Raw genomic sequence first — 85621 nt, forward strand, 5'->3', positions numbered from 1 at the left:
GGTAGCTGGGCACATGGCCGCGGGTCGCGAGCAGGAAGATCACGGTGGCGACACCGGACATCATGATCGCGAGGTTGGGGTCCAGGCCCATCAGCACCGGCGCGACGAACGATGCCCCGAACATGGCGACCACGTGCTGGGCGCCCAGGCCCAGCGTGCGCGGCCAGGAGAGCCGTTCGTCGGGGCGTACCACCGCTCCGGGTGCGGGCGTGCGCCCGTCACCGTGCAGTTTCCAGCGCACGCCGAGGTCCATGGTGGGGGTTTCGCTTTCTCTGTACGTGAAGACGGTCCGAACCATTGTCACGGTTACCTGGCCGCTCTACGCTCACACGGTCCTCCTCGTGAACAGCATTCAGATATCTGACTTCCGATGATCGGAGTGCCCGATGAGTGGAAGATCCCGTGCGGCCCTGCTCCTGGCCGCGGTGACGACCTTCTCGGCCGTGCTCGTCCCCTCCGCCCATGCGGCACCCAAGGCGCCGCTGACCGTCGTCCTCGACGGCGCCCGCCTCCAGCGGACCCGGGCCCGCCTGGACCACGACCCCCGGCTGCGGCGCGCTCTGCAGGACCTGACCGCCCGCGCGGACGGCTGGCTGGACCAGGGGCCCTGGACGGTCGTCGACAAGCCGAGGCCGGCCCCCGGCGGCGATGTCCACGAGTACCTGAGCCAGGCCCCCTACTGGTGGCCCACCACGGCCCCCACCGCCGGCAACCCCTGGGGCTGCCCGTACGTCCAGCGCGACGGGCAGCGCAATCCGGAGGTCGACAGCGGCACGGACCGCCAGGACGCGGAGAAGGTCTTCGACTCGGCCTACGACCTCTCGCTCGCCTGGTACTACACCGGCAGGAGGAGTTACGCCGAGAAGGCCGGGCAGATCCTGCGCACCTGGTTCCTCGACCCGGCGACCCGGATGAACCCCGACCTGGAGCACGCCCAGTTCATCCCGTGCAAGTACGACGGCCGGGCCATCGGCATCATCGACTTCTCGCAGTCCTACACGAGCGTGCTCGACGCCCAGGCGATCCTCGCGTCCGGCGCTCCCGGCTGGAGCGCGAAGGACCGGTCCGCGACGGCCGAGTGGAACGCCGACTTCCTCGGCTGGCTGAAGAACAGTGGTTTCGGCAAGGAGGAGGGAGCGGCCGCCAACAACCACGGCACCTTCTACGACATGCAGCTGGCCGCACTCGCCTGTGCCACCGGCGACACGGCCCTGGCCCGCCGCACCGTGCTCGACGCGCGCACCAGGCGGATCGACCCGCAGATCGCCGCCGACGGCAGCCAGCCGCAGGAACTCGCCCGCACCCGCAGCTGGCACTACTCGGCCTTCGACCTCGTGGCCTACACACGGCTGGCCGCCATCGGCCGGCATGTGGGCGTGGACCTCTGGTCCTACCGGGGGCCGGACGGGCAGAGCCTGTTCGGGGCGGTGGACTATCTGCTGCCGGCCGCGACCGGTGCCGCCGCCTGGCCGCATCCCGAGCTGGAGTTCCACCGGTACGCGGCGAGCGACGTCGTCCATGCGGCGGCGGACGCCGGGGACGCGGCGGCCGAGGCGGCCGTGCCCGGGCTCCAGACGCCCGACGGCGGTGACCTGTGGGAGCTCAGGCCCGCGGCCGAGCAGCTGGACTCCATCGCGGGCTGACCGGGCCCGGTCCGGGGCTTCCGACCGGGGCTCCTGAGCGGTCGCTTAGTATGTGGGTGTCCCCACCGCCCCGTACCGCCGCTCAGGAGCCCCTCCCGTGACCGCCGAAGCCCCGATCGCCCCCGCCCATGGCCGGCTGATCCCCGTCACCGTCCACTTCGACGACCTGGACGCGCTCGGGCTGCTCCACAACGCCCGCTACCCGCTGCTGGTGGAGCGCGCCTGGACCGAGCTGTGGAACGAGCACGGCGTCCGCTTCGACGGCGACTGGGAGGCGGCCGGCGACGCCTGCAACGCCGTCCGCGAACTGCGCATCGGCTACGAGGCGCCGGTGACCAGCCCGGGCACCTACGCCGTCCACCTCTGGCTGGAGCGGCTCGGCACGACCGGCCTGACCTACGGCTTCCGCTTCTGCTCGGCCGAGGGGACCCTGACCTACGCGCAGGGCACCCGGGTCCTGGTCCGGCTGGACGCCACGACCATGCGCCCCGCGCCCTGGAGCGAGGCCTTCAGGGCCGCGGCCCGGGAACTGCTGCTGCCTGCCGGCTGACCTCGGTCCGGCCGCCGCGCCCGTCGGTGCGCAGCACCCCCGCGCACACGACGAGTCCGGCCGCCAGCGCGGTCACCACGCCGAAGGAGACGGTCAGGCTGGTGGCCTGAGCCACCCCGCCGATCAGGCTCGGCGCGATCAGCCCCGAGGTGTAGGTGATCGTCGCCACGCCCGCTATGGCCTGACTCGGGTTGGGCCCGGCATGTCCGGCCGCCGCGAAACACAGCGGGACGACCACGGCGATCCCGAGCCCCATCAGCGCGAAGCCGGCCATCGCCACCGCCGGGTGCCCCGCCACGACCACCAGCAGGCCGCCGAGGGCGGCGAGCACCCCGCCCGACCGGACGGTGCGGACCGCGCCGTAGCGGTTCACGGCCGCGTCGCCCCCGATCCGGGCCACCGCCATGGTCAGCATGAACCCGGTCGTCGACGCCGCCGCCAGACCGGCCGAGCTCTCCAGCCGGTCCCGCAGGTACACCGCGGACCAGTCGAGGCTCGCGCCCTCCGCGAACACCGCGCAGAAGCCGACCGCGCCGATCAGCAGCGCCGAACGGGGCGGCAGCGCGAACCGGGGCGGCGGCTCCTCGTCCTCGGCGGGCTGCACGTCGAGCACCCAGGTGCAGACCAGCAGGCCGAGCAGGGTGAGGACGGCCGCGGCGAGCGCGAAGTGCAGGCGCGCGTCCGAGCCGAGGTGGGCGGCGAGCGTGCCGCCCGCCGAGCCGACGAGCGCGCCCGCGCTCCACATGCCGTGCAGGCCCGACATGATCGATTTCCCGAGCCGGCGCTCGACCTCGACCCCCAGCGCGTTCATGGCGACATCGGCCATGCCGGCGCTCGCCCCGTAGGTGAACATCGCCAGGCACAGCGTGTACAGGTTCGGTGCGAGGGACGGCAGGACCAGCGACAGCGTCCACAGCGCGATCAGCCCGCGCAGGGCCGTACGGCTGCCGAAGCGATGGCTGATCCGGCCCGCGAGCGGCATGGCGCAGGAGGCGCCGAAGGCCGTGAACGCCAGCGCGAACCCGAGCTGCCCCGCGCCGAGCGAGGTGTGCTCCTGGATCCACGGCACCCGGGTCGCGAAGGTGCCCGTCACCGCGCCGTGGACGGCGAACACGGCCGCCGCGGCGTACCGGGCGCGCCTGACGTCGTCGCGCGTGCAGCTCACGTCACCCATGTTCCAGCCCCTCCCCAGGAGTTCCCCGCCCCCGCCGTCATGGCACCGCCGAAAACTATCAGGGACCCTGCCTGATAGATAGGGAGTAATGCGGTCGCCCGCGTCTGGGAGGATTCCCGTCATGCCCGCATCACCGAGCACCGCCCGGGCCATCAACGACCGGCTCGCCCTGCGGCTGCTGCAACAGGAGGGCCCGCTGACGGCAGGGCAGCTCAAGCAGCTCACCGGACTGTCCCGGCCGACCGTCGCGGACCTCGTCGAACGGCTCACCGTCTCCGGCCTGATCACCGTGGTGGGGGAGTCGGGCGAGCAGCGCCGCGGCCCGAACGCCCGGCTGTACGGCATCGTCGCCGACCGTGCCCACCTGGCCGCGCTCGACGTCCGCACCGAGGGTGTCCTCGTGCTGGTCTCGGACCTCGTCGGACGGGTGCTCGCCGAGGCGTCCGTGCCCATCGGCGGGGACACCGGGACCGGGCCCGCCGTGGAGCAGGCGGTGGCGGCGGTCGAGCGGACCGTCAAGGAGGCCGGTGTCATGGAGGCACCCCCGCGCGAGGGCGCCCGGGCCTGGGGGACGCTGCACACCGTCGGCATCGGAGCGCCGGGCCTGATCGACCCGGCCACCGGCGACCTGCGCGACTCCGGCGGCCTGCCCGCCTGGCACCGCCGCCTGGCCGCGGCCCTCCAGGAACGGCTGCCCGAGGCCCGCGTCACCGTGGAGAACGAGACCAACCTGGCCGCGGTGGCCGAACAGCGCGAGGGTGCCGCCCGCGACCGGGACACCTTCGTCCTGCTCTGGCTGGGCCACGGCGTGGGCGCCGCCGTCGTCCTGGACGGCACCCTGCGCCGCGGCGCCTCCGGCGGCACGGGCGAGATCGGCTTCCTGCCGGTCCCGGGAACGGCGTCCCTGCCCTCGGCGAAGGACTGCGACGGCGGCTTCCACTCGCTGGCCGGGGCGGCGGCGATCGTCTCCCTGGCGGCGGAGTGCGGCCTGCCCGCGCCCGCCACCACGGACGGGCCCGGGGCGGCCGCGGTGGTACGGGACGCCGCGGCGCAGCTGTCGCTCGACCCGGTCGCGAACGGCGAGCCGGACGCCGCTGCGCCTGCCCCCCGCTTCCTGCGGACCCTGGCCGACCGGGTCGCCGTCGGGGCCGCCTCCGTCGTCGCCGTCCTGGACCCCGGGTGCGTGGTGCTCGGCGGGGAGGTCGGCCAGGCCGGGGGAGAGGTGCTCGCGGGGCTGGTGGCGGAGCGGCTGCGCCGGATCTCGCCCCTGTCCACCGAGGTGCGGGCGAGCAGCCTCGGGGGAACCGCCGTGCTGCGCGGAGCACTGCTGCGCGCCCGGGAGCGGGCCCAGGACGAACTCTTCGCACCGCCCGAGCACCCCTAGGGCACCCCTGGTGTCCCGAGCCGGAAGTTCTTCGGTGGTTCTTCCGGGTCCCGGCCGGCGGCAGGGCCCGTAGTGGCGCAGCCTGCGGCCCGCGAAGGCGACCGTGGGAGCATCCCGCGCCCGGTCGGGAACCACCCAGGAATCTCCGACTCGGGACACTGGGGCTTCTCTTCCGGATCCTGCCAGGAGTCCATGAGGCGCCGTGCCGGCGGCCACCCCGTCCTGCCTGGTCGGTCTATCCGACTCGTCCGGCCTGGTCGGCCTGGCCGAAACGCCGCGTCAGATACTCCTCGAAGGTCACCTTGCCCACCGGCCGGTCGGGGGCGAGATGCCCGCCCGCGCGAAAGGCGCGGTACGTCCTGCCGAGCAGCGGTACGTTCGCCACGGCCCGGCGGCGCCCGGTCGCCCGGAGGTAGGAGCGGGCCAGCGAGTCGAACGACCGCACCTCGGGACCGGCCATGTCCGGGACCCGTCCGGCCGGCGCCCCGACGGCCAACTCGGCCAGCCTGTCCGCGACTTCGGCCACTTCCACCGGCTGGTCCGCCACCCGGGCGGGGACCGCCATGAGGGGCGGCCTGGACAGGCCCTGGAACAGCGTCACCAGCAGGTCGTGGAACTGCGTCGCCCGCAGCACGGTCCAGCCGAGCCCCGACTCCTCGATCCGGCGCTCCACCGCGAGCTTCGACCGGTAGTAACCGAACGGCACGCGGTCGACGCCGACGATGGAGATGTACACCAGGTGGCCCACCCCGGCCCGCCGCGCCGCCGCGATCAGATGGTCCGCGGCCTGCTCGTCCCCGCCCCGCGGGCTGCTCGCGCAGTGCACGACCGTCGCCACGCCCGAGAGCGCCGCGTCGAGCCCGGCACCGCCCTCGCGCAGGTCGACGGCGTACGGCTGGGTGTGGCGGCTGAGCACCCGCACCTCGTGCCCGTCCGCCCGCAGCCGCTCGGTGACGAGCCGGCCGAGCGTGCCGGTACCGCCGGTCACCAGGATCGTGGTCATGCTGTTCCGTCCCTCCGGACACCGGGGCGCCCCGGCCGGAGCGCCCTTCTGCGGAGGAGACCGCCCGGCCCCGTGAAATGTGACAGGCCCCGGGCGGGCCCCCGCTACGGACGCGCGAGCTGGTGTCGGACGTAGGCCAGCTTGTCCGGGTTCACCACGGCCCGCGCGTGCGCGATCCGGCCGTCCGACAGCTCGAACTCGACGACCCCGGTGAGCGTGCCGTCCCGCCATGCGGCCAGCCCCGGCGTGCCGTTGACCTCCACCACGGTGAACTCCAGGTCCGCCGCGAACCGCTGCGCACCGCCCACCAGGAAGCGCACGACCTTGTCCCGGCCCTCGACCGGCCGCCGCGCCGCGGACACCTTCCCGCCGCCGTCGCTCCACCAGGTCACGTCGTCCGTGAGCAGCTTCTCCAGGCCCGCGAGGTCACCGTCCCGGGCGGCCGTGATGAACGACCTGACCAGTTCCTCCCGCCGCTCGGGTGCGGCCTCGAACCGGGACTCCGGCACGGTCACCCGCTGCGCCGCCCGCCGGTACAGCTGACGGCAGTTGGCCTCGCTCAGGTCCAGGAGGCCCGCGATCTCCCGGTGGCCGTACCCGAACGCCTCGCGCAGCACGTACACCGCCCGCTCGGTGGGCGTCAGCCGCTCCAGCAGGACCAGCATCGCCAGCGAGACCTGCTCGCGCTGCTGCGCGGACTCCAGCGGTCCCAGCGAGCCGTCGGAGGTGGCGACCGGCTCCGGCAGCCAGGTCCCGGTGTACTGCTCGCGGCGCGCCCGGGCCGAGGTCAGCCGGTTCAGGCAGAGATGGGTGACGACCTTGGCGAGCCAGGCCGCCGGGTGCTCGATGGCCGCGCGGTCGGCGCCGCTGAAGCGCAGATACGCGTCCTGTACGGCGTCCTCGGCCTCCTGTGCGGAGCCGAGGAGGCGGTAGGCCAGGCCGAACAGCCGGGAGCGGTGGGTCTCGAACTCCTCGGCGAGCTGCAGTGTCGTCATGCGTTCACCCTGTCAGAGGCCTGACGGCCCGGCGGCGGGCAAGGGCCGTCGTCACCGCCACCGGGCCCGTCCGCACCCTAAAAGGACTAGACCAGTACGGTCAATGGGTCCGGACCAATGTCAACCGCTAATCCTCGCACGGCAGTTGACCGGCGCGAATGCGCCGCGCAAGTCCAGCGACACATGCTGTGAGCGAGCCCACACCGCTCGCCTGTCTGGACGGCCACCCGGCGTGGCACACTGGCCCTGTACCAGAAGCAGCGCACTCCGGGGTCGGTGAAAGTCCGAACCGGCGGTTACAGTCCGCGACCCGGTCGCTTCCAGCGGCCGGTTGACCAGGTGAAATTCCTGGACCGACGGTTAAAGTCCGGATGGGAGGCAGTGCGCGGCGGGCGGGCATGTACCTGTGCGCGTCGCCGTCTCTGGGCTCGTCCGTATGCGGGCGAGTCCTCTTCGGCGTCGCCCCGGTGTGCTCACCCGTTCATTCTGTCGTCATCGACAGGCCCCGGAGTCCGTGCCCGAATGAGGCAGGAGGACCCGGGAAGTGTTCACCGGAATCGTCGAAGAGCTGGGTGAAGTCACGGCCGTCGAGACCCTCGGCGATGCCTCTCGTTTCCGGCTCCGTGGCCCCGTCGTGACCGAGGGCGCACAGCACGGCGACTCCATCGCCGTGAACGGGGTCTGTCTCACCGTCGTGGACCACGAGGGCGACGAGTTCACCGCCGACGTCATGGCCGAGACCCTGAAGCGCTCCAGCCTCGGCGCGCTCGGCGTCGGCTCCCGGGTCAACCTGGAGCGCCCCACCGCCGTGGGCGCGCGCCTCGGCGGGCACATCGTCCAGGGCCACGTCGACGGCACCGGGCAGGTACTGGCGCGCACGCCGTCCGAGAACTGGGAGATCGTCAGGATCTCGCTCCCCGCGGACCTCGCACGCTACGTCGTCGAGAAGGGCTCCATCACCGTCGACGGCATCAGCCTCACCGTCGTCGAGGCCGGCCCGGACTTCTTCACGGTCAGCCTCATCCCGACCACCCTCGACCTGACCACGCTCGGCCACAAGCAGCCCGGCGACCCGGTCAACCTCGAGGTCGACGTCATCGCCAAGTACGTGGAGCGGCTGCTCGCGGCCGGTCAGGGGGCCGGCAAGTGAACTGGCTGAACTCCGAGGCGTTCACGCTCTTCGGCCAGCACATCCTGTGGTCGGACATGATCGGCAACATCTTCGGCCTCGCCGCCCTGGCCCTCGGCTGGCGGCGCTCCCTGTGGACCTGGCCGGTGCAGTTCGTCTCCGGCCTGATCCTCTTCGCCGCCTTCTTCGACCACCTGACCGGCAGCGCGGGCAAGCAGGTCGTCGTCATGGCCGTCGCCGCCTACGGTTTCTGGCAGTGGAACCGCGGCAGGGGCAAGGCCGGCGACGGTCACATCGCCCCCCGGTTCGCCACCTGGACCGAGCGCGGTGCCACGATCGCCGCAGCCGCCGCCGGCACGGTCGCCGTGGCCCTCCTCTTCAAGGCCTATCCGTCCCTGTCCTGGGACCCCTGGCCGGACGCGTACATCTTCGTCGGCACCATCGTCGCCATGTACGCCCAGGCCAAGGGCATGGTCGAGTTCTGGTTCGCCTGGCTGCTCGTCGACCTCGTCGGCGTCCCCCTCAACTTCGCCAACGGCTACGCCTTCTCCGGTTTCGTCTACGTCATCTACGGCGCACTCGTCCTGTGGGGCATGCGCGACTGGTGGCTGCGCTCCCGCAGGAGCCCGCAGCCCGTTCTGGAAGGAGCGCCGGCATGAGCACGGCATCCCTGCTCCACGGCACCGACCGCATCGAGGACTTCAGGCTCGACCCCGTCGAACAGGCCATCGCCGACATCGCGGCCGGCCGTCCGGTCGTGGTCGTCGACGACGAGGACCGGGAGAACGAGGGCGACCTCGTCATCGCCGCCGAGAAGGCGACCCCCGAGATCGTCGCCTTCATGATGAGCGAGTGCCGGGGCCTGATCTGCGCCCCCATGGAGGGCGACGAACTGGACCGGCTGCGGCTGCCGCAGATGGTCGAGGACAACACCGAGTCCATGAAGACCGCGTTCACCGTCTCCGTGGACGCCTCCGCCGCACACGGCGTGAGCACCGGCATCTCGGCCTCCGACCGGGCCACCACGCTGCAGCTGCTGGCCGGCGGCACGGCCGGGGCCGACGACTTCGTCCGCCCCGGGCACATCTTCCCGCTGCGCGCCAAGCCCGGCGGCGTCCTGGTCCGCAACGGCCACACCGAGGCCGCCGTCGACCTCGCCCGGCTCGCGGGCCTGCGCCCGGCCGGCGCCATCGTGGAGATCGCCGGCGAGGACGGCCGCATGCTGCGCCTGCCCGAACTGATCCCGTTCGCCCGCAAGCACGGCCTGACGATCATCTCCATCGAGGACCTGATCGCCTACCGCCGCAGCAGCGAGCCCACCGTCCGCCGGGAGGCCGAGACCCGCCTGCCCACCGCGCACGGCACGTTCACCGCCTACGGCTACCGGTCCACCGTCGACGGCGTCGAGCACGTCGCCCTCGTCCACGGCGAGATCGGCGACGGCGAGGACATCGTCGTCCGCGTCCACTCCGAATGCCTCACCGGCGACGTCTTCGCCTCCCTGCGCTGCGACTGCGGTCCCCAGCTGGACACCGCTCTGCAGCGCATCCAGGAGGAGGGCCGCGGCATCGTGGTCTACCTGCGCGGACACGAGGGCCGCGGCATCGGACTGCTGTCCAAGCTGCGCGCCTACGAGCTTCAGGAGCAGGGCCGCGACACCCTCGACGCGAACCTCGAACTCGGCCTGCCCGCCGACGCCCGCGACTACGGTGCCGGCGCGCGGATCCTCGCCGACCTCGGCGTGCGCAGCGTCCGCCTGATGACCAACAACCCCGACAAGACCGAGGCGCTGCTGCGCCACGGCCTGAAGGTCACCGGCCGCGAGCCGATGCCCGTCCAGGCCGGCGAACACAACCTCCGCTACCTGCGCACCAAGCGGGACCGGATGGGTCACGACCTGCCCTGGCTGGACACGCCCGCCGTGTCGGCCTGCGGCAACCAGTAAGCGAAAGCACTTAGGAGAGACGTGAGCGGCAAGGGTGCACCGGAACTGTCCGTACGCAACGTGAGCGACCTCAGGGTCGCCGTCATCGCGGCACAGTGGCACGAGAAGGTGATGGACGGTCTGGTCGACGGCGCCCTGCGCGCCCTGCACGACCTGGGGATCGACGAGCCGACCCTGATCCGGGTCCCCGGCACCTTCGAGCTGCCGGTCGCCGCCAAGGTCCTCGCCGAACGCGGGTACGACGCGGTGGTCGCCCTCGGCGTCGTGATCCGCGGCGGCACCCCCCACTTCGACTACGTGTGCCAGGGCGTCACCCAGGGACTCACCCAGGTCGCCGTGGACACCGGTGTGCCCGTCGGCTTCGGGGTGCTCACCTGCGACACCGAGGAGCAGGCCCTGGACCGGGCCGGTCTGGAGGGCTCCAACGAGGACAAGGGACACGAGGCCGTGACGGCCGCGGTGGCGACGGCGGCCACGCTCCGCTCAGTATCTGAACCCTGGCACTGAGGTACCACCCCAAGCGCGTAGGGTGGGGCCCACCATGTCCAAGAAGACGTTCGAGCAGCTCTTCACCGAGCTGCAGCACAAGGCAGCCCACGGCGATCCCGCCACCTCCCGCACCGCAGAGCTGGTCGGCAAGGGCGTCCATGCCATCGGCAAGAAGGTCGTCGAGGAGGCCGCCGAGGTCTGGATGGCCGCCGAGTACGAGGGCAAGGAGGCGGCCGCCGAGGAGATCTCGCAGCTGCTCTACCACGTCCAGGTGATGATGGTCGCCCGCGGGATCTCCCTGGACGACGTGTACGCCCACCTCTGAGCCGCACCGCACCACCCTCCCCCAGAGATCGAACACCTCCCGCAGATCGAACAAAGGAAGCCGACCTCATGCTGCGCATCGCCGTCCCCAACAAGGGTTCCCTGTCCGGCCCTGCGGCGGAGATGCTCCATGAGGCCGGCTACCGCCAGCGCCGCGAGTCCAAAGAGCTGCGGATCGTGGACCCGGTGAACGAGGTCGAGTTCTTCTACCTCCGTCCCCGCGACATCGCCATCTACGTCTCCTCCGGCCGCCTCGACATCGGCGTCACCGGCCGCGACCTGCTGGTCGACTCGGGCGCGGACGCGGAGGAGATCCTGCCGCTCGGCTTCGCCCGCTCCACCTTCCGCTTCGCGGCCAAGCCGGGCACCGCGGACTCCGTCGCGGATCTGAAGGGCAGGACGGTCGCCACCTCCTACGAGGGCATCGTCGCCGGGTACCTCGCCGAGAGCGGCATCGACTCCTCCGTCGTCCACCTCGACGGCGCCGTCGAGACCGCGATCGAGCTGGGCGTCGCCGAGGTCATCGCCGACGTGGTCGAGACCGGCACCTCGCTGCGCAACGCGGGCCTGGAGGTCTTCGGCGAGCCGATCATGAAGTCCGAGGCCGTCGTCATCCGCCGCACCGGCGCCGACGCCGACGAGCCGAAGGTCCAGCAGTTCCTGCGCCGCCTCCAGGGCGTCCTGGTCGCACGGACGTACGTGATGATGGACTACGACTGCCGGGTCGAGCAGCTGGAGAAGGCAGTCGCGCTGACCCCGGGCCTGGAGTCGCCCACCGTCTCCCCGCTGCACAACGAGGGCTGGGTCGCCGTCCGGGCCATGGTCCCCGCCAAGGAGGCCCAGCGGATCATGGACGACCTGTACGAGATCGGCGCCCGGGCCATCCTGACCACGGCGATCCACGCCTGCCGCCTCTGAGGGGCCGCACCGCCATGTCCGACCAGACCCCTGCGCCCAGCCTCCCCGTCACCTTCCGGCCGGGGCTCACCCGGGCGATCCTGCTCACCGCCGGTGTCGTGATCTTCCTGGTGATATCCGGGATCGCACTGCTCCTGGAGCAGTTCGGCCCGGGGGACCAGCTCACCTTCGTCCTCACCGGGGCACTCATCTTCTGGGTGCTCGCCCAGCTCGCCCGGGTGAAGGTCGTCGCCGACGAGACCGGCGTCACCGTAGTGAACATCGTCACCAGGCGGCGCCTGGACTGGGCCGAGATCCTCCAGGTGAACCTCCGTCCGGGCGACCCCTGGGTGTTCCTCGACCTCAGTGACGGCACCAGCCTGCCCGCGCTCGGCATCCAGCCGGGCATCGCCAAGCAGCGCGCCATAGCCGACGCACAGGCCCTCAGGGCGCTCGCCGAGGCCCGCTCCGCGGACCGCATCGCACAAGATCAGGGCTGACTCGGGGCCGTCCACCCTGCCACAGCGGCCGCTGTCTTGATTAATCTGGTGGGGGAGGCGCGTTCCACTGCGCCTCCGCCCCTGCGCTCCGCCCGGTGCACAGGGGCTCCTGCTACCCGAGGAGTGACCCTCTCCGGCGATGGACGGATCGTCCTGCAGTACCTGCGCCGCCCCCTCCCATAGCGCGGACCGCTTCCGCGCTACCGCGGAGGCGGTGGCACCATGACTCTCTCCCTGCTGCTCCTCGGAGCCGCGTTCCTGCTGATTCTCGCCAACGGCTTCTTCGTGGCGGCGGAATTCGGCCTGGTGACCGTCGAGCGCCCGGAGGCCGAGAAGGCCGCCGCCGAGGGCGACAAGCGCGCCCCCAGGGTCGTCGAATCGCTGAAGGAGCTCTCCTTCCAGCTCTCCGGCACCCAGCTCGGCATCACCATCACCTCCCTCGTCGTCGGCATGCTCGCCGAACCGGCGCTCGCCTCCCTGCTGCGCGGCCCGTTCGGCGCGCTCGGCATCCCGGACGGCGCCGCCTCCGGTGTCGCCGTGGTCGTCGGCATGCTCCTCGCCTCGGCGATCCAGATGGTGATCGGCGAACTCGTGCCCAAGAACTGGGCGGTGTCCAGGCCCCTGCAGGTCGCCCGGTTCGTGGCCGGCCCGCAGCACCACTTCTCGCGCCTGTTCCGCCCGGTGATCGCCGCGCTCAACACGGTCGCCAACCGGCTGGTGCGCGCGCTCGGCGTCGAACCCACCGAGGAACTGGCCTCCGCCCGCACCCCGGGCGAACTGGTCTCCCTCGCCCGGCACTCGGCCCGGGCCGGTGCCCTGGAGCAGGACACGGCCGACCTGTTCGTGCGCACCCTGTCCCTGGGCGACCTGACCGCGCAGCACGTCATGACACCCCGCGTGAAGGTCAGCGCCCTCCAGGACTCGGCGACCGCCGAGGACGTGGTCAACCTCACCCGGGCCACCGGCCTGTCCCGCTTCCCCGTGTACCGGGAGAAGATCGACGAGATCGTCGGCATGGCCCACCTCAAGGACGCGCTCGCGATCCCCGCCTCCGACCGGCTGCGCACCCCGGTCGGCCGCATCGCCCGCAAGGCGCTGCTGGTCCCCGAGACCCTGCCGGTCCAGCCGCTCCTCGCCCGGCTGCGCAGCGAGCAGCCCATCGCGGTCGTCGTCGACGAGTACGGCGGCACGGCCGGTGTGGTCACCCTGGAGGACATCGTCGAGGAACTCGTCGGCGAGGTCCGCGACGAACACGACGGCCTGGACGTGCCCGAGCTGGCCGCCGTCCCGCCCGAGGACGGCAGGCCCGCCTGGGACGTGGACGGCAGCTGCCGCGTCGACATCCTGCAGCGCATAGGCCTCGACGTGCCCGAGGGGCCCTACGAGACCGTCGCCGGCCTGGTCGCCGACCTGCTCGGCCGCATCCCGGCCCCCGGCGACCGCGCCGAACTGCCCGGCTGGCGGCTCTTGGTCCGCCAGGTCGGCCACTACCGCGCCGAACGGGTCCGCCTGGTCAGGGCGGCCCCGGTGGCCGGTGTCGTGGAGGCCGTCCGATGAGCGTCCTCCAACTGGTCTTCGCCGCGCTGCTCGTCCTCGCCAACGGCCTCTTCGTCGGCGCCGAGTTCGCGCTCGTCTCCGTCCGCCGCAGCCAGATCGAACCGCTCGGCACCGCCCGGGCCCGCCAGGTGCTGTACGGCCTGGAGCGGCTGCCCCAGATGATGGCGGCCGCACAGTTCGGCATCACCGTCTGCTCCCTGACGCTGGGCGCGGTCGCCGAGCCGACCGTGGCCCATCTGCTGGAACCACTGTTCGAGGCGGTCCGTCTGCCGGACGGCGTGATCCACCCGCTGGGCTATGTGATCGCGCTCGCCGGAGTGGTCTTCTTCCACCTGGTGATCGGCGAGATGGTCCCGAAGAACCTCGCGATGGCGGCCCCCGAGAAGGCGGCGCTGTGGCTCAGCCCCGGCCTGGTGTACTTCGCCCGGGTGTGCAGGCCGATCACCGTGGCCCTCGGCGCCTGTGCCCAGGGCATCCTGCGGCTCTTCCACGTCGAGCCCAAGGACGAGGTCGAGGCGGTCGTCACCAGCGAGCAGCTGAACCGGCTGCTGGAGGACTCCGGCCAGGCGGGCCTCCTCGACCCCGAGGAGCAGGAGCGGCTGGAGGACGCGCTGGAGCTGGGCTCGCGCCCGGTGACGGACGTCCTGCTGCCGCGCGAGTCCCTGGTGACGGTGGCCCCGTCGGTCACACCGGGCGAGATCGTCCGGCTGACCGCCCGCACGGGCTACTCCCGCTTCCCGGTGACGGCAGGGACCGGGCCCTTCATGGGGTATGTCCACGTCAAGGACGTCCTGGACCTGGAGGACTCCGACCGTGCCGTCCCCCAGCGCGTCTGGCGTCCGATGACGGTCCTGCGCGCGGAACTCCCCCTGGACGACGCCCTGACGGTCATGCGCCGAGCGGCCACCCATCTGGCCCAGGTCGCGGACGGCTCCGGCAAGGTGCTCGGCCTGGTGGCCCTGGAGGACGTACTGGAGCTCCTGGTGGGCGAGGTACGGGATCCGGCGCACCGGGAGAGTGCGGAGGCGAAGGTCTCCGAGCCGAGGGTGAGCGGTGAGCCGGAGGAGGCGCTGGCCACGTAGGCCGCGCAGCCCATGTGGCGCCGTCCTCGTCCGCGGGTGCGCGGGGGCCGGTCGCGCGGTTCCCCGCGCCCCTCGGGGGCGTGCGCTACATGGCCGACGGATCCTGCGGTCCCCGTCCCGACAGCACCTCCCCGTACGCCTGCATCAGGTCCGGCAGACGCAGCGTGGCCAGGTCCTGTCGGGACAGCGCCCCGGGATATACCGACAACCGCAGATCCCGGTACGCACAGCTCTTCTCGTACAGCGTCCGCAGGAACCGCCCGTTCCCCAGCTCGTCGATCCACCCCTGGTCCACCACGTGCCCGGCGATGGAGCGCAGCTCGTCCAGCGCCTCCTCGTCCCACAGATCCCCGTTCTCCGCCGCCAGCACCTTGCCGATCTCGGTGAGCTCCAGCGGCCGGTAGGAGGGGAAGTCCACCCGTGTGGTGAACCGGGAGGAGAGCCCGGGGTTCGCGGCGAGCAGCCGGTCCATCCCCTCCGGGTAGCCGGCCAGGATCACCACCAGGTGGTCCCGGTTGTCCTCGGCCCGCTTGAGCAGCACCTGGAGCGCCTCGTCCCCGTAGGCGTCCCCCTTGCCGTACCCGGAGTTGGACAGCGAGTACGCCTCGTCCACGAACAGCACCCCGCCGATCGCGGAGTCGATCAGCTCGTTGGCCTTCACGGCCGTCTGCCCCAGGTACTCGCCGACCAGATCGGCCCGCTGGGCCTCCACGAGGTGGTCGCCGCCGAGCAGCCCCAGTGCGTAGAAGACCCGGCCGAGGATCCTCGCGACCGTGGTCTTCCCGGTGCCCGAGGGACCGGAGAAGACGAAGTGCCGCTTGGGCGGCTGCACGGGCAGGCCCTGCCCGGCCCGCAGCCGGGCCATGTTCAGCTGCGCGGACAACGCCTTGACCTGGCGTTTGACCGGCTCCAGCCCCACCATCCGCTCCAGCTCGGCGAGCGCCTCCTCCAGCAGGGCGGGATCGGTCGGACCCGCCGGCAGGGGCGAGGACGGCGACGGCACACCGCTCTTGATCCGTACGGCCGGATCGGAGACCGACGGAAGGGGCCCGGTCGGCAGGTCGGGCTCCGGCAGCCGCAGATCCCGCCCCTCCATGCCGAAGAGCGGATCGAGCGTGTCCGGCCCGTCCACCGCATCCTGCCCCGCACCCGTCAGGGTGATCGCCGCGAGGTCGGCGGGATCGTCGTACCCGTCGCCCTCGGCGATCGCGGCGAGCCGGGCCGAGGTGTCCATGAAGGCGGGATCCACCCGGTGCACCGCCCGGTACAGCGGCAGCGCCGCGGCGCTGCGGCCCGTGCCCTCGTGCGCCCGCGCCAGCCAGTACCGCAGCTCCTTGCGCTGCGGCTGCTCGCTGCGGCAGCGCATCAGGGCCGCCGACAGCAGCGGCTCGGCCTGCCCGTACATCTCCAGGCGCACCCGCGCCATGCCGCCGAACAGACCCGCCTCGATGCCGAGCATGGCGTCGTCGAGCAGCGGGTCGGTGTGCCGGACCAGCTGGTCCCAGTCCTTGACCAGATAGGCGCGGCAGGCGTGCAGGAAGCGCACCTGCGGATCGGTGTCCACCGGAGGCAGTCCGGCCAGGGCCCGGTCCAGCTCCGGTACGTGCCGGCCGTCCAGCCAGTGGGAGGCATGGGCGAGCAGCAGATCACGCGGGCTCTCCAGGACCGGCTGTACCCACCAGCCCAGCCAGTACCAGGAGTTGATGGTCCGGTGGTGCCGGGCGCGCTGCTCCCCGAAGCGGTCCCGGTGGCGGAACATCCGCAGCAGCGCGGTCGTCGTGTCGACCCGTAACGCGTGCAGCCCGAGCCAGGCGTCCGCCATGCCCGGATCCATCCGCACCGCGGCGCGGAACTCCTCCTCCGCCTGCGGATAGGCACCCATCGTGTAGGCGTCCACACCCCGCAGCCAGGCGAGGTCGGCCGGGGCCTCGGGGCCCTGCGTGCCGAAGTCCATCACGTCCCCCACAGACCGTGCCCCCGTCGGTTCACCACCGGGCAGGTGCCCGGCGGACGCCGCGGCCGAACCGCCGTGCCGCGGACCGGAGTTGCAGGTGCGCGAGGCAGCCGCTCGAAGGTCGCACCGAGGGCATCGTACCCGTGGGAAGACCGCGTGCCGAAGGGTGCCGCACGGGCCCTTTGACGAGGTGGGAGCAGACGGGGCGCACGGCGGGCGGTGACCGAGGGTGAGCGGATCGGTGCGCGGGGCGTCCGGAAAACGGTCCGAGGGCAGAACGAAGCCCCCGATCACGGGGGAACAACCGGGGGCTTCGCGTCTGGAGGGCGGCTCTTCATGGCCGCACATTGAGAACGTAAGACCTGTACGGCCCCCGGGTCAAGCGGCCTCGGGGCACTCAAGAAAGTTCCCCCGCAAGGGTCTTCACAGGTTCACCACACAGCGGACGGACCGTCACGGTGAGTGACGTCATGGTCCGGTCCAACGGTCGTCGCGGGCCCCGGCAGCACCTCGTACCCCTCCGGTGTCTGGAGCACCAGAAGATCGGCATGGGGGCGCGAAGGGTCCGCGGCGAAGTGCGCGCGCTCCGCCGCGACCCAGCCGGCCCAGAACTCCCGCTGCTCCGCGCCGTCCCGCTGCCGTCCGCGCGCCCAGGACTCCTCGTGGGGCAGCTCCATCCACAGCAGCCGCGCCAGATACGGGCGCAGCGCCCGCCGCCCGGCGCCCACCCCCTCGATCACGACCACGGGAGCGGACGGCAGCGGGCGCGGTGCGCCGAACGCGCGAGCCCTCCAGTCGTAGGGGGTGTAGTGCGCGCTCTCGCCGCGGGAGAGCGGGCCGATCACCTGGGCCAGGAGCCGCTCCGTCCAGTCGAAGAGCTGCTCGTGGCTGGCGATGTCGTCGAGGTGCAGCACCGGCGCCCCGCCCAGCGCGGCGGCCAGGCGTCCGGCGAAGGTGGACTTGCCGGAGCCGGCGTGCCCGTCGACACCGATGAGCCGGACCGGCCCCACAGAGGGGGGGAGCCCGCGCAGCCGGGCGGCGAGGTCGTGAATGGCGATTCCTGAGGTGTGGTGCGGTGTGGGGTGTTTTCCGGAAACAGTCTAGTAGCGGCCCATACTGACGGGGCCGGCGGCCCGGGAAACGTCACTCCTTGAACCACTGGCTGACCGCCGGTCAATCAAACGGATTAACTTGCCGAATCGGCTGACCGATATGTGCAGCTCGGCGTTCCCGGCGCGCCGACTGCTGAGTAAGGTGCCTCCTGCGCAACTGCGAAGCGCCAAACGGGGACGGACAGGGGAGCATGGCCGCGGAGTTATTCGAAGGGCACTATGTATGGCATCCGGCGGCCGACGACCGTGTCCTGGCGGGTGTATGCGTCGATGTGCGCGCCGGGCGTTATCTGAGCGCGTACGAAGCCCTCGCCGAGACCCGTTCCGACTTCGCCCTGCGCGCCCACCGTTCCCTGGTGCTGGCCTCCGAGGCGGCCGGCACGGACCTGGTCGAGCGCTGGCTGGCCGAGGAGCCGACCCCCGAGGCGGCGCTGATGTGGGCCCGGGTGGCGGTGCAGCGGGCGGTGCGCGCCGCCGATGCGCACGACGAGCGCGCCGAGGCGCTGGAGCGGATAGCGCTGGCCGCCTGCAGCCGGGCCGCCGTCATGGCCCCCGACGACCCCACCCCCTGGGTCGCGAAGCTCGCCATGGCCCGGCTGCACCGGTTGCGCGACCCCGCCCCGCAGGGGCTGCTCACCGCGCCGCCCGGCCCCTGGCGCTTGTTCGCACATGTCCTGACGCTGGACCCGTGGCACCGCGAGGGCCATCACCGCTTCCTGTCGTGCTTCTTCACACGTCACGGCGGTTCGGTCAACGCCGCCTGGGACGTGGCCGCCTTCCTCAGCCAGCGGGCACCCGTCGACTCCGCCCTCCGGCTGCTGCCCCTGGTGGCCCTGGTGGAGAGCTACAACCCCACCCAGCTGCTCGCCGACCGCGTCTGGGAACAGCCCCAGTGGCGCTCCACCGCACTGGGGATCTACCAGAACTGGCTGCCCGCGGTGGCCGGCTACCGCTTCACCCCGGTGCTCGACCTGGCCTACCTCGCGCATGCGCTGGTCATGGGCCAGCGCGAGTTCGAGGCCCGGGCGGTGTTCGCGGCGATGGGCCCGTACGCCTCACGCATGCCCTGGAGCGCCTTCGGCGACCCCTCCGAGCAGCTCTCCCGGGCCCGGCGTTCCTGTGGCCTGCCCGTTCCGGGACCCGCCTGACCCCCGCACCTGCTCTGCCCCCACCAAGAGAAAGGTCGATCTGTGTCGGAACGGATATCGACTCCACGGGCGAAGGCCCGCGGGGGAGAAGACTCGATCGCACTGGACGACGACGCGACCCTGCATGCGATGGGTTATCCGCGAAAACTGACCCGGCGCTTCCAGGCGTTCGACAATTTCGCGATCTCCTTCACCATCATCAATATCCTTTCGGGTATTTTCTCGTCTTTCGGATTCGGCATGAACGCGGGCGGCCCCCGTATTCTCGTGTTCGGCTGGATCGGCGTCTCCGTCATGGTTCTGTTCATTGCCGCCGCCATGGCGGAAGTCGCCTCCGCCTATCCGACGAGCGGTGCGCTGTATTTCTCCGCCGGTAAACTCGCCAAGCGGCACAAGGGCGCCTGGTCGTGGTTCACCGGCTGGCTGAACTTCGTGGGGCAGATCGGTGGCACCGCGGCCACCGGCTACGCGGCCGCGACCTTCATCCAGGCGTTCGTCCAACTGCAGTGGACCTCGTACCGGCCCACCACGCACCAGACTGTCCTGATCACGGCTCTGATCATCGTGCTGCAAGGCCTGGCCAACACCTACACGGTCCAACTGGTCGCCCTGCTGAACCGGATTTCCGTGTGGTGGCTGCTGATCGGACTCGTGGTGATCGTGGGCGCACTCATAGTGATGCCCGGTCATCATCAGCCGGTGTCCTTCGTGACGCATTTCGAGAACAACACCGGCTTCACGAGCGGGGTTTACGGCGGCATGCTCGGTCTGCTGGTCACCAGCTGGACCTTCACCGGGTTCGACGGCAGCTTCCACATGTCCGAGGAAACGGTCCGGGCGACGGTCAACGCCCCGAAGGGGATCACGCGTGCCGTCGGCTATTCGGCGATCACCGGCCTGATCCTGATGCTTGCATTGGTCTACAGCATTAGCGACTACCGCAAGGTGGTCGGCTCCCCCGTGGGACCGCCCGTCCAGATTCTCATCGACGGCCTCGGCCTCGGTGTCGCCAAGGTGATGCTGCTCATCGTGATCGGCGCGATGCTCTTCTGCGGGCTCGCCAACCTCACCAGCAACACCCGGCAGATCTTCGCCTTCTCCCGGGACGGCGCCATGCCCGGCTCCCGCTGGTGGCACTCGGTCTCGCTGCGCACCCGTACCCCGGTCAAGGCGGTGTGGCTGGCGGTGGGCTGCTCGCTCGCCCTGGTGCTGCCGGGCTGGTGGTCGCACACGGCGTTCACCGCCATCGTCAGCGTCAACGTGGTCGGGCTCTTCCTCGCCTATGCCGTGCCGATCTTCCTGCGGCTGCGGCTCGGCGACGAGTTCCAGGCCGGTCCCTGGCATCTGGGCCGCTGGGGCAGGCCGGTCGGCTGGGTCGCGGTGGTCTGGATCCTGCTCAGCAGCGTCCTGTTCATGCTGCCGCAGGCCTCGCCGATCACCGTCGACTCCTTCAACTACGCGCCGATCGCGCTGGCCGTCGTGCTGCTGGTGGCCACCGTCTGGTGGTTCACCACCGCCCGCCGCCGCTTCCAGGGCCCGGTCAGCTACGGCCGGCCCGACGAGATCGCCGCCATGGACCTCATCTGACCGCACCCCCCGTCACAGCCTCGGCGCAGTGCACCGCACCCGCCGCCACGGCCCCGGCGCAGGGAGTCATGCCCCGCGCCGGGGCCGTGGCGCACCGGCCGACACCGCTTTCAGAGGATCAGACCAATATTCGTGTCGCGGCATGCGCGGAAGTGCTGGCAGGGGCATGGCGCCTGCTTCATAGTTGGCGCACACAACCGTGCACCGGACCAGCCCCGACCCGGACACCTGGGGGTAACCGCGCCCATGAGCAGAGCCCAGCAGCCGTCCCGCAGAACCGTCCTCGCCGCCGCCGTGGCCGCGGCGGTCTCCGCGGGAGCCGTACCCGCGGCAGCCGCCACCGCACCGGCTCCCGCCGCCGACGCCGACGACCCCGGCCGGGCCTCGGCCCGCCCCGTCGACTACCACGCCTGGACCACGCACCGCGACTGGCGCAGCGGCACCGCACAGGGCGTCCGTGCCGTCCCCGGCCACCGCCCCGGCGTCGTGATCGGCACCCCCGTGGGCCGCACCGACTACACCGACCCGCACACCAACACCACCGCCACCTGGGAGTACGCCACCTGGACCGGCCCGGTGCACCGGCTCGACGTGCCGGCGACCGAGGTCGTCGCCTCCTGGAACGCCGACACGCCGGCCGGGACCTGGCTCCAGGTCGAGCTGCAGGGCACCTACTCCGACGGCACCGCCACCCCCTGGTACGTCATGGGCCGCTGGGCGGCCGGGGACCAGGACATCAAGCGGACCTCGGTGGACGGCCAGAAGGACGGCAGGAGCACCGTCTGGACCGACACCTTCGCCATCGACGACGCGAGCACCGGCCTGCGCCTGTCCTCGTACCGGCTGCGCCTCACCCTCTACCGCAGGCCGGGCACCCGCCTCACCCCGAGCGTGTGGCGGCTCGGCGCCATGGGCTCCGACATCCCCGACCGCTTCACCGTCCCGGCCTCCGCCCCCGGCCTCGCCCAGGAGCTGGGCGTCCCGCGGTACTCGCAGGAGATCCACAAGGGCCAGTACCCGGAGTACGACAACGGCGGCGAGGCCTGGTGCAGCCCCACCTCCTCGCAGATGATCATCGAGTACTGGGGCGGCCGGCTCACCCCGGAGCAGCTGTCCTGGGTCGACCCGTCCTACACCGACCCGCAGGTCGACAACGCAGCCCGCTTCACCTACGACTACCAGTACGAGGGCTGCGGCAACTGGCCCTTCAACGCCGCCTACGCGGCCACCTTCTCGGGTCTGCAGGGTGTGGTCACGCGGCTGGCCACGCTCACCGACCTGGAGACGCTGATCGCGGCCGGCATCCCGGCCATAACGTCCCAGTCCTTCCTCAAGACCGAGCTGACCGGCGCCGGGTACGGCACCTCGGGCCACCTGATGACCGTGATCGGCTTCACCGCGGACGGCGACGTGATCGCCAATGACCCGGCCTCGGCCGACGATGCGGCGGTGCGACGGGTGTACCTGCGGCGGGAGTTCGAGAACATCTGGCTGCGCACCAAGCGGTACAACGCCTCCGGGAAGGTCGTCTCCGGCACCGGAGGGGTCTGCTACCTCTACTTCCCGGCCCACCCGACCCCGCGTCAGCGCAAGGCACTCGCGGCGGTGGGGGTGCACTGACCCGACCTGTGTGAGCAACATCTCTGCCGCAAACGCCGTCGCGGGTGGCAAGGTGGACAAATGGGTGGGGGACTCCACTCCGTACGTCCGACCTCTGCGAGAAGCTCATGACCGCTCAGTCCGCCACCGTCACCCGCGTCCGCACCGGCGGCCCCAAGGACGACGGCCCGAAGATCCTGGAGCACGTCCTGGGCTGGGTGCTCGTCGCGGTCGTCGCGATGCTCGTGACCCGGCTGGGCCTGCTCTGACCCGGTAGGCGCCGCTCCGGCCCGGCCGCCCACGCGGCAGGCCACCGGCGCTTCACCCGAGCGGCCCCGGTTGTTCTGACATACTGCGGAGGTCCCACCGACCTCCTAGACCAGGGTCGAATTTGAATATGCGTCAACAGCGTGCCGCCGCCCGTCCCCAGGTGCGCGGCACCGAGCGCTCCGTGGCGCGCCGTGCCGAACTCATCGCCATCGGGCGGAAGTTGTTCGCCGACACGTCCTACGACGCGCTGTCCATGGACGACATCGCCCGCCAGGCGCATGTCGCCAAGGGGCTGATCTACTACTACTTCCAGTCGAAGCGCGGCTACTACCTGGCGATCATCCAGGACTCCGTCGCCGATCTGGTCACCTTCGCCGCGAGCGGCCTGGAACTGCCCGCCGTGGACCGCGTCCACCGCACCGTCGACAGCTATCTGCGCTTCGCCGAGCACCACCAGGCCGCCTACCGCACCATCGTCAGCGGCGGGGTCGGCTTCGACACCGAGGTACACGCCGTACGGGACGGGGTGCGCGAGGCGATCATCGCCACCATCGCCGAAGGGGCCTACGGCCGCAGTGACATCGCCCCGCTGGCCCGCATGGGTCTGCTCTCCTGGGTGTGCAGCGTGGAGGGGGCCACCCTCGACTGGATCGACCGCCCCGGCATCGCCCGCGACACCATGCGCGACCTGCTCGTGAAGACCCTGGGCGGAGCCCTGCGCGCCGTCGAGGAACTGGATCCCGCCTACCCGGCCCCGCAGCCGGCCCGCCGCGACGGCTGACGGCAGGGAGCGGAGGCTGACGGCAGGGAGCGGAGGCTCGTGGTCCTCCGCTCCCGGCTCCCCCTGTGCGGGGCTGGTCGATCGCTAGTTGATGGCCTTGATCAGCTCACCGTGGGCGGTGTCGCCGCTCAGCTCCCAGAAGAAGGTGCCGCCGAGGCCCTGCTGGTTCTTGTACGCCATCTTCGTGGCGATGGTCGCCGGGGTGTCGTAACTCCACCAGTTGTTGCCGCACTTGGCGTAGGCGGTGCCGCCCACCGTGCCGGTCGCGGGGCACTTGGTCCTGAGCACCTTGTAGTCGTCGATGCCCTGCTCGTACGTCCCCGCCGCCGGGCCGGTCGCCGTGCCGCCCGGCGCCGCCTGGGTGACGCCGGTCCAGCCGCGCCCGTAGAAGCCGATGCCGAGCAGCAGCTTGGCGGCCGGGACGCCCAGGCCCCTGAGCTTGTCGATGGTCGCCGAGGTGTTGAAGCCCGCCTTCGGGATGCCGGAGTAGGAGGTCAGCGGCGAGTGCGGCGCGGTCGGTCCGGACGCGTCCCAGGCGCCGAAGTAGTCGTACGTCATCGGGTTGTACCAGTCGACGTACGGGGCCGCGCCCGCGTAGTCCGCCGCCTCGATCTTGCCGCCGCCGGAGGCGTCGGCGGTGATCGCCGCGGTCACCAGGCTGTTCGAGCCGAACTTCGACCGCAGGGCGGACATGACGTTCCTGAAGGCCTCCCGGCCGCTGGTGTCGCAGGTGTTGCCGCAGGCGTTCGGGTACTCCCAGTCGATGTCGATGCCGTCGAAGAGCCCCGCCCACTTGGAGTTCTTCACCAGGTCGTAGCAGGACTGCGCGAAGGCGGCCGGGTTCTTCGCGGCCTCGCCGAAGCCGCTGGACCAGGTCCAGCCGCCGAAGGACCACAGGACCTTCAGGCCCGGGTGTTTCTTCTTCAGCTTCAGCAACTGGTTGAAATTGCCGCGCAGCGGCTGGTCCCAGGTGTCGGCGGCGCCGTCGACCGACTCGGCAGCGGTGTAGGCGCGGTCGGCGGCCGCGTAGGAGTCGCCCATGGCGCACTTGCCGCCGGTGACGTTGCCGAAGGCGTAGTTGATGTGGGTCAGTCTGGCCGCGGAGCCCGAGGACTCGATGTTCCTGACGTAGTACTTGCGGTCGTAGGTGCCCCATTCGGTGAAGTAGCCGACGACCTTCGAGCCGGCCTTGACCTGCGGAGCCGCGGGGGCGGCTGCGGTCGCGGTGCCCGCGCCGGCCAGCAGTCCGGCGCCGAGGGCGGCGGAACACGCTGCGGCGAGGAGCGCCCGCAGCCGGGCGCGGGGACGGTGGGGAGTGTGCATCCGGTGTCTCCTCGTGGGGGGAGGGGAACGCGCGCCGGTTGGCATGAACGCGGTAAAGCGTTGGTCATGCACAGTAGGAGGACTAGACCACTGCGTCAATGGTTCGGACCAATTTCGGAGATGTGGGGAGTTCCGGCTGGAATCTTGAAGTAAGCGGTCGTTAACTGGTGACTGGAGGTCGCTGATCGGGCATACTCACGGCACAGAGCCGCTGGTCAGCCGCCTCCGAGACCCGGAAGCCAACACTTCGGCCGAAGCAGAACGATCAGGCGGAACCGCCCCCACCAACGGGCCGGACCGCCCGTGCCCGACAGGGAGGAGACCGACGCCATGTCCGACCGCGACCCGCAGCCGGTGGAGCGTCAACTGCCGACGGAAGAGGCGAGGGACCTGCTCGCGCTCGTCCGGGAGATCGCCCGGCGCGAGATCGCGCCGAAGGCGGCCGAGGAGGAGGACGCCGGGCGCTTTCCGCGCGAGGTCTTCACTCTGCTGTCCGAGGCGGGGCTGCTCGGTCTGCCGTACGGCTCCGAGTACGGCGGTGGCGACCAGCCGTACGAGGTCTACCTCCAGGTCCTGGAGGAGCTGGCCGCGGCCCGCCTCACCGTCGGTCTGGGCGTCAGCGTGCACACGCTCGCCTCCTACGCCCTGGCCTCCCACGGCACCAAGCAGCAGCAGGTCGAGCACCTGCCCGCCATGCTCGGCGGCGGCCTGCTCGGCGCCTACTGCCTGTCCGAGCCGTCCTCCGGTTCGGACGCCGCCTCCCTGCGCACGAAGGCCGTCCGGGAGGACGGGGGAGGCTGGGTGATCACCGGCACCAAGGCGTGGATCACGCACGGCGGGATCGCCGACTTCTATACCGTGATGGCCCGCACCGGCGAGGACGGCCCGCGCGGGATCACTGCCTTCCTGGTGCCGGGCGACGCCGAGGGGCTGAGCGCCGCGGCGCCGGAGAAGAAGATGGGCATGAAGGGCAGCCCGACCGCCCAGGTCCACTTCGACGGCGTGCGCGTGGGCGACGACCGCCGCCTGGGCGAGGAGGGGCAGGGCTTCTCGATCGCCCTGTCCGCGCTCGACTCGGGGCGGCTGGGCATCGCCGCCTGTGCCATCGGCCTGGCCCAGGCGGCGCTGGACGAGGCGGTCGGCTATGCCGCAGAGCGCCGTCAGTTCGGCCGTCCCATCGCCGACTTCCAGGGCCTGCGCTTCATGATCGCCGACATGGCGACGCAGATCGAGGCGGGCCGGGCGCTCTACCTCGCGGCCGCCCGGCTGCGGGATGCGGGCATGCCGTTCTCCAAGCAGGCCGCCATGGCCAAGCTGCACTGCACCGACACGGCCATGAAGGTCGCCACGGACGCTGTGCAGATACTCGGCGGATACGGCTACACCGCCGACTTCCCGGCCGAGCGCTACATGCGCGAGGCCAAGGTGCTGCAGATCGTCGAGGGCACCAACCAGATCCAGCGGATGGTCATCGCCCGTCACGTGGCAGGGCCGGAGGGTCGCTGAACTGACCCCTGAGGACGGTCGGGGCCGCCAGCCTGATCCATTCCGGGTCGTGGCGGCCCGGCAGGGTGCGGCCCCGGTCGGCCCAGGTGCGCATCAGATCGCGGTAGATGGGCGGGTCCTGCGGCACCGGCGGCGGAACCGATTCTGCCGGACGGGGCACGAAAATGCGGCGTTGACGCCCGGTCGCCGAATACGTGGGGGTCATACCCGGACAACGCGGAAGGCGCCGGGCAGGTCACCCGACCCTGGAATCGAGCGTGAGTCCACAGGCGTCCGGTTCCCCCTCTGGCCTCCTCCCGGTATCTGACGTACCGTCAGCGGACTGTCCTCCAGGGGGTGTCCGTGGCCGACGACCGTCCCGTACCGCTCGACGAGTACCCGGTGCATCAGGTGCCGCTGTCCATGAAGCACGTGGCGACCGGGGACCGCAACGCCTACGACCGCTGCATCTTCCACGTCCTCGACCACTCCGGGCGCGCCCTGCTCATCCTCGGCCTTGGGGTCTATCCCAACCTGGGCGTGATCGACGCCTACGCGACCCTGCGCATCGGCGACACCCTGCACGCCGTCCGCGCCTCGGACGCCCTCGGCGAGGACCGGATGCGGCTGGAGGTCGGCCCGCTGCGCATCGAGGTCCAGGAGCCGCTGCACCGGCTGCGGCTGGTCTGCGAGGACGAGATCTCCTGCGACCTCACCTGGACCGCCGCCTTTCCGGCCCTGTGGGAGCCCCACCACCTCCAGCACCGGGGCGGACGGCTCACGCTGGAAGGGCGCCGGTTCGTCCAGGCGGGCACGGTGCAGGGGGTCGTCCGGGCGGGCGGCACGGAGATCGACGTCTTTCCGGAGCACTGGACGGGCACCCGGGACCGCAGCTGGGGCGTGCGGCCGGTTCCGGGCGAGGACGGCGGGCGGCTCGCCGCGGAGCACCCGGCCGAGGGCTTCCACTGGATCTGGTGTCCGGTCCGCTTCGAGGACCGCTTCCTGATGGTCATCACCCAGGAGGACGCCGACGGCCACCGCTCCCTGAACGACGCCACCCTGGTCCGTCCCGGCCGGCGCGACCTCCAACTGGGCTGGCCCCAGGCCGAGATCACCTACCGCTCCGGCACCCGCCATCCCGAGCGCGCCGTCATCCACCTCGGTGACCTGCGCAAACCCAGGGAGCTGGAGGCCGAGATCCTGACCTCCTCGCCGCTCGCGATCGGCGCGGGCTATCCGCCGGCCGACGACTGGCAGCACGGGACGTGGCAGGGCCGCGGATGGGTGGACCGCCGCACCTACGACCTGGCGTCGCCGCACCCCCTCGCCTCCTACGGCGTCACCGACCACGCCGCCCGCTTCCGGCTCGACGGGCACACCGGCTACGGCATCTTCGAGCACGGCTCGTTCGGGCGGCACGACCCGAGCGGCTTCACCGGCTTCGACTCGGTCGCCCCCTGAGGAGGACGAGATGGCCACGGCACCACGTCCCCGCACCAGCACCCGCGACCCCGAGGAACTCGCCCGGCGCGTCACCGCCTGGCTCGGCACCCGGCTGCCCGGCGCCAAGGCCGTCGGCATCACCGTCCCGGCCTCCAACGGCATGTCCAGCGAGACCCTGCTGTTCGACATCGAGCACCCCGAACCGCCGGTGCGCTCCTGCGTGTTGCGCCTCGCGGCGGACCCGGCGGCGTACACCGTCTTCCCCGAGTACGACATGGCCCGCCAGTACCGCACCCTGCGGCTCGTCGCCGACCGCAGCGACCTTCCGGTGCCCCGGGTGCTGTGGCTGGAGGAGGACCCGGAACCGCTCGGGGCGCCGTTCTTCGTGATGGAGAAGGCCGCAGGCCGGGTGCCTCCCGACGTCATGCCGTACACCTACGAGGGCAGTTGGCTGCACGCGGCGAGCGACGCCGAGCGCGAGCACCTGGAGGCGGCCACGGTCGCCCTGCTCGCCCGGCTGCACGACCAGGTCCCGCCCCGGGAGGCCGGGTTCCTGGCGCTGCCGGGCGAAGGGGACGCCCTGCGCCGGCATGTGACGGCCCAGCGGGCCTACTACCACTGGGTGGTCGACGGACTCGCGCCCTCACCGCTGATCGAGGCCGCGTTCGACCGCCTGGAGGAGCTGTGGCCGAACGAGCCCGGCCCGCCCGTCCTCAACTGGGGCGACGCGCGCATCGGGAACGTCGTCTACGACGGCTTCGACCCCGTCGCCGTCCTGGACTGGGAGATGGCGGCCCCGGCCCCGCGCGAGGTGGACCTCGGCTGGACCGTCTACCTGCACCGCTTCTTCCAGGACCTCACGGTCGCCTCGGGGCAGCGCGGCCTGCCGGACCTCCTGCGCCGCGACCGCGTCGAGGCCCGCTACGCGCGCCTGACCGGGCACACCCCGCAGGACATGGACTTCTACACCCTCTACGCCGCCCTGCGGCACGCGATCGTCATGCTGCGCATCGCCTACCGCCAGGCCCACTTCGGTGAAGTCGCGCTGCCGGCGGACCCGGACGCGCTGATCCTGCACCACGACAGTCTGCGCGCCATGGTGCAGGGCACCTACTGGGACTGAGGCCCGCCCGTCCGCAGGGGCTCAGGCGGCTTCGCGGCTCGCCGGCACGCGCAGCGGGCGCGAGCCCGGGCCGCCGACGTGCGAGAAGGGCTGCGTCCGCCAGTCCAGACCCTGGGGGAGCGTCAGCAGCAGGGCGGTGTCCTGCTCCTGCGGGGTGAAGGACTCGTCCGCGGGGACGGCCTCGACCGCCCGGCGGCCCGTGCCCGCACAGACCGTGAGACCGAACGGGTTCCACGGCGAGGCGCACAGCGCGTGCTCCGGCAGGATCTCCTCGTCCGCCAGCAGCGCGATCGGCTGCGCGCAGTCCGGGCAGATCACCCGGTACATCTCGAAGGTGTCGTAGGCATCGAGCTCGTCGGCCTCGTAGGCGTCGGGTTCGACGCCCTCCGGCTCGGGTTCGACGGCCGGTTGCTGGCGCTTGGACGCGGAACGACCAGGGCGCTTGAGACTCTGCATGGGATTCTCCCCCTAAGGCTGGGCCGTGAAGGCACTGCGGCCTCGACCACAGCAAGCACTTCCCGTCCGCTCTCGGCGGTAATCACGAGAACATCACGGAGCGCGTCCGAGCGCTGTGGCGTTCGTCACATGCCGCCCGCAGATGCCCCGTGCGCTGCGCCTTTGTCCGGGGCCGGGCGGCCCCGCGTCCCCGCGAGAGTCGGCAGCAGGCTTGCATGTACATCACAAACCGGGTGTGACCTGCGTTGCTCGGGTATCCGAGGAGATCACGCGCACTGTAGGTTTTGGCGCCATGGAGGAGCTGGACCGTCAAATCGTGCAGCTGCTCGTCAAGGACGGGCGGATGAGCTACACAGACCTGGGCAAGGCCACGGGTCTGTCCACCTCGGCCGTGCACCAGCGGGTGCGCCGGCTCGAACAGCGTGGCGTCATCCGCGGGTACGCCGCGGTCGTCGACCCCGAGGCGATCGGGCTGCCGCTCACCGCGTTCATCTCGGTGAAACCCTTCGATCCCAGCGCGCCCGACGACATCTCGGACCGCCTGGCCGGCGTCCCCGAGATCGAGGCGTGCCACAGCGTCGCCGGCGATGAGAACTACATCCTCAAGGTGCGTGTGGCCACCCCGCACGAACTGGAGGAACTGCTCGCCCGGCTGCGCTCCCTGGCCGGGGTCTCCACCCGCACCACGGTCGTGCTCTCGACCCCGTACGAGGCGCGTCCCCCGAAGATCTGAACCGGACGCCCCGATGCCCGGTGCCCTGCGCGAACGCGAGAGACTGTCGGGCATGAGTGAGCAGTCCGCCGACCCCCAGACCGTCCTCCTGCGCCGCGGAGAGGTCCACAGCCCCGCCGACCCCTTCGCCACCGCGATGGTGGTGGAGCGCGGCCAGGTCGCCTGGGTCGGCTCCGAGGGAGCCGCCGACGCCTTCGCCGACGGCGTGGACGAGGTCGTCGACCTCGACGGAGCCCTGGTCACCCCGGCCTTCACCGACGCCCATGTGCACACCACCGCCACGGGCCTCGCCCTGAGCGGCCTCGACCTGTCCGACGCCCCGTCCCTGGAGGCGGCCCTCGCCCTCGTGCGCGACTTCGCCGCCGCCCGCCCGGACGACCGCGTCCTGCTCGGACACGGCTGGGACGCCGCCCGCTGGCCCGGCGGCCGCCCGCCCACGCGCGCGGAACTCGACGCGGCCACCGGCGGCCGTCCGCTCTACCTCTCCCGCATCGACGTCCACTCGGCGGTCGTCACCACGGCCCTGCTGGGCCTCGTGCCTGGCGTCGGCCCGGTGGACGGCCCGCTGACCGCCGACGCCCACCACGCCGTCCGCAAGGCCGCTCTGGGCGCCATCACCCCCGCCCAGCGCGCCGAGGCGCAGCGCACCGCCCTCGCTCACGCCGCCTCCCTGGGCATCGGCTCCGTGCACGAGTGCGGCGGCCCGCAGATCTCCTCCGAGGACGACTTCACGGACCTGCTGAAGCTCGCCGGCGAGGTGCCGGGACCGCGCGTGATCGGCTACTGGGCGGAACAGGCCGACGAAGGCGTGGCGAAGGCCCGCGCCCTGGGCGCCCACGGCGCCGCCGGCGACCTCTTCGTGGACGGCGCCCTCGGCTCGCACACCGCCTGCCTGCACCGGCCGTACGCCGACGCGGGCCACACCGGCACCGCCTACCTCGACGCCGCAGCCGTCGCCACCCATGTCGCCCTCTGCACCGAGGCGGGGCTCCAGGCGGGCTTCCACGCCATCGGCGACGCCGCTGTCGAGGCGGTGGTGGAGGGCGTACGTGCCGCCGCCGAGAAGGTCGGCCTCGCCCGCGTACGGGCCACCCGGCACCGTGTCGAACACGCCGAGATGCTCACCCCCGAAGCGGTCGCCGCCTTCGCCGAGCTGGGCCTGATCGCCTCCGTCCAGCCCGCCTTCGACGCCCTGTGGGGCGGCGAGGACGGTATGTACGCCCGGCGTCTGGGCGCCGAGCGAGCCCGCACCCTCAACCCCTTCGCCGCCCTGCTGCGGGCCGGTGTGCCGCTCGCCTTCGGCTCCGACAGCCCGGTCACTCCGCTCGATCCCTGGGGCACGGTCCGCGCCGCCGCCTTCCATCACACCCCGGAGCACCGTGTCTCGGTGCGCGCCGCCTTCACCGCCCATACGCGCGGCGGCTGGCGGGCCGTCGGCCGTGACGACGCGGGCGTCCTGGTGCCGGGTGCGCCCGCAGACTACGCCGTCTGGCGAACCGACGAACTGGTCGTCCAGGCCCCAGACGACCGCGTCGCCCGCTGGTCGACCGACCCCCGCTCCGGCACCCCCGGCCTGCCCGACCTGACCCCCGGCCGTGACCTGCCCGTCTGCCTGCGTACCGTGGTGGGCGGACGGACGGTGTTCGTACGCCCGGGCGAGTGATCTCCCGGGGTGGCGCGGTGGTGATCACGTCCGGCCGCCGCGTCGCCCGACCTGCGCATCCTCTGGGATCGACGCTCCGGGATGTGTGTCGGTGCAGGTCAGGAGGCTGTTGACAGTCGGCGGCCGGGGGCCGGTAGGTTCGGCCGAGTCCACCACCGGACGCCCGACCGGGGAGCGTTCGTGCAACTCGTCGCAGCGCCGCTGGGTCAGGGACGGTGTGCCGCACCGGGGCACCGCCACTGGGAGCCAGGCTCAGCGCCCGCGCCGGCGGGGGACGTTTTACCGGTCGGCAAGGTGTGACCCGGGTGGGGCCCGGACGCTCAGTAGACAACGGCTTTCGGTCGACCCGCAGCCAGCGGGTCCCAGGTCGGCCCGAAGGGCGCCGGGCCCCCATCCGCCGCGGACGAACGTGCCCAAAAGAACGGTCTTACCCCACTCTTGTGGAATAGACACCAGCGTACGAACGTGCAGGGCGCGTCATCGCAGGCTGCGGCCATTAAGGTTGGACGCCTGCGTACGACCAGAAGGGGCAGCAGTGAACGACGGCGACGGGACCCATGCGGCCAAGGCCCAGGGGAGGCAGTACGGTCCGCTCGGCACGGCCTTGGTGATCATCCCGACCTACAACGAGGCGGAGAACATCAAGACCATCGTCGGCCGGGTGCGCAGGGCCGTCCCCGAGGCGCATGTACTGGTGGCGGACGACAACAGCCCGGACGGCACGGGCAAGCTCGCCGACGAGCTGGCCGCGGAGGACAGCCAGGTCCAGGTACTGCACCGCAAGGGCAAGGAGGGCCTGGGCGCCGCCTACCTGGCGGGCTTCCGCTGGGGCATCGAGCGCGACTACGGCGTGCTGGTGGAGATGGACGCCGACGGCTCCCACCAGCCCGAGGAACTGCCCCGCCTGCTCACCGCCCTCAAGGGTGCCGACCTGGTGCTCGGCTCCCGCTGGGTGCCCGGCGGCCGGGTGGTCAACTGGCCCAAGTCCCGCGAGTTCATCTCCCGCGGCGGCAGCCTCTACTCCCGCCTCGCCCTGGACCTGCCGCTGCGCGACATCACCGGCGGCTACCGCGCCTTCCGCCGCGAGACCCTGGAGGGCCTGGGCCTGAGCGAGGTCGCCTCGCAGGGCTACTGCTTCCAGGTCGACCTGGCCCGCCGCGCGGTCAAGGCCGGCTACCACGTGGTCGAGGTCCCCATCACCTTCGTCGAGCGCGAGCTCGGCGACTCCAAGATGAGCCGCGACATCCTCGTCGAGGCGCTGTGGCGGGTCACCGCCTGGGGCTTCGGGGACCGCGTCGGCAAGCTCACCGGCAAGAGCAAGCGGGCCTGACCCCGCCTGGACGGCTGCGGCCGCGCGACCCTTATCCCGCGCTGAGCCGCGTCCAGGCACACTGGGACCATGACGACTGGCGTTTCCCCCGCTCCGCCCACCACCCGGCCCCGGCGCTCCCGGCTGCGCAGGTACCTGCCGCTGGGGCTCGCCGCATGGCTGGTGCTGGAGATCTGGCTGCTGACCCAGGTCGCGGGCGTGGCGGGCGGTCCGACCGTGTTCCTGCTCCTGGTGGCGGGCGTCGTCGGCGGATCCGTGGTCATCAAGAGGGCTGGGCGCCGTGCCTTCCAGAGCCTGAACGAGGCCTTGCAGCAGGGCGGCTCGCCGTCCGGTGGCGGCGGCAAGGGCAACGGCTGGATGATGCTGGGCGGCCTGCTGCTGATCATTCCGGGCCTGATCTCCGACGTGGCGGGCCTGCTCCTGCTGCTCCCGCCGGTCCAGAAGGCCGTGAGCCGCTCGGCGGAGAGTGTCCTGGACAGGAGGCTGCGCCGGTCCGCGTCCGGCAGCCTCGGCGACGCCTTCCAGCAGGCCCGCATCCACCGCCCCGACGGCAAGGTCGTCCAGGGCGAGGTGATCAGGGAGGAGGGGCCGGAGCCGGAGAAGCAGCGGCCGCCCCTGACCCCCTGAGGCCGGCACCGAGCCCCGCCGACCCGCGCGTCCCGCCCGATGCCGGGGGACGACGGAGACCGAGCGACGACGGCGGCCCGGCCGCTTGGAAGCCCCGGAGGCCGCCCGCGAGATCCAGCCCGTCCGGCGTTCGAGGGCGAGGCCTCCGGGCCGGAACGGCTCTGAGAGCGGCCTCCAGGGCCGGCCACCCCCGCACAGCCGCACCCGGGAACAGAGGCATCGGAAGGCACCCGCCCCCCCCGAGGCCGCACCCTCACTGCCCCGGAACACAACACCGCGGGCGCCGTACGCGACTTCACGTACGGCGCCCGCGGTGATTACGTGCGCTGTGTCTCCGGCCCAGTCCCGCCGGGACTATGCGGACTTGCGGCTGTCCCTCGGGTGAACAGCGATGTTCATCGCCCCCGAGCGCAGAACCGCCAGGCGCTCCTCAAGGACCTCTTCGAGCTCCTCACGGGTGCGCCGCTCCATCAGCATGTCCCAATGGGTACGCGCGGGCTTGGCCTTCTTCTCTTCCGGGCCGTCGCCGTCTACCAGGAGTGCCGGGGCCCCGCAGACCTTGCACTCCCACTCCGGCGGAATTTCCGCCTCGACCGAGAAGGGCATCTCGAATCGATGACCCTTCTCACATGCGTACTCCACGGCCTGGCGCGGAGCCAGGTCGATGCCGCGGTCCGTCTCGTAGCTGGTCACCACGAGGCGCGTACCGCGAAGAGCTCGCTCACTCATGAATCGTGCCTCCCGGGCTTGTCGCCCACAGGACAGGTGTCGCTGTCGTCGTCATCCGGTCAACGTCCGGTCGGCGGTAAAGATTCCCGTTCCGGGTCCCGTTCCGGGTCATGCGTCGCCGTCGTAGCCGCCCCTTGTTCTACCCACAGGCGCCCGGTTTGTCACATCTGCTAGCAGATGTCACCCAGCGTTTCGGCATCTTTGACGCGCAGTAACGGTCCGCCTGGCAGGCCAAACGCGTACACTACCGCCCTTTCGCGCCGAGTGCTAAATCGCCGCTAGATCATTTCCGGAACGGGGTTGCCCGCCTCGCCGATCGCGCGCCGCACCGGGACCCGGGCGAGCAGGGCGAAGCCGATGACGAAGAAGGCCACCAGCGAGATGATCGCGGAGCGATAACTTCCGGTCAGCTGGTAGGTCACCCCGAACAACAGCGGGCCGAGCCAGCTCATCCCGCGGTCGCTCATCTCGTACGCCGAGAAGTACTCGGCCTCCTTGCCCGGCGGCACCAGATGCGAGAACAGCGACCGGGACAGCGCCTGGCTGCCGCCGAGGACCAGCCCGATCCCGGAGGCCAGCACGAAGAACCACACCGGTGCCCCGGCGGGCAGGAAGTACCCGGCCGCCAGCGTGACCGTCCAGGCCACCAGCGAACCGAGGATCGTCCGCTTGGCCCCGTGGGTCCGGGCCAGCCGGCCCATCGCCAGCGCCCCCGCCACGGCCAGCACCTGCACCAGCAGCACCGCCCCGATGAGCGTCGACTGGCCGAGGCCCAGCTCCTGGGAGCCGTAGATGGAGGCCTGGGAGATGACCGTCTGGATGCCGTCGTTGTAGACGAGGTACGCCAGCAGGAAGGCGAGCGTCAGCGGATACCGGCGCATGTCCCGGGCGGTCTCCACGAGCTGCCGCAGCCCGGGTGCGGTGGCGCGCTCCACGCGCGTGTGCCGGTCGCGCAGCCGCCGCAGCGGTACGAGGGTGAAGGCTCCCCACCACAGTCCGGCCGAGGCCAGGCAGACCCGGACCGCGGCCGTCTCGGAGAGGCCGAAGGAGTCGTGCGCCGAGTACAGGACGAGATTGGCCACCAGGACCAGCGAGCCCGCCCCGTAGCCGAAGGCCCAGCCCCGGGAGGAGATCGCGTCGCGCTCCTCGGGCGGGGCGATCTGTGGCAGGTAGGAGTTGTAGAGCATCATCCCGACCGACTGCGCCGCGTTGGCCACGATGAGCAGCAGCCCGCCCAGCAGATACCGGTCGCCGTCCAGGAAGAACATGCCCGTCGTCGCGGCCGCCCCCGTGTACGCCGCCGCTCCCAGCAGCGGCTTCTTGCGCCCCGTGCGGTCGGCCGCACTGCCCACCAGGGGCATGATCACGACGGCCAGGATCACCGACAGGGAGACCGAGTAGGCGAAGAAGGAGCCCGCCCGCACCGGGATGCCCAGGGGGTGCACATAGCCGTCCGCGTCCGCCGCCTTCTCGGCGACGGCTGTGAGATAGGGACCGAGGAACACGGTCAGGACGCTTGTCGAATAGACCGAGCACGCCCAGTCGTAGACGTACCAGCCGCGCTGTTCGCGCCGCAGTGCGGCGGCCTCGTCGGCCGCCTGTATCTGCACGGTGTCGGTGCCCACCCGTGCCCTCGCTTCCCCGCTGGGTGCCGCGCGGAGGCGTGGCCCGGGCGGTCCGGGCCTCAGACCCAGACGCCCCGCTCCTCCATGACCTTGCGCAGCATGTCGATGTGATCGGTCATGATGCCATCGACGCCCAGGTCCAGGAGGCGGTGCATCCGCTCCGGTTCGTTGATGGTCCACACGTGCACCTGCAGTCCGAGCGCATGGGCGGCCCGCACGAAGCGCTGGTCGACCACCGGGACGCCCGACTGGGCCTCGGGCACCTGCGCGGCGACCGCGGAGCGGCGCACCGCGGCGGGCAGTCCCCACGAGCGCAGCCGCAGGCTGAGAACTCCGCGGGTACCGAACGAGGTGGCCAGCCGCGGCCCGGCCAGCCGCTGGGCCCGCAGCACCCGCGCCTCGGAGAAGGAGCCCACACAGACCCGGTCCCAGGCGTCGGTGCGCTCGATCAGCTCCAGGAAGGGCCGCAGCGCCGGTTCCGCCTTGATGTCCACGTTCCAGCGGACCTCGGGGAAGGTCTCCAGCAGTTCCTCGAAGAGGGGGACGGGTTCCTGCCCGCCCACGCGCGCGTGCCGTACGTCCTCCCACGGCAGGTCGGCGATGCGGCCGGCCCCGTCGGTGACCCGGTCCAGCGTCGAGTCGTGGAAGGCGACGAGCGTGCCGTCAGCCGTCGCGTGCACGTCGGTCTCGATGTACCGGTAGCCCGTTTCCACCGCGCGCCGGAACTGCGCCACGGTGTTCTCCAGCCCGTCTGCCGCCCCGCCGCGATGGGCGAAGGCGATGGGGCCGGGATGGTCGAGATAAGGGTGGCGTATCGCGGTGGTCACGGACGCAGTATGGCGCCTTCCGGTTGCCCCGTGGCAACGACTGTGCTGCGCTCCGGTGCCGAGGGGGCGGCGAACATGCGCAGGAAGAACTGGGCGAGCGGCCCGATGGACAGCGCGTACAGGACGGTCCCGACCCCCACGCTGCCGCCGAGGGCGAAGCCGGTCGCGACGACGGCGACCTCGACCGCCGTGCGGATCTGCCGGATCGAGTGGCCCGTGCGGCGGTGCAGTCCGGTCATCAGGCCGTCGCGCGGGCCCGGCCCGAAGGCTGCGGAGATGTACAGGCCGGTCGCCATGCCGTTGAGCACGACGCCCGCGAGGAGGAGCGGCACACGGACCGCCAGGGAGCGCGCCTCCGGGAGCGCGGCCAGGGTGGCGTCCATCGCGAAGCCGATCACCAGGACGTTGGAGACGGTGCCGAGCCCGGGGCGCTGCCGCAGCGGAATCCACAGCAGCAGGACGGCCGCGCCCACGATCGTCAGCACCAGGCCCATGCTGAGCCCGGTGAGTTCGGCGAGCCCTTGGTGCAGCACGTTCCAGGGTTCGAGCCCGAGACCTGCCCGGACCAGGAGAGCGGAACTCGCGCCGTACAGCGCGAGCCCCGTGTACAGCTGGAACAAGCGGCGTCCGAGTCGGCTCGGAGTGGACACGAGATACCCCCCTGGGTGGTGGCGGTGGCCTGATGCGTGACACTCTGTGGCTTGGGACGAAATCCGATCCATGGCCAATTCGGGGAAGGTGGACTGATCGTCATGGCGCAGTGGACCTCAGCGATGGGGGCCGCCCAGCTGGCCCGGCTCCTGAACTCCCAGCAGGAACGCCCGGCCGGCCCCGGCACCCGCCGCCCGCCCGCCTACCGCGCCCTCGCCGACGGCGTCCGGCTGCTGGTGCTCGAAGGGCGCGTCCCCGTGGCGGCCCGCCTTCCCGCCGAGCGTGAACTCGCCCTCGCCCTCTCCGTCAGCCGCACCACGGTCGCCGCCGCCTACGAGGCGCTGCGCACGGAGGGCTTCCTGGAGTCCCGGCGCGGCGCGGGCAGCTGGACCGCCGTACCGGCGGGCAACCCGCTTCCCGCGCGCGGCCTGGAACCGCTGCCCCCGGAGGCGCTCGGCTCGGTGATCGACCTGGGCTGTGCCTCGCTGCCGGCTCCCGAGCCGTGGCTCACCCGTGCCGTCCAGGGCGCGCTGGAAGAGCTGCCTCCCTACGCCCACACGCACGGCGACTATCCGGCCGGGCTGCCGGCCCTCCGCTCGATGATCGCCGAGCGCTACACCGCGCGTGGGATTCCCACGATGCCCGAGCAGATCATGGTGACGACCGGGGCGATGGGCGCCATCGACGCGATCTGTCACCTGTTCGCGGGCCGTGGTGAACGCATCGCCGTCGAGTCGCCGTCCTACGCCAACATCCTCCAGCTGATGCGGGAGGCGGGTGCGCGGCTCGTGCCCGTCGCGATGGCCGAGGGGCTGACCGGCTGGGACCTGGACCGCTGGCGTCAGGTCCTGCGCGAGGCCGCGCCCCGCCTCGCCTACGTCGTCGCCGACTTCCACAACCCGACCGGGGCGCTCGCCGACGAGGACCAGCGGCGCCGGCTGGTGGACGCGGCCCGCTCGGCGGGGACCGTCCTCGTCGCCGACGAGACGATGCACGAGCTGTGGCTCGACGAGGAGCTCGGGGACGCCGGAATGCCGCGTCAGGTCTGCGGCTTCGACCCGGCCGGCTCCACCGTCATCACGGTCGGTTCGGCGAGCAAGGCGTTCTGGGCCGGCATGCGGATCGGCTGGGTGCGGGCGGCCCCGGACGTGATCCGCAGCCTGGTCGCGGCCCGCGCGTATGCGGACCTCGGCACCCCGGTCCTGGAGCAGCTGGCCGTGAACTGGCTGTTCAGCACGGGAGGCTGGGAGCAGGCGGTCGACCTGCGACGCGCTCAGGCCCGGGAGAACCGCGACGCCCTGGTGGCCGCGGTACGCCGTGAACTGCCCGGCTGGGAGTTCGAGGTCCCCCGCGGCGGGCTGACCCTGTGGGTCCGCGCGGGCGGCCTGTCGGGATCGAGGCTGGCCGAGGCGGGGGAGCGGGTCGGTGTCCGTGTCCCTTCGGGGCCCCGCTTCGGCGTGGACGGCGCCTTCGAGGGCTACGTGCGGCTCCCGTTCACGGTCGGCGGAGCGGTCGCCGAGGAGGCGGCGGTGAGGCTGGCGGCAGCGGCCCGCCTCGTGGAGTCGGGGGCGGCGACCGGGGGCGCGGAGGCGCCGCGGACGTTCGTGGCGTAAGGCCCGCACGCGCGGGTGGCGGCCCCGTCGACCGGCCCAGGTGCCCGGCCCCGGTGCCGGGTCGCTCAGGTGCTCTCGGCCGTCACGGCCTGCGCGGGCAGCGTTTCGGTCTCGACCGCGGTCGCGGCTTCGGCCTCGCCCGCGGTCGCCCGCGGCGGCAGCAGCCCCAGCACGGCCTGCCGGTCCGCCTCGCTGGTCGCATCGTCGTACGGGTCCGGCGTCGACGGCACCTGGAGCCGGTGCACCGCACCGGACCCCAGCCGGGCGTAGCCCCGTCCCGGAGGCATCTGGGCCAGCGGCGTCGTGTGCGGCGGCACTCCCAGCACCGCGGCCACCTGCCCGGGCGTCGCGGGCCCCAGGACGACCCGCGCCCGCGTGTGCTGCCGCACCACGTCGCTCAGGACGTCCGTGCTGTCGAACTGCTCGGCCACGGCCACGGTCACGTTCGCCGCACGGCCGTGCCGCAGCGGCACCTGGAGCAGCGTCTGCGGATCCCTGCGCTCGTCCGCCGCGGCGAGGTGGGTGAAGACGGTCGGGCGGTCCAGGAGGATCCACAGCGGCCGCCGGGTGTCCTCGGGCGGCGGATCGCCCGCCTGCCGCGCCCGGTTGACGGCGACCAGCCGCCGCTCGGTCTCCTGCGCGGCCCACTCCAGGCTGGCCAGCGCCCCGGTCGGCGCACACTCCACGGCCAGCACGCCGTCCCGGCCGATCAGACAGGCGTACTCACCGGTGCCGCCGCCGTCGACGATCAGGACGTCGCCGTACCGCAGGGCCTGCAGGGCGATCGAGCGCAGCAGGGTCGAGGTGCCGCTGCCGGGGTGGCCCATGGCCAGCAGGTGCGGCTCGGTGGAGCGCAGGCCCGTCCGCCAGACGACCGGCGGTACGTCGCAGTGTTCCTCCCCGTAGGAGAGGGGGAGTGTGCGCTGCACCTCGCTCGGATCGGTGAAGCCGAGGACGGTCTCGCCCGGCGCGGTGACGAAGTGCTGGGCGGCGATGCCGGTGGGGAGCGGGGCGAGGGCGGTGACCGTCAGCCGGTTGCCCTCCTCGTCCCATTCGAAGTGGTACTCGCGGCCCCGCCCGGCCTTCGTGGTGAGCAGATGCTCGATCCGCGCGCGGGCCTCGGGCTCCCCGTCGGGGAAGTACGCGGGGTAGCGGATCACGAGGTGGCCCACGCGCCCGGCGTCGTTGAACTCGTGCTCGGCGAAGGCCTTTTCCCACTCCCCGCCGTGCGCGTACAGCGGTGCCGGATCCTCGGCGGTGGAGAAGTACGGCACCAGGGCCTCGTACAGGGACCGCAGCCGCTCGGTCTGCGACTCGTCCGGACCTTCGGGCGCCGGTGGTGTGCGGTCGCGGCCGTGCCAGGCGGCCGCCGCCATCACGGTGATGGCGGCGAGCAGCGGCCCGTACGGCATCAACGACACGACCAGGATCACGGAGGCCGTCAGGAACAGCAGCGGCCCGCGCTTGTCCTTGGGTGTCTCGGCCCATTTGCTCCGGGCGACCGAGGCCAGCCGGCGCAGCCCGCGCGAGATGGTGATCAGCGGGTGGAGGACGTCGGTGGCGCTGTCGGCCGCCGTCCGGGCCAGCTCCCGGCTCCGGGCGATCTGCATCCGGGCGATCTGCGCGCTGTCTTTGCTCAGAATGCGGGGGAGAGGGCGCCGGGCCACTGCTGTCTCCTGGTGGTGCGTACGGGCGGGACGGGCGGCGTCAGAACTTGATGCCGCCGAGGAGGCTTGCCAGGCTCTCGCCGCCCGCCTTGATGCTGGGGGCGATGCCCGTGCTGGCCAGGTAGAAGCCGAAGAGGGCCGACGTGCACGCGTGCGTGCCCTTGAGGCCGTCCTTGCGGAAGAAGAGGAAGACGACTACGCCGAGGAGCATGACGCCTGAGATGGAGAGGATCATTTGAGGTCTCCTGGTGTCGGGAGGGGGACAGTCACCATGAGTACTTCCAGGATCACAGGATGTGTCTATACGATAAAAGGTGCAACCGGGTGAAGACCGGCACATTTCCCCCGAACGGCGGAGCCGGGCATGGTCCGGTGGGGCAGGGCGCTTGCGTCCCGCGGGCTCTGCAGTGATCTTTACCTCGGGCACAACGGGTCATGTGAGGCATGAGCCAGTACCCTTGCGATTCACCTGAACGGTTGTAATGAGAGGCGGTCCGGTCCATGAGTGAAGCCCCCGACCCCGAGGTCGTGGAGCTGGCGACCAAGATCTTCGATCTGGCCCGGCAGGGGCGGACGGAGGACCTGGTGGCGTACGTCGACGCGGGCGTTCCGGCCAACCTCACCAACGACCGTGGCGACTCGCTCGTGATGCTCGCCGCCTATCACGGTCACGCCGACGCGGTACGCGCCCTGCTCGCCCGGGGTGCGGAGGCGGACCGCATCAACGACCGAGGCCAGACCCCGCTCGCGGGCGCGGTCTTCAAGGGTGAGACCGAAGTGATCAAGGCCCTCCTGGAGGGCGGCGCCGACCCGGCCGCGGGTACTCCCTCGGCCGTGGACACGGCGCGCATGTTCGCCAAGACGGAACTTCTGGAACTGTTCGGCGCGCAGTGATGCATCCATCCTGACCAGGTACGACACGGAAAACGGGGGAGGCGGTACAGGGCCGCCGGAAATACGGTCGCGGCAGCACACACCGCGGGTCATCATGACGACGTGATTCACGGACGCGATGGCCGGGCAGGTGTTGCCGCACCGCGCGGGCCGTGATGCGGTCCGCATGGGCCACCGACGAGAGGCAGAGAGAGATGGTCTACAGCAAGCAAGAGACGGCGGGCGCTCCGACGTTGTGTCACGCGGCCAGGTAGTGCATGTTCCCCGGTTGCGTCGACGCTTGATGTGAGGCTGTTTCCCATGTTCGATCCGGTCATAGCGCCCAGCGGTACGCTGCTCGGGCTGCTCCAGCGCGGCCGTGGCGACGGCACGCTGCACGCGCTCACCGCCCCGCGCGCCGAAGCGCTCGCGGCCCTGAACCACTGCGTTCTCCGCGACCCCCGCCACGACTGGCAGGTGGAGAACCGCTCCCTGTACTACGCCCGGCTCTACCTCGACCTGAACGGCGAGCTGGACGCCATCGAGGCGCATCTGTTCGACCCCGAGGACGTCCTCGACTCCGAGGAGTCCCGTACCGGCCTCGCCCTGGCCGTCCTCGGACACCTCGCCTCCTACGGCAGGCGGGACGCGCTCGAACTGCTGCGCAGGTACGCCGCCCACGGCTCCAACTGGGCCTGGGCCCTGGACGAGCTGGCCCTCAGGGACGACGACGCGGGCCTGCGCGCCCTCGCCGCCCCCGTCCTGGCCCGTTTCGCCACCGATCCCGAGGGCGAGGCCGAGCTGGCCGTCGCCGTGCGCGACGCCTTCGAGCCGAGGCCCTGGCGGCTGTGGGCCGAAGATGCGCGCGAATCGATCGCCACGCGTGTGCGTGCCGCGCAGGAGACCGGCTGTTTCGACCGCTGGCAGCGCCAGATGCGGCCCACCGGGCCCCGCCCGGGGTGGAGCGTACGAGCCGTCTTCGAGTGGGCCCAGCAGGGCATCGAACGCGGCGCCGCCCTCCATGTGCCGGCCGCCCGCTGTCTGGGCGCCGTGGCCGGCCCCGAGGACCGTCCGGAGATCCTCCAGGCCGCCAGGACCGGCACGGACGGCGCCCGCTGCACCGCACTGCGCTATCTCGCCGACAGCAACGACCCCGACGCCCTCGATCTGATCGAGGCCGCCGTCGCCGACGGGGCGACGTTCGTCGTCGAGGCCGCCGTCGACGCCTTCGAGCGGATGCGCAGCATCGCCGCCGTCGACCGCGCGCGTGGCTGGGCCCAGCGCCCCGACACCCTCGGCGCCGCCGCCGGACGCATGCTGGCCTGCCGCGGCGGAGCCCAGGACCGCGATCTGGTCCTCGGCGCCCTGCGCGAGGCCGTTCGCGGCGAGGGCCCCGACGCACCCACCCTGTGGACCCTGGTCGACGGCACCGGACGGCTCGGCATCACCTGCGCCGCCCCCGTCCTGCGCCACATCTACCGGGAGACGGCCTCCTCCCACCTGCGCGGACGTGCCGCCCGCGCCCTGGCCTCCACCGATCCCTCCTTCGCCACCGGCTTCGCCGTCGAATGCCTGTGGGACTGCGAGGAGACCACCCGCGAGATCGCCGCCCGGCACGCCGAGACCGGTGACGCCCGGGTCGTCGAGCGCCTGCGCCGCCTCGCCGCCGACCCGGCCGAGGAGGACGAGGTGCAGACGGCGGTCCGCAGTCGCATCGGCCCGGACGCCGGGACCATGTGACCTCACCGGCACCGTCGCGCACGGACGGGACGGGCGGGAGACCGCCCGTCGGGTGAACGCGGGGTGACCCGGAGGTCAGCCGGTCATGACGGCCGTCTGACCTGCTCGGGTGTGCAGGCCAACGCTCATGGGACGTTCCCCCACCGGAAAGATCGACGTTGACGCGGCCACGTCCTGCGCGGCGACAACTCCCGTATGCGTGTCGTCATCGTGACCGAATCCTTTCCCCCCGATGTGAACGGCGTTGCTCACTGCGCGCTCCAGACTGCCCGGCACCTCGTGGATCGCGGCCACCTCCCGCTCGTCGTCGCCCCGGCCCCCGCGCCCGGCACCAAGGCCGACGCCCTCGAGGCGCCGTGTCCCGTCGTCCGTGTCCCCTCCCTCCCGCTCCCCGGCTACCCCCAGGTGCGCGTCGCGCTGCCCAGCCGGCGCCTGGCCGCGGCGCTCACCGAGCACCGTGCCGACGTTGTTCACCTGGCAAGTCCCTTCGTCCTCGGCGTCCGCGGCATGGCGGCCGCCGCCCGGCTCGGCATCCCCGCCGTCGCCGTCTACCAGACCGACCTGGCGGGCTACGCCCGCACCTACATGGGTGCCGGCGAGGCGGCCGCCTGGCGCCGGATCCGCTCCGTGCACTCCGCCGCCGACCGCACCCTGGCACCGTCCAGCGCTGCCATGAACGACCTGGAGACGCATGGCGTGCCCCGCGTACGGCTGTGGCAGCGGGGCGTGGACACCGTCCGTTTTCGGCCGGACCACCGTGACGATGCGGTGCGCCGTGAGCTCGCCCCGAACGGCGAGCTGATCGTCGGCTACGTCGGCCGGCTCGCCCCCGAGAAGCACGTCGAACTCCTCGCCGGAGTCTGCGGCCTGGACGGCGTACGGGTCGTGGTCGTGGGCGACGGGCCCAGCCACGCGCACCTCACCGAGGCCCTGCCCGGCGCGGTCTTCCTCGGCCGCCGCACCGGCGACGAGCTCGCCCGGATCTTCGCCTCTCTGGACGTGTTCGCGCACACCGGTCCCTTCGAGACCTTCTGCCAGACCGTCCAGGAGGCCATGGCCAGTGGGGTCCCGGTGGTCGCCCCCGCCGCCGGCGGTCCGCTCGACCTGGTCGACCACGGCCGCACCGGGCTGCTCGTCCCGCCGCGCGACGCGGACGCCGTGCGGGAGGCCGTGCGCACCCTGGCCGCCGACGCCGGCCTGCGGACCGCGTACGGTGCCGCCGCGCGGGCCACGGTCGAGGGCCGTACCTGGGCCGCCGTCGGTGACCAGCTGATCGCGCACTACGAAGACGTGCTCGCGGCACGCAGGACGGCGGTGGCGGTATGACCGGCACTCCGCTGCGCATCGTGCGGCTCGCCAACTTCGTCGCCCCGTCCTCCGGAGGCCTGCGCACCGCCCTGCGCGAACTGGGCCGGGGCTTCCTCGCCGCGGGCCACGAGCCGGTGCTCGTCGTGCCGGGCGAGCGGTACACCGACCGCGACACCGAGCAGGGCCGGGTCATCACGCTGCCCGGACCGCTGCTGCCCGGCACGGGCGGCTACCGCGTCCTGACCGACAAGCGGCGCGTCGCCGCGCTCCTGGAGGAGCTGGCCCCCGACCGCCTGGAGGTCTCGGACCGTACGACCCTGCGCTGGACCGGCCGCTGGGCCCGGCGCGCCCGGGTGCCCGCCGTGATGGTCTCCCACGAGACCGCCGACGGCGTGCTGCGCACCTGGGGCCTGTCCGAGAACCTCTCCCGCCGGGCCGCCGACGCCCTCAACACCCGTACCGCGCACGTCTACTCGCGCATCGTGTGCACCACGGAGTTCGCCGAGCGCGAGTTCGTCCGCATCGGGGCGCGCAACGTCGTGCGCGCTCCTTTGGGGGTCGACCTGATGGAACGGCATCCCACGCTGCGCGACGAGCGGATGCGCGCCCTGCACGCGCGCGTGCCCGAGGCACTGCTCGTGATGTGCTCCCGATTGTCGGTGGAGAAGCGGCCCGGCACGGCCCTGGACGCCCTGGAGGCCCTGCTGCGGCGCGGGCGGCAGGCCGTGCTGGTGGTGGCCGGGGACGGTCCGCTGCGCATACGGCTGGAGCAGCGTGCGCGCGAGCGCGGGCTACCGGTGACCTTCCTGGGGCACGTCTCCGACCGGTCCGTGCTGGGCGCCCTCCAGGCGTCCGCCGACGTGTGCCTGGCCCCGGGGCCGGCCGAGACCTTCGGCCTGGCCGCACTGGAGGCCATGGCGTGTGGGACGCCCGTGGTGGCGAGCGCGTCGTCCGCGCTGTCCGAGGTGATCGGGTCCGCGGGCGCGACGGCGTCCGACCGCGGGGAGGCGTTCGCGGACGCCGTGGAACTCCTCCTGTCGCGCCCCGAGCACGAGCGGCGGGAGGCCGCACGCGCGCGTGCGGAGTGTTTCGGGTGGGCGGCGGCCGTGGAGGCCTTCCTCGCGGCCCACGACGCGGAGGTGCTCCGGCGCGACGCCACCCAGGCCCGTCCCGCCGCCCGGGAGGGCGTGGCATGAGAGCCGTCCGCTTCGTGGCCCTCGGCGACTCGCTGACCGAGGGCGTGGGCGATCCCGTCGGGGACGGCTGGCGGGGCTGGGCCGCGCTGCTGGCCGGCGGCCTCGCACCGGACCCCGAGAGCGTGGAGTTCACCAATCTCGCCGTCAGCGGCGCGCAGACGCGGGACGTGATGGAGCGGCAGACCCCCGCCGGACTCGCGCTCCACCCCGACCTGGTGGCCGTGGTCATCGGCGTCAACGACACCCTGCGCGCCACCTTCGACATCCACGCCGTCGCCGCCCGGCTCGACCAGGTGTACGCGGCCTTCACCAGGCAGGGGGCGACCCTGCTCACCGCCTGTCTGCCCGATCCCGGCGCGATGCTGCGGCTCCCGGCCGCTCTGGCCCGTCCGCTGGCCCGCAGGCAGCGGGCCGTCAACGCGGTGGTCCATGCGCTGTCCGACCGGTACGGCGCCGTCCACCTGCACGCCTCGGAGGGCGCATGGCTCACCGATCGCGACTTGTGGAGCGCGGACCGGCTGCACCCGGGCGAGCGCGGTCACCGGCAGCTGGCCGTCCGCTTCCACGGCCTGCTCACACAGGCGGGGATGGGGACGGGCGCGATGCCGTCCGCCGAACCGCAGTTCCCCGCCCCGACGCGGTCGGCGAGCCTGCTGTGGCTGGCCACCGCGGGCACCGCCTGGGTGGTCAGGCGGTGCAAGGACCTGCTGCCGCAGCTGCTCCAGCTGGCCGCCGACGAGATGAGGCACCGCGCTCGGGGCACCAGCGCGCGCCTCGACGTGCGCGCCAGTGCCGCGGTGTCCGCGGCACTGGCCGCCCTGCCGGTGGCCGGGCCGCCGCGGGCAGCTCCTGACGACGCCGAGGCTCAGCGGCGCCGTACGGCCACGAACCTGACGGTGGTGCCCGGCACCGCCTGTGCGGCGGCGGACAGATCGGCCGCGCGGACCACGGCGATCACCGGGTAGCCCCCGGTGGTCGGGTGGTCGGCCAGGAAGACCACGGGACGCCCGTCCGGCGGGACCTGGACCGCGCCGAGCACCATGCCCTCGCTCGGCAGTTCACCGGGCCGGGCCCGCTCCAGGGCGGGTCCCTCCGTCCGCAGGCCGATCCGGTTGCTCGCCGGGGACACCCGGTACGCGCGCGTGGTGAGGTCCCGGACCGAGCGCGCCGTGAACCAGTCGTCCCGCGGCCCCAGGGCCACCCGGAGCACCAGCTCGTCCGGCGGCCGCGGCTGCGGGACGACGTCCACGCGCGCGGCAGGACCCGCCGGGGTGCCGAGCGGCAGCACCGTGCCGTCCGCGAGCGGCGCCGGGCCCAGACCGGACAGCAGGTCGGTGGCGCGGCTGCCGAGGACCGGCTCGACGGCGATGCCGCCGTGGACGGCCACGTAGGAGCGCACCCCGGCCACGGCCGTTCCCACCTCCAGCACTTCACCGGCCGGTACCAGCACCGGGGCGCCCCACGCCGCCGGGCGGCCGCCCACCCGCACCGGGCACGGCGCGCCCCCGACCGCCACGGTCACGCGGGAACGCGGGCGCAGCGCACAGCCGTTGAGCGTGGTCTCCAGGACGGCCGCGTCCGGCGGATTGCCGGCCAGCCGGTTGACCAGGGCCGCCGCCTGCGGGTCGAGCGCCCCGGAGCGGGGCACGCCGAGGTGCGCGTACCCGGGCCGCCCGCGGTCCTGCACGGTGGTCAGGGCCCCGGCCCGCACGACGACGAGCGCACGGTCGGTCATGCGTCCTGCGGGGGAACGTGCCGCGTGCACGGTCGGACGGTCATGCACCCTCCATCGGTACGAAGCGCACGCGCGTGCCCGGTGAGAGCAGCGCGGCCGGTTCCCGCGCGTGGTCCCACAGCACCGCCTCCGTCGTGCCGATCAGCTGCCAGCCGCCCGGCGAGGAACGCGGGTACACGCCCGTGTACGGCCCCGCCAGCGCCACGGCACCGGCCGGGACGGCCGTGCGGGGAGTGGCCCGGCGCGGGACGCCGTACCGGGCGGGCAGCCCGGTGAGATAGCCGAAGCCGGGCGCGAACCCGCAGAAGGCCACCGTGAACTCGGTGCCCGCGTGGATCCGGGCCACGTCGCGCTCGGACACCTGCCACTGGGCGGCGACCCCGGCGAGGTCCGGACCGTCGTAGCGCACTGGCAGCTCGATCGACTCACGCGCGCGCGGGCGAGCGGGAGGCAGGTGCGAAGAGGCCAGTTCGGATGCCCAGCGGGCCGGATCGGCCAGGCCGTCGAGCAGGACCGTGCGCGCCGCCGGAACGATCTCGCGGACGGCCAGGGAGCCCTCGGCGCGCAGGCGCAGCAGCCCCTCGTGCAGGGCCTGCGCCTGCGCACCCGAGGAGACCTCCACGAGCAGTGCGTCCTCGCCGACCTGCAACACCCTCATACGAAGGCCTCCACCCGCACGCCCGACGCCACCAGCTGCTCGCGCACCCGGCGGGCCAGTTCCACCGCGCCGGGCGTGTCGCCGTGCAGACACAGCGAGCGGGCGCGCATCCGGATGCGCGCGCCGGAGTGCGCGACCACCGTGCCGAAGCGTGCGAGGCTCACGGAACGCTCCACGACCGCGTCCGGGTCGGTCACCACGGCACCGTCCCGGCCGCGCGGCACCAGGGTGCCCTCGTCGGTGTAGGCGCGGTCGGCGAACGCCTCCGGGACGGCGGGCAGGCCCGCCTTCCCGGCCAGCTCCAGCAGGCGTGAGCCGGGCAGGCCCAGGACCGGCAGCGAGGCGTCCGCCAGGAGCACGCCGTCGACCACCGCGTGCGCCTGCTCCTCGTCGTGCACGACCCGGTTGTAGAGCGCGCCGTGCGGTTTGACGTACGCCACGCGCGCGCCGGCCGCGCGGGCGAACACCTCCAGGGCGCCGATCTGGTAGGCCACTTCGGCCGCCAGCTCGGCGGGCGGCACGTCCATCGCGCGGCGCCCGAAGCCGGCGAGGTCCCGGTAGGAGACCTGCGCGCCGATCGTCACCCCCCGCCCGACGGCGAGCTCGCACACCCGGCGCATGGTGGCCGCGTCCCCGGCGTGGAATCCGCAGGCCACGTTGGCGCTGGTGACGACGGACAGCAGTTGTTCGTCGTCGGTCAGCCGCCAGCGGCCGAAGCCCTCGCCGAGGTCGGCGTTGAGATCGATCACAGTCACGGTCCGGGTGTCCGGCCGCCACGCGCGCGCGTGCGCGTCGACGCGTGCCACGGGCCGGTCGCCGCCGGTGCGGTCCGCGCGCATCACGCGAGTTCCTTCCCGCGCGTCTCCGGCAGCCCGAGCAGCGCCAGCGCGGCCACGCCGTAGCCGATCGCGCCGAAGACCAGCGCGCCGCCCACGCCCCAGCTGTCGGCCAGGAAGCCCACCAGGGTGGGGAAGACCGCGCCCACCGCGCGCCCCGTGTTGTAGGTGAAGCCCTGCCCGGTGCCGCGCACCGCCGTCGGGTACAGCTCGCTCAGGTAGGAGCCGAAGCCGCTGAAGATCGCCGACATGCAGAAGCCCAGCGGGAAACCGAGCACCAGCAGCAGGGTGTCGGCGCCGTGCGGGATGTTCGTGTAGGCCAGGATGCAGACCGCCGACAGCAGCGCGAACAGCCAGATGGTGGGGCGCCGGCCCAGCCGGTCGGTCAGGTGGCCGCCGGTCAGGTAACCGAGGAAGGCACCGGAGATCAGGAAGGCCAGATAGCCGCCGGTGCCGACGACGGACAGTCCGCGCTCCGTCTTCAGGTACGTCGGCACCCAGGTCGCCAGCGTGTAGTACCCGCCCTGCACGCCCGTGGACAGCAGCCCCGCGAAGACCGTCGTGCGCAGCAGACCCGGATCGCCGTCCGAGGCGGGGCGGAAGATCGCGGTGAACGAGCCGCGCCGCGGGCTCTGTTCGCGGGCCGCCGTCGCCTCGGGTGCGTCGTGCACCCGGCGGCGCACCCACACCACGAGGAGCGCGGGCAGGGCTCCGGTCCAGAACATGATGCGCCAGGCCAGGTCGTCGCCCGCGAAGGAGAAGACCACCGTGTAGACGATCGCGGCCAGCGCCCAGCCGACCGCCCAGGAACTCTGGATCGCGCCGAGGGTGCGGCCCCGGTGCCGGGCGCTCGCGTACTCGGCGACGAGGATCGCCCCGACCGCCCACTCGCCGCCGAAGCCGAGGCCCTGCAGGGCACGGAAGACCAGCAGCATCTCGTAGTTCGGTGCGAAGCCGCAGGCCACGGTGAAGACGGCGTAGGTGATCACCGTGATCATCAGGGCCCGCACCCGGCCCACGCGGTCCGCCACCACACCCGCCGCGGCACCGCCGACCGCCGAGACCACCAGCGTGACGGTGGTGAACAGACCGGTCTGGCCGCTGTCCAGGCCGAAGTACGCCGAGAGCGCCACCATGCTCAGCGGCAGCGTGAAGTAGTCGTAGGAATCAAGGGCGTATCCGCCGAAAGCGCCGGCGAAGGCGCGCCGGCCGTTCGGGCCGAGGGCCCGCAGCCAGCCGAACGCGCCGTCCTCGGCGGTGCGTTCGTCGTGTGCCGGTCGTGTGCCGGAGGCGGCGGAGCGTGGCGGAGGGGTCGTGCTCATGGGCACCTCGCAGAGAGAGGGACGGAGGGTGCGGAGAACTGAGCAGTGCCGTGCGGAAGCCGTACCGTGCGGAGTACCGTAGAGGATCGTTCAACGATCCTTCAATACCTGCGTTGTTTCGTTCCCGGGTCTGCGATTGAATTCCGGGCATGGCAGAGCAGCTGACGGGACTGGCCGACGACCGCGCTCTCCTGGGGCGCACCAGCACCGCCGAACGGGTCTCCGACATCCTCAGGAGCCGCATCGCCGAGGGGTACTTCCCGCCAGGCACCCGCCTGTCCGAGGACGCCATCGGCGGCGCGCTCGGGGTCTCCCGCAACACCCTGCGGGAGGCGTTCCGGCTGCTCACCCACGAGCGCCTGCTGGTCCACGAACTCAACCGCGGCGTCTTCGTGCGGGTCCTGACCGTGCAGGACGTCGAGGACATCTACCGCACCCGCACCCTGGTCGAGTGCGCCGTCGTCCGCGGCCTCGGCGAGCCGCCGTACGCCCTCGGCGGCCTCGCCGCCGCCGTCACCGAGGGGCAGCTGGCCACGCACGAGAACGACTGGAAAGCAGTGGGTACGGCCAATATCCACTTCCACCGGGAACTGGTCGCGCTGGCCGGCAGCGAGCGCACCGACGAGCTGATGCGCAGCGTCTTCGCCGAGCTGCGGCTCGCCTTCCACGTCGTGGACGATCCGCGCCGGCTGCACGAGCCGTACCTCACCCGCAACCGCCAGATCCTCCACGCACTGCAGGCCGGGGACCGCGGCGGGGCGGAGCGGCTGCTGCAGACCTACCTCGCGGACTCGCTGGAAAGGGTCGTCGAGGTGTACCTGCGGAGAGTGGGCGAGGACGGTCCGGGCGCCTCGTGAGTGCTGCCGGTGGGGTTGGTGCCGGGCCTCTTGAGCGTTGCTGACGGGAGCGGCGCGGGTGCCCCGTGAGGCGTTGCCGGAAGGGACGCCGCAACCGCCCCGCGAGGGTGGTCGGCGAGGGCCTCACCGGGGCCTCGCGGGCCTCGCCGGAGGGGCCGCCACCGCCGTTCCCGCAGGCTCTGTGACGGCCGTCGCTTCTGCGTCGTTTGGGTTGTTGTCAGACCGAGGACCTAGTCTGTGCACCGTGACTTCGCCTGCACCGACGGACCGTGTTCCGCCCCAGCTCAGCGCGGGGCCGCGCCCAGCACCGGGGCCGGCCGCCGACGAGGGGCTGGCGCGTCGGCTGCGCGCGCTCGCCTGCACCGCACCGCTGCACGACCTCGACGCACGCAAGGCCAATCTGGCCGGCGAGTACTCGGTGTACGGCATGGCCGAGGTGGCCCTGGCCGCCATCGACCTGGTCACCCTGAACATGGACTTCGACACGGGCGCCGACCACGAGCAGATCGTGGCCCGGCTCGTCCCGCGCATCGCCGCCCAGGCCCCGCACCGGCCCGCCGCCGAGCACGAGCGCGTGGCCCGCTGGGTCCTGGAGAACCTGATCAACGTCGGCAGCGTGGACCGCGGCTTCCGCGCCGTGTACGGCACCTTCGCGTCGGACGGCACCTATGTCCGCCGCGACTACGACTTCAAGCTGATCGAGGAGGTCCCCGGCCCCGGCGGCACGGTCTACCTCCGCACCACCGACGAAGCCGTCAACGTCCTCGTCGGCGCCCTGGACACCGACGTCACCAGCGCCCAGATCGCCGCCGAGGTCAAGCTGGAAGTGCTGATCAACCGCGGCCGCCTCGCCGACGCCCAGCTCGCCGCCGAGCAGGCCCGCTACCGCACCGTCCAGTACTCGGAGACCCTGCGCCGCGCCCTGGAGGCCACCCGGCGCAACGTCCGCGCGGTGGACTGGCTCAACGCCGTGCCCGACATGATCACCGAGGCGCTGGACCACGTGGCCGACCGCTACCGGCACGAGAACGCGATCCTCACCAACATCCGCAAGGCCCGCGACGAGACCGAGGAGCCCGAGCACAAGCGCCGCGCCGCCGAGCTGGTCGACATCGTCAAGGACTGCATCCGCCGGCACACCCAGCTCCAGTCGCGCCTGCTGGAGGCCGGCCCCCTGTTCCGCGCCGAACAGGACCGGCAGGCCTTCGCCACCCCCACGACCACCTCCGGAACGGACCTCTACGGCCACCTGGTCGCACCGGTCCTGCCGCTGCCGCTGGAGCAGGCGATCCGGGTGACGGACGCGTTCTTCGCACGCGGCACGGGGCTGCGCACGCCGGTGTCCGTGCGGGTGACCGACCTCGTCGACGTACTGCTGACCCCGCCGGTGGAGCGGGAGCACCTGGGCGCGGAGATGCCCGAGCCCGACCTGATCGCGACGCCCGACGACAGCCGGTTCAGCGAGGACCAGCTGGCCGCGGCCATGGAACTGCTGGATCTGCCGGCCGACGCGCCGCGGCGGCTGTCCGGGCTGCTGGTCCAGGCGCGCAGACAGGATCCCGATCTGCCCTACCTGGTCGCGTTGCTGGCCGTGCACGCGGCCAGCCCGGCGGTCGGCACCGCGTACCGGCAGGGCGAGGAGAAGCTGCTGTTCGCCGTGGACGACGGGACCGAGCTGGAGGATCCCGAGTTCGGCGGCGCCGATCTGATCGTGGGCACCGCGCTGCTGGATGCGGCGGGGATGGCGGCGGACCGGACGGAGGCGGCGTGACGTCGTCTGCCGGGTGCAGGCCGGTTGTGGCTGGTCGCGCCGTTCCCCGCGCCCCTTTCGGGGAGCCTGCCCCCAGCCCTGTTTTCAAGACCGAGGAGTTGCAGTCGTGAGCGAGCACGTCGAGTGGAGTGAGGCGGAGACCCCCGCCGCGCCGGCGACCGCCGCCGTCACCCCCGCCGACGCCGCCGACGCGGCGCGGCTCGTCGCCTTCGGGTTGCAGCCCAAGCTGCAGCCCGCGCGCGACCAGGAGTACACGGAGCTGCTGCGCCGCTACCGCGACGATCCGGCGTTCGCCCGCCTCGCGGACGCCGTCGCCGCCGGTCTCGGACTCGTCGTGCTGGAGGTCTCCCCGCGCGCGGGCATGGCCGTGACGGCCGCCGAGGACTCCGTTTTCGCCGTCCGCATGGGCGACTACGCGCGTCGCACCGCCGCCGACTCCGGGGACCGGTTCCTGCACGGGCTGGCCCATCTCGCCGTCGCCGCGCTGGCGTTCCCGCGCCCCGAGGACCTCGCCGACGACGCCTACATCGGCCGGGTCAGCGTCAACGGCGTCGACGCCTTCGTCCGGCAGGCCTGCCGCCGTCTGGAGGAGCGCGCCGAGGCGCAGGGCGAGAACACCGACCCGGCGACCGACGCACCCGGTCTGGAGGCGGCCTGGCGGATCTGGGCCAGACGCAGCGCGACCGGCGCCACCAAGGACGCGCGCCGCCCGGCCGCCTCCACCACCGGCATCGTGGCCAAGGCCGTGTCCTTCCTCACCGACTCGGGGTTCCTGCAGCGCACCGGGGACGACCACGGCGGCACCTACCGCACCACGGCGCGCTACCAGCTCCAGGTGCGCGACATGGCCGGCAGCGCCGCGCTCGCCGAACTGCTGGAGCTGGGCGTCGTCCCGGTCACCGACGGCACGGCCAGCCTGCTGCCCGCCGAGGAGAGCGAGGACCTGGACCTGGTGGCCGACGCCGGGCTGCCGTTCCACGCGCCGTCGCACTCCTGAACCCCTCCCCGATCTGCCAGAAGACTGACGAGAGTCCGCCATGTACGAGCTGTCCCGGGTCCGCCTCTACTCCATCGGGCCCGCCGGTGCGCGCTACGCCGACACCGTGCTTGACCTGCGGGGCGTGGGCGAGCCCGTGCCCGACCCCGCACCTACACAGGCGGAGTTCTTCGAGGAGGAGCCGACCGGCCCGCCGCGCCGCCCCGCGCCCGCGGGCGTGCTTTTCCTGGAGAACGGCGGCGGCAAGTCCGTGCTGCTGAAGCTGATCTTCTCGGTGATGCTGCCGGGCCACCGCAACACGCTCGGCGGCGCGAGCTCCGGCGTGCTGCGCAAGTTCCTCCTCGCCGACGACTGCGGACACGTCGCGCTGGAATGGCAGCACGTGCAGACGGGCGAGTGCGTGGTCGTCGGCAAGGTCAGCGAGTGGCGCGGGCGTCAGGTCTCCAGCGACCCGCGCAAGTTCGCCGAGGCCTGGTACTCCTTCCGGCCCGGCCCCGGACTCAGCCTGGACAACCTGCCGGTCGCCGAGTCCACCGCCGTACGGCCGCCCGTCGAGGGAGCCTCGGGCGCCCAGGGCCGCCGCCGCACCATGAAGGGCTTCCGTGACGCCCTCATGGAGGCCGGCAAGGCCTATCCGCATCTGGAGGTGCACTGGGAGGAGATCCACGACCGCTGGATCGAGCACCTCGGCGACCTCGGCCTGGACCCCGAACTCTTCCGCTACCAGCGGGAGATGAACGCCGACGAGGGCGAGGCGGCCGGTCTCTTCGCGGTCAAGAAGGACTCCGACTTCACCGACCTGCTGCTGCGTGCCGTCACCGACACCCGGGACACCGACGGCCTCGCCGACCTCGTCAGCGGCTTCGGCAACAAGCTGGGCCGACGCGCCGAGCTGATCGCCGAACGGGACTTCACCGCGGGCTCGGTCGACCTGCTCGGCCGGATCGTCGAGGCCGCCGAGGCGCGTGCACGTGCGCGTGACGTCCACGCCGGCGCCGAGCGCCGCACCCGCACCCTGGCCCGGCGGCTGTCCGCACGGGCCGTGCAGGAGCGGGTGCGGGCCGCCGACCTCGCGCAGCGCGTCACGGCCGCCGCCTACGCGGTCACGCACTCCGAGGGCGCGCGCGAGCGCAGCTCCCTGATCGCAGCCGAACTCGCCTACCGGTACGCCTCCCTGGCGCTCGCCGCCGCCGAGAGGTCCGCCGCCGCACAGAAGCGCGAGCTGGCGGACGCGCGCACCCTGCACTCCGCCTGGCAGGCCGCCGAGGTCGTGCTGCGTCACCGCGCCGCCGCCGACCGGGTCGCGCGCGTGTCCGCCGCCATCCAGGAGGCCGAGCGGGACGCCGCACCCGCGCTCGCCGCCCGTGCCAAGGCCGCCGTGGACCTCGTACGGGCCCTGCACGCGGCCGCTGGGAGCGCCGAGGCCCTCGCCAACGAGGGGGAGGAGCGCTCCGCTGCCCTCCAGGAGGCCGGCGACAGCGCCCACCGCGACTCCACCGCCGCCGCCACCGAGGCGCAGCGCGCCCGCAGCGAGGCCGGTCACCTGCGCCAGCGCCTCGCGGAGGTCGAGCAGGAGACCGCCGAGGCGGTTCGCGCGGGCTGGCTCGACGACAGCGCCCCGGACGCCGACCCGGCCCGCGCCGCGCTCGCCGCGAGCGACGCCGAGAAGACCGCCGTGGCCGCCTGGGACACGGCCCGGGAGGCCGCCCGCAAGGCGACCGAGCACGCGCGCGAGGCTGCCTCGGCGGAGTCCCGCGCGGAGCTGACCGCGGCCCGCGCGGCGGACGCGGCGACCGCCGCGGTGCGGGCCCACGAGGCCGAGCAGCGTCTCGCCGAGGCCCTCGCGACGGAGGAACGGCTCGCGGAACTGCTCAGCCTGCCGGGCGCCTTCGCCGCCGGACGGCCCGGAGTGCCCGCACCCCGGTCCGGAGCCGACGACACGGCGGACGGCCGAACCGGCCCGGCGGCCGACGGCCCCGAAGCACCGGGCGCGGGCGCGGGTGCCGGTGCCGCGGACACCGACGTGTCCGGTGCGGCCCGGGCGGCCGAGAGCGCCCTGACCCCCGAGGAACTCGACCGCTTCGCCGACGAACTGCGCGAACTCCTCGACGGAGCCGTGTCGACCGCCGAGCGGCACCTGTTCGACCTGCGCACCGCCGCCGCCGACGACGCCCGCATCCTCGGCGCCCTCGGCGACGGCGGACTGCTGCCGCCCGGCCCGGACGTGCTGGCCACCGTCGAGTTCCTCGGCGAGCACGGCATCCCCGCGCTGCCCGGCTGGCGCTACCTCGCGCAGGCCGTCGACCCGGCCGACCACGCGCGCGTGCTCGCCGCCCGGCCCGAACTGGTCGACGGCGTCATCATCACCGACCCGGACACGCACGCACGGGCCCGCGAGGCGCTCGGCGACGCCGCCCTGCTGCCGCGCTCCGCCGTGGCCGTCGGCACCGCCGCCGCGCTGCTCGCCCCCACCCCGGCCCCGGATGCCACCCCCGGCGACGTCTTCCTCGTCCCGCCGAACCCGGCCATGCACGACGAACACGCCGCCGACGAGGAGCGGCAGGCGCTGCGCGCGCGGGCCACCGAGCGCGACGAGGAGATCCGCGCCCTCGCCGCCCGGCTCGGCAAGGACCGCGAGCTGGCCGCACGCCTCGCCTCCTGGCGCACCGGCTGCCCGGCCGGCCGGCTCACCGAACTGGCCGGGGCCGCCCGGGACGCCCGCGCGTTCGCCGAGGAGACCGAGGCCGAACTGGCCGAGGCGCGCACCGCGCGCGCCGAGGCCGACGAGTCCGCCGCCGAGGCCGTACAGATCCGCGACGAGCGGCAGGAGGCGGCGCAGAAGGCCCGGCGGGCCGCCGACGCGCTCGCCGGGCTCGCCTTCCGGCTGCGCGAGCGCGCCGGCTGGCAGGTGAAACTGCGCGAACTCGCCGACGAGGCCACCGAGTCGGAGGCCCGCGCCCAGACCTGCCTGGAGCGCGCCCGTGCCGCCGACGAGGACCGCCGCGCAGCCCAGCGCGCCGCCGACGACGCCCGCCGCACCGCGCGTGCGCTGCGCGCCGAGCGCTCCGAGATCGCCGGCGCCCCCGACGACGTCCCGGAGGACGGCGCGGACGCCCCGCAGGCCTCCCTGCCCGCCCTGCGCGAGGCCTACCGGGCCGCCTCCCAGGTCTACGAGAAGGTCGGAGTCGACGCCGACCTGCGCGCCGAGCAGGCCCGCGCGGAGAGCGACGAGAGCGCGGCCCGCGCCGAACTCGACCGGCTCAGCAACAAGGTCCGCACCCGCGCCGAACAGCTGCTGCAGTCGCCGGACGGCTCGGACGGCCCCTCCCGGCAGGCCGCCGCCGCGCGCGCGGAGGAGCTGGTGCAGCTCCTGGAGACCCGGATGTCCACCGCGAGCGAGCAGCTCGGACGGCTGCGCGGCGAGGCCGAGCGGCACGCCCCCGACGACGGCGAGGCACACACCGAGCTGACGGAGGAACTCCTCCCGCGCGACGCCGAGCACGCCCAGGCCCTGCTGCGCACCGCCACCACCGAACTCGCCGCCCGCACCGGGGCACTCACCGAGGCCCGGGAGGCGCACGCCGGGATGCTGGAGTCGCACCGGGCCGCCGAGGACGCGGCAAGCGGCTTCGACGAGATCGCCGCGATGCTCCGCGACCTGCTGCGCGAGCACGCCCCCGAGGAGGAGCAGGAGGAGCCGGAGCCGTACCCGGGCAGCCCTGAGGAGGCCCGCAACTCGGCCGCCGAGGCCCGTCGCTCGCTGCGCGGCTGCGCCGCCGACCTGTCCGCCGCCGAGTCGGCCGTGCGCGAGGCGAGCGACGTACTCGTCCGGCACGCCAACTCCACGCGCTACGAGCAGGTCCGCACCCCCGCCCGGCAGCAGATCCGCGAACTGCCCGCCTCCGCGCTGCCCGAGCACGCCCAGAAGTGGGCGGACGCCTTCGCGCCCCGGCTGCGCGTCCTCACCGACGAGCTGGCCCAGCTGGAGCGCAACCGGGACTCGATCGTGGACCGGCTCAGGGGACTGGTCGAGTCGGCCCTCGCCACCCTGCGCTCCGCCCAGCGGCTCTCCCGGCTGCCGGAAGGGCTCGGCGAGTGGTCGGGGCAGGAGTTCCTGCGCATCCGCTTCGAGGAGCCCGACCAGGCGACGCTCACCGAACGGCTCGGCGAGGTCATCGACGACGCCACGCGCGCGGCCGTGAAGAAGAACTCCGACCTGCGCCGCGACGGCATGTCGCTGCTCCTGCGGGGAGTGGCGGCGGCGCTCCAGCCGAAGGGCGTGGCCGTGGAGATCCTCAAGCCCGACGCCGTACTGCGCGCCGAGCGGGTGCCCGTCGGGCAGATGGGGGACGTGTTCTCCGGCGGGCAGCTGCTCACCGCCGCCATCGCGCTGTACTGCACGATGGCCGCGCTCCGGTCGAACGACCGGGGCCGGGACAAGCAGCGCCACGCGGGCACGCTGTTCCTGGACAACCCGATCGGACGCGCCAATGCGACGTACCTGCTGGAGCTTCAGCGGGCCGTGTCCGACGCGCTGGGCGTGCAGCTGCTTTACACCACCGGCCTGTTCGACACGACCGCACTGGCCGAGTTCCCGCTCGTGATCCGGCTGCGCAACGACGCCGACCTCAGGGCGGGCCTGAAGTACATCAGCGTGGAGGAGCACCTCCGGCCCGGTCTGCCCCAGCAGCCCCGGGCAGGAGAAGCGGTGCACAGCGAGATCACGGCGACCCGGATGTTCAGGAAGCCCGTGCCGAGCGCGCCCTAGCTCTGTTGTCCCGGGACGTCGGTGACACGCGTGCTGGGTTCTCGAACGGGTGAGGGCCTTCTGGGTTCGCCGGTGATTGCGACATCTACTACCGCCGAAGCTCAGGAGGTCCTCGTGTCCCACTGTCATGCCCCGCTGACTCCGACCGGCAGGCTGTGGCCGGCCCGGTGCGTCGTGGACGACGGCTGGTCGCTGCGCCGGGCGGCACTCCCGGCCCGCCTGCCGCGGTCGACACCTGCCGATGCCGATATTTGCCGTGCCCGGGCCCGCCTGCCCTGGCCGACGCCTGCCGAGGTCGGCGCCTGCCGCCCGGGCACGTCAGCTGCGGTCGGCGCCTGCCGCACAGGTCACCGGGACGGGAAGCCGAGGGGTTCACCCGAACCGGCCCGCCGAGGTCCCCGGAACCGTCCCTGCACGGGCTCCTCGGAACCGGTCCACCCGAAGGGCACCGGGACGGTCGGGCCGCCGAAGGTCAGGGGTGCGACAGCTGACCGGTGCCGCCCCGCCGGCGTATCCGCTCCTGCTCCCGCTGGGCCGCCCGCTCCTGGCGTCGATGGGCACGGCGCTCGCGGCGCAACGAGCGGGCCGTGCTGCTCGGCTCGGAGACCACACCGTGCCGCTGGTTCCACACCTGGCGGGTCACCCACACGTCGACCACCGCCCACGTGGCCACCACCGTGCTGACTACGCTGCTGATCACCATCGGGAACGCCGGCCAGGAGCCGGCCAGCGTGCACAGGAACGCGACCATGGCCTGGATCAGCGTCACCGAGATGATCAGCACCGCCCGCACCGCCGCCGTACGCACCGGGTCAGGCATGCGGCGCCGCCGCGCGGGCTCCTCGACCCACAGCGGCCTGTGCCACAGCTCCTGCTGTCCGCCGAAGGTCGCCCCAGCTTCCTCATGCGCCGGAATGTCGCGATCCGGCGCCTGTCGGCGCCGCCGTGCCGCCGAGCGCTCCGACTCGCTCTCCTCGGGCGCTTCGCGCCGCTCCGCCGTCCCCATCACCGTGTCACTCCCCACCGCCAGCAGACCGCTCGCCCCGGTGCCCGAAGACCCCGTCCCCAGTGGTTGCCCGGCTTGCGCTGATTTACGCCGCCGGGGTGCGGGATGCGGCTCCTGTGGCCGATTCCGCCCCCATTTCCCGTAGAGAAGGACGAACAACGGCCCCCGAAGATTCCCCACTTGCGAAAACTTCCAGCCAACCGACTGTCCGTACTTCTTCCTCCGCCCCGGTGTGGGCACGCGCATCCCGGGCGCAATCTCCCGCAATGCCCGGACAACTCGCCATCTCTCGGCCCCAGAACGGAAGCTCGCCCTCCGGACGTGTCTTCGAGTTAGCCGTGGGGCGGTAGTAGGCTCGCGCCGTTTGTTGACGGACATGTGTACCCCCGGCCGGCGGGGGTCGAGCTGGGGGAGGCCATGCGCTTTCGCGGGAAGTCGATCCGCCGGAAGATCGTGGCGCTGCTTCTCGTGCCGCTGGTGTCCCTGACCGCCGTCTGGGGCTTCGCCACGGTACTCACGGGGCGTGAAGTCACCCGTCTCTTCCACGTGACGGATGTCGTGCAGCACATCGGCTATCCCGCGGACGACACGGTGCGCGTCCTGCAGCAGGAACGGCGCCAGTCACTCGTCTACCTGGCCGACCCGCGGGCGGCCGACTCCCTTTCGGCGTTGCAGCGCACCCGCGCCGCCACCGACCGGGCCGTTGCCAAGATCCGCAGGAACGCCAAGGACCACGACGTCCGCGACGATCTGGACGCGGGCGACACCGAGCGCCTCACCGCCGTCCTGGACGCCTTCGACGGCCTCGACTCCCTGCGTCGCAGCGTCGAGGAGCGCACGGTCAGCCGCGTCGATGCCCTCAGGTTCTACAACCGGCTCGTGGACCCCTGCTACTCGCTGCTCTCCGCCCTCGAAGGCATCGACGACGTCGAGATCGAGAAGCAGGGCCAGGCCCTGGTCAACGTCAGCCGCGCCCGCGAGCTGCTCTCCCGCGAGGACGCCCTGCTCGGCTCCTCGCTGGTGGTCGGCACCCTCTCCCACGAAGAGACCCGCGACATCTCCGACCTCGTCGCCCAGCGGACCCTCCTGTACGACACCAATCTCCCGCTGCTGCCCGCCAGAGAGCGCGAACGGTACGAACGCTTCTGGAAGAACGCCGCCACCGCCCCGCTGCGCGTGGCCGAGGAGACCGCCGTCGGCACCGACGCCGGCACCCCGCACGGCGTCACCGCCCAGAGCTGGGACTCCGCCGCGGGCGGCGTTCTCGACCGTCTCGGCACCCTCGACGACCAGGCCGGCGACCGCTACCAGGACCGGATGCGGCCCGTGGCCATGACCGTGATCGGGCAGGCGGCCGTCGCGGGCGTCCTCGGCCTCGTCGCCCTGCTGCTCTCCCTCGTCCTGTCCGTCCGCGTAGGCCGCAGCCTCATCCGCGATCTGCGGCAGCTGCGCCTGGAGGCGCACGAGGCGTCCGGGGTGCGCCTGCCCAGCGTGATGCGGCGCCTGTCCACCGGTGAGCAGGTCGACATCGAGACCGAGGTGCCCCGGCTGGAGTACGACAAGAACGAGATCGGCGAGGTCGGCCAGGCGCTCAACACCCTGCAGCGCGCCGCCGTCGAGGCCGCCGTCAAGCAGGCCGAACTGCGGGCCGGTGTCTCCGAGGTCTTCGTCAACCTCGCCCGGCGCAGCCAGGTGCTGCTGCACAAGCAGCTCACCATGCTCGACACCATGGAACGAAGGACCGAGGACACCGACGAACTCGCCGACCTCTTCCGCCTGGACCACCTCACCACCCGTATGCGCCGGCACGCCGAGGGCCTGGTGATCCTGTCCGGCGCCGCCCCGTCGCGGCAGTGGCGCCGTCCCGTGCAGTTGATGGACGTCGTCCGCGCCGCCGTGGCCGAGGTCGAGGACTACGAACGCATCGAGGTCCGGCGCCTGCCGCGTGTCGCCGTCACCGGCCCGGCCGTCGCCGACCTCACCCATCTGGTGGCCGAACTCCTGGAGAACGCCACGGTGTTCTCGCCGCCGCACACCGCCGTCCAGGTGCTCGGCGAGCGGGTCGCCAACGGCTTCACCCTGGAGATCCACGACCGGGGCCTGGGCATGGCGGCCGAGGCACTGCTGGACGCCAACCTCCGGCTCGCCGAGACCCCCGAGTTCGAACTCTCCGACACGGACCGGCTCGGCCTGTTCGTGGTCAGCCGCCTCGCCCAGCGCCAGAACGTCCGTGTCTCCCTGCAGCCGTCCCCCTACGGCGGCACCACCGCCGTCGTCTTCATCCCCGACACGCTGCTCACCGACGACGTCCCGGACACCAACGGCATCGGCTTCCGCCTGGACCGGGACCGCCCCCCGATGGAAGCCGGGCATGCGGCGAGCCTCACCCCCGCCCGGTCGCAGGCGCCGGCGCAGCTGCCCGGCCTGCCGACCTCCCTGCTGGACGGACCGGTGGAGCTGGAGGCCCCTGTGGACCTGGACGCCATCGACGACTTCCCGGGCGCCCTGACGGACGAGGAGAGCGAGCGAGGCGGGCTGTTCCGCCCCCGCCGCTCCCGCGGCAGCGCCGACGAACCGGCAGCCTCCCGGCCGGGTGAGCCCCGCCTGACGGCCTCCCCGCGCGCCATGGACGGCACCGCCGACGACAGGGCGGCCGCCGACCGCTCCGGCGGACCCGTACCGCTGCCCCGGCGGCAGACGCCCAAGCTGGTCAGCTCGCACGGAAAGCCCGTCACGGAGCAGCGCTCCCGGCGTGGTGACGCGGACGAGCCGCCCGCCACCGGACCGCGCCGTGCCGACACGGGCGGACTCGCTCCCCTGCCCACCCGCCGCCGGGGCGAGGCGGCGCAGCGCTCCCCGGGGCTCGCCGACCCCGGCGACGAGCGCAGGGCGATCGGCACGGGCGGCGCGGACGAGACCTCCGAGTCCCCGGCCCTGCCCAGGCGGCCCCGGCAACCGGCGCAAGGTCCCGGCGGTAGTTTGAGCGATGCCGCTTCGCCCCCCGGCCAGCCGGCCCCGGAGCCCGGGCCCGGCAACGGGCCGCTGCCCCGGCGCGTACGGCAGGCCAACCTGGCCCCGCAACTGAGGCAGGAACCCGAGCGGCGCCCCGACCCCGGGACGCAGCCGGCCGACCGCGACGCCGACGAGGTCCGCAGCCGGATGGCCTCGCTGCAGCGCGGCTGGCAGCGCGGGCGCGAGGAGAACGCCGCGGGCGACGACGCCCAGAACGGCACAGCACACGGAACGACTAAGGGGGACGGTCGATGACCGCACCGAAGGCCACCGGCACCACGGAGACGAACAAGATGGAGCTGAACTGGCTCCTGGACGAGCTCGTCGACCGGGTGGCCAGCATCCGCAAGGCCGTCGTGCTCTCCGGCGACGGTCTGCCCACGGGCGTGTCCAAAGACCTGACCAGGGAGGACAGCGAGCACCTGGCCGCCGTCGCGTCCGGCTTCCACAGCCTGGCCAAGGGGGTGGGTCGCCACTTCGACGCGGGCAGCGTCCGGCAGACCGTGGTCGAACTCGACGACGCCTTCCTGTTCGTGACCGCCGCCGGGGACGGCAGCTGCCTCGCCGTCCTCTCGGACGCCGACTCCGACGTCGGTCAGGTCGCCTACGAGATGACCCTCCTGGTCAAGCGGGTCGGTGTGCATCTGGGTACCGCTCCGCGCACCGATCTGCCCGCAGGCGGGTAGTGGGATGACATGAGCGGAGACGGTCAGGGAAGAAGCCACTGGTTCGACGACGAGGCCGGGCCGGTCGTCCGCCCCTACGCCATGACGCGCGGACGGACCACGAGCCCGGCACAGCACCGCCTCGACCTGATCGCGGTGGTCGTCACCGAACCCGGCGCGGGGGATCCGGAGGGGGACCCGACGCTTGCCCCGGAGCATGTGGAGATCGTCGGACTGTGCCGTCAGGAACCGCAGTCGGTCGCCGAACTCGCCGCGGAACTCGACCTGCCCACCGGAGTGGTGCGCGTACTCATCGGGGATCTCGTGCACGCGGAACTCGTCCATGTGACCCGGCCGGTCCCGCCGGCCGAGCTGCCGGACGAGAGTATTCTGCGCGACGTGATCAACGGCCTCCGGGCGCTGTGACCGGCGCAGAAGCGGAGTAATGACGTGACTGGCTGGCAGTTCTGGGTCGACAGGGGCGGCACCTTCACCGACATCGTCGCGCGTCGCCCGGACGGCCGCCTGCTCACGCACAAGCTGCTGTCCGACAATCCCGCCCGGTACGCCGACGCGGCCGTCGCCGGCGTGCGCGAGCTGCTCGACGGCTCCGAGGAGCGTGTCGACGCCGTCCGCATGGGCACGACCGTCGCCACCAACGCCCTGCTGGAACGCAAGGGCGAACGCACCCTTCTGGTGATCACCCGTGGCTTCCGCGACGCCCTGCGCATCGCCTACCAGAACCGACCCGGCATCTTCGCCCGTCGCATCGAACTGCCCGAGCTTCTGTACGAGCGGGTGATCGAGGCCGACGAACGCATCGCCGCCGACGGCACCGTCCTGCGGGCCCCCGACCCGGACGCCCTCGCGGGCCCCCTCCGGCAGGCGTACGACGACGGAATCCGGGCGGTCGCCGTCGTCTGTCTGCACAGCCACCTCCACCCCGCCCACGAACGCGCGATCGGTGCCCTCGCAGCTGACACCGGCTTCACCCAGATCTCGCTCTCCAGCGAGGTCAGCCCGCTGATGAAGCTCGTCCCGCGCGGCGACACCGCCGTCGTCGACGCCTACCTCTCGCCCGTGCTGCGCCGCTACGTGCGCCACGTCGCCGACGAGCTGCGCGACGTGCGGCTGATGTTCATGCAGTCCAACGGAGGGCTCACCGAGGCCGGACAGTTCCGCGGCAAGGACGCCGTCCTCTCCGGGCCGGCCGGCGGGATCGTCGGCATGGCCCGCATGTCGCAGCGCGCCGGCTTCGACCGCGTCATCGGCTTCGACATGGGCGGCACCTCGACCGACGTCTCCCACTTCGCCGGCGAGTACGAACGCGTCTTCACCACGCGGATCGCGGGCGTCCGGCTGCGTGCCCCGATGCTGGACATCCACACCGTCGCCGCAGGCGGCGGCTCGGTGCTCCACTTCGACGGCTCCCGCTACCGGGTCGGACCCGACTCGGCCGGCGCCGACCCCGGACCCGCCTGCTACCGGGCCGGCGGCCCGCTCACCGTCACCGACGCCAACGTGATGCTCGGCCGCATCCACCCCGGACACTTCCCCGCGGTGTTCGGCCCGGACGGCGACCAGCCGCTGGACGCCGCCCTGGTCCGCGACCGCTTCGCGGCCCTCGCGCGCGAGATCCGTGAGCGGACCGGCGACGACCGTACCCCGGAGCAGGTCGCCGAGGGCTATCTGCAGATCGCGGTCGCCAACATCGCCAACGCGGTGAAGCGGATCTCCGTCCAGAAGGGGCACGACGTCACCCGCTACGCCCTCACCACCTTCGGCGGAGCGGGCGGCCAGCACGCCTGCAGGGTCGCCGACTCCCTCGGCATCCGCACCGTCCTCGTACCCCCCATGGCAGGTCTCCTGTCCGCGCTCGGCATCGGCCTCGCCGACACCACGGCCATGCGCGAGCAGTCCGTCGAGGCTCCGCTGGAAGCGGCCTCGATGCCCGCGATCCACAAGACGGCCGCCGACCTGGAGGCCGCCGCGCGCGCCGAGCTCCTCGCCGAGGACGTCCCAGAGGACCGCGTCGAGGTCACCCGGCGTGCCCAGCTCCGTTACGACGGCACCGACACCACCCTCACCGTCGAGCTGACCGAGCCCGGCGCGATGAAGCGCGCCTTCGAAGAACGTCATCGCGCCACGTACTCCTTCGCCCTCGACCGCCCGGTCGTCGTCGAAGCCCTCTCCGTCGAAGCCACCGGCATCACCGCACCCCCCGATCTGTCCGCCCTCGCTCCCTACGAGGGCCGGCCCGCCGCACCCGAGACCGTCCGCCTCCACACCGACGGTTCCTGGCACGACGTACCCCTCCACCGCCGGGAGGCCCTTCCGCCCGGCGGGACCGTCACCGGCCCCGCGGTCATCACCGAGGCCGGCGCCACGACCGTCGTCGACGACGGCTGGCGGGCCGCGGCGACCGACGACGGGCATCTGGTCATGGAACGCGCGGCGGTTACGCAGAGTTCCGACCTCGGCACGGAAGCCGACCCGGTTCTGCTTGAGGTCTTCAACAACCTCTTCATGTCGATCGCCGAACAGATGGGCGCCCGGCTGGAGTCCACGGCCCAGTCCGTCAACATCAAGGAGCGCCTGGACTTCTCCTGCGCCCTGTTCGACCCGGACGGAAACCTGGTGGCCAACGCCCCTCACATCCCCGTCCACCTCGGTTCCATGGGCACGAGCGTCAAAGAGGTCATCCGCCGCCGCGGTACCGCGATGCACCCGGGCGACACCTACGCGGTCAACGACCCGTACCACGGCGGCACCCATCTGCCCGACGTCACCGTGATCACCCCGGTCTTCGACACCCAGCCCGCGACAGACACGGAGAGTGATCCGCAGATCCTCTTCTACGTCGCCTCGCGCGGTCACCACGCCGAGATCGGCGGGATCGCCCCGGGTTCCATGCCCGCCCACAGCCGGACCATCGACGAGGAGGGTGTCCTCTTCGACAACTGGCTGCTCGCCGAGAACGGCCGCTTCCGGGAGGAGGAGACCCGCCGCCTGCTCATGGAGGCGCCCCACCCCTCCCGCAACGTCCGCACCAACCTCGCCGACCTGCGCGCCCAGATCGCCGCCAACCAGAAGGGTGTCGACGAGGTCCGCCGCATGATCGGTGAATTCGGCCTCGACGTGGTCCAGGCCTACATGCGGCACGTCCAGGACAACGCCGAGGAAGCGGTCCGCCGCGTCATCGACGCCCTGGACGACGGGGAGTACGCCTACGAGACGGACTCGGGTGCCGTCATCCGGGTCCGCGTGCGTGTCGACCGTGGCGCGCGGCGGGCGGCCATCGACTTCACGGGCACCTCCGCACAGCTCGCCACCAACTTCAACGCGCCGTTCTCGGTCGTCAACGCGGTGGTCCTGTACGTGTTCCGCACCCTGGTCGCCGACGACATCCCGCTCAACGACGGCTGTCTGCGCCCCCTGGACATCGTCGTCCCCGCCGGCTCCATGCTCGCCCCCGAGCCGCCCGCCGCCGTCGTGGCGGGCAACGTGGAGACCTCGCAGGCCCTCACCGGCGCCCTGTACGCCGCGCTCGGTGTCCAGGCCGAGGGCTCCGGGACCATGAACAACGTCACCTTCGGCAACGAGCGTCACCAGTACTACGAGACCGTGGCCTCCGGATCCGGAGCGGGCGACGGCTTCCCCGGCGCCGACGTGGTCCAGACACACATGACCAACTCACGGCTCACGGACCCCGAGGTGCTGGAGTGGCGGCTGCCCGTCAGACTCGAGGAGTTCGCGATCCGGCGGGGGAGCGGCGGCTCCGGGCACTGGCGCGGCGGGCACGGCGCCGTACGACGCATCCGCTTCCTCGAACCCATGACCGTCTCCACACTCTCCCAGCACCGCCGTGTGCCGCCGTACGGCATGGCGGGCGGCGAGCCCGGAGCGCTCGGTGCCAACCGGGTGGAGCGTGCCGACGGCACCGTCACCGAACTCGGCGGAAGCGGCTCGGCGGACGTCGGTCCCGGCGACGTCCTCGTCATCGAAACCCCCGGTGGCGGCGGCTACGGCCGACCGTCGTCCGATCACCAGCAAGCAGGAGAAGAGATCGATGATCGTCGGGCGTTCTGAACGCGGCAAGCCCCCCGTCGAGCCCGTCACGCTCAAGATCCTGGTGGCGGGCGGCTTCGGCGTGGGCAAGACCACCCTCGTCGGTGCGGTCAGCGAGATCAGGCCGCTGCGCACCGAGGAGTCGCTCACCGAGGCCGGGCGCCCGGTCGACGACACCACCGGTGTGGAGGGCAAGCACACGACCACCGTGGCCATGGACTTCGGCCGCATCACCCTCCGCGAGGACCTTGTGCTGTACCTGTTCGGGACACCCGGGCAGGAACGGTTCTGGTTCATGTGGGACGAGCTGTCCGAGGGCGCGCTCGGTGCCGTGGTGCTCGCCGACACACGCCGTCTGGAGGACTGTTTCGCCGCTGTCGACTACTTCGAGAGACGCGCCATACCGTTCCTCGTCGGCGTCAACTGCTTCGAAGGAGCCGACCGTTACCCGGCACAGACCGTCCGCCAGGCCCTTGACCTGGACGAGGACGTGCCCGTCCTGCTGTGCGACGCCCGCGACCGGGAGTCGGCCAAGGAAGTGCTGATCGGAGTCGTCCAGCACGCGATGGACTACGCCGCGGGCCGGCGCCAGGCCGTCACCACCTGACCCACGGCACGGCCCGTACCCCCGCCGACCGGGGTACGGGCCGTGGTCCCTGGGGGAGCCACGCGCGTGTGCCCGCTCCGGGCACACGGCACGCGCGCGTGAAGCGCGCCGGGGCCGCCTAGACCTCGTCGTCCTCCAGCCAGGCGAAGCTCTTCTCCACCGCCCTGCGCCAGTTCCGGTACTCGCGGTCGCGTACCGGCGCCTCCATCGCCGGAGTCCACCGGGCGTCCTGCTGCCAGTGCGACTTCAGCTCGTCGAGGTCGTTCCACACCCCCGTGGCCAGGCCGGCCGCGTAGGCGGCGCCCAGACACGTCGTCTCGGACACCCGGGGCCGGATCACCGGCACGCCGAGGACGTCCGCCTGGTGCTGCATGAGCAGGTTGTTCCCGGTCATGCCGCCGTCGACCTTCAGGGTGGTGATCCGTACCCCCGAGTCCTGGTACATGGCGTCCACGACCTCGCGCGTCTGCCAGCTCGTCGCCTCCAGCACCGCGCGCGCCAGGTGGGCCTTGGTGACGTACCGGGTCAGCCCGGTGACGACTCCGCGTGCGTCGGAGCGCCAGTACGGTGCGAACAGGCCGGAGAAGGCCGGAACGATGTAGGCACCGCCGTTGTCCTCGACGCTCGCCGCCAGTGTCTCGATCTCGTCGGCGGTGCGGATGATGCCGAGCTGGTCGCGGAACCACTGGACCAGCGCGCCCGTTATCGCTATGGACCCTTCCAGGCAGTAGACCGGCGCCTCACCGCCGAGCTTGTAGCCCATCGTCGTCAGCAGCCCGCTCTTGGACGGCACCGGCCGGTCGCCGGTGTTGAGCAGCAGGAAGCTCCCGGTGCCGTAGGTGTTCTTCGCGGTGCCCACGTCGTAGCAGGCCTGCCCGAACACGGCGGCCTGCTGGTCGCCCAGTGCCGAGGCCACGGGCACACCGGCGAGTGGGCCGACGGCGGTGCCGTACACCTCGGCGGACGACCTGATCTCGGGCAGGACCGACTCGGGGACGTTCATTGCGGAGAGGATGGCGGGATCCCACTGGAGGGTCTCCAGGTTCATCAGCATGGTGCGGCCGGCGTTCGTGACGTCGGTGACGTGCCGGCCGCCGTCCGTGCCGCCGGTCAGGTTCCAGATCAGCCAGGAGTCGATGGTGCCGAAGGCGATCTCGCCTCGTTCGGCACGGTCCCTGAGGCCGGGCACGTTGTCGAGCAGCCAGGCCGCCTTGGGCCCGGAGAAGTAGCTGGCCAGCGGCAGTCCGGTCTGGTCGCGGAAGCGGTCCTGGCCGTCGGTGCCGCCCAGTTCGTTGCACAGCGCCGCGGTACGGGTGTCCTGCCAGACGATCGCGTTGTGCACGGGCTTGCCGGTGGAGCGGTCCCACAGGACGGTGGTCTCCCGCTGGTTGGTGATGCCGAGGGCGCTCAACTGGTCGGCCCGCAGACCGGCCTTGGCGAGCGCCCCGGCCACCACGGCCTGCACCTTGGACCAGATCTCGGTGGCGTCGTGCTCCACCCAGCCCGGCTTCGGGAAGATCTGGCGGTGCTCGCGCTGGTCCACGGCGACGATCGCGCCGCCGTGGTCGAAGATGATGCAGCGGCTCGAAGTGGTGCCCTGGTCGATGGCGGCGACGTACTTCCCGGCGGTGTCCGTCATGGCTACCCCTTGGTCGCTGGATCGGAAGGCGGTGTTCGGTCTCGGGATCAGAAGGCTGCGTTGTAGACGAGGCCCGCGAGCGCCCCGCCGATCAGAGGGCCGACGACCGGGATCCAGGCGTAACCCCAGTCGGAGGTGCCCTTGTTCGGGATCGGCAGGACGGTGTGGACGATCCGTGGGCCGAGGTCGCGCGTCGGGTTGATGGCATAGCCCGTGGGCCCGCCCAGGGACAGGCCGATGCCGACGACGAGCAGCGAGACGATCAGCGCGGTGGTGCCGGACTCGCCGAGTCCCCTGGTCAGCCCGAAGGCGAGGACGGGCAGGACGAGCGCCATCGTCGCGATGATCTCGGTGATGAGGTTGGCGACCGGGTTCCGGATCTCGGGGACGGTGGAGAAGATGCCGAGGGTCGGTGTCGGCTCCTCCGCCGTGTCCTCCTCGTGCACATTGGCCTGGAACTGGGCCAGATAGACCAGATACGTCAGGACGGCGCCGAGCATCGCGCCGACGAACTGGCCGAGCAGATAGACCCAGACCTTGTCCCACTTGCCGGTGTCGACGGCGATGCCGATGGTGACCGCGGGATTGAGCTGGCCTCCGGAGAGGGGAGCCGCGGTGTAGGCGCCCGCGAGCACACCGAACCCCCAGCCGAACGCGATGACGACCCACCCCGAGGCGCGCGCCTTGGAGTGTCTGAGGGTGACGGCGGCGCAGACACCGGCACCGAACAGGATCAGGATCGCCGTGCCGATGACCTCGCCGACGAAGATGTCTCCGTTGCTCATGGCGGCTCCCTAGGCGCCGGATCGGGGCGAGCGGCCCCGGCCCTCCGTGCAGGAACGGTTCTCTTGAATGACTTCCGCCGAAGGCAGGGAGGGTCCCGCGCCCCGCCCGGCGTCCGTGACGAGCATGCCGTCGCAGCCGGATCGCCCAGAGGGGACGGATCGTGGATGAGGAAAGGTCCACGGCACAGTGCCTGATTACGCCGAGAATGTACGGCGATGTCGGCTGACACCGGGAAGTGTTCACCGGCGCAGAGGGACCGTCAAGGTCGCCGACGGCAACGATGACAGCGGTTTCCGTGGACCGGAGGTCGACGGGTTCCTTCCCGCAGGTGAGAGCTCAACGGCCGGTAAGGCCAGGGGTTTTCACCGGAGCGGCTTGACGGCCGCGCACTGCGCCTGGGTCTGTGCCGCACAGGATCCGCGCCGGATCTCCAGGCCGGGAAGGCCCGCGCGTCCGAGCACCCAGCTCGTCCCGCTCAGTGCCTTCGCCGTCTTCTTCAGCGGGGCGAGACGGGCCGCGGCCTGCCGGTGATCGGACACGCTGCCGGGCACGCACACGATGGTCGCCAGGGACAGCGTGACGGTACGGCCGCCCGCCGACCAGGGCGCGTCGAGCACGGCGGTGACCAGCGGGTCCAGCGCCTCCTCCTCGGCCAGCACCAGGAAGTCGTCCCCGCCGATGTGCCCCACGCGCGCGTGCTCGGCCACCGTCTGCTGCAGCGCCCGCCCCACCGAGCGGATCAGCTCGTCGCCGGCCGCGAACCCGGAGCCGTCGTTGACCTGCTTGAAGTGGTCGATGTCCAGCCAGCTGAGCGCGAACGCCCGCCCGTCGGCGATGCGCCGGTCCACCTCGCTCGTGATCGCGTCGGAACCCGGCAGCCGGGTCAGCGGATTGAGCCCGGCCGCCTCCTCCACCCGGGTCTCGGCCAGCGCCCGCACGAGATCCGCGAGCCGCACGACGCCCACGCACCGGCCGCGGCCGTCGACGACCGCCACATCGTCCGAGGTGCGGTCGCGGCCGCCGATCGCCACCACGTCCAGCACCTCCCAGGCGGTGGCGTCGACCCCGACCGTGCGCGGCGCGTCCCCCAGTTTGAAGGCGGGCCGGTCCGCGTACAGGGCGTGCCCGTACCGGCCGGACATCGACAGCAGGAAACGCGACCGGTGCACCGAGCGGACGGGCGTCCCGGACTGGTCCACGAGCAGCACACCGGAGACGTCCGGCGAGCCGGTCAGCAGCGCCCGTACCTGCCCCGCCGAGGCGGTGACCGGCAGGACGGCGGCCGGCCGCACGAACTCCCGCACGGACGGCCCGTGGCGGGGCACGGTCGGCGCACCGGGAGTGCTCGGCGGAACGTATACCTCCGCCGCCGGGAGCCGGGCCGGCGGAGCGAACAGCTGGCCCTGGGCGAGCTGCGCTCCGGCCGTCACGGCCGCCGCGCACTGCAACTCGGTCTCCACGCCCTCCACCGCCACCAGGGCGCCCAGTTGCTCGCACAGGGTCCGCATCGCCCGCACCGCGGCCGGCCGGGCCAGCAGCGAGGCGTCGAGCTTCACCAGGTCGGGGGAGAGGTCCGTGAGCAGCCTGAGGGGCACGTCCCCGTCGCCGATCCCGTCGGCGCTGATCCGGAACCCCTGCTCGCGCAGCCCGGTCACCGCCTCCAGCAGGGCGCGCTGAGGGACATGGGTGTAGGGCGGCACGACATCGAGGGTCACCTCCCAGGGCATCCGCCCCGCCGCGCGTACGGCGTCGTGCAGCGGGGTGAGGCCGCCGAGGTCGGCGAGCGTGGCCGCGAACACGTTCAGGTGCAGCGGCAGCAGCGTCTCCTTGCGCGTGGCCGCGCGGAAGGCCAACACGGCCAGATTCCCGTCGAGTTCGGGGTCTCGGCGGGCTTCGGCCAGGATGTCGCCGGTCTCCGGGCGTGCGAGTATCTCCAGTGCGGCGACGGCGCCCGTCCTGAGGTTGACCACCGGCTGGAAGGCGAAGCGGAGAGTATCCGTCCAGGAGTGCACGGGAGCATCTTGGCGCTGCCCGCAGACGCCTTGGCGCAGTTCATAAGACGTTCACGCATCATTCCGGGCTGATCACACAGCGTGGACAACCCCATGAGTCACTCCTGTTGCACACCGCCCGTGACGGGCCCGCTCACCGCACCGCGATCACCGACGATCCGTGCCCGAACAGCCCCTGGTTCGCCGTGATCCCCACCCTCGCCCCGGCCACCTGCCGGTCGCCCGCCCTGTCCCTCAGCTGCTGGACCAGCTCGCAGACCTGGGCGATGGCCTGGGCGGGCACCGCCTCACCGAAGGAGGCGAGCCCGCCGCTGGTGTTGACGGGTATGCGGCCGCCCGGGGCCGTCGCCCCCTCCCGCAGGAGTTTCGCGCCCTCTCCCTCGGCGCACAGCCCCAGATCCTCGTACCACTGCAGCTCCAGCGCGGTGGACAGGTCGTACACCTCCGCCAGGGACAGGTCCTCCGGGCCGATCCCCGCCTCCTCGTAGGCGGTCCGGGCGATGGACGCCCGGAAGGTCTCGCCCGGGGGCTCCACCGCTGCGGCCGAGTCGGTGGCGATGTCCGGCAGGTCCAGCAGCGTGTTCGGGAAACGCGGTGTCACGGTCGAGACGGCCCGGATCCGCACCGGCCGCGCCGCTCCGTGCCTGCGTGCGAAGTCCAGGCTGCTCAGCACCACGGCGGCGCCGCCGTCGGAGGTCGCGCAGATGTCGAGCAGCCGCAGGGGGGCGGCGACCACCGCGGAGGCGGCGACCTCCTCGGCGGTGACCCGCTTGCGGTAGCGCGCGTACGGATTGAGCGCTCCCAGGGCTGCGTTCTTCACCTTGACCAGGGTGAAGTCCTCCAGGGTGTCGCCGTGCACCGCCATGCGACGGCGCGCGTACAGCCCGAAGTAGGCCGGATTCGTCGCCCCCAGCAGCCGGAAGCGCAGCCAGTCCGGATCGTCGGGGCGGTCCCCGCCCGCGGGGCGGAAGAACCCCTTGGGTGCGGCGTCCGCCCCCACCACGAGGACGACGTCCGCGAGCCCGGCGAGGATCTGCGCCCGTGCCGTCGCGATCGCCTGCGCACCCGACGCGCAGGCCGCATAGACGCTGGCGACCCGGGCCCCCTGCCACCCCAGAGCTCTGGCGAACGTCGCTCCCGCCACGTACCCCGGGTATCCGCCACGCACCGTGTCCGCGCCCACGATCGAGCCGACGTCCTGCCATGCGAGGCCGGCGTCCGCGAGGGCCGCGCGGGCCGCCGCCGTCCCGTACTCGGCGAAGCCGCGCCCCCATTTGCCCCACGGGTGCATGCCCGCACCGAGCACCGCCACGTCCGCCGTCATGCCGTCACCCCCGTCGGCCGCCAGTGCCAGGTCGTCCAGGTCGTCTCCGCGTCCTCGTGGAGCACTCCGGGGACGACCTGCACCTCCATGCCCACCGTCAGATCGGCGACGGTGACCCCGGGAACCGCCTGCCCCAGCACCACGATCCGCTCGGACTCCAGCTCCACCGCCATCAACGCGTACGGCTCCCACGGAAGTTCCGGACTGCTCACATAGGGTGACGGAGGCCGGTAGCGGCTGTCGGTGTACGACCAGATCCGGCCCCGGCGTGACAGCGGGACCTCCTCCAGCGCGCCGCCCGTGCAGCGCGGGTTGCGGCAATGGCTGTCCTCCCGCGGGAAGAAGACGGTGGCGCAGGACGAGCAGCGGGTGCCCAGGAGCCGGAAGCAGTCCCCCTCGCCCGTGAACCAGCCGGAGACCGCGGGTGTGCGTGTGCGCGACAAGGTTCCTCCCGGCGACGCAAATATCTGACGAAGCGTCAGAAGTGTGCCACGGGCAACCGGAAATCGGCAGGGCCTCCCGCGCAACCGGACGGCCCGTTTCGGTGTCGTGTTGTCAGGAGGGGCGTTCCGGGGCCGACGGGGGTGGTCCCGGGCCGCCCCTCCTGATCCCCGGCCTGGTGTTGAGCACCGTTGCCGGAAGACGTGCTTCCTCTGATCGGATACAGTCCGCGCGTGTCCGAAAATCAGCACTCGAATGCCAACTCCGCGCCCAACTCGCACTGTTCGAGCTGCGGAGCGCCCTACGGGCAGGGCATCTCCGGCTGGCCGCGCACCTGCCCGTCCTGCGGGAGTGTCGCCTACCGCAACCCGCTGCCCGTCGCGATCGCGCTCCAGCCCGTGTACGACACCAAGGGCACGGCCCTGGTGGTCATCACCCGAACCATCGCCCCCGCGCGCGGAGGCACGGCGCTGCCCGGCGGATACATCGACGACCGGGAGGACTGGAAGCACGCCGTCGTCCGCGAGCTCAGGGAGGAGACGGGCATCGAAGCCTCCGCCCGCGAGGTGCGGCTCGTGGACGCCATGAGCTCCCCCGACGGGCATCTGCTGCTGTTCGGACTCCTCCCGGAACGCCCCGCCGAAGGACTCCCGCAGTCCGCGGCCACGGACGAGACCGCGGGCTGGCACCTGCTGCGCAGGCCCGAGGAACTCGCCTTCCCGCTGCACACCTTCGCCGTGCGGGCATGGTTCGAGGGCCGCTACGCCTGAGGCCGGCCCCTCAGCCGAGTCCCCGGACGCGCACCGGGTAGGGCGGCTCCGCCGCGCCGCCCTCCCGGCCCTCCGGTTCCCGCGCGACCACCACGTCGGTGCCCTGCAGGCGCGCGGTGTAGCGCTCGATCGCCGGGTCGTCCCGGCCCTGGCCCGTGTCCGGCACGACCAGCCCGCCGCCGGTCCGCCCACGGGCGGGCGCCCACACCTCCAGCTCCAGCCCGCCGTCCTCGCCCCGGACGGGAACGACCGCGCCCGCGCGCGCGAGCACCGGAATCCGCGACAGCGGCGCGTCCACGAGGACCTGCGCCGGACCCTCGTACGCCTGCTCGGTCACCGTGTCGTACCAACGGCCCCGCGGGAGCTGCACCGCCCGCCGGTCGGCCCCCGGGTCCATGACCGGCGCCACCAGAAGACAGTCGCCGAGCAGGAACGCGTCCTCGCAGTCGCGCAGCGCACGGTCCTCCGGCGACCCCCACCACACCGGCCGCACATAGGGCGCGCCGGTGCGCCGGGCCAGATGCGCCAGCGTCATGAAGTACGGCAGCAGCCGCCGGCGTCCGGCCAGCGCCACGCGCGCGTGCTCCAGTACCTCGGGGCCGAACTCCCAGGGCTCGCGACGCCCGGCCCGCAGACCTGCGTGCGTCCGGAACAGCGGCAGGTACGCGCCGAGCTGGAACCAGCGCAGATACAGCTCCGGCGACGGACTCCCGTCGAAACCGCCCACGTCCGGACCCGAGTACGGCACTCCGCACAGCCCGAGCCCCAGCACCAGCGACAGTGAGGCCCGCAGGCCCGGCCAGCCCGTCGCCACGTCTCCCGACCAGGTGCCGCCGTAGCGCTGCATGCCCGCCCAGCCGGACCGTGAGAACAGGAAGGGCCGCTCCCGGGGCGTCAGCTCGCGCAGCCCCTCGTACGCCGCTCTGGCCATGCAGAGCGCATACACGTTGTGCGCCTCCCGGTGGTCGCCGCCGCGCCCCTCCAGGGCATGCCGGGCCGACCGCGGCAGCGTCGCTTCACCGAAGGCGTTGAAGGACGTCGGCTCGTTCATGTCGTGCCAGAAGCCCGCGAAGCCCTGTTCGAGCCGCTCCTCGTAGAGCCCGCCCCACCACTTGCGCACGCGCGCGTGCGTGAAGTCCGGGAAGACCGACTCGCCGGCCCACACCTCGCCCCGCACCGAGCGACCCGCGGCGTCCCGGACGAACGCGTCCACGGCCGACCCGCCGTCGTACACTGCGTTGCCCGGCACGGCCTTCACCGCCGGGTCGACGACGGACACCAGCCGGATCCCGTCCCGGCGCAGTTCCTCGGCGAGCGCCGGCAGCTTCGGGAAGCGCTCCTGATCGACCGTGAACACCTGATGGCCCTCGTAGTGGTCGATGTCCAGGTGGACGGCGTCCAGCGGCAGACCGCGCTCCTGGTAGCCCGCGACGATCCGGCGGACCTCCTGCTCGCTGCCGAAGCCCCACCGCGCGTGGTGGTGACCGAGCGCCCATTCCGGCGGCAGCGCGGGTGCCCCGGTCAGCGACGCCCAGGTGTGCAGCACGCGCGCGGGGGTGCCCACGATCACCCAGCAGCGCAGCGGACCGCCCTCCATGCGCATCTCACAGCGCCCGGCCCGGTCGTGTCCGGACCCCGCGCCCTCCTCGCCCTCCCGCAACGTCACCCGGCCGTCCCACGTGGTGTCGTGGAACACCAGATGGGCTGCGGCGTCGGCCACCACCAGCTGCACCGGCATGGTCAGGTACAGCGGATCGTCGCCGGGTCCGAACGCACCGCCCGGATCGGTGTTCCACAGCCGGTAGGTGCCGTCCCGCAGCCGAGGTCCGGCGGCGCGCCCGCCCAGGCCGAAGAACCGGGCGTCCGCGGCAACCTGCGACCGCTGCATCCACCGCGCCGTGCCCCCGCCGACCGGCTCCCACCAGCGCGGCGGCAGATCCCGCCGCAGCAGCACACCGCCGGGCGTGCACACCTGCACCGCGCCGTGCCGGGAGACGACGACCGTCACGCGCTCGGCCACGACCCGCCAGCCGCCGTCCTTGTCCGGCTCCAGCATCGCCCGCGGATCCGGCTCGGGGCAGCTCCCGGCCAGCGCGTACGACGGCTCCGGGCCCGCCCCGTCCCAGCCCCAGAAGACAGCCCCGTTGACCGCGACGGTGATCCGCAGCTCGGACCGGCCGAAGCGGATCAGGCCACCTCCCGGGCCCGGCTCCGCGCCCTGCACCTGCCCCGGGACCCGCGCGCGCTCGGCCCCCCGCGGCGGCAGTCCGGCGGCGTCGATACGCCTCCTGCGCCAGGCGGCCCGCACGGTACGCAATCCCTGAGCCGCCCTCCCCGAACCGACCACACTCATCGAACGCACCAGGTCACGACCGTCCATGCTGTTCACCCTGCCACTGACCGCCTTACATGAGCGTCTCGTTCAACTTCCGTTCACCCGTGCCAGGACCACATCTTCATGACACGGACTATGTGGGGCGCACCCTGGTGCAGAAGTCGATCACATGGCATCGTCCCTGTCAGCCGCGTCACGCGCACACCCCAGCCCGTGCGCGGACCGACGCACACGACGCGCACAGTCCGGGAGCCCCCCATGTCGACCGCGAACCCCCAGCCGCTCTGGCAGCCCGATCCCGAACGGATCGCCCGGGCCCGCATCACCAGGTTCCAGGCCTGGGCCGCGGAGCACCACGGTGCCCCGGCCGAGGGCGGCTATCCGGCGCTGCACCGGTGGTCCGTCGACCAGCTGGACACGTTCTGGCAGGCGGTCACGGAATGGTTCGACGTACGGTTCTCGACACCTGGCGCGCGTGTGCTCGGCGACCGCTCGATGCCGGGCGCCCAGTGGTTCCCCGGAGCCACCCTCAACTACGCCGAGCACGCCCTGCGCGCCGCGGCCGACCGCCCGGATGAACCCGCCCTCCTGTACGTCGACGAGACCCATGAACCGCGCCCGGTCGCCTGGTCCGAATTGCGCCGCCAGGTGGGCTCCCTCGCCGCCGAACTCCGCGCCCTCGGCGTACGCCCCGGCGACCGCGTCAGCGGCTACCTCCCGAACATCCCCGAGGCCGTGGTGGCCCTCCTGGCCACGGCCGCCGTGGGCGCCGTGTGGACCTCCTGCGCCCCCGACTTCGGCGCCCGCAGCGTCCTCGACCGCTTCCAGCAGGTCGAACCGGTCGTGCTGTTCACCGTCGACGGCTACCGCTACGGCGGCAAGGAGCACGACCGCCGCGAGACCGTCGCCGAACTGCGCCGTGAGCTGCCCACCCTGCGCGCCGTCGTCCACGTCCCGCTCCTCGGCACCGCGGCCCCGCAGGGCGCCCTGGAGTGGTCGGCGCTGACGGCGGCCGACACCGAGCCCGTCTTCGAGCAGGTCCCCTTCGACCACCCGCTGTGGGTCCTGTACTCCTCCGGCACGACGGGCCTGCCCAAGGCCATCGTCCAGTCCCAGGGCGGCATCCTCGTCGAACACCTCAAGCAGCTCGGCCTGCACTGCGACCTCGGCCCCGGGGATCGTTTCTTCTGGTACACCTCGACCGGCTGGATGATGTGGAACTTCCTCGTCTCCGGCCTGCTCACGGGCACGACGATCGTCCTGTACGACGGCAGCCCCGGTTACCCGGACATGGGCGCCCAGTGGCGGATCGCCGAACGCACCGGAGCGACCCTCTACGGCACCTCGGCCGCCTATGTGATGGCCTGCCGCAAGGCGGGCGTGCACCCCGCCCGCGACTTCGACCTCTCCCGGGTGCAGTGCGTCGCCACCACCGGCTCGCCCCTGCCCCCCGACGGGTTCCGGTGGCTGCACGACGAGGTCCGCGACGACCTGTGGATCGCCTCCGTCAGCGGCGGCACGGACGTCTGCTCCTGCTTCGCCGGAGCCGTGCCGACCCTCCCGGTGTACACCGGGGAACTCCAGGCGCCGGGCCTCGGCACCGACCTCCAGTCCTGGGACCCGAGCGGCAGGCCCCTCGTCGACGAGGTGGGCGAGCTGGTCGTCACCAACCCCATGCCGTCGATGCCCATCCGCTTCTGGAACGACCCCGACGGCAGCCGCTACCACGACAGCTACTTCGACACCTACCCCGGCGTCTGGCGTCACGGCGACTGGATCACCCTCACCTCACGCGGGTCCGTGATCATCCATGGCCGCTCCGACTCCACCCTCAACCGGCAGGGCGTGCGCATGGGCTCGGCCGACATCTACGAAGTCGTCGAACGGCTGCCCGAAATCAAGGAGTCCCTCGTCATCGGCGTCGAGCAGCCCGACGGGGGCTACTGGATGCCGCTGTTCGTGCACCTGGCACCGGGCGCGGTGCTGGACGAGGCGCTCCTGGACCGCGTCAGGCGGGCCATCCGCGAACAGCTCTCCCCGCGCCACGTACCCGACGAGGTCATCGAGGTCCCGGGCATCCCGCACACCCTCACCGGCAAGCGCATCGAGGTACCGGTCAAGCGCCTCCTCCAGGGCACGCCCCTGGAGAAGGCGGTCAACCCCGGGTCCATCGACAACCTCGCCCTGCTGGGCTTCTACGAGGAGCTGGCCCGCAAGCGCTCCTGACCCGCCGGCACGTCACCCTCCATAGGTGGCCTCGGACTCGCCGAGCACGGTGGCGAAGTCCGAGGCCAGCCGCTCGGCCTCGGCCGGTTCCAGACCCGCGGCCGAGATCCTGACACCGGGAGCGGAGGCCAGGCGGAACCTCGCCCCGGCCGCTACCCACCAGCCGTAGGACCGCAGCCCGTTCACCGCGGCGGACTCGTCCCGCACGGGCACCCACAGGTTCATGCCGCTCGCGGCGCGCGAGGCGATGCCCCGCGCCGCCAGCTCCCCGGCCAGGGCGGTGCGACGCAGCGCGTACGTCTCACGCGCGCGTGCCACCAGCGCACGCGTGCTCCCGTCCGTCAGCAGCCCGTGCACGGTCTCCTGCAGCAGGTGACTGACCCAGCCCGACGTCAGCAGCAGCCGCCCGTCGTGCCGGGCGAGCGTGACCGGGTCACAGGCCGCGGCCGCCCACCGCAGATCGGTCCCCAGGAACTTGCTCACGGTCCGCACATGCACCCAGCGGGCCGTACCGGCGCCGGTGAGGCTGTACAGGGCGGCATCGGCCACCTCGGAGGCATGATCGTTCTCCACCACGAGCACATCGGGCCGGTCCCGCAGCAGCCCGGCCAGCGCGTCCCTACGGGCCGCGGAGAAACAGCCACCGTACGGATTCTGCGCCCGCGGACTGAACACCACCGCACGCACACCGGCCCTCAGCGCCACGCGCAGGGCATCCGGACGCATCCCTTCGTCGTCCACGGCGACCGGGACCATCCGCAGCCCCAACGCCGGGACCAGATCCAGCAGATGGTGATAGCCCGGATCCTCCATCGCCACGCTGTCCCCGGGCCGCAGCTCCACCGACAGCACCCGGCCGATCAGGTCCAGCGCCCCGTGCGCGAACGTCACGTGCTCGGCGGCGATCCCGTCGGCCCCGAGCCAGCCGCGTACGGCGTCCTCCAGCCGCGCGAGCCGGGGAGCCGAACGATGGGAGCGGGCACCGGGGGAGAGCCGCGAGGGCGGCACCAGGGCGGGCAGCAGGGCCGGATCGGGATGTCCGCCGGCCAGGTCGCGCAGTCCCTCCGGCACCTTGGGCGGCCGGCGTGACGCGACCGCCGGGGCCGACGCGACCACCGTGCCGCCCCGCCCGTGCGTGACGACGATGCCCCGCTGCCGCAGCTCCTTGTAGGCCGTGGCGACCGTGCCCGCGCTCACCCCCAGCTCCTCGGCGAGCCGCCGCACGGGCGGCAGCGCGGCACCCGGCGGCAGCGCCCCTTCGGCCACGCCGCTCTCGACGGAGCCGGCAATTCCCTTGGCCGTCGTACCACTGATCTCATATTGTGTTGCCACGTTGACAATTATGTACCAGTACATAACTTGGCTCAAGCTTCGCACAGGGGGATCCGTGGACGCGCAACCACGCGGCGCCGACCGGGCGCCACGCATACCCGGAGGCCGCGACGGACGCCGAATGCTCCTGGTCACCTTCCTCGACCGCATCGGCAGCGGACTGTGGGCATCCGTCTCCGTCCTGTACTTCACCTACGTCTCAGGGCTCTCCTTCGCCCAGGTAGGAACGCTCGCAGCGGTCTCAGGCGCCATAGGCATCGCAGGTGCCCCCCTGGGCGGCCGCCTCGCCGACCGCTTACCCCTCACCCGCGTCCTGATCGCCCTCCAGGTCCTGCGCACCCTCGCCTCCTTCGCCCTCCTCACCACCGACCACTACCTCCCCCTGCTCGTCTTCTCGGCGGCCGGCAGCCTCGGCGACCGCGCCTCCAGCGTCCTCACCAGGCTCTACGCCACCCGCGTCGCCGGAGCCGACCGGGTCCGCTACCAGGCGGTCAACCGCACCGCCTCCAACGCCGGCTGGGCCCTGGGCGGCCTCGCCGCCGCGGCGGCACTCACCCTCGGCACCACCACGGCCTACCGCTGGCTCCTCGCGGGCGACGGCCTCTCCTTCGTCCTGGTCGCGCTCCTCACCCTGACCTGCGCGGAACCCCCGTCGATCACGCGCATCGCCGCCACCTCCGACGACGCGCTCCGCAAGCGGGCACCGGCCGGCCCCTGGCGCGACCGCACCTACCTCGCCTACGTCGCGACCGAGACCGTCCTCTTCCTCGACGACACCGTCTTCAAGATCGGCCTGCCCCTGGCGATCGCCCACAGCCAGGGTGTGCCCCACGGCCTTGCACCACTGCTGCTCGTCCTCAACAACGTGATGGTGGTGGCCCTCCAGGTACCGCTCGCCCGCCACGGCGCCTCCACCGCGGCGGCCCGGAACCTCCTCCTGCCCCTGTCCGCGGCCTTCGCCCTCGGCGGCGTCACCCTGGCCCTCGCCGCCACCGGCGGCACGCTCCGGGCCGTCTGCCTGCTCACCGCCTCCGCCGTCGCCTTCACCCTGGCCGAGATGCTCCACGCCACTGTCTCCTGGGAGCTGTCCGTGGCCCTCGCCCCCGAGACCGGCCTCGGCGCCTACCTGGGAGTCCACGGCCTCGCCCAGTCCGCCCAGCGCAGCATCGGCCCGCTCGCCGTCACCGCGGCCCTCGCCGCAGGGCCCGTGGGCTGGGCACTCTTCGGTACCACCATCGCTCTGACCTGCGGAATTCAACACCGCCTGGTCCGCGACCGGCTTCGAAGGAGCCCGTTGTCAGTGCCGCCGATTACTGTGAGTGAGCATTGATCGACTGTGCATTGGGGGAAACATGGCGCACACCGACCACCTGACCATGCGACGCGTCCTGCGCCGCGAAATCGCCGGCACCATCGGCCTGCTCACCGACGAGCACGACTTCCGCGCCATGCGGCGCTACCGCAGCTTCTCGTTCGACGATCACACCACCTACCTCCAACAGGTGGAAGCCGTTCTCAAGAGCCGCGCCGCGGAAGGCAGCCACACCACACTGGCCCTCTTCGACCCCGAGGACTACGCCGCCTTCTGCGCCGACACAGGCCTCGACCCGGAAGCCCCGGCCAGCCGCACCCGCTTCACCGCGGAACTCGCCGCCGCCGGCCCCACCGTCCCCTACGACGGCCGCCCCCTCGCCACGCTCCTGCCCGTCCTCGTCGACGAGGCCGTACGGCAGGCCACCTGGGAGTACGCCACCACCCTCCTCGCCCGCCTCGGCCCCTGCCCCACCTGCGGCGAAGACATCGGCCGCGCCGCCTTCACCCGCGCCTGCGACCTCGTCGTCCGCATCCTCGAGACCGCCCCGCCGGGCGAGCGGCACCTGGTCTGCAGCGTCTCCGGACCACCGGAAACCCTCGTCTCCGTCCTGCACGCCGACGACGGCACCGAAGGCGCCGTCGAACTCGACGAGGCCGAAGCCCTCGAATTCACCAGCGTCCTGGCCCTCGGCCTCGCCACCAGGAGTCCCGGCGGACTCGTCATGCGCATCAGCGCACCGGACGCGGCCGACCGCGTCCACGGCTGGCGACTGCGCGGAGGCGATCTGGAACCACTGACCGCCTCCGAGGTCTTCGACGCCTACTGCACCGACGCCGAGTCCGGCGACATCATCGCCCCCGAGTCGGGCGTCGACTACTGCGTGCCACCCGACCTCGGAAAGGACGGCACGGAACCGGGACACCGCCACTGAACGCGCCAGGGGCGCCCCACCCGAAGGCGGGACGCCCCTGCACACCACTGGCGACGGCAGCCGGACGCGACTACTCGCCGGACAGCACCGCCCGAGCCGCACCACGAGCATCCTCGGCACTGTCCGTGGCACGGGCGGCAGCGGCGGCCCGCTCGCACTGCGCGAGCGTGTACTTCGCCAGCGTCGCCCGTACATAAGGAATCGACGCCGCGCCCATCGACAGGGAGGTGACACCCAGACCCGTCAGCACACAGGCCAGCAGCGGGTCGGACGCGGCCTCACCGCACACCCCGCAGCTCTTGCCCTCAGCCTTGGCCGCCTCGGCGGACAGCGCGACCAGGTCGAGCAGCGCGGGCTGCCACGGGTCCTGGAGCCGCGACACCGCACCCACCTGACGGTCCGCGGCGAACGTGTACTGCGCGAGGTCGTTGGTCCCCAGCGACAGGAACTCGACCTCCTGCAGAATCGAACGCGCCCGCAGCGCAGCCGACGGGATCTCCACCATCGCCCCGAACTTGGCCCGCAGCCCCGCCGCACGGCAGGCGTCGGCGAACGCCTTCGCGTCGGCACGGTCCGCCACCATCGGCGCCATGACCTCAAGGTAGACCGGCAGCCCCTCCGCAGCCTTCGCCAGCGCGGTCAGCTGCGTACGAAGGACGTCCGGGTGGTCGAGCAGAGTCCGCAGCCCACGCACACCGAGCGCCGGGTTGGGCTCGTCGGCGGGGGTCAGGAAGTCCAGCGGTTTGTCCGCACCCGCGTCCAGGACCCGCACGACCACACGGCCCTCGGGGAACGCCTCCAGCACCTGCCGGTAGGCCACCACCTGCTTCTCCTCGGACGGCGCGTTCTTGCTGTCGTCCAGGAACAGGAACTCGGTACGGAACAGGCCGACGCCCTCGGCCCCGGCCTCCACCGCGGCCGGCACGTCCGACGGCCCGCCGACATTGGCCAGCAGCGGCACCTTGTGGCCGTCGGCCGTGGCACCCGGCCCGGTCGAGGCGGCCAGCACCGCCTTGCGCTCGGCGGCCGCGGCCCGCATCTCCGCCTTCTTCTCGTCGCTCGGGTCCACGAAGATGTCACCCGTGCTGCCGTCGACGGCGATCACCGTGCCCTCGGCCAGCTCACCCGCACCCGGCAGCGCGACGACCGCCGGCACGCCCAGCGCCCGCGCCAGGATCGCGCTGTGGCTGGTCGGGCCGCCCTCCTCGGTCACGAAGCCGAGCACCAGAGCAGGGTCGAGCAGCGCCGTGTCGGCCGGAGCCAGGTCACGTGCCACCAGCACATAGGGCTCGTCACTGTCCGGGACGCCCGGCATGGGCACCCCGAGCAGGCGGGCGACGATACGGTTCCGCACGTCATCGAGGTCGGCCACCCGCCCGGCGAGGTACTCCCCGGCCCCGGCCAGCAGCTCCCGGTACGCCGCGAACGCGTCGTACACCGCACGTTCGGCCGTACTGCCGACGGCGATGCGCCGCTCCACGTCCGCCATCAGCTCGGGATCCTGGGCCATCATGGCCTGCGCCTCGAGTACGGCCTGGGCCTCGCCGCCCGCCAGATTGCCGCGCGCCATCAGGTCGGCCGCCACGGCGTCCACGGCCTGACGCGCCCGCCCCTGCTCGCGCTCCGCCTCCTCCGCCGGGATCTGCTTGGCCGGTGGTTCCAGCACCGCCGTTCCCATGTGCCGAACCTCGCCGATCGCCACACCGTGGCTCACGCCGACGCCTCGCAGCGTTGTCACCATCTCACCCGTCTCCGGTAGTGCGGCGGGTCCCGCCGCCGCAGTGGTCGTCCTGAGCGCCGCCTTGCGACGGCCTTGCCGTCAGTTCCAGGTGAAGAGGCTGTCGCCGGCCTTCACGTCGCCGCTGTCACAGAGGTCGGAGAGGGACTCGGCCGTGGCCTCCAGGGCCACGACAGGGCACACCGCGGACTTGCCCGCGGCCTCGACCGCGGCGGGGTTCCAGCGCACGATGCTCTGACCACGCGTCACGGTGTCGCCCTTGTTGACGAGAAGCTCGAACCCCTCGCCATTGAGCTGAACGGTGTCGATGCCGAGATGGGTGAGCACGCCGTGCCCCTCCCCGTCGACCACGACGAAGGCGTGCGGGTGAAGGGAGACGATGACGCCGTCCACGGGCGACACCGCCTCGGAAGGCTCACGCACGGGGTCGATCGCGGTGCCCGGGCCGACCATGGCCCCGGAGAAGACCGGATCCGGCACGGCGGCCAGTCCGATGGCACGTCCAGCGAGAGGGGACGTCACGGTGGTCATGGGAGGCCTCCCAGGCGTGATGCTGCATACGGGCCGTCACTGCCTGTCCCGGACGGCACTGAACAGCAGCGTATGTCAGATGAAGTGGCGGTTCCGTTTGAAGCTACCAGGAAGTGGTCTAGACCACCAACCCGGCTGATTTGCGCGCGCTTCCGCGCCCCGTGTACAGTCGTACTCCTGCTTGAGGCGGGGCGACGTAGAAGCGCTTCCACTAAGCAGCACCCAAACTCGTCAGATCCTATCCCGGGGTCGCCTTTTGCATGCCTGCAAAAGGGTGGTCAGGGAGACGGAAAATCGCTGATAGAGTTTGGAACCGCCGGAAAGGGAAACGCGAGAGCGAGAACCTGGAAAGCACCGAGGAAATCGGATCGAGAAAAGATCTGATAGAGTCGGAAACACCGAAG

71 protein-coding genes and 1 riboswitch (1 of these 72 only partly in view) are annotated in these 85621 nt (G+C 72.4%); of the genes, 43 read left to right on the plus strand and 28 right to left on the minus strand.

Going from position 1 to position 85621, the window contains the following annotated elements:
- Window positions 1–253, minus strand: the start of a protein-coding gene (locus tag ACFZCP_RS15535) for a solute carrier family 23 protein (RefSeq protein ID WP_391427555.1). 1142 nt of this gene lie to the left of the window's left edge; 253 of the gene's 1395 nt are visible here — the first part of the coding sequence; its start codon is at window positions 251–253; the stop codon falls past the left edge of the window.
- 133 nt (window positions 254–386) lie between these two features.
- Between ACFZCP_RS15535 and ACFZCP_RS15540 the strand changes: the two genes are divergently transcribed.
- Complete coding sequence (locus ACFZCP_RS15540; protein WP_391427556.1) at window positions 387–1643, plus strand: alginate lyase family protein; 1257 nt, start codon at window positions 387–389, stop codon at window positions 1641–1643.
- A gap of 97 nt (window positions 1644–1740) precedes the next feature.
- On the plus strand, window positions 1741–2193 hold the full coding sequence (locus ACFZCP_RS15545) for a thioesterase family protein (protein WP_391427557.1): 453 nt from the start codon (window positions 1741–1743) through the stop codon (window positions 2191–2193).
- Here ACFZCP_RS15545 and ACFZCP_RS15550 read toward each other — a convergent pair.
- Window positions 2153–3358, minus strand: a complete 1206-nt coding sequence (locus ACFZCP_RS15550) for an MFS transporter (RefSeq protein WP_391427558.1) — start codon at window positions 3356–3358, stop codon at window positions 2153–2155. The genes ACFZCP_RS15545 and ACFZCP_RS15550 overlap by 41 nt on opposite strands.
- Before the next feature lie 130 nt (window positions 3359–3488).
- On the opposite strand from ACFZCP_RS15550, the gene ACFZCP_RS15555 reads away from it, so the two are divergent.
- The gene (locus ACFZCP_RS15555) at window positions 3489–4751 is read left to right on the plus strand and encodes an ROK family protein (RefSeq protein WP_391427559.1); all 1263 of its coding nucleotides are present in this window, start codon (window positions 3489–3491) and stop codon (window positions 4749–4751) included.
- 235 nt (window positions 4752–4986) lie between these two features.
- On the opposite strand, the gene ACFZCP_RS15560 is transcribed toward ACFZCP_RS15555, so the two are convergent.
- Together ACFZCP_RS15560 and ACFZCP_RS15565 are read right to left on the minus strand one after the other, a co-directional pair.
- On the minus strand, window positions 4987–5754 hold the full coding sequence (locus ACFZCP_RS15560) for an NAD(P)H-binding protein (protein ID WP_391427560.1): 768 nt from the start codon (window positions 5752–5754) through the stop codon (window positions 4987–4989).
- A gap of 104 nt (window positions 5755–5858) precedes the next feature.
- On the minus strand, window positions 5859–6749 hold the full coding sequence (locus tag ACFZCP_RS15565) for an RNA polymerase sigma-70 factor (RefSeq protein WP_391427561.1): 891 nt from the start codon (window positions 6747–6749) through the stop codon (window positions 5859–5861).
- Window positions 6750–7007: 258 nt separating this feature from the next.
- A riboswitch (FMN riboswitch) is annotated at window positions 7008–7138 on the plus strand.
- Window positions 7139–7293: 155 nt separating this feature from the next.
- On the opposite strand from ACFZCP_RS15565, the gene ACFZCP_RS15570 reads away from it, so the two are divergent.
- From ACFZCP_RS15570 to ACFZCP_RS15610, 9 genes are all read left to right on the plus strand, one after another.
- Window positions 7294–7899 carry a riboflavin synthase gene (locus tag ACFZCP_RS15570; RefSeq protein ID WP_391427562.1) on the plus strand — a complete coding sequence of 202 codons (606 nt, stop codon included), beginning with the start codon at window positions 7294–7296 and terminating at the stop codon, window positions 7897–7899.
- Window positions 7896–8537, plus strand: a complete 642-nt coding sequence (locus ACFZCP_RS15575) for a nicotinamide mononucleotide transporter (RefSeq protein ID WP_391427563.1) — start codon at window positions 7896–7898, stop codon at window positions 8535–8537. The genes ACFZCP_RS15570 and ACFZCP_RS15575 overlap by 4 nt, the downstream gene beginning before the upstream one ends.
- On the plus strand, window positions 8534–9823 hold the full coding sequence (locus ACFZCP_RS15580; protein WP_362686975.1) for a bifunctional 3,4-dihydroxy-2-butanone-4-phosphate synthase/GTP cyclohydrolase II: 1290 nt from the start codon (window positions 8534–8536) through the stop codon (window positions 9821–9823). Before ACFZCP_RS15575 ends, ACFZCP_RS15580 begins: the two co-directional genes overlap by 4 nt.
- 21 nt (window positions 9824–9844) lie before the next feature.
- Complete coding sequence (ribH, locus tag ACFZCP_RS15585; RefSeq protein WP_362686978.1) at window positions 9845–10330, plus strand: 6,7-dimethyl-8-ribityllumazine synthase; 486 nt, start codon at window positions 9845–9847, stop codon at window positions 10328–10330.
- A 34-nt stretch (window positions 10331–10364) separates the two neighbouring features.
- On the plus strand, window positions 10365–10637 hold the full coding sequence (locus tag ACFZCP_RS15590) for a phosphoribosyl-ATP diphosphatase (protein WP_059248197.1): 273 nt from the start codon (window positions 10365–10367) through the stop codon (window positions 10635–10637).
- Window positions 10638–10705: 68 nt separating this feature from the next.
- Complete coding sequence (gene hisG / locus ACFZCP_RS15595) at window positions 10706–11554, plus strand: ATP phosphoribosyltransferase (protein ID WP_362686981.1); 849 nt, start codon at window positions 10706–10708, stop codon at window positions 11552–11554.
- A gap of 14 nt (window positions 11555–11568) precedes the next feature.
- Window positions 11569–12033: a PH domain-containing protein gene (locus tag ACFZCP_RS15600; RefSeq protein WP_391427564.1), complete on the plus strand. Its 465-nt coding sequence runs from the start codon at window positions 11569–11571 to the stop codon at window positions 12031–12033.
- Window positions 12034–12255: 222 nt separating this feature from the next.
- On the plus strand, window positions 12256–13590 hold the full coding sequence (locus ACFZCP_RS15605; protein ID WP_391427565.1) for a CNNM domain-containing protein: 1335 nt from the start codon (window positions 12256–12258) through the stop codon (window positions 13588–13590).
- Window positions 13587–14672, plus strand: coding sequence for a CNNM domain-containing protein (locus tag ACFZCP_RS15610; protein WP_391427566.1), 1086 nt, complete (start codon window positions 13587–13589; stop codon window positions 14670–14672). Before ACFZCP_RS15605 ends, ACFZCP_RS15610 begins: the two co-directional genes overlap by 4 nt.
- Before the next feature lie 85 nt (window positions 14673–14757).
- On the opposite strand, the gene ACFZCP_RS15615 is transcribed toward ACFZCP_RS15610, so the two are convergent.
- Together ACFZCP_RS15615 and ACFZCP_RS15620 are read right to left on the minus strand one after the other, a co-directional pair.
- The gene (locus ACFZCP_RS15615) at window positions 14758–16626 is read right to left on the minus strand and encodes an AAA family ATPase (protein ID WP_391427567.1); all 1869 of its coding nucleotides are present in this window, start codon (window positions 16624–16626) and stop codon (window positions 14758–14760) included.
- Window positions 16627–17057: 431 nt separating this feature from the next.
- Window positions 17058–17678 (minus strand): uridine kinase, encoded by a 621-nt coding sequence (locus tag ACFZCP_RS15620; protein ID WP_391427617.1) that lies wholly within the window; start codon window positions 17676–17678, stop codon window positions 17058–17060.
- A 251-nt stretch (window positions 17679–17929) separates the two neighbouring features.
- Between ACFZCP_RS15620 and ACFZCP_RS15625 the strand changes: the two genes are divergently transcribed.
- The 5 genes from ACFZCP_RS15625 (at window position 17930) to ACFZCP_RS15645 (ending at window position 23123) form a co-directional block, all read left to right on the plus strand.
- On the plus strand, window positions 17930–18886 hold the full coding sequence (locus tag ACFZCP_RS15625) for a hypothetical protein (protein WP_391427568.1): 957 nt from the start codon (window positions 17930–17932) through the stop codon (window positions 18884–18886).
- 42 nt (window positions 18887–18928) lie between these two features.
- Window positions 18929–20473: an amino acid permease gene (locus ACFZCP_RS15630; protein WP_391427569.1), complete on the plus strand. Its 1545-nt coding sequence runs from the start codon at window positions 18929–18931 to the stop codon at window positions 20471–20473.
- Window positions 20474–20719: 246 nt separating this feature from the next.
- Window positions 20720–22093: a C39 family peptidase gene (locus tag ACFZCP_RS15635; protein ID WP_391427570.1), complete on the plus strand. Its 1374-nt coding sequence runs from the start codon at window positions 20720–20722 to the stop codon at window positions 22091–22093.
- Between the two features lie 107 nt (window positions 22094–22200).
- Window positions 22201–22341: an SCO1431 family membrane protein gene (locus ACFZCP_RS15640; protein ID WP_362687005.1), complete on the plus strand. Its 141-nt coding sequence runs from the start codon at window positions 22201–22203 to the stop codon at window positions 22339–22341.
- Window positions 22342–22463: 122 nt separating this feature from the next.
- On the plus strand, window positions 22464–23123 hold the full coding sequence (locus ACFZCP_RS15645) for a TetR/AcrR family transcriptional regulator (RefSeq protein WP_362687008.1): 660 nt from the start codon (window positions 22464–22466) through the stop codon (window positions 23121–23123).
- An 84-nt stretch (window positions 23124–23207) separates the two neighbouring features.
- Here the strand turns inward: ACFZCP_RS15645 and ACFZCP_RS15650 are convergent, their stop codons facing one another.
- Window positions 23208–24446 (minus strand): glycosyl hydrolase family 18 protein, encoded by a 1239-nt coding sequence (locus ACFZCP_RS15650; RefSeq protein ID WP_391427571.1) that lies wholly within the window; start codon window positions 24444–24446, stop codon window positions 23208–23210.
- A gap of 330 nt (window positions 24447–24776) precedes the next feature.
- Between ACFZCP_RS15650 and ACFZCP_RS15655 the strand changes: the two genes are divergently transcribed.
- The 3 genes from ACFZCP_RS15655 (at window position 24777) to ACFZCP_RS15665 (ending at window position 28497) form a co-directional block, all read left to right on the plus strand.
- Window positions 24777–25952: an acyl-CoA dehydrogenase family protein gene (locus tag ACFZCP_RS15655; protein WP_362687014.1), complete on the plus strand. Its 1176-nt coding sequence runs from the start codon at window positions 24777–24779 to the stop codon at window positions 25950–25952.
- 342 nt (window positions 25953–26294) lie between these two features.
- Window positions 26295–27392, plus strand: coding sequence for a hypothetical protein (locus tag ACFZCP_RS15660; RefSeq protein ID WP_391427572.1), 1098 nt, complete (start codon window positions 26295–26297; stop codon window positions 27390–27392).
- A gap of 10 nt (window positions 27393–27402) precedes the next feature.
- Window positions 27403–28497, plus strand: a complete 1095-nt coding sequence (locus ACFZCP_RS15665) for a phosphotransferase (RefSeq protein WP_391427573.1) — start codon at window positions 27403–27405, stop codon at window positions 28495–28497.
- A 21-nt stretch (window positions 28498–28518) separates the two neighbouring features.
- Here the strand turns inward: ACFZCP_RS15665 and ACFZCP_RS15670 are convergent, their stop codons facing one another.
- Complete coding sequence (locus ACFZCP_RS15670; protein ID WP_391427574.1) at window positions 28519–28953, minus strand: hypothetical protein; 435 nt, start codon at window positions 28951–28953, stop codon at window positions 28519–28521.
- A 292-nt stretch (window positions 28954–29245) separates the two neighbouring features.
- Here ACFZCP_RS15670 and ACFZCP_RS15675 point away from each other — a divergent pair, with 292 nt between their 5' ends.
- From ACFZCP_RS15675 to fxsA, 4 genes are all read left to right on the plus strand, one after another.
- Complete coding sequence (locus ACFZCP_RS15675; RefSeq protein ID WP_361120354.1) at window positions 29246–29686, plus strand: Lrp/AsnC family transcriptional regulator; 441 nt, start codon at window positions 29246–29248, stop codon at window positions 29684–29686.
- A 52-nt stretch (window positions 29687–29738) separates the two neighbouring features.
- The gene (locus ACFZCP_RS15680) at window positions 29739–31349 is read left to right on the plus strand and encodes an amidohydrolase family protein (protein WP_391427575.1); all 1611 of its coding nucleotides are present in this window, start codon (window positions 29739–29741) and stop codon (window positions 31347–31349) included.
- Window positions 31350–31884: 535 nt separating this feature from the next.
- Entirely contained in the window at window positions 31885–32679 is a 795-nt protein-coding gene (locus tag ACFZCP_RS15685; protein ID WP_391427576.1) for a glycosyltransferase, read from the plus strand.
- 69 nt (window positions 32680–32748) lie between these two features.
- On the plus strand, window positions 32749–33306 hold the full coding sequence (gene fxsA / locus ACFZCP_RS15690; protein ID WP_391427577.1) for an FxsA family membrane protein: 558 nt from the start codon (window positions 32749–32751) through the stop codon (window positions 33304–33306).
- Between the two features lie 354 nt (window positions 33307–33660).
- Here the strand turns inward: fxsA and ACFZCP_RS15695 are convergent, their stop codons facing one another.
- The 4 genes from ACFZCP_RS15695 to ACFZCP_RS15710 form a co-directional block, all read right to left on the minus strand.
- A complete protein-coding gene (locus ACFZCP_RS15695; protein WP_009187548.1) occupies window positions 33661–34035 on the minus strand; it encodes an RNA polymerase-binding protein RbpA in 375 nt (124 codons plus the stop codon).
- A 278-nt stretch (window positions 34036–34313) separates the two neighbouring features.
- On the minus strand, window positions 34314–35660 hold the full coding sequence (locus ACFZCP_RS15700) for an MFS transporter (protein ID WP_391427578.1): 1347 nt from the start codon (window positions 35658–35660) through the stop codon (window positions 34314–34316).
- A 59-nt stretch (window positions 35661–35719) separates the two neighbouring features.
- The gene (locus tag ACFZCP_RS15705; protein ID WP_391427579.1) at window positions 35720–36487 is read right to left on the minus strand and encodes a glycerophosphodiester phosphodiesterase family protein; all 768 of its coding nucleotides are present in this window, start codon (window positions 36485–36487) and stop codon (window positions 35720–35722) included.
- A complete protein-coding gene (locus ACFZCP_RS15710) occupies window positions 36484–37137 on the minus strand; it encodes a YitT family protein (RefSeq protein ID WP_391427580.1) in 654 nt (217 codons plus the stop codon). Before ACFZCP_RS15710 ends, ACFZCP_RS15705 begins: the two co-directional genes overlap by 4 nt.
- 102 nt (window positions 37138–37239) lie before the next feature.
- Between ACFZCP_RS15710 and ACFZCP_RS15715 the strand changes: the two genes are divergently transcribed.
- Window positions 37240–38751 (plus strand): aminotransferase class I/II-fold pyridoxal phosphate-dependent enzyme, encoded by a 1512-nt coding sequence (locus ACFZCP_RS15715; RefSeq protein ID WP_391427581.1) that lies wholly within the window; start codon window positions 37240–37242, stop codon window positions 38749–38751.
- Between the two features lie 65 nt (window positions 38752–38816).
- Here ACFZCP_RS15715 and ACFZCP_RS15720 read toward each other — a convergent pair whose 3' ends face one another.
- Together ACFZCP_RS15720 and ACFZCP_RS15725 are read right to left on the minus strand one after the other, a co-directional pair.
- On the minus strand, window positions 38817–40418 hold the full coding sequence (locus ACFZCP_RS15720; RefSeq protein ID WP_391427582.1) for an ABC transporter ATP-binding protein: 1602 nt from the start codon (window positions 40416–40418) through the stop codon (window positions 38817–38819).
- Window positions 40419–40458: 40 nt separating this feature from the next.
- Window positions 40459–40653: a hypothetical protein gene (locus ACFZCP_RS15725; RefSeq protein ID WP_361120379.1), complete on the minus strand. Its 195-nt coding sequence runs from the start codon at window positions 40651–40653 to the stop codon at window positions 40459–40461.
- 266 nt (window positions 40654–40919) lie between these two features.
- Between ACFZCP_RS15725 and ACFZCP_RS15730 the strand changes: the two genes are divergently transcribed.
- The 5 genes from ACFZCP_RS15730 (at window position 40920) to ACFZCP_RS15750 (ending at window position 46500) form a co-directional block, all read left to right on the plus strand.
- Window positions 40920–41312, plus strand: coding sequence for an ankyrin repeat domain-containing protein (locus ACFZCP_RS15730; protein ID WP_391427583.1), 393 nt, complete (start codon window positions 40920–40922; stop codon window positions 41310–41312).
- 300 nt (window positions 41313–41612) lie between these two features.
- A complete protein-coding gene (locus ACFZCP_RS15735; RefSeq protein ID WP_391427584.1) occupies window positions 41613–43031 on the plus strand; it encodes a HEAT repeat domain-containing protein in 1419 nt (472 codons plus the stop codon).
- 195 nt (window positions 43032–43226) lie between these two features.
- Window positions 43227–44357, plus strand: coding sequence for a glycosyltransferase (locus ACFZCP_RS15740; RefSeq protein ID WP_391427585.1), 1131 nt, complete (start codon window positions 43227–43229; stop codon window positions 44355–44357).
- Complete coding sequence (locus tag ACFZCP_RS15745) at window positions 44354–45535, plus strand: glycosyltransferase (RefSeq protein WP_391427586.1); 1182 nt, start codon at window positions 44354–44356, stop codon at window positions 45533–45535. The genes ACFZCP_RS15740 and ACFZCP_RS15745 overlap by 4 nt, the downstream gene beginning before the upstream one ends.
- Window positions 45532–46500 carry a GDSL-type esterase/lipase family protein gene (locus ACFZCP_RS15750; RefSeq protein ID WP_391427587.1) on the plus strand — a complete coding sequence of 323 codons (969 nt, stop codon included), beginning with the start codon at window positions 45532–45534 and terminating at the stop codon, window positions 46498–46500. Before ACFZCP_RS15745 ends, ACFZCP_RS15750 begins: the two co-directional genes overlap by 4 nt.
- Here the strand turns inward: ACFZCP_RS15750 and ACFZCP_RS15755 are convergent.
- From ACFZCP_RS15755 to ACFZCP_RS15770, 4 genes are all read right to left on the minus strand, one after another.
- On the minus strand, window positions 46401–47270 hold the full coding sequence (locus ACFZCP_RS15755; protein ID WP_391427588.1) for a 5-oxoprolinase/urea amidolyase family protein: 870 nt from the start codon (window positions 47268–47270) through the stop codon (window positions 46401–46403). The two genes, ACFZCP_RS15750 and ACFZCP_RS15755, sit on opposite strands and share 100 nt — an antisense overlap.
- A gap of 40 nt (window positions 47271–47310) precedes the next feature.
- Complete coding sequence (locus tag ACFZCP_RS15760) at window positions 47311–47928, minus strand: carboxyltransferase domain-containing protein (RefSeq protein ID WP_391427589.1); 618 nt, start codon at window positions 47926–47928, stop codon at window positions 47311–47313.
- The gene (locus ACFZCP_RS15765) at window positions 47925–48683 is read right to left on the minus strand and encodes a 5-oxoprolinase subunit PxpA (protein ID WP_391427618.1); all 759 of its coding nucleotides are present in this window, start codon (window positions 48681–48683) and stop codon (window positions 47925–47927) included. The genes ACFZCP_RS15760 and ACFZCP_RS15765 overlap by 4 nt, the downstream gene beginning before the upstream one ends.
- 83 nt (window positions 48684–48766) lie before the next feature.
- Window positions 48767–50086, minus strand: coding sequence for an MFS transporter (locus tag ACFZCP_RS15770; RefSeq protein WP_391427590.1), 1320 nt, complete (start codon window positions 50084–50086; stop codon window positions 48767–48769).
- A 149-nt stretch (window positions 50087–50235) separates the two neighbouring features.
- On the opposite strand from ACFZCP_RS15770, the gene ACFZCP_RS15775 reads away from it, so the two are divergent.
- The 4 genes from ACFZCP_RS15775 to ACFZCP_RS15790 all read left to right on the plus strand — a co-directional run bounded on the left by ACFZCP_RS15775 (window position 50236) and on the right by ACFZCP_RS15790 (window position 58479).
- The gene (locus ACFZCP_RS15775; protein WP_391427591.1) at window positions 50236–50943 is read left to right on the plus strand and encodes an FCD domain-containing protein; all 708 of its coding nucleotides are present in this window, start codon (window positions 50236–50238) and stop codon (window positions 50941–50943) included.
- A 244-nt stretch (window positions 50944–51187) separates the two neighbouring features.
- Window positions 51188–52714: a hypothetical protein gene (locus ACFZCP_RS15780; protein WP_391427592.1), complete on the plus strand. Its 1527-nt coding sequence runs from the start codon at window positions 51188–51190 to the stop codon at window positions 52712–52714.
- Window positions 52715–52820: 106 nt separating this feature from the next.
- The gene (locus ACFZCP_RS15785) at window positions 52821–53711 is read left to right on the plus strand and encodes a hypothetical protein (RefSeq protein ID WP_391427593.1); all 891 of its coding nucleotides are present in this window, start codon (window positions 52821–52823) and stop codon (window positions 53709–53711) included.
- A 40-nt stretch (window positions 53712–53751) separates the two neighbouring features.
- Window positions 53752–58479 carry a hypothetical protein gene (locus tag ACFZCP_RS15790; RefSeq protein ID WP_391427594.1) on the plus strand — a complete coding sequence of 1576 codons (4728 nt, stop codon included), beginning with the start codon at window positions 53752–53754 and terminating at the stop codon, window positions 58477–58479.
- Window positions 58480–58951: 472 nt separating this feature from the next.
- On the opposite strand, the gene ACFZCP_RS15795 is transcribed toward ACFZCP_RS15790, so the two are convergent.
- Complete coding sequence (locus tag ACFZCP_RS15795) at window positions 58952–59485, minus strand: hypothetical protein (protein ID WP_391427595.1); 534 nt, start codon at window positions 59483–59485, stop codon at window positions 58952–58954.
- A gap of 417 nt (window positions 59486–59902) precedes the next feature.
- Between ACFZCP_RS15795 and ACFZCP_RS15800 the strand changes: the two genes are divergently transcribed.
- Genes ACFZCP_RS15800 through ACFZCP_RS15820 form a run of 5 tightly spaced genes read left to right on the plus strand, consistent with a single transcriptional unit; the run spans window position 59903 to window position 67837 of the window.
- Entirely contained in the window at window positions 59903–62752 is a 2850-nt protein-coding gene (locus ACFZCP_RS15800; RefSeq protein WP_391427596.1) for a nitrate- and nitrite sensing domain-containing protein, read from the plus strand.
- Window positions 62749–63183 (plus strand): roadblock/LC7 domain-containing protein, encoded by a 435-nt coding sequence (locus ACFZCP_RS15805; protein WP_391427597.1) that lies wholly within the window; start codon window positions 62749–62751, stop codon window positions 63181–63183. The genes ACFZCP_RS15800 and ACFZCP_RS15805 overlap by 4 nt, the downstream gene beginning before the upstream one ends.
- 9 nt (window positions 63184–63192) lie before the next feature.
- Window positions 63193–63588 (plus strand): DUF742 domain-containing protein, encoded by a 396-nt coding sequence (locus ACFZCP_RS15810; protein ID WP_362687095.1) that lies wholly within the window; start codon window positions 63193–63195, stop codon window positions 63586–63588.
- Between the two features lie 24 nt (window positions 63589–63612).
- Window positions 63613–67251 (plus strand): hydantoinase B/oxoprolinase family protein, encoded by a 3639-nt coding sequence (locus tag ACFZCP_RS15815; RefSeq protein WP_391427598.1) that lies wholly within the window; start codon window positions 63613–63615, stop codon window positions 67249–67251.
- Complete coding sequence (locus ACFZCP_RS15820; protein ID WP_391427599.1) at window positions 67232–67837, plus strand: ATP/GTP-binding protein; 606 nt, start codon at window positions 67232–67234, stop codon at window positions 67835–67837. The genes ACFZCP_RS15815 and ACFZCP_RS15820 overlap by 20 nt, the downstream gene beginning before the upstream one ends.
- Before the next feature lie 118 nt (window positions 67838–67955).
- On the opposite strand, the gene glpK is transcribed toward ACFZCP_RS15820, so the two are convergent.
- The 5 genes from glpK to ACFZCP_RS15845 form a co-directional block, all read right to left on the minus strand.
- Window positions 67956–69476: a glycerol kinase GlpK gene (gene glpK / locus ACFZCP_RS15825; RefSeq protein ID WP_391427600.1), complete on the minus strand. Its 1521-nt coding sequence runs from the start codon at window positions 69474–69476 to the stop codon at window positions 67956–67958.
- 47 nt (window positions 69477–69523) lie between these two features.
- On the minus strand, window positions 69524–70261 hold the full coding sequence (locus ACFZCP_RS15830; RefSeq protein ID WP_391427601.1) for an MIP family channel protein: 738 nt from the start codon (window positions 70259–70261) through the stop codon (window positions 69524–69526).
- A 363-nt stretch (window positions 70262–70624) separates the two neighbouring features.
- Window positions 70625–72274, minus strand: a complete 1650-nt coding sequence (locus tag ACFZCP_RS15835) for an EAL domain-containing protein (protein ID WP_391427602.1) — start codon at window positions 72272–72274, stop codon at window positions 70625–70627.
- A gap of 133 nt (window positions 72275–72407) precedes the next feature.
- On the minus strand, window positions 72408–73598 hold the full coding sequence (locus tag ACFZCP_RS15840) for a lipid-transfer protein (RefSeq protein WP_391427603.1): 1191 nt from the start codon (window positions 73596–73598) through the stop codon (window positions 72408–72410).
- Window positions 73595–74041: a zinc ribbon domain-containing protein gene (locus tag ACFZCP_RS15845; RefSeq protein ID WP_391427604.1), complete on the minus strand. Its 447-nt coding sequence runs from the start codon at window positions 74039–74041 to the stop codon at window positions 73595–73597. Before ACFZCP_RS15845 ends, ACFZCP_RS15840 begins: the two co-directional genes overlap by 4 nt.
- A gap of 231 nt (window positions 74042–74272) precedes the next feature.
- Between ACFZCP_RS15845 and ACFZCP_RS15850 the strand changes: the two genes are divergently transcribed.
- Complete coding sequence (locus ACFZCP_RS15850) at window positions 74273–74809, plus strand: NUDIX domain-containing protein (protein WP_391427605.1); 537 nt, start codon at window positions 74273–74275, stop codon at window positions 74807–74809.
- Between the two features lie 10 nt (window positions 74810–74819).
- On the opposite strand, the gene ACFZCP_RS15855 is transcribed toward ACFZCP_RS15850, so the two are convergent.
- On the minus strand, window positions 74820–77189 hold the full coding sequence (locus tag ACFZCP_RS15855; protein WP_391427606.1) for a TIM-barrel domain-containing protein: 2370 nt from the start codon (window positions 77187–77189) through the stop codon (window positions 74820–74822).
- 213 nt (window positions 77190–77402) lie between these two features.
- Between ACFZCP_RS15855 and ACFZCP_RS15860 the strand changes: the two genes are divergently transcribed.
- Window positions 77403–79370 carry an acetoacetate--CoA ligase gene (locus ACFZCP_RS15860; protein ID WP_391427607.1) on the plus strand — a complete coding sequence of 656 codons (1968 nt, stop codon included), beginning with the start codon at window positions 77403–77405 and terminating at the stop codon, window positions 79368–79370.
- Between the two features lie 12 nt (window positions 79371–79382).
- Here the strand turns inward: ACFZCP_RS15860 and ACFZCP_RS15865 are convergent, their stop codons facing one another.
- Window positions 79383–80702 carry an aminotransferase class I/II-fold pyridoxal phosphate-dependent enzyme gene (locus ACFZCP_RS15865; protein ID WP_391427608.1) on the minus strand — a complete coding sequence of 440 codons (1320 nt, stop codon included), beginning with the start codon at window positions 80700–80702 and terminating at the stop codon, window positions 79383–79385.
- A gap of 121 nt (window positions 80703–80823) precedes the next feature.
- On the opposite strand from ACFZCP_RS15865, the gene ACFZCP_RS15870 reads away from it, so the two are divergent.
- Together ACFZCP_RS15870 and ACFZCP_RS15875 are read left to right on the plus strand one after the other, a co-directional pair.
- Window positions 80824–82032, plus strand: coding sequence for an MFS transporter (locus tag ACFZCP_RS15870; protein WP_391427609.1), 1209 nt, complete (start codon window positions 80824–80826; stop codon window positions 82030–82032).
- Between the two features lie 22 nt (window positions 82033–82054).
- Window positions 82055–82948 carry a hypothetical protein gene (locus tag ACFZCP_RS15875; RefSeq protein WP_391427610.1) on the plus strand — a complete coding sequence of 298 codons (894 nt, stop codon included), beginning with the start codon at window positions 82055–82057 and terminating at the stop codon, window positions 82946–82948.
- A 70-nt stretch (window positions 82949–83018) separates the two neighbouring features.
- Here the strand turns inward: ACFZCP_RS15875 and ptsP are convergent, their stop codons facing one another.
- Both ptsP and ACFZCP_RS15885 read right to left on the minus strand, forming a co-directional pair.
- Entirely contained in the window at window positions 83019–84689 is a 1671-nt protein-coding gene (ptsP, locus tag ACFZCP_RS15880) for a phosphoenolpyruvate--protein phosphotransferase (protein ID WP_391427611.1), read from the minus strand.
- Between the two features lie 78 nt (window positions 84690–84767).
- Window positions 84768–85217, minus strand: a complete 450-nt coding sequence (locus ACFZCP_RS15885) for a PTS glucose transporter subunit IIA (RefSeq protein WP_362687140.1) — start codon at window positions 85215–85217, stop codon at window positions 84768–84770.
- Window positions 85218–85621: the final 404 nt, after the last annotated feature.

Origin of the sequence: Streptomyces sp. NPDC007971, assembly GCF_042958635.1 — a bacterium.
In the GTDB taxonomy this organism is placed as follows: domain Bacteria; phylum Actinomycetota; class Actinomycetes; order Streptomycetales; family Streptomycetaceae; genus Streptomyces.

Bases quoted from the DNA above. Each gene is read 5' to 3' on its own strand.
- ACFZCP_RS15670 (WP_391427574.1), bottom strand. From the start codon at position 28,953: ATGCAGAGTCTCAAGCGCCCTGGTCGTTCCGCGTCCAAGCGCCAGCAA.
- ACFZCP_RS15755 (WP_391427588.1), bottom strand. From the start codon at position 47,270: ATGACCGACCGTGCGCTCGTCGTCGTGCGGGCCGGGGCCCTGACCACC.
- ACFZCP_RS15665 (WP_391427573.1), top strand. From the start codon at position 27,403: ATGGCCACGGCACCACGTCCCCGCACCAGCACCCGCGACCCCGAGGAA.
- ACFZCP_RS15680 (WP_391427575.1), top strand. From the start codon at position 29,739: ATGAGTGAGCAGTCCGCCGACCCCCAGACCGTCCTCCTGCGCCGCGGA.
- ACFZCP_RS15860 (WP_391427607.1), top strand. From the start codon at position 77,403: ATGTCGACCGCGAACCCCCAGCCGCTCTGGCAGCCCGATCCCGAACGG.
- ACFZCP_RS15600 (WP_391427564.1), top strand. From the start codon at position 11,569: ATGTCCGACCAGACCCCTGCGCCCAGCCTCCCCGTCACCTTCCGGCCG.
- ACFZCP_RS15830 (WP_391427601.1), bottom strand. From the start codon at position 70,261: ATGAGCAACGGAGACATCTTCGTCGGCGAGGTCATCGGCACGGCGATC.
- ACFZCP_RS15735 (WP_391427584.1), top strand. From the start codon at position 41,613: ATGTTCGATCCGGTCATAGCGCCCAGCGGTACGCTGCTCGGGCTGCTC.
- ACFZCP_RS15565 (WP_391427561.1), bottom strand. From the start codon at position 6,749: ATGACGACACTGCAGCTCGCCGAGGAGTTCGAGACCCACCGCTCCCGG.
- ACFZCP_RS15655 (WP_362687014.1), top strand. From the start codon at position 24,777: ATGTCCGACCGCGACCCGCAGCCGGTGGAGCGTCAACTGCCGACGGAA.
- ACFZCP_RS15635 (WP_391427570.1), top strand. From the start codon at position 20,720: ATGAGCAGAGCCCAGCAGCCGTCCCGCAGAACCGTCCTCGCCGCCGCC.
- ACFZCP_RS15625 (WP_391427568.1), top strand. From the start codon at position 17,930: ATGGCCGCGGAGTTATTCGAAGGGCACTATGTATGGCATCCGGCGGCC.
- ACFZCP_RS15650 (WP_391427571.1), bottom strand. From the start codon at position 24,446: ATGCACACTCCCCACCGTCCCCGCGCCCGGCTGCGGGCGCTCCTCGCC.
- ACFZCP_RS15580 (WP_362686975.1), top strand. From the start codon at position 8,534: ATGAGCACGGCATCCCTGCTCCACGGCACCGACCGCATCGAGGACTTC.
- hisG (WP_362686981.1), top strand. From the start codon at position 10,706: ATGCTGCGCATCGCCGTCCCCAACAAGGGTTCCCTGTCCGGCCCTGCG.
- ACFZCP_RS15730 (WP_391427583.1), top strand. From the start codon at position 40,920: ATGAGTGAAGCCCCCGACCCCGAGGTCGTGGAGCTGGCGACCAAGATC.
- ACFZCP_RS15610 (WP_391427566.1), top strand. From the start codon at position 13,587: ATGAGCGTCCTCCAACTGGTCTTCGCCGCGCTGCTCGTCCTCGCCAAC.
- ACFZCP_RS15540 (WP_391427556.1), top strand. From the start codon at position 387: ATGAGTGGAAGATCCCGTGCGGCCCTGCTCCTGGCCGCGGTGACGACC.
- ACFZCP_RS15800 (WP_391427596.1), top strand. From the start codon at position 59,903: ATGCGCTTTCGCGGGAAGTCGATCCGCCGGAAGATCGTGGCGCTGCTT.
- ACFZCP_RS15675 (WP_361120354.1), top strand. From the start codon at position 29,246: ATGGAGGAGCTGGACCGTCAAATCGTGCAGCTGCTCGTCAAGGACGGG.
- ACFZCP_RS15715 (WP_391427581.1), top strand. From the start codon at position 37,240: ATGGCGCAGTGGACCTCAGCGATGGGGGCCGCCCAGCTGGCCCGGCTC.
- fxsA (WP_391427577.1), top strand. From the start codon at position 32,749: ATGACGACTGGCGTTTCCCCCGCTCCGCCCACCACCCGGCCCCGGCGC.
- ACFZCP_RS15775 (WP_391427591.1), top strand. From the start codon at position 50,236: ATGGCAGAGCAGCTGACGGGACTGGCCGACGACCGCGCTCTCCTGGGG.
- ACFZCP_RS15605 (WP_391427565.1), top strand. From the start codon at position 12,256: ATGACTCTCTCCCTGCTGCTCCTCGGAGCCGCGTTCCTGCTGATTCTC.
- ACFZCP_RS15840 (WP_391427603.1), bottom strand. From the start codon at position 73,598: ATGACGGCGGACGTGGCGGTGCTCGGTGCGGGCATGCACCCGTGGGGC.
- ACFZCP_RS15615 (WP_391427567.1), bottom strand. From the start codon at position 16,626: ATGGACTTCGGCACGCAGGGCCCCGAGGCCCCGGCCGACCTCGCCTGG.
- ACFZCP_RS15820 (WP_391427599.1), top strand. From the start codon at position 67,232: ATGATCGTCGGGCGTTCTGAACGCGGCAAGCCCCCCGTCGAGCCCGTC.
- glpK (WP_391427600.1), bottom strand. From the start codon at position 69,476: ATGACGGACACCGCCGGGAAGTACGTCGCCGCCATCGACCAGGGCACC.
- ACFZCP_RS15870 (WP_391427609.1), top strand. From the start codon at position 80,824: ATGCTCCTGGTCACCTTCCTCGACCGCATCGGCAGCGGACTGTGGGCA.
- ACFZCP_RS15640 (WP_362687005.1), top strand. From the start codon at position 22,201: ATGACCGCTCAGTCCGCCACCGTCACCCGCGTCCGCACCGGCGGCCCC.
- ACFZCP_RS15770 (WP_391427590.1), bottom strand. From the start codon at position 50,086: ATGAGCACGACCCCTCCGCCACGCTCCGCCGCCTCCGGCACACGACCG.
- ACFZCP_RS15790 (WP_391427594.1), top strand. From the start codon at position 53,752: ATGTACGAGCTGTCCCGGGTCCGCCTCTACTCCATCGGGCCCGCCGGT.
- ACFZCP_RS15855 (WP_391427606.1), bottom strand. From the start codon at position 77,189: ATGGACGGTCGTGACCTGGTGCGTTCGATGAGTGTGGTCGGTTCGGGG.
- ACFZCP_RS15875 (WP_391427610.1), top strand. From the start codon at position 82,055: ATGGCGCACACCGACCACCTGACCATGCGACGCGTCCTGCGCCGCGAA.
- ACFZCP_RS15725 (WP_361120379.1), bottom strand. From the start codon at position 40,653: ATGATCCTCTCCATCTCAGGCGTCATGCTCCTCGGCGTAGTCGTCTTC.
- ACFZCP_RS15695 (WP_009187548.1), bottom strand. From the start codon at position 34,035: ATGAGTGAGCGAGCTCTTCGCGGTACGCGCCTCGTGGTGACCAGCTAC.
- ACFZCP_RS15805 (WP_391427597.1), top strand. From the start codon at position 62,749: ATGACCGCACCGAAGGCCACCGGCACCACGGAGACGAACAAGATGGAG.
- ptsP (WP_391427611.1), bottom strand. From the start codon at position 84,689: ATGGTGACAACGCTGCGAGGCGTCGGCGTGAGCCACGGTGTGGCGATC.
- ACFZCP_RS15590 (WP_059248197.1), top strand. From the start codon at position 10,365: ATGTCCAAGAAGACGTTCGAGCAGCTCTTCACCGAGCTGCAGCACAAG.
- ACFZCP_RS15555 (WP_391427559.1), top strand. From the start codon at position 3,489: ATGCCCGCATCACCGAGCACCGCCCGGGCCATCAACGACCGGCTCGCC.
- ACFZCP_RS15760 (WP_391427589.1), bottom strand. From the start codon at position 47,928: ATGAGGGTGTTGCAGGTCGGCGAGGACGCACTGCTCGTGGAGGTCTCC.
- ACFZCP_RS15750 (WP_391427587.1), top strand. From the start codon at position 45,532: ATGAGAGCCGTCCGCTTCGTGGCCCTCGGCGACTCGCTGACCGAGGGC.
- ACFZCP_RS15745 (WP_391427586.1), top strand. From the start codon at position 44,354: ATGACCGGCACTCCGCTGCGCATCGTGCGGCTCGCCAACTTCGTCGCC.
- ACFZCP_RS15795 (WP_391427595.1), bottom strand. From the start codon at position 59,485: ATGGGGACGGCGGAGCGGCGCGAAGCGCCCGAGGAGAGCGAGTCGGAG.
- ACFZCP_RS15740 (WP_391427585.1), top strand. From the start codon at position 43,227: ATGCGTGTCGTCATCGTGACCGAATCCTTTCCCCCCGATGTGAACGGC.
- ACFZCP_RS15560 (WP_391427560.1), bottom strand. From the start codon at position 5,754: ATGACCACGATCCTGGTGACCGGCGGTACCGGCACGCTCGGCCGGCTC.
- ACFZCP_RS15885 (WP_362687140.1), bottom strand. From the start codon at position 85,217: ATGACCACCGTGACGTCCCCTCTCGCTGGACGTGCCATCGGACTGGCC.
- ACFZCP_RS15810 (WP_362687095.1), top strand. From the start codon at position 63,193: ATGAGCGGAGACGGTCAGGGAAGAAGCCACTGGTTCGACGACGAGGCC.